The organism is Mycoplasma sp. 5912, from assembly GCF_054353835.1.
Window position 1 is genome coordinate 1 of the sequence record NZ_JBTHHI010000001.1, and the last position, 115,343, is coordinate 115,343.

General features: G+C 28.1%; 70 protein-coding genes (1 of these 70 running past the window's edge). 26 read left to right on the top strand and 44 right to left on the bottom strand.

Annotation, left to right across the window (positions count from 1 at the left end; translation table 4 throughout):
* Nucleotides 1-106 precede the first annotated feature (106 nt).
* The 9 genes from ACXYRP_RS00005 to ACXYRP_RS00045 all read right to left on the bottom strand — a co-directional run bounded on the left by ACXYRP_RS00005 (nt 107) and on the right by ACXYRP_RS00045 (nt 13,176).
* A complete protein-coding gene (locus ACXYRP_RS00005; protein WP_458614918.1) occupies nt 107-2,740 on the bottom strand; it encodes a type I restriction-modification system subunit M in 2,634 nt (877 codons plus the stop codon).
* Nucleotides 2,741-2,960: 220 nt separating this feature from the next.
* Nucleotides 2,961-3,119 (bottom strand): hypothetical protein, encoded by a 159-nt coding sequence (locus ACXYRP_RS00010; RefSeq protein WP_458614919.1) that lies wholly within the window; start codon nt 3,117-3,119, stop codon nt 2,961-2,963.
* Between the two features lie 53 nt (nt 3,120-3,172).
* Nucleotides 3,173-3,943 (bottom strand): hypothetical protein, encoded by a 771-nt coding sequence (locus tag ACXYRP_RS00015; RefSeq protein ID WP_458614920.1) that lies wholly within the window; start codon nt 3,941-3,943, stop codon nt 3,173-3,175.
* A 90-nt stretch (nt 3,944-4,033) separates the two neighbouring features.
* Nucleotides 4,034-9,325, bottom strand: a complete 5,292-nt coding sequence (locus ACXYRP_RS00020) for an MGA_1079 family surface serine endopeptidase (RefSeq protein WP_458614921.1) — start codon at nt 9,323-9,325, stop codon at nt 4,034-4,036.
* A 174-nt stretch (nt 9,326-9,499) separates the two neighbouring features.
* Nucleotides 9,500-10,435, bottom strand: a complete 936-nt coding sequence (locus ACXYRP_RS00025; protein ID WP_458607283.1) for an MAG1430 family protein — start codon at nt 10,433-10,435, stop codon at nt 9,500-9,502.
* Nucleotides 10,435-11,010 (bottom strand): ribosome biogenesis GTP-binding protein YihA/YsxC, encoded by a 576-nt coding sequence (gene yihA / locus ACXYRP_RS00030; RefSeq protein WP_458607284.1) that lies wholly within the window; start codon nt 11,008-11,010, stop codon nt 10,435-10,437. Before yihA ends, ACXYRP_RS00025 begins: the two co-directional genes overlap by 1 nt.
* A complete protein-coding gene (coaD, locus tag ACXYRP_RS00035) occupies nt 11,003-11,434 on the bottom strand; it encodes a pantetheine-phosphate adenylyltransferase (RefSeq protein WP_458597284.1) in 432 nt (143 codons plus the stop codon). Before coaD ends, yihA begins: the two co-directional genes overlap by 8 nt.
* A complete protein-coding gene (locus ACXYRP_RS00040; protein ID WP_458597285.1) occupies nt 11,409-12,596 on the bottom strand; it encodes an acetate/propionate family kinase in 1,188 nt (395 codons plus the stop codon). The genes coaD and ACXYRP_RS00040 overlap by 26 nt, the downstream gene beginning before the upstream one ends.
* Nucleotides 12,597-12,657: 61 nt before the next feature.
* Nucleotides 12,658-13,176, bottom strand: a complete 519-nt coding sequence (locus ACXYRP_RS00045) for a dUTP diphosphatase (protein WP_435130350.1) — start codon at nt 13,174-13,176, stop codon at nt 12,658-12,660.
* 157 nt (nt 13,177-13,333) lie between these two features.
* Here ACXYRP_RS00045 and ACXYRP_RS00050 point away from each other — a divergent pair, with 157 nt between their 5' ends.
* Both ACXYRP_RS00050 and ACXYRP_RS00055 read left to right on the top strand, forming a co-directional pair.
* Nucleotides 13,334-14,164, top strand: coding sequence for a hypothetical protein (locus tag ACXYRP_RS00050; RefSeq protein WP_458607285.1), 831 nt, complete (start codon nt 13,334-13,336; stop codon nt 14,162-14,164).
* Entirely contained in the window at nt 14,149-15,267 is a 1,119-nt protein-coding gene (locus tag ACXYRP_RS00055) for a hypothetical protein (RefSeq protein WP_458614922.1), read from the top strand. The genes ACXYRP_RS00050 and ACXYRP_RS00055 overlap by 16 nt, the downstream gene beginning before the upstream one ends.
* A gap of 52 nt (nt 15,268-15,319) precedes the next feature.
* Here ACXYRP_RS00055 and ACXYRP_RS00060 read toward each other — a convergent pair whose 3' ends face one another.
* From ACXYRP_RS00060 to ACXYRP_RS00125, 14 genes are all read right to left on the bottom strand, one after another.
* On the bottom strand, nt 15,320-19,741 hold the full coding sequence (locus ACXYRP_RS00060) for a DNA-directed RNA polymerase subunit beta' (protein WP_458597288.1): 4,422 nt from the start codon (nt 19,739-19,741) through the stop codon (nt 15,320-15,322).
* Nucleotides 19,731-23,378 (bottom strand): DNA-directed RNA polymerase subunit beta, encoded by a 3,648-nt coding sequence (gene rpoB / locus ACXYRP_RS00065; protein WP_458614923.1) that lies wholly within the window; start codon nt 23,376-23,378, stop codon nt 19,731-19,733. The genes ACXYRP_RS00060 and rpoB overlap by 11 nt, the downstream gene beginning before the upstream one ends.
* Before the next feature lie 289 nt (nt 23,379-23,667).
* The gene (locus ACXYRP_RS00070; protein WP_458614924.1) at nt 23,668-25,353 is read right to left on the bottom strand and encodes an ABC transporter permease subunit; all 1,686 of its coding nucleotides are present in this window, start codon (nt 25,351-25,353) and stop codon (nt 23,668-23,670) included.
* The gene (locus ACXYRP_RS00075; protein ID WP_458614925.1) at nt 25,346-26,059 is read right to left on the bottom strand and encodes an ATP-binding cassette domain-containing protein; all 714 of its coding nucleotides are present in this window, start codon (nt 26,057-26,059) and stop codon (nt 25,346-25,348) included. Before ACXYRP_RS00075 ends, ACXYRP_RS00070 begins: the two co-directional genes overlap by 8 nt.
* Before the next feature lies 1 nt (nt 26,060).
* Entirely contained in the window at nt 26,061-27,263 is a 1,203-nt protein-coding gene (cypl, locus tag ACXYRP_RS00080) for an ABC transporter thiamine pyrophosphate-binding lipoprotein p37/Cypl (RefSeq protein ID WP_458614316.1), read from the bottom strand.
* Nucleotides 27,264-27,405: 142 nt separating this feature from the next.
* Nucleotides 27,406-29,811 carry an MAG1360 family OppF-related protein gene (locus ACXYRP_RS00085; RefSeq protein ID WP_458614926.1) on the bottom strand — a complete coding sequence of 802 codons (2,406 nt, stop codon included), beginning with the start codon at nt 29,809-29,811 and terminating at the stop codon, nt 27,406-27,408.
* An 8-nt stretch (nt 29,812-29,819) separates the two neighbouring features.
* Nucleotides 29,820-30,833 (bottom strand): ECF transporter S component, encoded by a 1,014-nt coding sequence (locus ACXYRP_RS00090; protein ID WP_458607290.1) that lies wholly within the window; start codon nt 30,831-30,833, stop codon nt 29,820-29,822.
* 144 nt (nt 30,834-30,977) lie between these two features.
* Nucleotides 30,978-32,159 (bottom strand): MSC_0775 family lipoprotein, encoded by a 1,182-nt coding sequence (locus ACXYRP_RS00095; RefSeq protein WP_458614994.1) that lies wholly within the window; start codon nt 32,157-32,159, stop codon nt 30,978-30,980.
* A complete protein-coding gene (locus ACXYRP_RS00100; RefSeq protein ID WP_458614927.1) occupies nt 32,141-33,469 on the bottom strand; it encodes a hypothetical protein in 1,329 nt (442 codons plus the stop codon). Before ACXYRP_RS00100 ends, ACXYRP_RS00095 begins: the two co-directional genes overlap by 19 nt.
* Before the next feature lie 17 nt (nt 33,470-33,486).
* Nucleotides 33,487-34,389 (bottom strand): MAG4940 family membrane protein, encoded by a 903-nt coding sequence (locus ACXYRP_RS00105; protein WP_458597296.1) that lies wholly within the window; start codon nt 34,387-34,389, stop codon nt 33,487-33,489.
* A gap of 257 nt (nt 34,390-34,646) precedes the next feature.
* Entirely contained in the window at nt 34,647-35,579 is a 933-nt protein-coding gene (locus ACXYRP_RS00110; RefSeq protein ID WP_458614928.1) for a hypothetical protein, read from the bottom strand.
* A 9-nt stretch (nt 35,580-35,588) separates the two neighbouring features.
* Entirely contained in the window at nt 35,589-40,256 is a 4,668-nt protein-coding gene (locus ACXYRP_RS00115) for a hypothetical protein (protein WP_458614929.1), read from the bottom strand.
* Nucleotides 40,257-40,366: 110 nt separating this feature from the next.
* Nucleotides 40,367-44,788, bottom strand: a complete 4,422-nt coding sequence (locus ACXYRP_RS00120) for a PolC-type DNA polymerase III (protein ID WP_458614183.1) — start codon at nt 44,786-44,788, stop codon at nt 40,367-40,369.
* Nucleotide 44,789: 1 nt separating this feature from the next.
* Complete coding sequence (locus ACXYRP_RS00125; protein WP_458614930.1) at nt 44,790-45,797, bottom strand: phosphatidate cytidylyltransferase; 1,008 nt, start codon at nt 45,795-45,797, stop codon at nt 44,790-44,792.
* Between the two features lie 70 nt (nt 45,798-45,867).
* Between ACXYRP_RS00125 and ACXYRP_RS00130 the strand changes: the two genes are divergently transcribed.
* The 6 genes from ACXYRP_RS00130 to ACXYRP_RS00155 all read left to right on the top strand — a co-directional run bounded on the left by ACXYRP_RS00130 (nt 45,868) and on the right by ACXYRP_RS00155 (nt 57,368).
* Complete coding sequence (locus ACXYRP_RS00130) at nt 45,868-46,611, top strand: phosphotransferase (RefSeq protein ID WP_458614182.1); 744 nt, start codon at nt 45,868-45,870, stop codon at nt 46,609-46,611.
* A gap of 19 nt (nt 46,612-46,630) precedes the next feature.
* Nucleotides 46,631-46,984, top strand: coding sequence for a hypothetical protein (locus tag ACXYRP_RS00135; protein ID WP_458614931.1), 354 nt, complete (start codon nt 46,631-46,633; stop codon nt 46,982-46,984).
* A 61-nt stretch (nt 46,985-47,045) separates the two neighbouring features.
* Nucleotides 47,046-47,600 carry a hypothetical protein gene (locus tag ACXYRP_RS00140; protein ID WP_458614932.1) on the top strand — a complete coding sequence of 185 codons (555 nt, stop codon included), beginning with the start codon at nt 47,046-47,048 and terminating at the stop codon, nt 47,598-47,600.
* 45 nt (nt 47,601-47,645) lie between these two features.
* Nucleotides 47,646-50,345 (top strand): cation-translocating P-type ATPase, encoded by a 2,700-nt coding sequence (locus ACXYRP_RS00145; RefSeq protein ID WP_458614933.1) that lies wholly within the window; start codon nt 47,646-47,648, stop codon nt 50,343-50,345.
* A 43-nt stretch (nt 50,346-50,388) separates the two neighbouring features.
* A complete protein-coding gene (locus tag ACXYRP_RS00150; protein ID WP_458614934.1) occupies nt 50,389-52,017 on the top strand; it encodes a hypothetical protein in 1,629 nt (542 codons plus the stop codon).
* A 20-nt stretch (nt 52,018-52,037) separates the two neighbouring features.
* Nucleotides 52,038-57,368: a hypothetical protein gene (locus ACXYRP_RS00155; protein ID WP_458614935.1), complete on the top strand. Its 5,331-nt coding sequence runs from the start codon at nt 52,038-52,040 to the stop codon at nt 57,366-57,368.
* A 1-nt stretch (nt 57,369) separates the two neighbouring features.
* Here ACXYRP_RS00155 and ACXYRP_RS00160 read toward each other — a convergent pair whose 3' ends face one another.
* From ACXYRP_RS00160 to ACXYRP_RS00220, 13 genes are all read right to left on the bottom strand, one after another.
* Nucleotides 57,370-58,032: a hypothetical protein gene (locus ACXYRP_RS00160; protein WP_458614936.1), complete on the bottom strand. Its 663-nt coding sequence runs from the start codon at nt 58,030-58,032 to the stop codon at nt 57,370-57,372.
* Nucleotides 58,025-59,038 (bottom strand): hypothetical protein, encoded by a 1,014-nt coding sequence (locus ACXYRP_RS00165; RefSeq protein ID WP_458614937.1) that lies wholly within the window; start codon nt 59,036-59,038, stop codon nt 58,025-58,027. The genes ACXYRP_RS00160 and ACXYRP_RS00165 overlap by 8 nt, the downstream gene beginning before the upstream one ends.
* A complete protein-coding gene (locus ACXYRP_RS00170) occupies nt 59,038-60,324 on the bottom strand; it encodes a glucose-6-phosphate isomerase (protein ID WP_458614938.1) in 1,287 nt (428 codons plus the stop codon). The genes ACXYRP_RS00165 and ACXYRP_RS00170 overlap by 1 nt, the downstream gene beginning before the upstream one ends.
* Before the next feature lie 8 nt (nt 60,325-60,332).
* The gene (locus ACXYRP_RS00175; RefSeq protein ID WP_458614939.1) at nt 60,333-62,771 is read right to left on the bottom strand and encodes a putative immunoglobulin-blocking virulence protein; all 2,439 of its coding nucleotides are present in this window, start codon (nt 62,769-62,771) and stop codon (nt 60,333-60,335) included.
* A 153-nt stretch (nt 62,772-62,924) separates the two neighbouring features.
* Complete coding sequence (locus ACXYRP_RS00180) at nt 62,925-65,525, bottom strand: coiled-coil domain-containing protein (protein WP_458614940.1); 2,601 nt, start codon at nt 65,523-65,525, stop codon at nt 62,925-62,927.
* 22 nt (nt 65,526-65,547) lie between these two features.
* Nucleotides 65,548-66,429, bottom strand: a complete 882-nt coding sequence (gene tsf, locus ACXYRP_RS00185) for a translation elongation factor Ts (protein WP_458614941.1) — start codon at nt 66,427-66,429, stop codon at nt 65,548-65,550.
* A 9-nt stretch (nt 66,430-66,438) separates the two neighbouring features.
* Nucleotides 66,439-67,296, bottom strand: a complete 858-nt coding sequence (gene rpsB, locus ACXYRP_RS00190) for a 30S ribosomal protein S2 (RefSeq protein WP_435130408.1) — start codon at nt 67,294-67,296, stop codon at nt 66,439-66,441.
* 285 nt (nt 67,297-67,581) lie between these two features.
* Nucleotides 67,582-68,595: a hypothetical protein gene (locus ACXYRP_RS00195; protein ID WP_458614942.1), complete on the bottom strand. Its 1,014-nt coding sequence runs from the start codon at nt 68,593-68,595 to the stop codon at nt 67,582-67,584.
* Complete coding sequence (locus ACXYRP_RS00200) at nt 68,580-70,430, bottom strand: S8 family serine peptidase (protein WP_458614943.1); 1,851 nt, start codon at nt 70,428-70,430, stop codon at nt 68,580-68,582. Before ACXYRP_RS00200 ends, ACXYRP_RS00195 begins: the two co-directional genes overlap by 16 nt.
* 72 nt (nt 70,431-70,502) lie before the next feature.
* Nucleotides 70,503-72,713: a type 2 periplasmic-binding domain-containing protein gene (locus ACXYRP_RS00205; RefSeq protein WP_458614944.1), complete on the bottom strand. Its 2,211-nt coding sequence runs from the start codon at nt 72,711-72,713 to the stop codon at nt 70,503-70,505.
* Nucleotides 72,714-73,505 (bottom strand): ABC transporter permease, encoded by a 792-nt coding sequence (locus ACXYRP_RS00210; protein WP_458597317.1) that lies wholly within the window; start codon nt 73,503-73,505, stop codon nt 72,714-72,716. It abuts the gene before it with no gap.
* On the bottom strand, nt 73,498-74,340 hold the full coding sequence (locus ACXYRP_RS00215) for an ABC transporter permease (protein WP_435130416.1): 843 nt from the start codon (nt 74,338-74,340) through the stop codon (nt 73,498-73,500). Before ACXYRP_RS00215 ends, ACXYRP_RS00210 begins: the two co-directional genes overlap by 8 nt.
* On the bottom strand, nt 74,324-75,760 hold the full coding sequence (locus ACXYRP_RS00220) for an ABC transporter ATP-binding protein (RefSeq protein WP_435130417.1): 1,437 nt from the start codon (nt 75,758-75,760) through the stop codon (nt 74,324-74,326). Before ACXYRP_RS00220 ends, ACXYRP_RS00215 begins: the two co-directional genes overlap by 17 nt.
* A 394-nt stretch (nt 75,761-76,154) precedes the next feature.
* On the opposite strand from ACXYRP_RS00220, the gene efp reads away from it, so the two are divergent.
* The 7 genes from efp (at nt 76,155) to ACXYRP_RS00255 (ending at nt 84,917) form a co-directional block, all read left to right on the top strand.
* On the top strand, nt 76,155-76,718 hold the full coding sequence (gene efp, locus ACXYRP_RS00225) for an elongation factor P (RefSeq protein ID WP_458607375.1): 564 nt from the start codon (nt 76,155-76,157) through the stop codon (nt 76,716-76,718).
* Between the two features lie 2 nt (nt 76,719-76,720).
* The gene (locus ACXYRP_RS00230) at nt 76,721-77,032 is read left to right on the top strand and encodes an MMB_0454 family protein (RefSeq protein ID WP_458614945.1); all 312 of its coding nucleotides are present in this window, start codon (nt 76,721-76,723) and stop codon (nt 77,030-77,032) included.
* A gap of 62 nt (nt 77,033-77,094) precedes the next feature.
* Complete coding sequence (locus ACXYRP_RS00235) at nt 77,095-79,143, top strand: nicotinate phosphoribosyltransferase (RefSeq protein ID WP_458614946.1); 2,049 nt, start codon at nt 77,095-77,097, stop codon at nt 79,141-79,143.
* Nucleotides 79,144-79,194: 51 nt separating this feature from the next.
* A complete protein-coding gene (gene uvrA, locus ACXYRP_RS00240) occupies nt 79,195-82,038 on the top strand; it encodes an excinuclease ABC subunit UvrA (protein ID WP_458614947.1) in 2,844 nt (947 codons plus the stop codon).
* Between the two features lie 20 nt (nt 82,039-82,058).
* Nucleotides 82,059-82,991: an HPr(Ser) kinase/phosphatase gene (gene hprK / locus ACXYRP_RS00245; protein WP_458614435.1), complete on the top strand. Its 933-nt coding sequence runs from the start codon at nt 82,059-82,061 to the stop codon at nt 82,989-82,991.
* Entirely contained in the window at nt 82,984-83,967 is a 984-nt protein-coding gene (gene lgt, locus ACXYRP_RS00250) for a prolipoprotein diacylglyceryl transferase (RefSeq protein ID WP_458614165.1), read from the top strand. Before hprK ends, lgt begins: the two co-directional genes overlap by 8 nt.
* A gap of 23 nt (nt 83,968-83,990) precedes the next feature.
* Nucleotides 83,991-84,917 carry an NAD(P)/FAD-dependent oxidoreductase gene (locus ACXYRP_RS00255; RefSeq protein ID WP_435130433.1) on the top strand — a complete coding sequence of 309 codons (927 nt, stop codon included), beginning with the start codon at nt 83,991-83,993 and terminating at the stop codon, nt 84,915-84,917.
* A 42-nt stretch (nt 84,918-84,959) separates the two neighbouring features.
* Here ACXYRP_RS00255 and nusG read toward each other — a convergent pair whose 3' ends face one another.
* Genes nusG through rpmG form a run of 3 tightly spaced genes read right to left on the bottom strand, consistent with a single transcriptional unit; the run spans nt 84,960 to nt 85,935 of the window.
* On the bottom strand, nt 84,960-85,559 hold the full coding sequence (nusG, locus tag ACXYRP_RS00260) for a transcription termination/antitermination protein NusG (RefSeq protein ID WP_458597324.1): 600 nt from the start codon (nt 85,557-85,559) through the stop codon (nt 84,960-84,962).
* Between the two features lie 7 nt (nt 85,560-85,566).
* Complete coding sequence (gene secE, locus ACXYRP_RS00265; protein WP_458614948.1) at nt 85,567-85,782, bottom strand: preprotein translocase subunit SecE; 216 nt, start codon at nt 85,780-85,782, stop codon at nt 85,567-85,569.
* Complete coding sequence (rpmG, locus tag ACXYRP_RS00270; protein ID WP_435130437.1) at nt 85,783-85,935, bottom strand: 50S ribosomal protein L33; 153 nt, start codon at nt 85,933-85,935, stop codon at nt 85,783-85,785.
* Between the two features lie 155 nt (nt 85,936-86,090).
* Between rpmG and ACXYRP_RS00275 the strand changes: the two genes are divergently transcribed.
* From ACXYRP_RS00275 to trmB, 4 genes are read left to right on the top strand one after another with little or no spacing between them, the layout of a single operon-like run.
* Nucleotides 86,091-86,531, top strand: coding sequence for an RpiB/LacA/LacB family sugar-phosphate isomerase (locus ACXYRP_RS00275; protein ID WP_458614949.1), 441 nt, complete (start codon nt 86,091-86,093; stop codon nt 86,529-86,531).
* Complete coding sequence (locus ACXYRP_RS00280; RefSeq protein ID WP_458607369.1) at nt 86,531-86,770, top strand: DUF2188 domain-containing protein; 240 nt, start codon at nt 86,531-86,533, stop codon at nt 86,768-86,770. The genes ACXYRP_RS00275 and ACXYRP_RS00280 overlap by 1 nt, the downstream gene beginning before the upstream one ends.
* 43 nt (nt 86,771-86,813) lie before the next feature.
* On the top strand, nt 86,814-88,319 hold the full coding sequence (locus ACXYRP_RS00285) for a phospholipase D-like domain-containing protein (protein WP_458607368.1): 1,506 nt from the start codon (nt 86,814-86,816) through the stop codon (nt 88,317-88,319).
* A gap of 7 nt (nt 88,320-88,326) precedes the next feature.
* Nucleotides 88,327-88,935 (top strand): tRNA (guanosine(46)-N7)-methyltransferase TrmB, encoded by a 609-nt coding sequence (trmB, locus tag ACXYRP_RS00290; RefSeq protein WP_458614950.1) that lies wholly within the window; start codon nt 88,327-88,329, stop codon nt 88,933-88,935.
* A gap of 18 nt (nt 88,936-88,953) precedes the next feature.
* On the opposite strand, the gene ACXYRP_RS00295 is transcribed toward trmB, so the two are convergent.
* On the bottom strand, nt 88,954-89,493 hold the full coding sequence (locus ACXYRP_RS00295) for a hypothetical protein (RefSeq protein ID WP_458607366.1): 540 nt from the start codon (nt 89,491-89,493) through the stop codon (nt 88,954-88,956).
* A gap of 121 nt (nt 89,494-89,614) precedes the next feature.
* Between ACXYRP_RS00295 and ACXYRP_RS00300 the strand changes: the two genes are divergently transcribed.
* The 7 genes from ACXYRP_RS00300 to ACXYRP_RS00330 all read left to right on the top strand — a co-directional run bounded on the left by ACXYRP_RS00300 (nt 89,615) and on the right by ACXYRP_RS00330 (nt 107,544).
* The gene (locus ACXYRP_RS00300) at nt 89,615-91,636 is read left to right on the top strand and encodes an Mbov_0121 family peptidase domain-containing ABC transporter (RefSeq protein WP_458614951.1); all 2,022 of its coding nucleotides are present in this window, start codon (nt 89,615-89,617) and stop codon (nt 91,634-91,636) included.
* Entirely contained in the window at nt 91,617-92,015 is a 399-nt protein-coding gene (locus ACXYRP_RS00305; protein ID WP_458614952.1) for an MAG1140 family protein, read from the top strand. The genes ACXYRP_RS00300 and ACXYRP_RS00305 overlap by 20 nt, the downstream gene beginning before the upstream one ends.
* A 17-nt stretch (nt 92,016-92,032) precedes the next feature.
* Nucleotides 92,033-92,503 (top strand): rRNA maturation RNase YbeY, encoded by a 471-nt coding sequence (gene ybeY / locus ACXYRP_RS00310; protein WP_458614953.1) that lies wholly within the window; start codon nt 92,033-92,035, stop codon nt 92,501-92,503.
* 1 nt (nt 92,504) lies between these two features.
* Nucleotides 92,505-92,903, top strand: coding sequence for a cytidine deaminase (gene cdd / locus ACXYRP_RS00315; protein WP_458614954.1), 399 nt, complete (start codon nt 92,505-92,507; stop codon nt 92,901-92,903).
* A complete protein-coding gene (gene era / locus ACXYRP_RS00320; RefSeq protein ID WP_458614955.1) occupies nt 92,903-93,781 on the top strand; it encodes a GTPase Era in 879 nt (292 codons plus the stop codon). The genes cdd and era overlap by 1 nt, the downstream gene beginning before the upstream one ends.
* A 363-nt stretch (nt 93,782-94,144) precedes the next feature.
* A complete protein-coding gene (locus ACXYRP_RS00325) occupies nt 94,145-101,278 on the top strand; it encodes a beta-N-acetylglucosaminidase domain-containing protein (RefSeq protein ID WP_458614956.1) in 7,134 nt (2,377 codons plus the stop codon).
* 11 nt (nt 101,279-101,289) lie between these two features.
* On the top strand, nt 101,290-107,544 hold the full coding sequence (locus tag ACXYRP_RS00330) for a glycoside hydrolase family 20 zincin-like fold domain-containing protein (protein WP_458614957.1): 6,255 nt from the start codon (nt 101,290-101,292) through the stop codon (nt 107,542-107,544).
* 57 nt (nt 107,545-107,601) lie between these two features.
* On the opposite strand, the gene ACXYRP_RS00335 is transcribed toward ACXYRP_RS00330, so the two are convergent.
* The 4 genes in view from ACXYRP_RS00335 to ACXYRP_RS00350 are tightly spaced (each overlapping or abutting the next) and all read right to left on the bottom strand, a layout consistent with a single transcriptional unit that may run on beyond the window.
* Entirely contained in the window at nt 107,602-109,539 is a 1,938-nt protein-coding gene (locus tag ACXYRP_RS00335; protein ID WP_458614958.1) for an ABC transporter ATP-binding protein, read from the bottom strand.
* Nucleotides 109,529-111,277, bottom strand: a complete 1,749-nt coding sequence (locus tag ACXYRP_RS00340; RefSeq protein WP_458614959.1) for an ABC transporter ATP-binding protein — start codon at nt 111,275-111,277, stop codon at nt 109,529-109,531. The genes ACXYRP_RS00335 and ACXYRP_RS00340 overlap by 11 nt, the downstream gene beginning before the upstream one ends.
* On the bottom strand, nt 111,277-111,597 hold the full coding sequence (locus ACXYRP_RS00345; RefSeq protein ID WP_435130465.1) for a hypothetical protein: 321 nt from the start codon (nt 111,595-111,597) through the stop codon (nt 111,277-111,279). The genes ACXYRP_RS00340 and ACXYRP_RS00345 overlap by 1 nt, the downstream gene beginning before the upstream one ends.
* Nucleotides 111,597-115,343, bottom strand: partial view of a DEAD/DEAH box helicase gene (locus tag ACXYRP_RS00350; protein WP_458614960.1) — the 3' portion only. Its footprint extends 18 nt past the window's final position; 3,747 of the gene's 3,765 nt are visible here — the last part of the coding sequence; the start codon falls outside the window, past its right edge; it ends in the stop codon at nt 111,597-111,599. The genes ACXYRP_RS00345 and ACXYRP_RS00350 overlap by 1 nt, the downstream gene beginning before the upstream one ends.

The following is a 115,343-nucleotide window of genomic DNA, read 5'->3' on the forward strand; positions in this document are numbered from 1 at the left end:
AAAACATAACCACGTGTTATATCAAAAAGTTCTTTAATTTGATCCTGTTCTCAAGCGTGAGTAAATTCTTTGAATCGTAAAGAAGGAACAAGAATGTTCTTTGACATTATTTGTTCCCTAGAATTTTAATTAATTCTGAAATACCTTGCATATCTGATTCTTCACCTTTAAGATCAGAAAGAAGTTCAATAAGTTCATTTTCTTTTTGAGCAATTTGGTTATTAATATCACTTAAAGTATCAAAATATTTATCTGAAAGTGTTTCTAGTTTAGAAATTAAGTTATTGATAATTACATTATGTTTTTCAAAAATGATGTCTTCAAAATTATTATTTCATTGTATTTTAATAAGTTCTAAAAATTGTTCTTCACTAATATTTTGTAGGAAGTTAGCAACTGCAGAGAAAAGTTGATGTTGTAGTTCTTTAAGTTCTTTATTTATTGAAACTTTTTGGTTATTTAAATCATCTGCTTTAAATAATTTATATTCAAATGATTCTTCATCTTGATTTTTATCTGCTTTTTTAAGATATTTAGAAATTTCTGGGAATTTAAAATCACCAGATTTACTAAATAATGATTCATTTTTATCTTCTTCATCAATAGTTTCTAAAATTGAAGAAATTTGTGAATTTAAATTAGAAATTTTTTCATTTATATCTTTTATTTTGGTATTTAAGTAAGCAAAATAATTTTCACTAATAACATCGATATTAATCAAATGACTTTCTAATTTTGAAATCTTTTCATTCTTAGTTGTTTCAATCTCAGTAGTTTCTTCAATTAAGACTTTAAAATCAGCATCAACATATTCATTGATTATATCAATAGTAGGTTTGATATTTTTATGTACATAATCTAGTAAGATTTGGAATAATTCATATTTGTCTAATAATGGAATATCATTAAGTTTTTCAAATACAAAATTTGAAATAGCATTATCTAAATCAATATCTTTGATTTTTTTGATGTTATCTACTGATGTAGCAAATGAATTTGTAAGATCTTTAAAATCAGCAACAATTTGCTTAAAGTGTGTTTGGTAATTTTTAACATCTAAATTATCTTTGGTGGCTTCAGAAATCTTTTCCTTAGGTATTAAGTTATAATATGCATCATTTACTTTGGTAGTTAATTGATTAAAGAGAGAATCAAAAGTATTTCAATAATCATTTAGTTGTTTTAATTCTGTTAATGGAATTCCACCAAACATTGAAGCATATAAATCGTAGGTATCTTCTTTTTCAAAGTTATCTATATATCTTGATATATTTAAATTAAAGTCATTATCCTTAATTTCTTGTAAAGAAACAACCTTTGAAAAGTTAGCAATATCTGTTCTGGCTTTATATGCATCGGTAATCTTTTTAATATGTGAGCTTTCAAGTTTGTTATTTTTACCATCTTTAATAAATAATTTGGACGCATCGATGAATTGGATGTTTGAATCTGATTTGTTTTTCTTTAAAATCATTATGATGGTAGCAATACCGGTTCCAAAAAAGATGTTAGCAGGTAACCCTATAATAGTTTCAATTTTTTGATTTTCAATCAGTTTTCTGCGGATTTCTTTTTCACTACCCCCTCTAAATAATACTCCATGAGGTAATACTATAGCCATAACCCCATTGGTAGCAAGGTGATAAAGTTCGTGTAATAAGAAAGCATAATCTGCTTTGGATTTAGGTGCTAAACCGTATTCGTTATAACGAGGATCGTTTTCTTTTCCTTCTGGGCGCCAGTGTTGTGAGTAAGGTGGATTTGATACAACTGCATCTACAGAAATAATATTCCCACCATTTTCAATAGTAGGTCAATCTTCTTCGAGTGTATCACCGTTACGAACATTAATATCAGCTGAATTAATGTTCTTCATTATTAAATTCATCCGAGTTAGGTTAAAAGTCGCTTTGGTAATTTCTTGAGCATAATATGTTACAGAATTTTCATCTTTACCATACTTTTTAAATGCTTCTCCGATGTTTAAAAGCAGCGAACCAGATCCAGATGTAGGATCATATATACTAATTCTGTCGCGATCTTTAAAGTTATATGAAATTATATCTGACATTAAAATTGAAACTTCATGTGGTGTATAAAATTCCCCCCCTTTCTTTCCGGCAGTTGAAGCAAATTTACCGATTAAAAACTCATATACATAACCTAAAACATCATAGTTTTGTTTTGTTACCGGGATTTCATTCATTTGTTCCATTAACTTTTTAGCATTTTTGGTTTGTTCTTGTTTGTTACTTCCAAGATTATTTAAATCCTCAGGTGTTGTAATGATAATATCTCTAAATAGATTTTGATATTTATAATCTTGATAAATATTTTTGTTAAATCTATTGAAAGCATCTTCCATATTATTGATGCTAAAGTCGATTTGTTGACCATATTTATTTGTGGTTCATACTTGATATAAGTCGTTATAAAAAATAAAGTAACCTAAATATCTTTTAATTTCATCAATTTGTGTTTCGATTTCATCAGTTTCCTTTTTAGGTAATCCTAATAAGTTATAATTTGACTGTAATTTTGAGATTTCTTCAATTGATAAACCCAAATCATTTAACATATAATCAATTTGTTTTTGTGAAAGGAAACTGTAAAATAAAAATGATAAGATAAAGTCCTTGTATTTATATGCTTCAAGGTTTTTTCTTAATTCATTTGCTGCATTTCATATTTTATTTGCTAGTTCTTGTTTGCTTAAAGTTTTAAAATATTTATTTGACATTTTGCTCCTTAATTTCTGATATTAATATAATTATATAGAATAATGACTAAAGACCTTATTATTTCTGGTTTTTTTAATCATTTTATAGTTTATTTGACTTTGGGCAAATTGTGCAGTTTAATCAGTTGATTTTTTTGCATGATTAGTTTTTGAATTAAAATGATGTGTAACTTTTTAGATTTTGTTGAAAAATAAACCTGTTCAATACACAAGAACAGGTTTACATTTTGGCGAGCATTTTCATTATTCTATCCACTTCTTCTCATTGTCCTATGTCTTTAAGTCATTGATCGGTTGGATAATCCCTTAAATATTTTGCTCTTTTTTTAATATTTTCTATAGTAAGTTTACCTTTATTGATAATCATAAATCTCTCCATTTAAAATTTATATATATTTTACATTAATTTTTCAGAATTATACATAATTTCAATTATTTTGTAATAATTTCAGTATTATTTGAAATTACAATGTTCTTCTTTATTCAATTACTTATTTCTGTTTTTGTCCTTTCTTGTCTTTCTTTTACTGGTAAATTTTCATATTTCAATTGTATTTCTTCAATGCACTTTTTCAAATAATCTGCATCAGTTAAATCTGTTATACTGTTATTTAGATTCTTATAATCATTTATAACATCTTCATAATTTCTGTTTTGAAGTTTATATACGAAGCAATAAACTACTCTTTCATTTTTTAATTTATAAATATTAATTTTATTTGATGTGCTTAATTTGAAGTAAAAACCACAAAAACGGACTAAGTTTATCAAAAAGAAATATGCAATTCTTTTGTTACCGTTAATAAGTTTGTGACATTCTAATAATGAAATAAATAATTTAGAAAAAAAGTCAAATATATCATTTATACCATATTCACAATGACGTAGTAAGTAATAAATATGTGTATCATCTGCATTAATATATTTAAAATCTTCTACTTCTTCAGATCAATTATTTTGAAGAAGTTCGAAAGTATTGATAACCGTCTCGGTTATTAATTGATGAAGTAACTCAAAATCATTCGTATCAGAGAAGTCAATTTTATTATAAGATATTGAGCATTTATTTACTTTTGCTTTATATTTTTTTCTAAAATAATATTCATCATTTAATTTAAACACAGATGAACTTAGGTATTTATCTAAAAATTTATCAAAATTTTCTTCTTCTTTTTTAGTTATATAAATTTCTAATTCATTCATAACTTTATTATACATTTTTTAACTAACTGTTTTTTACTTATTTAGTTCTTTTTTTGGTATTCTTTGAGTTATAACAATTTATTATATCAATTATTTTATTTCCTTTAAAAATCAAGGTATTGCATACTTATCAGGATTAATAGAATTTAATCTAAATATCTGTGAAGCAAATGAATGTGTGTTAGGTAGAGCAAGTGGATTTTGCCTATTTCAGTTAATACCCATATAATTAAGATTATATGCATCCAAATATTGATGACGTGTAAAATCAAAACCACCTCCAGCATTTAACAATCCCATCATAATATCACCTGCTAAGTAGTTTCCAGCACCGGAGTGTCCTGATTCGGAAAGTAAAGGCAAGAAATTAGTTTGCATTGCTACATCGAATTGGTTAGTATCTGTTGAACGTGTGATGCGATGCATTAAATAACCAAATTCCTTTTGTCCAGGTCATCCCATCATCGCTGTATCAAATTGCATATCATATGGAGCAGTGGTATATTGTCATTTAAAATCAAATTTTGCACTCGGTATTTTGAATCATTTTTCAAAGAAAATCACTTTATCAATTTGTCCTAATCTGCGAGCTTGCTGAATAATAGGATTGATATCCAAAATCATAATTGATTCATCGAAGAAATCACCAGGTTTTTGTTTTCCATCATTTTGGATCTGATTTACACCTGATCAAATAAAATCTATTGGTTGACTACCTACTGAGTAATTTGGAGTATTTCTTGAGTATCGATACCCAACAGTAACATTTGAGTAGTTATCAAATTGTCCAGAACGGTATCCGTTTTGTCAACCTGGAACAGGTTGTCATATTGGAATAATCAAATATGGTGAGTTAATTCGTCTTGGTAAGTTTTCACCACTGAATTCAGCAAAATTATTTACTCTTTCAACATGTCAGTTGGTGGCAAAGTAAAATCTACCATCATTAGGATCATCGTTAACTTTTGCTAACATTGATGCACTTCCGATATGTTTAGCACCGTTTGCTGTATATAAAAATGATCTAAAAATTGTATTATTAATAAGAGGATCATTAATATATTTTTTGGTTCTAATGTAATCAAAATTCATTTTGTATCCATCATGAAGCTTATATACTACATTGATGTTGGGATTGTATGTATCTGTATCAAATAGATATTGCGGTTTAGTATATATAACTAATGGGGTAGAGTATGAAGAAAGCTCGGTATTAGTATAATCAAATTCATTTGTTATTTGTCCAAAGTCTTCCGATGCTGAATCAGATGTATATTTGATTTTAACTCTTGCTCCATAGTTATTTATAATAAATGGTTGTTTCGGATTAAAATTACTGTTCTCATCAAATTTTATATCTCTGTTTTGATCGACTACAATATCTGTATTATTATCAGTTCAAATTTGATAAATAACACCTTGTTTTGCATCTCAATGCACTTGAACATTAATTTTTACTGTATATTCAGAATGATTAAAATCATATCTAAAATTTAATCGTTTTGCATCGATTAATTTATTTAAATCAAAATTTATATCAAAACCACTTATAGAAGTATTTTTGGCCAAAATACCACCATATATATGAGTTAAAACTTGATTATTTTTATTCTGAGGGTTCAATAAGGTTTTTTCTAGATATTTACGTTTTAAGATTCAGCCTGCAATTTTGGAGTTAGCATCATAGTTTCAAATCGCATCCTGTCAATATGGCTCAATTACTCTTGTTCTTTCTATTTGGTTTGGTTGATGATAAATTTCTTGTAATTTATCAGAACCAAAAGTTAATTTATCAAGCGATTCAACATCCGATGTATTTTTAAATCCTGTTATTTTATATCATACATTTGCTGTAACTAGTTGATTATCGATATTGGTATAACCTAGTTTTATATATGCAGTATCATTTTTATATCCTCCGATAGCAACAATTTTATATTGATTTTCTGGGAAAAGATAATTATTATATAAAAAGTTATGATCATCTCTGTTTGATGTAACTTTTATATATTCATTTAGTTGATCAAGATGATTAGCAAAGTATTTTGCTGAATTTTTAGCTATTTCTTTCTGGTTTATTTGTAAGTTGCTATGTTGGATGTTGTTTAAAATAATATTTGGATAATGAACTTGTTTATAATCGTTAACAAGATTAATAAGATGATATTCTTTAAAATTAGAATATCTTTTATTTGAATCAAATTTATTGATGAATCCGAGCTTAAATTTCAAACCACGTTTTCCTTCTAATTTGAAATCGTAAAAGTAGATAAAGTAGTTTAATATTAATGTTTTTCGTTGCTCATTATCAAGTGGATTGACAGGATTATCAGTTGGATTTATATTAGTTTGATAAGGAACATAAAGTTGATCATCTAAGTTAGTTGCTTTGTTATCTACCCCATTTGAAATATTGATGAAATAATTAGCTTTTTTGAAAACATTTGCAGCAATAAAATCCTTAGCATCAAAAAGATTAAATTTCGGACCATTGGTATGTTTTCCATCATTTTTACGAATGCTAAAATTAGTTTCATTTAACTTATCAATTATTGCTTGATGGTTAGCATCAATTGAAGTGTATCCTGTAAAATCTGAATCTGTCATATTATTACCTGATTTGGGTAGAATATCTTCAAAATCAAGCAATTTGAAATAAGGAAATTCCCTTTCTCAATTTTTTAGTTGTTCGTTTGATACATTTGCTTCGACACCATCGATACTATAAGAAAATTGTAATAATGCTTCACCTTTTCGTAGGTTTTTAACCTTTGAACTTTTTACTATCATTTGGTATCTACCGAATTTTGGTAAATCATATGATTCGTCAAATGCTTTTTTAGCTTCTGATGCTAAATACTGAGAGTGTCCTCAATTTCTTCCGTCTTTTATTTTAAGCAAGTTATAAAAAGTTACATTTCCATCTTTTTTGTTTAATAAATCCAGCATAGCCTGTAAATTTATTGCATCAGAATTACTTGGATTTTGAGAAAAAAGAATTGTAGAATCAGTTGATAATTCTGAAGTTTTGATAATTTGTCTATCAAAAAGTACATCAAATTTAAAATATAACTTAGAATTTTCGTATTTTATAAATTGACTAATATCAAATTTAAAGAATTTGCCAACACCACTTGTTTTCGGTTTAAAATACTTTTTTTTATCTTGCAATGATAAGTTTTGTCATTGTTGAAGTGTAAGTTTTTTAAGATTGAAATAATCAACTTGGTAGAATTGATCTAAATTATTTAAAGTAATTTCATTAATAATCGGGTTCACATCTTTGCTAAATGTTATTTCTTTATCAATGGTTGTAAAGAAACTTGGATCATTTTTTAAGAATGCTTTTAAATGAATAATCAAAGTATTCTTGTCATTGTTTTTAAGTTCAAAACTTACTGGTTGATAATCTAAAAACTCTGTGTTAAAGTTATTCAAATAAAATTTTGCATTATTTTTATTTATGGATGCTGAATATAGGTAATTATTTAATTCATATCTTTTTGCATCATCAGAAAGTTCTATATGATCGTTTCCTTGTGCTTGTGTATTTAATTTAGAATCAAAGTCATTTTGATTAAAAACACCTGCTGTCCTTAAAGTTTGATCAATTAGTTGTTTAAATTTATTGAGGGTATTAATAGATTCTTGTATATTTGTATAGTCAAAATCCTGAAATTTATCTGTTATAAAATTATAAATTTTATTAGCATTTAAAGTAATATCTGAGTGTAAAAAATCCCATAAAGCATTGGTATCTATTTGTTTTTTATCTCGTTTATTCTTATATGCTTGATATGCATCTTTTGCACTATTAAAAGATGTTATAAAATTTCATAAATTATTTTTATAATTATCATAAGAAGTTGCATCTGATAAAAAATATATTTTAGTAGCATTATAGTTATAAAAACTCTGTGGTGCTTGAATTTTTGATATTTGTGTTAGTAATGCCTTTTTATCATCTTCTATGTTTTTATCATTTTGTTTTATTTTATTCCGTACTTTTGTGAATTGATTCAGTGTTATCACTTGTGATAACTCATTTAATAATTCATCTCTTTGAAAATCATCAATATACTTATCATTTGTAATTTTTTCTTTTAATTCTTTTATTCTGTCTTTTAATTCACTTGGAATCAAATCTTTATCTGTTATATATTTTTTTAATTTATCAGTTTGAGCATCTAAATCATTGTCTAATTTTTCAAATTCATTGTATCCAGGTATAGACGTTATGAACAAATCGATGTCATCGTTGATTTTTTGTAACAAAGTGTTTTGTGAATTTTTAAAATATTGATCTTGCATGGTTTTTATAAAATTAATTTTATCATTAAGGGTTTTTGCTTCAGTTAAAAATTCATTATTTGGATCATTTCTAAATTTTATGTAGAATGTATATCTATTGTTATAAAAGAATTCAAAAACACTAGAATTAATTACTTCATCTGAATCATTCAATGCATTAACCTTATGAAGGTAGGATTTATATGAATTTTCTTGTAAACTGAAAAACTCCACTTTTCCTGTTTGTAATTTACGGATACTTTTGATTTTTTCCAATAAATTATCAGTTGTTTTTAGATCAAAAAAGTTCTCAAATTCACCTTGATTTAAATATTTATCTAGCGACTTTATTTCACTTTCAAGTTCGTTATCAAAAGAATATATAGCATTTGCAGTGTTTTCATATGTTTGTGTAATTATTTGATTGTATAATTGAGTTATATATCGTAGATTATCATAAAAATTATGGTTTATTGAATTTAAATGTGGTACATAATTATTTTTGTTTAACAAAAATAATTTAAGTTTATCGAAAATTGGATTAACTTGATTCAACATAGATGAATTATTTTCAAAAATATCCTTAATATTACTTCTATATTCAGGACCTTTATCATCTAAAACTATATTTTGGATGTTATTAATTTTTTGTTTTAACTGATTCAAAAATAAATCAATATCACTAAAACCATTATTTAAAAATGATTTGGTTTCTGTCAATAGCGATGCTCATTCTTCGTAATTTTGTTTATTAGAATCGAATTCATTTAATTGTAAGACAAGGTTATTTAGTAATTTAGATTTTGACACAACTTCTTCATCACTAAGATCTTGATTGATTAGTCAATTCCTAACATTTGACATTAATTTATTATATGAATTGCTTTTAATGTTATTAAGATTTATGTTGATAAAATTTTGCATTTGTAAATCTTTGTTAGGTTGTTCAGGGGTTGTATTATCTGTTGTATTCGGGTCCTCAGGATCATTTGGGGTGTTAGTTTTTAAACTTTCTTTAAATTGTCCACAAGAAACAGTGGTTAATGTTACAGTTGAAAGTAACATAGTAGTGAATCATTTTTTGAATTTCATATACTCCTTTTTTAAATTTTCAAATGTGTGTATTAATATTTTATAAAATTTAATCTAAAATCTATGTAAAAAGTAGATTTTTTTAAGATTTTCATGATTACATAAGCATCAATATAATGTCTTGATATGAAAAATGAAAAAGTTTTTATAATGAAAAATAAACCTCATAAAGGTTTATTTTTCAAGGGAAATTTGAACATCAATTTCTTTAGAAATTTGATCATAAACTTGTGAATCATCTAATTTATTAACTTTTGCTCAATTGATAATAGGATGTGTTATAAATTTAATATTTAACTTATCCTTGTCAAAATCTAGAGTTGTCTTTTGATAATCAATTTCAAGTTTATTTTTATTTATATTAAGCAGCGAATTAATGAAATTAGTTTTCTTGGTTAAATCATCTTTGTCTGCTTCGTATTTTTGCTTTATATCTTCTGAAGTTTTAGCGTTTTTATAGATATCAGAATCTTTGTTAAGGGATGGAGTTAAATACATCAGTTGATCAATATCAGTAAGTTGTATTTGTTTAAAACCTTTAATTTGATAAAGTGTTCTATATGTTTTTGGATCTTTATTTTTAGCATTTGGGATAAAGGTAATTTGTAAATATAAAATTCCATCCTTGTCATTTGCAAAGGAATAAAAATTTAAGTTATAACCTTCACTTTCACTGTTTGATTCTCTTTTGCCATCACTAGTATTTTTGATGTCTAAAAAAACATTTAATGGAACATTTGAATGGTTTAATGCATAAAAATCTAATGTATTAAGTTGTTTTTGATCTAAAGTTGTTTTAGGTAGTAATTGATCTGATCAGTAATTGTTATCTATCACAGTTGTTCCTGTGCGATACAAAGGATTTGTAGCATATTTGCTTGCTAATTCAGATGACATTTTCTTTTCTAGTTCATTACCTGGTTTAAATCCAAAATCTCAACTTGCATAATTTTTATATTTAACATTATTGCTAATTGTTGCATCTTTAATAACATCAGATGATGATGTATCCTTATTTTTATTTAAACTTGCAACTGTAATACCTGCTACAAAAGCAGTGGTTGAAGCAACACCTAAACAAGAAAGAAGTAGAATCTTAACTTTTTTCATTAAACCTCCAATGTTTCATTAATACTTAATAATAAATTATCAATCCCATAATTATTTTCTGAAGAAACAATGTAATATTTATTAAAATTATATTGCTGCATTTCACTTTTGATGTTCTTTAATAACTTACTTTTTCCCTTTTGATTCAGCTTATCTGCTTTGGTATATACAGGTATAAAAGGTAAGTTAATTGAATATAAAAATTCTACCACATTTTTATCATTTTGTGTCATAGAGTGACGACTGTCGATTAATAAATATACACATCTTAAATTTTTACGATTAATTAAATAATCTTCAATCATTTGCATCATTTGCATTTGTTGAGTTTTTGAAACTTTTGCATAACCATAACCAGGTAAATCAACAAATACTGCACCTTTATTATTTTCAAAGAAGTTAAGTAGTTGTGTTCGACCTGGTGTTTTAGAAACCCTTGCTAATTTTTTATTATTAACTAGCGTGTTAATCAAACTACTTTTACCAACATTAGAGCGTCCTCAGAATGCGATTTCATAATTTGAATGCTCATATCAGTTGCTTTTATTAGTAGCCGATTTGATAAATTTAAACATTTTTTGCTCTTTCTAATGCAGATGAGTATTGTAGGTAGTCTTCATCAGGGATAATTAATATGGTTTCTAATTGAGAATTAAGTAGTTTGTTTCCAGAAGCTAAATCAATTTCGTATGCATAATCAGTTTGATTACGTGCTGAGCGAACCAAGTATTTAACATTAAGTTTTTTTGCAAATTCAGCAGTAAGCATATTTTGATTTTCTAAAACCTTGACATTATCAAGAAATTTAGTTTTTTCTTTCAAAATAGCAGTATTAGTTTTAAAATCGTTACTAGGTTTATCTGGGTTTTGACTTACTACAACATAAATATGGTCAAATAGATCTGCTGCTTTACGAATTATATCCAAATGTCCCTTGTGTATAGGGTTAAAAGATCCAGCATACAATGCTGAATTAATTTTTATAGATTGCTTTGGCATTACGTGCAATCACCAATTCTTCGTTTGTTCTAATTACATAAACTTTAACTTCTGAATCAGGTGTAGAAATTAATTGATAATCACCGATTGAACCTTCATTTAATGTTTTATCTAACTTAATCTTCTTAAAGAAAAGTCTATCAACTATATCTTGTCGAGTTGCTGCTGAGTTTTCACCAACTCCTGCTGTAAATACTAGTGCATCAAGGTGATAACCAATCTTATTTGCATAAATAGCAGTGTAATCCGCAATTTTTTGAGCATATAAATCAAGAGCAAATCTTGCTTGTGGATTTGAATCTGCTGCATTACGAACATCGCGCATATCAGATGAAACACCTGATACACCTAATAAACCACTTTTTTTGTTCAATAAATCAGTGAATGCATTAATATCCATTTGAGTTTGCTTAAGGACAAATTGGTGAATAGATGGATCGATATCACCACTACGAGTTCCCATCATAATTCCTGCTAATGGAGTAAGTCCCATTGAAGTATCAATTGATTTCGAATCTTTAACTGCAGCTAAACTCGCTCCATTTCCAAGGTGTAAATTAACAAAAGAAACAGTTTTTTGTCCTAGAATTTCAGCAAGTTTTTCAGTAATAAATTGATGTGAAATACCATGCATACCATATTTTTTGATATTAAATTTGCTTGCTAAATCATGCGGTATAGCATATGTATAATTAACTTTTTCAATACTTTGGTGAAATGCTGTATCAAAATCTGCACTTAATTTAGCATCTGGAAAAACTTTCTTAAAACCTTGCATCGCTTGCACAGCACCTGGATTATGTAATGGTGCATAAATTGCACATTCTGAAATTAAATCAATTTCTTTTTGTGTAATTTTGGTTGTAGAAGCAAAATAATCTCCACCATGTACTACTCTAAATCCGATAAATTCAATTTCTGCTTTATCTTCAATTAATTTGATTTGTTGCATTAATTTATATACTTCTTCAACTGCAACTTCATGATTTGGCATCACAACATCTATTTCGTGTTTTTGTCCATTAAATTTGATGGTTATATTACCTTTAGGTAAGGTGATTCGTTCAGCAAGCCCACTCGCGATTAACTTTAAAGTATCCTTATCAAAAAGGCTTAGTTTAATTGAACTACTACCTGCATTAATAACTAAAATCTTTTTCATTATATCTCCTAATTATTTTATATTTTACCAAAAATATTGGTAATAATCATTATTATTTAAATTAATAATTGCTATATAAGCGTTTAAAATTCTTCTGATTTTTATAAAAATATGCCTGAATCATTTGTCCATATGTAAAACCAAGCATTACAAAACTCCCTAATGCAATTTCAAAAACCTTTGTGATTTGAGTCTTCAAACTCTGTATATCAGCATTATTGGCCATTTGCATAATTTTACCAATGCCTATAAAAAGTTGTTGAAACTGTTGATTGATATCATCTGAAATTTGTCTCGGTTTTATAAATGGATTTACATCATAAGCATAAGCAAGGTTGATTAAAAAGTGTAATAAGTCCGCAAATTCTTCAGTAACATTTCTTAAATTAACATTTTTGTTAATTTTCCAATATTTGAAACTTTGTACTTCGTTTACAAATTCACCTGCTTCAATCATTAAAGCTAAGGTTTTTTGGGTTAAAACATCTGATTTAGTGAGTTCAGGATGGTTAAGTTGCTGCTTTTGCTCTATTTTTTGATCCAGTTTCTTTTGTAATTGAAATAATAATGATAAATCCATGAATATATTTTAATACAATTTTTATTTTTGTTTATTAATCATTTTTTTGTTTCTCATATTATTTTCATAATTAAAATGATTTAATATTTGTTTTAAATTTATTTTCAAAATATTAAAAGATTTTTTATATAATAAATATATATAAAAAGGAGAGAAAATGATTGTTTATCCATTACAAGAAAAAATTAATAATGCAAAGATGCTAACATCTGATGAAGAAAATATTAAATTACGAATTACTGAAGCAATATTAAAAAATAAAGAAAAAGATTTTGCAAAGCAATATAATGATTCAGATGTAGAAGACATCTTAGAAGGTCTTTTTAAGATAGCTAAACAAAAACAGACAAACCCGTTAAAAACTGTACGTGAAATTATAGAATCTAAAAGATATACAAATAATGAAAGATCAATTGATTGAGTAAATTTACAAGGGTTTTATAATAGAACTTATAATATTTCGAATGAATATAAAAATAAATTTATTATTAATAGTTATATAAGCGAATATCAATGAAAGAGTCTATATTCATCATTTCGTTCATATGTTTATAATGTTATTTCATATAGAAATTTTATGCAAAATATTATAAGCAAGGTTGCTGCATTTATTTCAGAAAATTTAAATAGAGCTTCCGATTCATTTGATGCATTTATAGAAGCTTCCGATAGTTTGCCATCGCAATTAGCTGCACCAGTAAAATTCGCTTATGCATTGTCACAGGTGATAAAAGAAATTTCACAAATAAAAATACCTAGCGAAAGTGTAAAAGCATATGCAGAAGTCATTGATCAAATGTTTCAAAAAAGAGTATCAATGAATTTAATTTCCGATGTATTAATGAAATTGTATAATAAATCATCTGAGGTTCACTGAATTTATAAAATTTCAATTTCTTATTGAATATATCATAATGAAGCATATAGATTATCTGTGTTAGCAAATAGATATTGAAGTGAAGCAGAAACTAAATGAATAAATTCATAGCATCCTCTAATAAAAATACAATACTTTATAAATTTAAGATAAGGTATGATGTACACTCTTATATGTTTTATTATATAATTTTGATAATCTTATCGCTTTTATATATAGCATCATTAGTTAATGTTGGATTATTTATATATTTAGATATTTTTTATGGTGTCGGTTGAGTTATGTTAGGAATTTCAATAATTTTTCTATATTTATTAGCAAGATTTTTATCTAAATTTTTATTTATTTATATGTATAGACATAATCTAAGGCTGTATGCTTCTTATGCATTACAAGTTTATATGATTCTTAGATTAAAATTTGGGACTTTTAAAAATTTATTAATTGATGAAAAACAAAAAATAATTTTAAAAGTTGCAAGAATACTAAATAAATATGGTTTGGTTTCTGAAGAAGTTTCGGGATTACAAATATTAAATATACAAATAAATAAAAATAATTTAATTTTTTATAAAACAGATTCAAAAGTCAATGATATTAACATAAATGATGTATTAAAACCAAAAATAATTTATCAACTAAATCAAAATGAAATTAAAATAACTATAAATAAAGAGATATTATTTAAAAACTATATTCAGAAGAAAAATGTTTATAGAATATCATGTGAATTTTATTTAATGGATAGCATCTTTAATATGATAAAAAATATTAATAATAAAGATTTTAATTATTATCTTAATATAATGCAACAGATTGATAAAACTTGATTTATAACAACTAATGCAAAGTTAGTTTCTATTTATTTAGATGTAATACTAAAAAATTTAATAGAAGGCAATTTTGAGCATATTACATATGATTATAAGCAATTGAATTTCTATAAAGAAGCATTCAAAGAAGTAAAAATAAATTTATCTGATGAAGAAGTTGTTACATGGGATTTATGAAGTATTCTTTATTATTTGCATAATGATATAAATGTAAAGGCTATGTTAAAGATTGTAAGAGAAAATAGTTATTCGGATATAAAGGATACACAAGAAATAAACCTAAATAATTTTTTCTTACAGATCAAAGATGAAGAAATATTAAAGAAGATAAAACAAATACAATTTAGTCGTAAAAAATATCTAGCTAAAATAGACACATAACTTATTTATCAATAAAAAAGACACTATAACAAACATGTTATAGTGTTGAATTTTATTCAAATGTTTCGTATTCAAATTCTCCAAAGTCATTGTCATGCACTGATTCAAATTGATCTTCATAAGATGATTCGGTTAATTCATCGAAGTCTACATGAATGTTATCTAAAGTATCGTTATCAATAGGAGCATTCGGATCATATTTTGATTTAAAATAGGTTCTGGGATTTCGGATATCATATTTTCCTTTTAGTTCAAAATTACTGTTTGTTCCAGCAGGAATTTTATGTCCTAAAATGATGTTTTCCTTTAAACCTTCAAGTTTATCAACACGATTTCCAACAGCAGAGTTAACTAATATCTTAGCAGTTTCTTGGTAAGAAGCAGCTGACAACCACGAATCTGAAAGTAATGGTACTTGTTTTGCTCCACGGATTTTCACTTCACCATAAGCAGGTTTTAACCCTGCAGCAAGTAGTTTTCCGTTTTCTTTTTGATATACAAATGTATCAATTAATGCACCATTAAAGAATTTTGAATCCCCAGGATCAGTAATCATAATTTTTGATAATAATTGACGGATGATAATTTCAATATATTTATCAGCAATTGTAATTCCTTGAAGACGATAAAGTCTTTGAGTTTCTTTAAGTAAGTAGTTTTGCACCGCACGAGGTCCAGCAACTTCTAAAAGATCTTTTAAGATAATAGGGCCTTCGAAAATCTTTTGTCCAGGAACAACATTATCACCTTTTTTAACACGCAATTTTTGAGAAAGTTTTCCGTTATATTGTGTTTCAATAATTTCACCATTATGTGCAGTTGAACGAACTGTTACAATATAAATATCTGTTTTTTGTCCTGTATCACGGTTTTTAGCTTGTTCGATTTTAACAACCTTACCAAAAACTTTTGAAATAATAGCAGGTTTTCCTCACGGAAAATCATAAGCATCGATAAGCTCGATGAGACGACCAAATCCTCCGGTAATATCTTCAACCCCAGCAACCCCACCAGTATGGAATGTACGCATTGTAAGTTGTGTCCCGGGTTCCCCGATTGATTGAGCTGCAACAACCCCGACCGCTTCACCAGTACTTACGACACGATTGGTTGCTAAGTCTTTTCCATAACAGTGTTTACATACTCCATTACGTGTATGACATGATAATACAGAACGGATATCTACTTTCTCTAATTTTAATTCCTTGGTAATTTTATCTGCGATATCAGGAGTTATTAAGATGTTTGCCTCAACTGCAATATTTCCGTTTTTATCAAGAATCGCAGAGTTGGTATATCTACCTTCAATCCGATCCCATAATGATTCAATAACTGTATCAGTTTTGGTATCTTTAATAGCCTTAACCTCAAAACCAAAATCAGATCCACAATCTTCTTCACGAACAACTATTCCTTGCCCGACATCTACTAATCTACGTGTTAAATATCCAGACTTAGCAGTATTTAAAGCAGTATCGGTAAGTCCTTTACGCGCCCCGTGAGTTGATGAGTAAAATTCATATGCGCTAAGTCCATCAAGGAAAGAAGATTTAACAGGGATTTCAATTGTAGAACGAACCACACGATCATTTTCAGCATCAGCCTTTAAAATTTTGGTGTTGTTGCTCATTAAACCACGCATACCAGCAAGCTGAGTAAAGTTTGATGCATTACCACGGGCTCCTGATGTCATCATCATAAATAATGGGTTTTCAATATCTGATTGTGTAACTTTTTTAAGTTCTTTTTCAATTTCTTCTTTAACCTTTGATCAATGCTGAATTGTTAAATTGTAGCGTTCATCATCAGTTAAGTATCCATCTTCGTAGAATTGACGCAGTTTTGCAGTATGTTCATCTCCTTCTACTATTTTTTCCTTGGTTGATTCTAATGTCTTAACATCGTTCATCGAAATAGTTGTTCCAGAAATGGTAGAATATTGAAAACCTAAGTCCTTAATTTTATCTAAAATTGTAGCGACATAATTTGTATATTTGAATCAAACATTTTCTAAAACTTTTGTATATTCATCGATTGTTCAACTTACTAATGAGTTATCAATTCCTTTTAGATGATTGTTATAATTAATTTTTTCAAACTCTTCAACTAAAAATGTGTTAATTAATTTAGCATGTTCTAATGGAATATAATCACCATTATAATCACGCAATGCTTCACAATCATTTAATCTAAAAGTGTAGTTTGAATAAGTTGTAGCATCAATTATGTTAGCGACATCTTCTTTGGTTACTACATACACATATTTTTCGTAAATTTTACGAATTATCTTTGCAATATCTTTTTTAGCTAATCCACGGGTAACTTCAAGATGTTTAATTACATCCCGAAAGTTTTCACCATAATTTAGTGTATAACGATCTAAAGCATTTTCAGAAGTATGAATTACTTCTTTTTCGATTACAATTTCTTTACCATCAGAATCTTGTTTATATGTTTTTTCGCTGTATTTACCAAAAACAAATTCAAATTCATCTGGGAAAGCTTGATTTAAAATAAATTTACCAACTGATGAAATAATATAAGGTTTATTGGTCTGTTCTGATATGAATTTTTTATTTAATGCAGCAATAGGTAAAACAATTCGAGCATGTAAATCTAGATAATCTCTTTCATAAGCTAGCATCATTTCATCGAATGAACCATAATAATTTCCTTCACCTTTAACACCTGCTTTTTCAATAGTTAAATAGTAAAGTCCTAAAATCATATCTTGTGACGGGTTAATAATTGGTTCACCATCTTTAGGACCTAAAATATTTTTTGAAGCAAGCATTAATTCTTTTGCTTCAAGAACGGCTTGATCACTAACTGGGATGTGTACTGCCATTTGATCCCCGTCGAAGTCGGCATTAAATGCTGTTGTTACTAACGGATGCAATTTGATTGCTTTTCCACGAATTAATACAGGATAAAATGCTTGGATTGAAAGACGGTGTAAGGTAGGAGCACGGTTTAATAGTACCGGTCTATCTTCAATTGCGCGTTCTACATATGGTCAAATTCTTGGATCAAGACCTTCGATGAGTTTTTTAGCTGTTTTAACACTTGTAACCCCATCTTCATTAGAAATAAGTTCGCGAACAATTCAAGGTTCAAATAATTTAGCCGCCATATCACGAGGAATACCGACTTCATACATTTTAAGTTTAGGACCACCGACAATAACACTACGTCCTGAATAATCAACACGTTTTCCGAGTAAGTTTTGACGGAAGCGCCCTTTCTTACCTGTTAAAGCATCTGAAATAGATTTAAGTGGTTGTCCATCTTTTGAAGAAACCGGAGCTGGTTTTTTTCTACCATTGTCAATTAAAGCATCAACTGCTTCTTGAATCATCCGATATTCATTTTGCTTGATTAACATTGGAGCATCTTGTTCGATTCATTTCTTTAAACGGGTGTTACGAATAATGATGCGACGATAGAGTTCGTTAATATCACTTGTTGAGTGTCTTCCACCATCTAATTGTACCAATGGTCTAAGATCAGCAGGAATAACTGGTAAGTTATAAATTAACATATCGGTAGGTTTTTGTCCAGAGCGAATAAATGAAGTTATAATAGTAAGACGTTTGTATAATTTGGTTCGTTCTTGGATTTTTGAAGCAGAATTATTTACTCCGTTTTCTTCAATTTCTAAGTTTATTGCATCAATATCAGCTTGAACTGCTGCTCTTTCTGCTTCTAAATCAATATGTTTAAGTAGGTATTCAATAGCATTTGAACCTGTTCCAATTTTAGCATCGGTAAATTCTTCAATAACTTCATTGTAAGAATAAAAGTCAATTCCAAATGATTTTCCATCTTCAGATTGTGCATATTCAAGCAGTTCATCTAATGTTTGTTGAATTTCTTCGATAGCATCTGGATCATCGTATTCTAATGTTAACATTTCACGAAGAACTTCAAGATAAAATTCAGGTGCTTCGTTAATATTTACAATAGTATTCTTTTTAAGTGATTTTAAATTACCTGTTTCTAAAACAATATGAGATTTATAATAAATAAGTTTTTCTAAATCAGCCTTTGTTACCGGTTTATTACTATCGTGAACTCTAAGACCTAGAAGTTTTGAAATAATAGAGTGATCAATTTTGAAAAATCAAAAGTGTACAACAGGGTTTTCAAGTTTGATATGTCCCATTCTACTACGACGTGAAATTTTGGGTAAAATCACTGGTTTATATTTTTCACATTGTGGATTTTTAGTACAGATTTGATTTTCATCAGTTTTTTTGTATTTAGTACCACACACAGGACATTTATAATCAGTTACTGGACCAAAGATTAATTCATCAAAAAGTCCATCTTTTTCTGGTTTATATGTTTTATAGTTAATGGTTTCAGGTTTAGTTACCTCGCCATAAGATCATTTTTCAACATCTGCTTTTGTAGCAAGTGAAAGGGTAATTCTGTTGATGGGTGATTTTTTATCAAAAGTATTATTCATCATCACCTCCTGTTTCAAATTGAATCATATCAAATTCGGTTATTTGGTCGCTTTCATCGATTGTGTCAGAAAGTTCTAATTTCATTCCTAAACCTTTAAGTTCGTGACTTAAAACATTAAATGATTCAGGTGTTCCTGGAGTTGGTAGTTGTTTTCCGGAAACTAATGCAGAATAAAGGGCATTACGTCCTAAAATATCATCGGATTTATAAGTTAATATCTCTTGTAAAACATTGGTTGCACCATATGATTCAAGTGCTCATGTTTCCATTTCACCAAATCTTTGACCACCATTTTGTGATTTTCCTCCAAGAGGTTGTTGAGTAATTAGTGAATATGGACCGACAGAACGAGCATGCATTTTATCATCCACCATATGGTTAAGTTTAAGCATATACATTACACCCACAGAAATAGGTTTATCGAACCTACGTCCTGTAATGGGATCAATTACAATTTGTTTACCTGTTTTATCTAATCCTGCTTCTTCTAATGCGGCCTCAATATCTTGTTTTTTTACTCCATCAAAAGACGGGGAAACAAATTTGGTGTTCAATTTACGAGCAGCCATTCCAAGATGAAGTTCTAAGATTTGTCCAATGTTCATCCGTGATGGTACCCCTTGTGGATTAAGCATAATATCAAGTGGTGTTCCATCTTCTAAATATGGCATATCTTCTTCTGGTAAAACAATTGAAATAACACCTTTGTTTCCATGGCGACCTGCCATTTTATCACCAACTTTAATCTTACGTTTTTGTGCAATTGAAACTTTAACAATTTTCTCTACACCTTCTTCTAAAACATCATTATTTTCTTTTGAAAGAACTTCAACATGGATAACAGTTCCTCCATGACCATTTTTTACTTTCAAGGATGTATCTTTAATTCCGGTTGAACGACTTCCTAAAATAGCTTGAAGTAACTTTTCTTCTTGTGAAGGGTTTTCTTCACCTTTTGGAGATGTGCGACCCACTAAAACATCACCGGGTAACACTTCGGAACCTACTTTTACAATACCTGTTTCATCAAGATGACGAATCGAATGCTTAGAAACTTGTGGGATATTAGCTGTTAATATATCGTTTCCAGCACGAGAACTACGGAATTGGATAATTTGTTCTTCAACATGAATAGATGTATAAACATCATCTTTAACCAGTCTTTCGTTAATAATAACAGCATCTTCAAAGTTGTATCCGTTTCAAGTGGTAAAACCAACTAAAACATTCTTACCTAGTGCTAATTCACCGTCCTTAAAAGAAGAACCATCAGTTAATAAATCTCCAGCTTTAACTTGTTGTCCTTTACGAACTAGTGGTTTTTGCTGAATAACTGTTCCTTGGTTACTTCTTTCAAAATTACGCAGTGAATATTTATCAGTTACACCACTTTCGCTACGCTTTACAAAGATTTTTGAACTATCAACATATGTAACAGTTCCTGAGTTTTTTGCAATAAGGTTATAAGAAGAGTATTTAGCAATATCTGCTTCAATTCCAGTTGCAATTAAAGGTGCTTCAGCTTCTATTAATGGAACTGCTTGACGTTGCATATTCGATCCCATCAGTGCACGGTTAGCATCATCATTTTCTAAGAATGGTATACCTGCAGCAGCAACGGAAACCATTTGTTTTGATGACACTTCCAAAAAATCAACATCTTTTGGGGTTCCAACAATATAGTTGTAATCACGTCTTATAGTTAGTGTAGGAGTAATAATTTTGTTGTTATCATCAATTTGTACTGATGATTGGGCAAATGAATATCCGATTTCTTGGGCAGCTGTTAAATAACGAACATCGTTATAATCAACAACGCCATTATTAACTTTATAATAAGGGGTTTTTAAGAATCCAAGTTCATCAACTTGTGCAAATGTTGCATAGTTTAAAATCAAACCGATATTAAGTCCTTCAGGTGTTTCGATCGGACAAATTCTTCCATAGTGAGTTGAATGAACATCCCGAACTTCAAATTGAGCTGTATCACGACTAAGACCACCAGGACCTAATGATGTAACACGGCGTTTGTTAGAAACTTCTGCTAATGGGTTAATTTGATCCATAAATTGTGAAAGTTTTGAAGAGTTAAAAAAGGTTTTCATCTGATTGGTTATGAGTTTATTATTAGTTACGTTTTTTGCAGTAACTTTTTCGGCTTCCTTTGAACCAATACGTTCGCGAGTAGTTTTTTCAAGTTTTGCTAAAGCAATCATCAATTGTGCTTCCAATAATTCACCAACAGAAACAATTCTTTTGTTAATCAATGAATCCGGGTCATCATCTTGACCTACTCCAACAGTAAGATTGAAATAGTAACTAATAGCAGCAACAATATCGGAAATTAATAAGTGTGTTTCGATTGATTTAGGATCATTACCAATTATAATAATAGGTTGCTCCGGCTTAGTTTCCATTCATTTTTTAGACGGATATACTTTGACTTTAATAATTTTAGTTCGTTTTCTTAATTCTGGATTATTGTATCCGTGATGGTTTTCGTAATGATGTGAATTTGTTTCACTAGCAGGACGATAAACTTTATGATAAACATGTTCTGGATCGATGTCTTCTAACTTCTCTGATGGTAGAACACGTGTATTAAATCATCCTTGGATTTCTCGTGCTTTTTTATAATCAATAAATGAACCTTTGCTTAATAAGATTTCACCGTTTTTTGTTTTTAAATCTTCAGCAAGGTATGTTTTAGTAATACGGTCTACTAAAGAAAGTTTTTTATTAAGCATGTAACGACCCGTTACAGAAAGGTTGTATCTTTTTTTATCAAACAACATACTTGGAAGCAATGATTTTTTTGCTTCTGCTGTTTCGCGATCTCCTTTACGAATGGTTTTGAAGATTTCCTCTTGTGAAAAATCAATAATTTCTTGTTGATTATATTCTTCATTACCAAGAATTTTATCCTTTTTCAAGGTTTCAACTAGCAATTCATTCTTACCAAAAAGTTTATACAGCATTTTTGGAGTAAATCCAAAAGAACCAAGCAAGGTACCTAATGCAATACTTTTATTCTTATCGACTTTAACTTTTACAACATCCAGATTCGATGAAGTAACCTTGTGCGAAACTTCAAATCATGAACCGATTCTTGGCAAAATTTCAAGTTTGTTAAACAAGTCATCTGATTGCTTGTTACGTACACCTAATCCGAAATAAGCACCAGGTGATCGGATAAGTTGGCTCACAATAACTTTTTCAGAACCGTTAATAATAAAACTACCACCAGAAGTTATATATGGAATTTCTCCTAATAAGACTCTTTCTTGTTTTACAACTCCGGTTTTTACATTTTCTACATTTAAATTAACATAAACTTTTGCACTAAAGTTCATACCTTTAGCTTTACATTTGTTGATTTCATCACCTTCACTAGTGATTTTTTTATATGGTAATTCAACATCAAAACTAGATTTTAAGCACTCAAGTCTAATTTGTCCAGTTGTAATAGGATAAATTTCCATTAATGCATTTTGAATACCATTCTTCATAAATTCTGCAAAAGATTCTTTGTTTGTTTGAAGAATATCAAAAAGAGGTAGAGATTGTTTGGTGATAGAATAATCTCTACGTTCAGTTTTTGGACCAAATTTACGAATTCGATATTTTTTTTGTTCCATTTTAACCCTTTCGAAAATTGCAATTTTCTTTTTTATGAATTTCATTTTTGTGGTATTATCATAAAAACATAAAAAGTGAAATAAATTATACCATAAAATAAAGTAAAGAGTATGCAAATATTTTAGAAAAAAATCTCCAAAAAGTCTTAAAATAGTTGGACTTTTTAGAGAAAAAGTTGTTGATTTTTATTTTTTAGATGCTTTGTAATTATCTTAAAGTAGTTAATTTTTTATTTATTTTAAAAGTAAAATCTTAATTTTAAAATAAATTGTCTTTTGATTTAGTTTATTAATAAGTTTGAACTTGCTTTTTAAATCTTTTACACAACTTTTTATAGATGTTTATAACAAGTTCGCATAATCATTTTCATAATTTGTGCAGTAAAAATGTTTTATAAAGTAAAAATAATAATTCAAGTAGTACATAAATAAAGAAAGCCGGTAAAAAAGCAGGGATAATTTTTCCAAATTCTTCTTTTTCTTCATAACGACTTATATATGTGTAAATTATAATGTTAGAAAACACCCCATATGTTATGAAATTTCGATAAGTTCCTTCGCTCTCAAAGAGCAGTAAGGAAATAATAGCCTTTTTATACATAGGAAGCAAGATGTTTTTATAAATAAATCATCTGCTATAACCTAGTTTTCTTCAATGTTTAACTTTACTTTCATCGATTCGATTAATAACTTCTGAAAACTGCTTGCTCATAGCTCTAAATGCGATGATGATAACGGCTAAAATAATTGCAGTTTCAAAGTAAAAGATTGAATTAAATAATATAAAAAAGATTAAAACAGGGATTGATTTTAATAGCACTATAAATAATTTAAAAAAGTATGTTTGAATCGGTTTAAATAATTTTTCACTCATCAAGATTGCATATAAAATAGCCAGCAAGAATGCTAAATAAATCGCTATATAGGTCTGTTTGAAGATACTTCAGTAAGAATTATATATATTTGGATCTATAGTAACTTCTGAAAAATCAAAAATAAACAAGTTGTTAAATCACAATTTTAAAAACTCTATATTAACTTTTGTTTGTGATAAATCTACAAAACTTGTTATTATAATAGCGAAAAAAACTGCAAAAATAAGATATTTAAGGATTTTTTTATAATTATATGCTAATGAATATGGGGTTTTTTCTGATGGATTTTTAATTTTAGGTGAAACAAATAAAAATTTATTAAATAAAATTAAAATCCCCTCAAAAAAACCAACTAAAATAACAACAAAAAGAATACTTATTCCTAAATATTCAATTTTTTCCTTGAAAAAATTGAATACAAATCCGATTCCATAGATCCCGACTGAACCTAAAATAGAATTTCAACGGATATTAGATTCGATTGCTAATAAGGAGTTCATTATAAATTTGTTTTTGTTTGATAAAACAATATTGATATAAAAGCTTTTATAACGTGACATTCCTAAATTAATATCTTGTCAGAACTTTTTGGTATTACTTGATTCAAAGATATCACAAAAATATCGATGCAATCATAATCATGTTGTGTATCAAAAAATCATAAACGCAATCATATCTTTTTGATAAGATGATCCGAATATCATTATTGGCACCAAAATCGGCATTGAACGTAATAAGATAATAGCAATTCGCACAATTCATGTTCATCAGTTTTTTCTTCATAAATTTAATGAACTAAAATAAGCAGTTATAAAAGCAAGCAAAAGTCCGACAAAGGTTCCACTAAAAACAGATTTAATGGTAATTCACATATATTTAATATTTAAAATTCATAAATTTTCATTAATAAAATCAGGTGAATTAGAACGGAATTCAAAGAGATTTTTTAAATTAACCCAAAAAAGCTTTAAACCAATTTTTGATGGTTTGATGTTAAGTTGATATATAAATATAAATAAAATAATTAAGGAGGTTATTAATAGGGTTCATTTAGTTAAAGTTTTTTGTCAAACTTTAACTAAAAATTTCTTTTTAGTCAAAATATTTCCTTAGCTCATCAGGATCATATTCACCTTTATAATATATTTTTTGAATTTCTTGATTTTTAATTGCAATGATTTTGTCAATATATTTAACTGCATCAGAAAGGTTATGCAGTGCAATAATAATATATTTATTTTTTTTAATACTTTGCAGGTAGTCAAAAACTAGTTTGGCATTAGTGATGTCTAAATTACTAGTTAACTCATCACATAGGAGGATTTTAGTGTCGTTAAGGAGATTTAAGATGATAGCAAAACGTTGTTTTTGCCCAGCAGAAAGCTGTTCTATTGGTTTAAAAATAAATTCTGACATTCCAAAATGATTGCAAAGTTGAAAAATTTCTTCTTTTTGCTGCTTGGTGAAAATTCTAAGTCATTTAAATAAAGGATTTTTGTATTTTTTGTAAAAATGTTGTAAATTTTTATAAAAATCTAAAGAAGTTATTAAATTATCATCAGGAGCAATATAGATTATGTCGTTTTTATACTTTTTTAACTTGTTTTTAGGTATTTTAGCGCCATTGTATAAATAATAACCTGAAGTAATTAATTCAAAATCGAAAAAGGATTTTAAAATTGTACTCTTACCAGTTCCGCTTTTTCCGATTAAACCAAGAATGCAATTGGTCGTGATGTCTAAATTGACATTTTTTAAGATAATTTTATCGGTATATTTTAAATCAACATTTTTAAAACGAATCATTTTAACCTAAGATGTTATCAACAATTGGTCAAAACTCAACATCAGGATTATCAATTTTACGATATCCATTGAATCCAACGGTTGGACCAAAAATATCTTTATCATTTTTGTATAAGTTTACAAATGCAGCTGTAACTTGATTAATTGCATCTGAACTTACATAAGGTCCAAAAACTCCTACATTATATGGTAAAACCTCTGTGACAATAAATTCTTCAAGTTTTTCATTCGGTCTAGTGCTTTGATTAATTTCATATGCATCATGTGGTTTATATTTGGTTCATGCTCACGATGTTTCATCATCAAAAAAGATGTGTTTTTTTGCTTCGTTAGGGTTGTTCATTTCTTTGATTTTACCCCCAATTAAGATGTTGTCTGGTGTTTCGGATGCAACTGTTGCTAGTGGTTTAAAACTTGCTCCAAAGTGTTTTTTAAGTAGTGCTTGTTGTAATAAGTATTTACCACCAGATGTGTTTTTACCGGTGACAATACCATATTTGATAAATTCATTTCAGTTTTTGCTATTTCAAGCTTGCTTGATTTTAGAACGAATATCATCAGTTCCTATCAATACTATTGAACCTCTTTGGTAAGGGACTAAATCTGTTTTAGCATTATATAATGATTGATAAATTTGTCCATCTCAATTGTAACCATTATTTTTGTCATCTCATTGAGATCTTGGTTTAGCATGAAAAAGTGTATCTTCATTTTTTGCAATTTTTCTTAAATCATCATCATCGAGTCCATCGGTATAATGTCCGTGTGCCTTGGTAGTGAAATCATATGTAATATCACCATTAAATTGACGAGTTAGTGTCTGGATGCCTAGTTTAAAACCAAGTTCTCCGACTTTTGCTTTATTCGATTGTAGATAACCAGCTGAAATAAAAGCAAAATCAGATGTACCTTTGGTTAAATCATCGAAAGTAGCTTTGTAATCTTCTTGTCCTCGGAAGATTACTTCAACTTTAACATTTGATTTTAAAGCTTTGAGTTCATCGTTTAATGAATTTTCTAATTTACTTTTGTATTGGTCAAGTGTTAAATTTCCAAGTGCATATTGTTCAGGGGTTCCTAAACTTAATTTTACACTTTGGTTTTCTTGTTTATCTGCTTTAGTAGAAGTTCCACAAGAAACTGCAACTGATATTGATGCAGTTGATGTAAGAATTCCTAAACTAAATAATTTTTTGAATTTCATTTTTCTCCTATCTTAATATAGGACAGAAAAATTTTTAAGAAAGACTCACCACGCTAGCATTACCTAGATCGGCTCTTAAGAGTGTTTCTCAACCTACAAAAACTTGCAAGTACCTCTGCCCTTGCAAATATTATACAAAATTTTAAAAATTATCTAAATCATTACTTGAAATAATATATATCTGATTATTTCATTCATCGTAATCTAAAAAAGCATTTTCTTTATCATTATTCTCGCTATTGCTTGATAAATCAAATTCTATTTCATTAAAAACAGAAGTTAAGGAATATTGCTCAGAATTTTGGGTTTTATCAATAATTATGGTATCAAAATTTTGATTTATCTCTCCTTTTCCTTGTTGTTTGTATGTTTTTAAATTAGTATAGACTTGATGATTAATATTTGTATGTAAGTTTATTATATATTCATTGATAAAAAATGCATCAGTAGGCTCCTCGTCCATTATTTTGTGTTCATTAATAAGTTCGTTAGCAAATTTTGTAAAGGGCTTTGAAATAACTTGACTATAATCACCTGATTCAACAAGTTTGCGATCATTGAAAAGAAAAATTTCATCAAATTCGTTTTTCAAGATATTAAAATCATCGGTTGTATAAATATATGGAATCTTATATTTTTGTGAAAAGACATTTAAAACACGAATGAACTCATTTTTATGATCATATGGAATATCATTTTTTAAATCTTTAATGATTAATAATTTACTGTCATCAACTCAATATTTGATAAGTTTAATTTTAATTTTATCAATGTTTTTTAAGTATTTAAAAGGGATTAAAAAGTTCTTTTGCGAAATTGATATATTTTCAAGTAATGAAACAAATTTTAACATCGCAATAATTTCGTTTAACAATGTTTTTGATAAAGGTTTTTTGTTACTGCAATACTCACTAATATGTTCTAAAAGATTAATCATCCATGGTTTTTTAATAAGTGAATTATAAAAGGAGCTAAGGTTTTCAAAAATATTAGTTGAATTTTCATCTTTATCTGTAATTGAATTAAATAAATAAGAAACCTTTTTAAATGATGTGTTAAATGACTTAATTACGTTTTTTAAATTTATTAAAAACTGATTAATTTTGTTATTTTTGTGAGTTAATAAGTTATCGAAAATCTTATTTTCAACATAATTACTTCAATCTAATTCAGCCGATGCTAACCGTAACTGTTGATTTAGGTTTTTCATTTCAACTAAAAATTTGTGATTGTGAATTTGTTTATAATTGGTATTATCAAATTTACGAATTTTTGACTTGACATCGTTGATTTTATTAATAATCTTTTGATAATGCTGTTTTGAAAGTAAAGTGTAATGATCAACATTGATTTCTAATTCATATTCAATATAATTTTTTAGTTGTTCTTTTATTAATGAATGATTTTTTTCTTTGGTTTTATATCTATTATGAATAAAAAAATCTATTTTATTTGTTACATCGTTATAAAGAAGTTTTAATTCTTCATTATTTAAATAATATAGATTTTTCTTATTTTTTTTTCAAATAAATAATGACTTTCTTTTTGCACAGTAATCTTTATATAATTCAACAAAATCTGAGTGTTGTATATTTGCATATTTAAATTTATATTTTAAAAGTGATATTTCCTTATTTAAATTATAAATTTGCTGATTGATAAACGTTTTAGAAGTGGTTTTTGTTGTTTTTAAAAACTTATAATAATAATTTATTTCAGTTTTTAAATCTCGTTTTTTAATTTCACCTGAAACTTTTGTAATTGATGTATTATTTATTTTTTGTAAATATTCGTATCTTTTTTTTAGTTCACTAATTTTTTCTTTTTGTAAGATAAAATTAGAATTTTCAAAGGTTGAAAAAACACTTTCGATATCGGATTTTAGTTCTTTCAAAAAGTCCACAAAGAATTTAAAAAGCATATTTTGATACTCATACAGGTTGTAGCGATATTTATAAATTATTTCTTCCAATTCTTTATTTAAAAGCAATTTACTACTTTGTAAAGCACTAATTTTTTTATCTAAAGTATCTTTCTCTCTCTTGTATTCTTGGTTAATGTTAATGATTAAAGGGATAAATTCTGTAATTCTTTTAAAGAAGAGATTTTTTAAAATAAAAGTATTTTGATTAGTGATGTTTGTGATTTTTTGTAAATATCAATCATATTTATATTCAGAATCTATGCAGACTTTTCAAATCTCGTTGAATGGGATGCTTAAGTCCTTGTTATTACTTATTTTTGATACATCAAAAAAAGATATTTTGTTTAATATTTTCTTTTTATTTGTGATTAAATTAAAATTTTGTTGATTTTGATCATGAAAACCTAAAACAACTGACTTGTTTGTTTTAATAACATCTCATAGGGTCTCAAATGTTAAATTAGTATTAACAGCAGGAATAAAAAAAAGAGATGTATAGGAGCTAATTAAAAGTTTTGGAATGCTGATACTGAGTTTGTTATTTTTTTTAGATGTAAAAAAACCTTTTTGAAAGTCTTCAAATAAATTTTTAAGCACGAACAAAAACTTTGCATCATTGCTCATATATTCTCCTAACGATATGATAAATTACTGTTTTTATTAATTAATTTTGAAATAATCCCATATGTATAATAAATAACTAAGGTATTAAATCATATTTTTACAGGCCCTGTAAGAATGTGTTGAGTGATTCAAAAGAAAATATCTTTTTGTTCCCCATTACCTAATGAAATCAAGTCTGCATACGCTAAAACAGGAACATTTACAAGCTCCAGAAATGCACAAAAAACTACAATAGGAACCAAAGATAAAAATGTTTCAGTTTTAAAGAAAAATCTTCCGAATAACACAAAGAAAATCATTAATGATGTTCCTGTACTCATTAATCCTAATAAAACTCAACGGTTTTTAATTATACCTTTTTCAATTGCCTCAGGTGAAGCGGCTGAAATAAACCAAGCAACCGAAGCGATTACTACTAAAAGCAGGACAATTGCAGTGATTAAATAGATATTTTTTAGATAATTATCTGAAGCAAGTTGATCAATATATTTCTTTTTATTGTTCAATTTTATCATTTTCATTGCTGATTTTTCGGCTTTTTTTATTTCACCATTTGCTTTAAATTGTAAATACTCCATCGCAAGAATACTTAATTTTTGTCCTATTCTTTGTAGTCTAAACTCCTTGCTAAATGCAGTTTTAAGAATTTGATTAAAATATATCCCAAGTAGTCCGGAAACAAAACCATTTAATGCAGTAGCAACTGTATACATTGGATTATAACCAGCAGGTGGAATAAATAATAAAGATAACAAATCGCTTATGATTCCAACAAAGACCCCTACAACTGGTCCAAAGATAAAACCTGCTATTTTTACAGGTAATCCGATAAATGAAAATTTATATGTAGGTAAATTGACAACGGGTAAAATTTGAGCCACAACGATGGTAAAACTAACAGAAATTGCAATTAAAATAGCAACCATCACCATATTTTTAATGGTTCATTTTTTAAACAAACTAATTTCTTTTCAATTTTTACCTTTGACTGTATTTTTCACCGTATCAAAAAATCGTTTCATATATTTATTTTATATTATTTTTATTGATGTTAAAATTATAAAAGTTTTTTACATCATATTTTTAATCATTTGATAATAAAACTGGATAATTATGCAAAAAAGTTTATTATTAAAATCTCCATTTGAAAAGGAGATTTTATAAAATTATTTATTATCACTAATTCTAAAGAAGTCTTCGATATCAAATCTATAACTTTGTGGGCCTCTGATTTTAAATAAGATGTTAGGATCAAAAACCGATCTACGAATTTCAAAACCTTGGATTGGATTTGACACTCATCTTAATAATTCGCTTGGAACAGTATCTTTTGTTGGTGTCCCTGTGATAGGATCAACTTTAAAAATTGGTTTTTTACCTGCTTCTATGTCAGTGTTTCTTGCAATATATATCCCATCAACACGAGCAGTAAATGGATTAACTTTAGGATCTTGTGGGTTATATTTTTCAACACGTTCACCATAAAGGTTTGCGGATGTTAATGCTTTTTGAAAGTCGTTGTCGTTTGTCAATAATGTATTATTTGCATAAGTAGTTACATGCACATGTGGCATTCAACCTCCGTTAGTTGCTGATGTTCCTAAATAAGCAAGTGTATCCCCTTTTTTAAAAGGTTGTGGGTGTGCTGGAGAAACATTATCTAAAATATCATATACTCTAGCTGACTTGTCTTTTCCGATTGTGATTGTTTTAGGTGATCAATTAAAGGTTTTATTGTTCATTGTCAAGTTAGCATCTAAGTGGATAAATCCGATGTATACTCAACGATCATCGTTTGTATCATAAGTTCCGAAGTATTCTTGTAGAATTTTAGGTGAAAGGTTAAGTTTTGTTAATTTAACTCTTGTGAGCATTACAGTTCCTACACCTTGTCCTGTTTTGATTTGTGCATTTGAAAGGTGTGCATTATATACTGCGACAACTTCACCATCATAAGGAGCGATAACTGGGGTGTGTTCTTTGGCTAAATAGTCTTCACCAACATGGATAGCGATCGGGGTTTTAACATCATCTAAATAAAATGCACGAGTTGAATCATAACCTCCTGAAAATAAGTTGCTTCCATAATCGTTATAAATTGACTGATTAACTCTTGATAAATCAGAATATGTAAGATGTCCAGCATGGAAGTTATATGCATGTGGATTTGCTTGCATAAAGTTGCTATCAAAGATTTCAGCAAATTTACCTACTCCAATATGTTTTTGTAGTTTTACGATTTTACCATCATATATAGCAGTAAAAGTTAAATATCCATTGCGATAATCAGTTGATTTAAATGAGTCTTTAAGGTATTTAAAATCATAGTTTATTGGTAAAATGGTAATATCTGAAACATTGTCTTTGAATCCTTGTTCTCAAAGTTTTGGTTATAAATATTTCAGTTTGCGGGTTTTGCTAATAAGTTTGCCCGAATTTTTTCATCACGTAATACTGTGTTGTCTTTATCAAATGTAAGGTTAATTATTTTGTTAAATCCTACATTTGCAAAAGGAAATTTTTCATATCCTTTTTGGGTATTATCATAACCATTTGCAATTCTGATTTTAACAGTTAACTGATCGATTTTTGGTGAGTGAGTAAAATTAACATCATCAATAAAAATTTTAATAATTTGTTTATTTTTATATGGACTAAGTAAATTAGAAAAATCTGGATATGTTAAATTAAACATCGATGCAAGTTGTTTACGATTTAAATCATCAAAACTATAAATAGCATTTGATTTATCATCGATTAATGCTTGAATTTTAGCAAAAGCAGGATCAGATTTATCTTTAATAGATATTTTAATTGCATCACCTTGTGTTAAATTTTGCAACTTTTTAGATAAATCATTTACATCTTTGTAATTTTTTTCATCACTTGTTGATAATTTTATTCCTTTAAGAACAAAATTAACTTTGGTTTCAGCCTTTAAATTTAAATTCTTTCCTGTTGCTTCAACAGGGATAAGAATTTTCATTGGAATTATGATGTCATTATTATTATTGATATCTTGGCGAATGTTGTGATAGTCATATTCATATGATAACTTAGCAGCTTGTTCATCAGTTACTAATTTTTTGTCTTTTAAGATTTGTGTAAATGCAGAATCGTTAAAATCGAGGTAATCAGTTATATAGTTGTTATTACTTAGGTTTTTAAAAGTTATATTTGATGCATTAGTATTAGCTTTAAATTGTAATACTTGTGAAGAAACATCGTTATATTTAAAATAATCACTAATTCTTCTTAAAAATAATGTTTCATTAGTCAGTTTTGTTTTATTATCTGCATTTCCTTTGGCACGAAGTGCTTTAAGTTCAACTTGCTGTGGGTCTAGTGGTGTACCTGGTTTTGGTTCAGGATTGGTTTTTTGTTGTGTATTTGCTGCTTTTTGAATTACTGCATTAATATCAGAAAAAATTGCACTAAGATCTTCAAGGGTGTTTGCTTGTCCGATTCTGTTTTGGAAATCCTGTTTTTGTTCAGGTGTAAGTTTATCAGAAGCAAGTGCTTTTGTAATTTCATCTCTTTTTTGTTGTTTTGGGTCAACTTCCTTTTTAACGGTCGCTTGGTGTGAACAAGCGATTGCAACTGGAGCAATTACAATAGGGGATAAAGACAAAAATAATTTTTTAAATTTTTTAAACATAGAGCCTTTCTTATAGATTAGAAATTAAGTTTCATTGGAACACTTTTGCCTATTTCAACTGCAACAATTCCGTAAATGAGTGGGATAATAACAGTAAATAAAAGTGTTGTGGTGATTTTTATAGTCTCTAATAACATTAATTGTTTTATTTGTTTTGTTTTTTGATCATTTGATTTGATACTTTTTAGATGATATAAAATTTCAATAACTATTAATAAATAAGCAATCACATTAAAAACTATATCAAAGGCAAAGAAACCAAAAAAACTTGAAATAAATAAAAAGATTCAAACAACTATTAATGTTATAAAAAGTTTGAAGTAAGGGTTTGTTCCATAATTTGTGTCGTTGATATAACCTAACATTGGAACGATAATAACAAAAGTTGTAATAAAAATAAATTCTTTGATAATATATTTTCATCAACTTTCATTATATGGATGTCTTACTTTTAATAAATCTCAAATTTGTAAAGTTTGAAAAATTTCTTTATATTCCTTACTTTTAGATAATGAATTTTTTACTAAGAAAAATATTCCAGCAAAAACAATTAATCCACCAAAAGCACCTGAAAATTGCCCGCCTATTAAATAGTAAACACCTTTATCTAATGTCCCTGCCTCACCTGTAGAAATGCTAAATCCTTGCAATCTAGTTTGTAAAATCACACTTAATGGATTTAGCTGTGGAAATGCAGGAACATTTGCGGTGAAGTATGATAAAGCTCATGGTATGATAAATGCTAAAAAAGTAGCTAATGTGAATCCGATGGTATTAAAAAGCTTTTCGTTTTTGGGTTTATGCATATATTTTATTAAAAGTCATAACAAAATAAAAAATACAAGTGTAAAAGAAGCGAAAAACTCAAATAGAAAAGCACTTTTGTTTCAATAAGTTGATAATAACTGTTTTGCTGTCATAATTTCCTTAGTTATATGTTTTATTGGTAAAGCATATACTTTGTATGAAAAAGTAAGTTATGAAAATAATAGCACAAAATTATACAAGTAAACTAAAAAGATTAAAAAAATAGCAATAATTAAGGTAAAAATTGCTATTTTTTTCATTTTTTAATTTTCACAAAAATAAATTTTATTAACATTATTTTGTGTAATATTTATAAAATATTTATAAATACGACTTTTTTATCTATATATAGTATTTAAACAAATTTAAATTATTTTTTAATTTTACTTTTTATGGTTAATGGTTTCATGATTCTTGATGAGAAAAAAATATTATCACCATCAGAAATTGATTCATCAGGTTTTTCCTCTATTTCATCTTTTGTTCTCAAGGATTTCATAATTCAACTCATCTCAGCAGGCTCTAAATTAGGGTCTAAATATTCCTTTACATTTAATCCATCAGATAAGCCTTCATAAATAAGATGTAATTGATTAAGACTATATGCATAGGGTTCAAAGTTATTTTCTTCTACAAACTTCTTAAACCTTCTTGTTATTTCGTATGATAATTCTTTATGTTCTTCAATATCACTAATTTCTCATGAAATATCTTTATGGATTATATTAATCTTTCTATTGATTGCTTCTCATTCTTTTTTTGCTGCATTATTGTTTGGATCATCAGATGATTTGGATATCTCTGCGATTTCATCATTATATTCTGATTCCATTTCAGTTATATTAGTTATGATGTAAAAGTAAAATTTTATTTCATTACCTAAATAAAGGATATTAAAGTTTGTTGAATTATTTTCTGATGTTATTTCAATTAAACCTCTATATTCGGTGTCATATTTTGTAAAATCTAATACCGAACTTAATAAATGTTCATGTGCAAAAACATCAATGGTGTTTTTATCTAAGATAATTTTTTTATTTTTAACAAACGATGTTTGAAAGAGTTTTTTATCAATTCTATATAATGTGGATACATTAATATAAACAGGAATAAAATCTAGTGAATTATTTAAGAAAATATCATATTCATTTTCAAAATCCTTAATACTTCTTCTAGTTTTATTACGTTCATAAGCCAGTAAAAAATATGTCATTCCTTTAAAATCAAATAATTTACAAAGAATTGCACCTTTTAATTTTGATAAAACAACTTTGTTTTCAAGTTCTTTTAGAGTTTTTTGCATTATACCTTCCTAGTTAGTCTTTTGATTATTTTTGATTGTTATGTCATCATCTCAATAAATATCTGTATATTTTTTAGGATATAAGAAACTATTGTGTTTGATATATTCATAAAATGAATCTTGATTAATTTTGTTGTCTTTTGAACCGAAAACATTGCGTACTTGTCCAGCGAATAAGTGTGCTGAAATAGCACCATCAAATGAATTTCATCCTTCGGTTATCAGACCTACTACATTACCTTTTTCATCGTATACACCACTACCTGATGCACCACCGGCTAAATCAATCCCTTCACGGTTGAATGATATCTTGGTTGATTTATATCTTGTTTCTTCATAATCAAAATCATTCATAAAGTATGGCATATACATTAATAAGTATTCTCGATAACGGATTGATTTAACCGTTTCAGGACCAATCGTTCTTTCACCAGGAAAGGAAGCAACATATCAATTTAATGCATCGAAATCTTGTAAGTATTTAACCTCATTACTGAGTTTTGTAGGTGCCAAGTTTTTTCAGTTTAAAATGTATTTAATTGATTCTTTTGTTTGTGCATCCATTTGAATTTTTGATAAATCTACTCCTTGATATTGCTCAAAAATAGATCTTAAATCAATTGTTGCAATTACTAAGTCTTGATTTGCTGCTTTGTTATCTTTTTGATATCTTCCTTCGTTATCAATGAAACTTCAGATATTATAGTAATCTTTGATCAGTTGATAATTATATTTATAATTTTCAAACGCATAAATTTTAGTCAATTTTCCATCTTGTACACTAGGACCAGTTTGGTATGTTCCTGCAGCAGGACGATCTAATAAAGTTGGAATGTAAAAACTTGTATGAGTATTTGGAACTGGAACATGCACAGCAACATGGTGGTTAGTCATTACATAGAAGCGATAATCATTATCATCATCTGGTTTAACCTTACCAATTAAGTTTCAAGTTCCTACACTGATTCTAAATGCACGTTGTCGCATTAAGTCAGCAGCATCTGATTTATCTTCTTTAAATAAACGTTTTGATTGTCAAGTTTTTATATCATCAACTGACATACCTGGAGAAAAGCTAAAATCATAGTTTTTATTTATATTTTCATTTAGGTATGATATTTTTGGATTAAAGTTTGATAATGCATCAACTTTATCTGAGTTGTATTCGATTTTAACATTTTCATTTGTATGAATTACAGCGATTCTAGCAGGCCCGATGAAAACATTTTTTTCTAAACCTATATTATGTGTGGCTATATCTTGGGTAAAATTATAATCTTTATCCTTAGAAATTACTTTTAAGGTAATAGTATTGTTAGAACTATCATAATATAAATTAAAACTAAATTTTGCATTTATTTTATTATAGTTGTGTTCTTGAACAGCTTGTGAAGTAAAAATTTGATAAAAATAAAAGTTTAAGTTCTCTAATTTACCAGTTTGCTTGAGTTTGGTTAAATTAAAAGGTAAACGAACTGTTGAATTTATTGTGTAAGCATAGTATAAGTCATAATTTGTGCGATCATGTAATTCAAATTCAAAATCAAACATCATTAATGATTCATTTTCAGGAATTTGATCAAGGTTTTTAAAATTAGATAATTTCTTAGTTAATGAAGTGGTTTTGTTTGAATTATCAATGTTAAATAATTTTGCTTTAACTTGTTCTCTTGGACCAAAAAGTTGAATTTTTTTGGTTTCTGAATTTTTGTTAAATTTATATACAATCGGGTTTGGATATGCTTGATTTAAAAATTCACGATCCTTGATGAATGTATAATCGGATAAATATTCTGAAACAGATCATAGATTATATAAACTAAAATCAACAGTATCGTTTGCGTCATTTGCTAGTCATTTTTTTCTTAAATCATAGCGACTAAAATCATTTGTGGTTCTGCGTTCAATTCCGTTTGCAGAGAAATTATTTTGATCAACACTTGCATAATTAAAATGATATGCCAGTGTTTTTTGTAGGTTTGCAGCAACATCAATAGTAGCTAATTGTTTATAGGTAACAGGTTTTACGATCCGGACTTTTTTTAGTGTATATTTAATATATTCATTAAAATTAGGTAGTTCAAATTTTCATAAATCATCAAATCTTACCATTATGTGCTTTGTGGGTTCAAATCCTAATACTAATTGATTATCATAGTTTTGTGTTTCTTTTTCAAACATAAAATCAAAGTACATATTTTTTAGGTATTTTAAGTTATGTGAATTAAAATTAAAGAAAGCAGAGGCATAAACTTTTTTAGTATTTTGATCCATATAATAATTAAAATCACTTAAATTATTATTTTCAATTGTTGTTATATTAAATTGGTATTTTTTATATTCACTTAAATCAATAAATCCATCATTTAATAAAATATTAGTTATAACATATGAAATATTTGCATTTGAAAGTTGATTTATATCAAAACTTGCAATATTATTATTAATTGTTGGGGTTATAGTTCGAATAAATGGAATATTGTGATCAATTCCTTTAACTATAAAACTTAGATTATTAGCATTTGTAACATTAGAATTTAATGTAACATTCACTTTTTGAGCATTTTGATCAACTGTTATTGAATTAATATCATATGTATTTTTGCTTGAATCAAAATTAATTTCAGTTAATGGTAAATCATGCATTTGCGTGGTGGTGCTAGTATTATAAACAAATGATACAATTTGATCACCAGCTAAAATGGTTGCATGATAATCATCAATTCTTCTAGTAGCAGTTACTTCAACGATGTTATTATTGCGTCATACCTTTAATTTTGTATTATTTAGATATGCTAAACGATCTGGATAAGTCTTCTTCCGAACTTTAACAAATACATCGATGTTATTACCTGTTTTAGGTTGTATTGAAATGCTTCTGATGTTTGCATCAACAGTAGTATCAAAATTAAATGTATATGGATGGATTCCAAAACTACTATTGAATGTTTTAATACTTTGATTGTTGTCATCTATCAATCCAATTAAGTCAATTGTCGCAGAGTGATCATATGGTATTTCATATAGATAATGATCATATTTCATTGAGGTTGCTGATATACTTTCTTCAACATTATTCTTACGAATTTTTAGTGTGTATGCTTTTGCAAAAGAGTTAGGAACTAAATAATTTAATCTGTATTTTTGATGTGTAGAATCATATATATAACTTTTTAATTGAGCAAATGTACTATTATTTTGCTTGTTTTCGCTTGTTTCTTTTTGAGTAAAATAATCACTATGATTTGTGTTGTTTGATTTAATACTATCCAAAGTTAATTGATCACTTGTTTTGCTAGTTGCTGTATTTTGTAAATCATAAACAACAGGAATGTTATTTTGTTTAATTGCACTATATTTAGGTTCTAATAAAGCATTCGATTGTATTTTTTGATTTGGTGTTGTAAAAGTTTTATTATTTTGGAAAGTCATGTTTACATTTAATGGATTTGAACTACCTGCATCAGAATAAAGACTTACACCTTTAATAATATATGTTGTGTTCGGATCTAGGTTTAAAAAACTGATTTGTTTATGTTTCAAACTCGATCTAAGTGATCTATATTCTTGATTTTGATTGCTTGATTTTACCACTTTTAACTCTATATAACCATTAAAATCAGAATTTGTATTAAAACCTAACACATAACTATCTTGATTTTGACTTAGATTATCATTAAAAGTTACATTTATATTTAATGAAGGTGTATTAAATTCTGGATAATTATTAATTGAAATGTTATCAAGCTTAGAAAGTTGATTTTCGCTTCCTTGTTCAAAGAAATCTATTGATTTAATGCGATATTTACTATTAAAATCAAGATTATTAAAACTAAATGAAAGATTTTTATCATTTATAGTAACAATATTTGATGTAATATCTTGGTTAATAACTTGATTATTACTGTCTATTGGATTTACTGTAATTAGTGCAAATTTATTTGCTAAATCTTGATCTGAATCAAGTTTTAGCAAAACATTGAATTGATTTTGGTAGCTAACACTGCTAACAGTTGCATTAATATCAATTTTTTGGTGATTATTTGGATTTTGATTTTCAGAACCAGGATTTTGTTCTTTGCTTTCTTCGTGTTCTTTATCAGGCATATTGCCAGAATGTGGATTTTGTGGATTTTCTGATCCTTTTTTATCATCTCCATCACCATTTTTTCCTTGTTGGTTGTTACCATTTTCATCTTTGCTACCATTTGATTCTTGATTTAAAGTTGTAAATGATAAAGAGCGATTATCAACTGTATTTAAAAAACCAATCTTATTATTATTTTGCAACAAATTATCTATTTTATAAGTTGTATTAGGACTTAATCCATCGATACTTACTCTTACACGATTACTGTTTATATTCACATTTTGCACTATATTTCTTATTATAGAAGTCTTCAAATCCATAAGAGCAATTTTTAATTGATCATTTTTATGCAATGTCGCACTAAAATAAAGTTCAATAGCAGCAGAATTATCAGTTACATTATCAACTGTTATATTATTTACTTTTAAAGTGTTTTTATTTTCATCATTTTTAGGATTATTTTTTGGTTTTTTTGAACCATAATTGCCATTATCATTTGATGTACAAGCTGATGCAATTGTAGGAAGTAAAATAGCAGAAGAAATAAATAATTTGGAAATGATGCGTTTATATTTTTTATTTTTCATAATAACCTCTTTACATGTTATTTTAAGTATACAAAAATATTAGCAAATTCTACAGATTTTATTATTCATTTTACAAAAACCTGTATGAACAAAATACATGTTTTGTTAGATTAAAATAAAGTCATTTGATCATTTTCCTGCAAGTGATCTAGTATTTTAAGTTCTAATAACCTTTTATACAAAGTTTGATTGATTCCACTTCGTGTTTTAAAGTCTTCACGTGATTTAAATTTCATTTCAGAACGGGCAGCAACAAGTTTTTCGGCAGCAGCAATACCTAAACTCTTAATAGTTGTAAATGGAGGTATTAGACAGTTATTTTCATAATCAATAACTCATTCCTTAACTTTTGAAATTTCTAAATTTATATTACTGATGCTAAATCCACGAGCATAGTATTCACGTGCTATTTCTAAGGTAGTTAGAAGTTGTTTGTCATTCACTTTAGGATTTACCAATGCATTTAATTCACGAATTTTTTCATTTATTTTATGCATCCCAATATCTTCTACTAAGGTATCTAAGTCAAATTCTTCAACACGAGTACTAAAATAAGTTGCATAATACTCTAATGGTTTATATAATTTAAATCATGCAACCCGTCAAGCCATTAAAACATAAGCAGTAGCATGCGCTTTTGGAAACATATATTTAATTAATTTCATACTTTTTATTGCTCATTCAGGTACATTATGTGTTCGTAATTCATTTTCTTCTTCAGGTGTTAATCCTTTCCCTTTACGCACTTTTTCCATAATGTTGAATGAATAAAGTGGATCAACACCAAGCGAGATAAGAAAATTCATAATATCATCGCGACAGGAGATAACTTCGTTCAATGACATCCCGTGTTCTTTAACTAAATCCTGTGCATTACCTTTTCATACATCGGTTCCGTGTGAAAGGCCAGAAAGCGAAATTAAATCAGCAAATGATTTAGGTTGTGCTTCAGCAAGCATTTTACGAACAAATTGTGTACCAAATTCTGGTAATCCTAATGCTCCAGTTGTTTCATTACCGATGTCATCTGGTTTGATGTTCATAGCTTTTGTTGAATAAAAAAGCGACATTACTTTTGCATCTTTTTTAGGAATGTCAGTTTTAACATTTAAACCTGTTAATGTCTCTAACATTTTAATTGCTGTTGGATCAACATGTCCTAAAATATCAAACTTAATAATATTATCGTGAATTGCACGATAATCTAAATGTGTAGTTTTTCAATCTAATTTAATATCATCAGCAGGGAAATTAATCGGGGTGAAGTCTTCAACACTAAATTGATTTGGTATGATAATGATTCCACCCGGATGCTGTCCAGTTGTGCGCTTGACACCTTCTAATTTAGTTGATAAAAAGTCAATAAAATCGTTTGAGTATGGAATATTAAATTCTTCAGCCATATTTTTTATATAACCGAAACCTGTACGTCCTTGTATTGTTGAGATTGTCCCAGCACGAAAAGTTTTATCTTGACCAAAGATATGTTTGATTTCATCATGAATATTTTTTTGATAATCACCTGAGAAGTTTAAATCAATATCAGGAACTTTATCGGCATTAAAACCTAAAAAAGTTTCAAACGGAATTGAATTGCCATCTTTATCCATAATAGTTGCACATATAGGACAATTTTTATCATCTAAATCAAAGCCGGATGTGGTAGGTGGATTTTCAACTAATTCAAAATGCTTGCATTTATCACAAATATAATGTGGTGGAAGAGGATTTACTTCGGTAATACCTGCTAATGTTGCAACTAAAGAAGAACCGACACTACCACGACTTCCTACTAAATACCCGTTATCAAGTGATTTTTTAACCAAAAGATGTGAAATTCAGTAGATCACATCAAAGTCATATTTTAAAATGGGATCTAATTCACTTTTGATGCGTTCTGAAATAATTTGTGGTAAATTTTCTCCATATTTATCTTTTGCAGTCTGATAAACTAAATTCTTAAGTTTTTCTTTTGAGTTTTCAACTGTAGGTGTATACAATTTATCTTTAATAACAACGATGTCATCATCAATCATCTGTGAAATTTTATGGCTGTTATCAATTACAATTAGCTTAGCTAATTCAAAATTTAAATAACTAAAACCTTCAAGCATTTGCTTAGTATTTAAATAATATAAATCGGGGATAACAGTAAAATCAATTCGTTTTATTGTGTCTTTTTGATTATCATCTTCATCATCTTTGCTACGTTCTTCTTTGCTATTTTTGGTTTTAAGTAAAAAATGACGACTTCCACCTAGGCCTTTTGCATAAACAAGACTCTTATAAAAAATTTGATCATTAGGATTTTCATAACGACAATCCCCGATCGCTACAACAATTTTGTTTTTTGAAAGTGCTAATTTGATAACTTGTTTCAAAAGATTTTCAATCTGTTCTTTTGTATATTCAGTGTTTATATATAAATGTTTTAATGCATCAATATGCGGAATTTCGATATAGTCACAGCGATCTATAACTTCATTTATTTTCAAATCTGATGAATATATTAGTGCATTAATTAATTCACCTTTTAGTCCACCAGAACCTATTAGAATATTCTTTTTACCCTGTAAATCATTATAAAAAAGTTTTGGTTGTCCTCAAAATCTTTGTGTTAGAGTCATTGAAACCAGCTGAAAAAGTTCTTTTAATCCCAACTGATTCTTAGCCAAGATGCTGTATTGATAATTTGAACGAACTTTTTTATAAAATGCTTCAGGATTAGGTAAATAATGATATAAATCACCTAGTGTCAATACTTGTTGTTGTTGAAAACTAAAAAGCGATTGAATAAAAGCAAGAGAAAGTATTTCTGCATCATAGTCAGCACGGTGTGCTACAGATGAGTTGTATTCAACATTGAAATAACTGCAAAAATCTCCTAATGAGTGCTTGTTTTTATCAGAAAATAAAAGTCTAGAAATCATCAATGAATCGATAAAAACTGTATTAGGAAGTTGCATATTATTATCGATAAATTTTTGTAAGATAAAATGCATATCGAAATTAGCATTGTGTGCTACAGCGATTTTGTTATTTAATAAATTATAGATTTTTTGCAATCCTACTTTCAAATCTAATCCATAATCATCCAGCATCGATTGAGTTATATTGGTAAGTTTTTGAGTAAATTCAGAGAGCTTACTGTTGCATTTGATAAAAAATTGTTCACTACCTATTTTTTTACCATTTTGAACTACAGTAGCACCAAATTCAATTATTTCACCTAGTTTGGGAGAAAGTGAAGTTGTTTCAATATCGAAAATCACATATTCACTTTCAACTAATTTGATATGTGCATCAAAGTCTTTTGTTAATATTATTTGATTATTTTCATTTATTAAATCTAAACTTGCTCCATAAATAGGTTTGATTCCTGCTTTTTTTGCTTCAGCAACAAATTTGGGGAAAGATTGCACACTATTTGAATCTAAAATAGCCACTGCTTTATGTCCCATTTGTTTAGCAATTTTAACTATATCAGCTGCATCAAAGACACTGTCCATTGCATTCATCTTGGATTTTGTATTTAATTCGATTCTTTTTTCTTCATTATCATCAACTCTTAGTGAAATAGGATTATTAATTTTTGTAATTGAATAAATTCTTAATGTTCGACGGTATTCAGCACCAACTTGTTTGAAAATTAATACCCCGTTGATTTTGACAAAATCATTTATTTTAAAGGTTTCAACTTGTTCTGCATCATTGTTTAGATATTGAATACATTGCAACGCATCTGAAAAATCTGTTATAAAGTACTTATTAATTTTGTAATTTGCATTATCAGATATATCGGTTTTATAAATCATTCCTTCAACACTAATATAATGCTGTTCTTTATTGTGGTCTAAATTATCAATATCCTTGATTGATGTTTTATAATACTCTTTTGATTTTCTTTTGATTAACGGTTTATTGCTATTTTGTGCAGGGATTTCAACTCTAACTTGTTCTTCTTTGAGTTTTTGATATACTAAATTTAAATCAACATTAGGGATCTCTTCTTCAATAACTTTTTCATAAAATTGAGATCCGATTTGAAATTTTAATAAACCAAATTCGTGCATTTTTTTAGTTAAAAATTCAATTGCTTCAACTACCTCGTACTTAATACTTGCATCATCGTATAAAATAAATCACTTTTGATTTTCGTGATTTACATAAAGATTTTTAGGTGTTTGATTTAGCATGTTATCCAAATTTACAAACATTTTACTTTTTGTTTTTGACTTAATAATAGTGGTAATATAATCACGAAACATCGGAGCATCGATAACATAGTCATTAATGCTATAAATAACACGGTATTTGCTTCCTCGTTCGCTTTTTAATGCTTTTAGAAGCTTTACTAAATCAGTTATTTTTGGTGCATATGGTAGCTTTAAATCTACTTCGATAATTCTTTTTGAATTTCGTGTTTGCAGTTCTGAAATTGCAGCAATGTATGCTTCAGAAAATGCTTCAATATTTCCTAAACCAATTTCTGAAGCAAAGTTTGCAAAGGTGCGATCTTTGTAAAAACTCATTTTATCCCCTAAATAATGCTAAAAATGTTCAAATAAAGAAGATTAGTGAAATACTATCGATTCGATCAACAATTCCACCGTGACCTGCTAAAATTCTCGAAAAATCTTTTATTGCTAATTTACGTTTTATAAAAGAAAAATATAAATCACCTGTAATTGCAGCAATTGGCGCTAATGTAAGCAAAATAACTATTGCAGCAGTGGTATTTTTAGATGAATTTAGAACAGATGCAACATCGGTATTAATATCATACCCCTTTGCAACTCCAAAATAAGCATAAATAAACACAAAACTAATTATTAGTGCAGCAACATACCCTACAAAAGCACCTTCTCAAGTCTTTTTAGGCGAAATTAATGGTGCCATTTTATTTTTAAACATCTTATGTCCTAGGTATTTTCCACCAAAATATCCACCTATATCCGAACTAACAGCGATTAAAATAAATAAGAGGATATATTCTAAACCAGATGAAACAGTGTTTAAAAATAAAAATGTTTTTATGAAAAAACTTAATATTAAACTAGTTAGTAAAAACAACAATGCCTTTAAAAATAATTCTGTAAAATAAACATTTTTGATAATGATAATTCTAAAAATAATAAAAATAAGAACATTAACCAATAACATCAAGTGTGCTTGTCAATCAGTTCATAATCTTAATTCAAAAGCATCCAAACTGCTTATATTACTTGATGTGATAACTAAGTTTAAAAAATTAGTTCCTAAAAACATTAATGAATTTAGCAACAGTGCTTGAATAGCAGCATAAATTTTATGCTGTAAAAAGGCTAAGGAAACTTCAAAAAAGATTCAATATGCAAAAATGAAAACAAAAATCAATGCTATTGCTCGCACTGCTCAAAAACCACCTAATGAGCTTTGATATAATGGATATGATCAATAAAAACTATATCGTGTTAGCACCAATAAAGCAACTAATGCAATTAACATTATTAATGCAGGGATTAATCTAGATTTTAAAAAACTCTCTTTATTTATAGACATAATTAATATTATACATTTTATGCTTTGAATTTTTATTTAAATATATAATATTTCAAAATAAAGGAGTAAAATGGAAAAAATTAATATCGGTTATACAAATGAATCATATCACGATGGTGATTACTTTTTGCAATATAAAAAGTTTGATAAATTTAATCATAAACTTGATTATAGCATCCTTTCAGTGTTTGATTTTGTACCAAAATTACTTGAAAATGATCAAAATCATTCAAAATGGGAGTTTATTAAAAATTTAAAGGTAGATTTTAGCACATCTGATTTACATCAAATTGCTGATAACTTTCGTAAATTACATGATTCAGGTTTAAAATTTCCAAAAACTAATCATGCGGCACGTGTTAAAGAATACCGTCGCATTATAAGAGACAAAGGCTTGAAAGTACCTGTTATCGATGAATATTATAAACGCATCAATAACATCCTTTCTCATAGCGAAAATAATCGTCCATTGCATAATGACTTATGATCTGGCAATATAGTTAAAGATGAACAAGGAAAAATTTATTTTGTAGATTGAGAATATGCATCTATGGGTGATAAGCATTTTGATTTAGCATACTTTATTTGTGGTTCATTTTTAAATCCAGAGCAAGAACAAATTTTCTTAGATCGTTATGAAAATTATTGAGAAGAATATTTAATTCAACAAAAAATCTTTGTTTATTACCTTGTAATTTTGTGAATTAATGAAAAAGATAATAAACCTTATGATGATAGTGCATCAGTTGCGAAACTTAAAGAGATGGTGCAATTATACGAGTACAAAAAAGCTAATAATTTATTCAAAAAATAAATTTTGCTAAAATAAAAATATGATATTTAATTTGAATGATTTGTTTATGTATTTTGATGTAGACATTCCAGGTAGAGCAGCAGAAAAAATACCTAAAAACACCTTAATTCCCTTGGGAGTATTATTTGTTGTTTTAGCATTAATTTGTTTTGTAATTTATGCTAAATATTCCATAGCAAAAATTCGTAATTATAAGCAGTTACAAATGGATGAATATAATCGTGATAACCCTAGAAACAAAAAAACTACTTATGAAGCAACCGAAATGTATTTACCTGCTTGGCAGCGAGCAAAGTATAATATTCCATTATTTTTAGGTGTAGTTTTTATCGCATCTGCATTTATTATGTTTATGTTGTTGTTAAAAAGTTAATAATATCCTTAATATAAAATAAAAAATAGTTATAATTTTTATATATAAGGATAAACAAATTATGGATAAAAAACAAAAAAGAATATATTTTTTGACTTGAGGTTTTTTTGGGTTATTTATTTTACAACAATTAATTGCAACTGTTTATATAATTATTTTATTTGTAGGAATAATAAAGAGTATAAGTGATGATGAAAAATTAAATGAAACAGAAACAGGATATAAAATTTTGAATTTTTTAGCTGATTCTTCATCCCCTGTAGCAATTGTTTCTTATGTTATTTTTGCAATTATGTTTATTATTGGTATAGTTACCTTGGTTTTCCTCTATCACGATGATTTTCAAAGTATTCAAATGCAGAAAATTAAGAAATTATGACCTTTTATGTATGCTTTGCTTGCACTTAGCATTGCATCTCATAATATTCCATACCTTAATTATGTCAGCACATTAGGATTATTAGGTATTTTTGTATTAGGTGGAATAATAATACATAACTTTAGAATGATAAATAAAATTAAAATAGTTAATGATTTAAATATAAATAGTTCTTATCCTAATATTAATTTAGATATAGAAGACATTGATATAGAAACAAAAGATAAAATAGAATAATAAAAACACATTAATTTGTGTTTTTATATCTAAGAAAGGAGAGTTTTGAATCAAGATATTATTTATAGTGGTTTAACATCACAACAAGCAAAACAAAAACAACAAGAAAATGGATTTAATAAAATTACTAGTGAAAAAAAATTAAATATTTTTAAAGTTTTTATATCACAATTTAAAGACTTTATGATTATTTTGCTTTTAATTGCTGCAGCTTTTTCATTTGCAGTTGCAATATATGAAACAGTAAGTAAAAATTCTAAAAGTCAAACGGATATTATTGTTGGATTTATTGAACCTTTAATTATTTTAATAGTGATAGTTTTAAATTCGATTTTAGGTACATATCAAGAAATAAAAAGTGATCAAGCAGTTAAAGCATTAGAAAAAAACAATCAATTGATTTCTAAAGTGTATCGTGATGGACAACTGATGCATTTACCGGCTGAAGAATTGGTTGTAGGTGATATTATTGTTTTAGATGCAGGAGATTATGCCGGAGCCGATGCAAAAATATTGCAAGCTTACTGTGTTAATGTTGTTGAAGCGGCCTTGACTGGTGAATCATTACCTGTTGAAAAAAACGCATTAGAAGATAATCAACATCAAAATATTATTGAAAATACCAATCGCGTTTTTGCGGGAACTTATTTAACTAACGGACACTGTGTTGCAGAAGTAGTCGCAATTGGAAAAGACACTCAAATAGGTAATATTAATAAACTGATTCAAGAACAAAAACCGCAATTTACTCCTTTACAAATTAAACTTAATAAATTAAGTAAACTTTTTGGAATATCAGGTGTTGTTTTATTAGTTATAACAACAGTTATTCAATTTATTATTTCAAATGTTTTCACAAACATTTGAAATAACCCAGAAGTTTATTCTAATGCTGTAATAATAGGGATTTCACTGGCTGTTGCTGCTATTCCAGAAGGATTGATTACTTTTACAACTGTGTTATTGGCTATTGGTGTAGCAACAATGACTAAAAAACATGTCATTATTAAAGCATTTCCTGCGGTTGAGACTTTAGGAGCTACTAGTGTAATCTGTTCAGATAAAACCGGAACACTTACTGAAAATAAAATGACTGTAATGCATTTATATGATGCAATTGATCCAGATGTTCCATATGAAAAATCTTCGGCATTAGGTGCTTTTGTTGCTTGTTGTGATGCTAGTGTGCAAATAGGAGAAAATGGAGAATACATTGAAGTAGGGGACCCAACCGAAACTGGAATACTTAGGTTTGGACTAGATAACCAAAACTCTGCTCAGATGTTTTATCAAGCTTTTCAAAAATTAGATTCACTTCCTTTTGATTCAGATCGAAAAACAATGTCAGTTTTGGTAAAGAATCCGAAAGGAGAAAAAATTCTAATAACTAAAGGTGCCCCTGATGTAATTTTTGCTAAGAGCAAGGATGCTAGTGAATATCAATACCAATTAAATGAAAGTTGGGCACAAAAATCTTACCGTGTAATCGCAGTTGGTTATAAAAAAATGGATGCAAGTGCTGAAAAAATTACATTTGATGATGAAAATAATTTAGTCTTTTTAGGACTTATCGCAATGCAAGATCCACCTCGGGCAGGAGTTAAAGAAAGTATTGAAATAGCAAAACAAGCTGGTATCCACCCTGTTATGATTACCGGTGACCATCTTACTACTGCTACAGCAATAGCTACTGATTTAGGAATTTATAAATATGGTGATAAAGCTATCACAGGAGCTCAATTAGCAACGATGACTGATGATGAGTTATATAAAAATGTTCGTAATATTAGTGTCTATGCTCGTGTGTCACCGACTGATAAATTAAGAATAGTGAAAGCTTGACAAGGTTATCATGAAGTAGTAGCGATGACTGGTGATGGAGTAAATGATGCTCCTGCTTTAAAAGCATCCGATGTTGGTGTTGCAATGGGGATTACAGGGACTGATGTATCAAAACAAGCAGCAGATGTGATTTTGACTGATGATAACTTCACTACAATTGTTAAAGCAATTAAAAGTGGTCGCGAAACATATAATCGCATCAAAACTGTTATTTTAAACCTTTTAGTTTCTTCATTAAGTGAAATTATTGTAATGATTATCGGATTGTTTGTTTTATCAATTATCTTTAAAAAACACATAATAGCGGATGCTGAAGTAATAGTGCTATCGGCTTCACAACTTTTATGAATTAACTTATTAACTCACGGACTACCAGCGATTGCACTAGGTATGACACCAAGCAATTTAGATGTGATGCAGCAAAAACCGATTAATAAGAACCAGAGTATTTTTGCAAATGGGTTATGAAAGCAATTACTTATTCAAAGTGTAATTATCTCAATTGGTGCTCTATTAGCATATTTGACAGCTGCTTTAGTGGCCATTTCTAATAACATCAAAGGCGATGATTTTATCAAACTGACATCTACTGCAACATTCATTGCCTTAGGAGTTGGTGCAAGTATTAATTCAATTAATTTGATGTCTGTAAAATCTATCTTTAGATGTAATATTAAAGAATATAAATTAGTTTATGCAGCATCACTATTTTCATTGATTTGTGTAATCTTTGTAGCATTTGTACCTGGAATAAGAGTAGCATTTAAAATGGCTGATATCTCTAAGATAACTAATTATAATGTTGCATATTGGTTAGCACCGATATTATTTGGATTATTACTTACTATATATTTTGAAGCAAGCAAACTAATAAAATGATACAAAAAACCTAAAACTGCATAGTTTTCTATGTAGTTTTTTAATTTCATAGTGATATAATTTTACTATGAAATTAGTTGTAAATTTAGATAATAATGCAGATAAAAATCTTCATGTTTATATAGCAAAACAAAAGAATTATGATGGTATGGATAAAATGACTAATGTTGTGGATTTAGGATTATATACTAAATTAAGTAAAAAATATCCATGACATATACCATTGATTGAATCTGCTATTAGTGATTATGATTTAAAAAATATAGTTAATGAAGATTACACAGATTTAAAAGCATATATTGAAAACGCTTTATCGGAAGCAAAATTAACTTATCCAACTAGAAATCCTAATGAATTATGATTAACAAAACTAATTAATAACATCGGTTTGTTTGATCATTTTAAATATGATAAAGATGATTTAAAAAACACTGTGACTATGACATTACTTAATTTGTTTTTAACAGATGTAAGGGGAGCATCGGATAAATTAATTGAACTTGATAAAATATATAAAAAATCAGACTACAAAGATAATATATACATAAAAGCACTTAATAATATTTGAAAGAATCATAAAATATTATATAAAAATGTTCAAAGAATTAGTGAGCAAATGACAGATAGCAAAATTTTATATGTTGCAGTTAAACCTATGACATATGCAGAATTCGATAATTCTAAAAAAGCAGGAACAAAATACTCCTATAATGATTTTTGACGAACCCAAAAGAATGTTGTTGCGGCTTTTAACAAGTTAGGTGCTCCTGTGTTTGTGCAAACTTATAATGTAACTTTTGGTGATGAATCCCAGTATCTTGCCGACTTTTTAGATGCTTATTTAAAAATGTTTCCTAATTCAAATCCAACATTTTCAATAGAAAAAGAAATGATAACTGAAGAAAATATTCATTATATGCTTGAAAACAATATAAATTTCATTACATCAATTTCTGCATTTTATGGTGATCGTTCAGATTTTGATTACATTCTGGATCAAGGTGATTATAAACATTTTAAAGATGGAAGTAAAGAAAAACAAAGAGACAAAAAACTACAAATTGATTCAAAAACGTATGATATTAAACAGGTTATAATTTGAAATAAAAAACTTGAACATGAAGATCAGATGTTAAGGAATGAATTTTTAGAAGATTATGAAAATACTGCTGAAGATGAGAGAACTTTGGGTAATTTATCAGGATATGATTTAGGACGCTTTTTAGATGAAGACCCAATAATGGATCTCGATTTAGAATCAATTGAGAAATCAAAGGAACTCGATGGTTATTTGGTTTATAAGACTAATTTAACAGATATTACTGCATCGATGATTAAAAAGGTTGATTCAGATGCAAAACAAGTTCTAAAAAATGTTGACTTATTTGAAGATGATATTCGAAATGAATTTTGGTATATATATCAAAAAAACCACTATGATGCATATAATTTATTGATTTGTTTAGCAAGTTTTTTAAAAGAATATATTATGTATCTGCTTGATAAAAATTATCCGAATAAGAAATCAAAATATACAAGAGCAAAACTTCAAGTGATGCTAAAGGCACTGCAAGCAAAATCTGTATTTAATCAGACTACAAATAAAGTTATATCTTACCAACTACCAAAAGAAAATGATACAAAGCCTGAATGAGAACTTTATAATGATATTTTCAACATTATAAATAAGGATTAAACAACTGAATAAGGACTGTTATGAAAAAGAAATTATGAACTATAAGTCCACTTGTTTTAGCAACACCAATTATAACTATTGCGTGTGCAAATAATTCGGATAAACAACCACATTTAAAAGATATTGTAGTTGTTTCAACAAGTTCAAATAATGCACTTATATCAATACAAATCGATAATTTATTACCAAATAAAACTTATAATCTAGAAGTAAAATTAAGTAATGGAATTTCTAAGCATATTAGTGTTAATTCTAATAAAGCTATTAAAGTTACAATTGATAATTTAACAGCTAATACAACATATCATATCAATTCAATTTTGCTTGATTCGCAAAATATTATTAACAATAATAATCAAAAAATTACTTTTACAACTAAAAAATCTGATGATCAAAGTATGTTTGATTTTAATGATGCAACATTTAATGTTTTAAAAACTGATGCAAATTCTGCATCGGTTGTTTTGGATTTTATAGCAAAGAATTTTCGAAATAATAATGTGCAATTTAAAGTAGTTTTAAATAATGACAAAAACTATGATGCAACTTATGTTTTAGATGGCAATAAGATTCGTTTAAGCATTAATGCCAGTGGTTTGAGTGCTAACACAAGTTATTATGTTAAATCTATTTTATTAGTTAATCAAGAACAAAGCAAAGAAATTTATAAAAATAGCGATGCTAATAAGTTTGCTTTTCAAACAACATCTATTGATACAATAAATCCTGCCTTAAAATCTGTAAATATATCAGATATAACAAAAAATAGTGCAAATTTAAATGTTGCTTTTAACAATTTGCAAACAAATACACAATATAATCTTAAAATTAAATTCACCAATGGAATGCAAAATGATTTCTTGTTAACATCTCAAAATGCTACATTCTTGATTGATAATCTTCAAACCAATACAACATATCAAATTGCTCAAATTCTACTTAATAACCAAGAAGTTATTACATCAGATAATCAAAAAATATCTTTTAAAACATTAGATGATATGCAAACTAACCAGCCACAACAAAAAGAGTATAAATTTAATTTTGATAATGCAGTTTTTAAAACAAGTGAAATAACAACAAATTCAGCTAATGCATCGATAACTTTTAATAGTGAAAATTTTAATAATTCAGATGTAAATTCAACATTTAAAGTGATATTAAATAATGATCAAATCTATAATGCTAGTTATAATGTTATCGATTTAAATCAAATTAAATTAACTGTAAATGCAACTAATTTGAAAGCTAATACAAATTATTTTGTCAAAAGCATTTTATTTTCTAATGGTAGTAGTAAAGTTATATATACCAATAACTATTCTAATAAATTTAGCTTCAAAACTAAAGCGAATCCTATTTTAAGAAGTATTAAAACAACTGATATAAAATCACATAGTGTAAATTTATCGTTAGATTTACAAAATTTGGAACCTAACAAAGAATATAATCTTAAAATTCAATTCAAAAGTGGATTTGATAAGGATTTTGTTGTAAATAACAACACATCTTCTTACCAAATTAGTGATCTTGCTGCTAGTTCTACATATCATATTTCACAAATTTTATTAAATAACATCGATATAATCACTTCAGAATCCCAAAAAATCTCTTTTACAACTTTAACAGATAACTCTAACAATCCTGAGTCAAAACCAAATGAATATCATTTTGACTTTAATAATGCACAATTTTCGTCATCTGAAATAACTACAAATTCTGCTAATTTATCTTTGAATATCCAAACAAAAAATTTTAATACTATTAAGCCGAATTTAACTTTCAAACTTATATTGAGTAATGATTACCGATACAATGCTACTTACCAAATTCTAAGTCCTAATCAGCTAAAACTAAATATTAATGCAGATAACTTAAGTGAAAATACAAGTTATTTTATTAAATCTATTTCATATAATGAAGATAATCAAGATCATTTAATTTATAGCGATTCAAATAACAAATTTAATTTTAAAACCTTGTCATTACCAGATCAAGTAACTAATGTTAATATTTATCATAGTTCGCTATTGGTAGAACCAAATTCAAATGCTAACAACCAAGTTGATGTAACTATAAATAACATAAAAGATATTTATCAAAATAAATCTGCAAGAATAGTATTAACAAAAAATGGGAGTGATATTTATAGCAGTGAAATAACATTAAATAATGCAACAAATTATACTTTTACAATAAACAATCTTTCGAATGGAACATATACATTTAAAAACTTTCAAGTAAATATAAATGGAAATTGAAAAACATTTGAAAATAGTTTCTCAGGCACATATTCATTTACTGTCACAGAAAAAAAACCACAAAAAGAAAATACTGCACCAGTTTCAAATAATGATATCAAAAACTATGGTAACATTTTTACCTTGCAAAATGCTAATCTTATTTCAGGCAATGATTTAAATATTAATACATCTAATGATTTTCATGAATTGAATAAAGATACATTAAAAACAAAAGATTCTTATTATCCTATATATTTTAATTATTTAGATGCTCCTACTACTAAAACAAGTTCAAATGACACTGAAAACAAATATACTCAAACATCTAATGTAGATGTTTCTAGCATAAATGTTACAAATGATACAATAACTATAAATATTACTAACACATCGGAAGGCATAACATCTGCAAAAGCATTGGTAAAAAGTTTTGACCAATATAATCCTTGAGTAAAATACATTGATTTAAGTGTTAATAGTAATCAACTTTCATTTAATGCAAACAATCTAAGTAACTATCAAAATGACTATATTATTACCCAACTTGTTATTAATAATAATAAAGTAGCAACCTTTAATTTGCAGTCAAAATATAAGTTTTCTAAGAAAAATAATTCATTTGATAATTTAATGTTGCAAAACTTTGATATTTATAAAAATCAGAACACAAAAGAGATTTTTGCAACAACTTCATTTAATTGAACAACTGAACAAGTTAAAATTTTATCAGATAAAGTTTTTGTTTTCTACTTTGAAGTAGAGAAAAAAGTTTATAAAGAAGAAAAGAAAACAGATTTTCCATTTGGTCCTACTATTATTGTAAACAAAGATCAAGCCTTTGATGTTGAAAATGCTGTGCCAGCAAGTAAGAAAATTTATATCCCTTTTAAAGATTTATCTAAATTTTCACTCGCAGCCTTTCAAGAACAAATTAAGTATAAACTTAAATATATTGATGTAGTAAATAATAAAAGTTATCTAAATTTTATTCCAAGAAAAGAAGTTTCTAATAAGAACATTGAGTTTTCATATAATTTTGACTGAACATCAGAAAATAAACTTAAAAACCAACTTGACGATGGTTCATCTGTAAGTAAGGTAAAAAAGTATGATTTATTATCTACAACACATCAAAGCAACATTACTTTTTCACCTGAAAATTTTAATGCAGTTTTAGACTATAATTTTGATTATTTTAACTGAAAAACCAGATATAAAAATTCAAAAGAAAACCATCCAGACCGTAATTACACAATTACAAAAAATAATATAGCTCAAAAAATTCATTGATTTAAAACTCGAGAATATCTTAATGATTCAATTTTTAAATTAAGCGAAAATAATGCTACTGCATCTATTTCTGAAGATTTAAATTCAATTATTATCCCAAGTGATTTTGATAAAGAGAACATAATTTTCTGATTTGTTTTTGAACTTGATTTAAATCCAAGAGAGTTTAAGGATGCAAATGAATTTGATAATATTCATTCGCGTGTTAGAGTTCCTGTTTCTTTGAAAACCTTGCAAGAAAACCAATATATTGATGATGTTGATTTTATGTATGATTATGTTTCTGAAACACCTGCATTTCAACAAAGTCTGTATTCAAAAATTAAGAGCAATATTAAATTTAGTTTATCATTAACAAATAATCAACTTACATTAAAACTACATACAAGAAATAATAATATCCATTTTAATAACATCCTTGCTACACATAATCATTCAACTAGTCGCTCAGCATTTATTTCGAGAAATGAATTTTTTGTAAATTGAATTCAAAATGAAACTGATACAGATGAAAAAATTAAATTTAAACAAGCTAAGAAACTTGATAAAAACTCAATTCAGGGTTCATCAATTGGTTATAAAAATACATATGAATTAAAAACACATAATCAAACAGTTCAAAATATAGAAGCGAGAAATAATATTTTAGATGATGCACCTGCTAAGGATGACCGTTCAAAACGTTTATATAAAGAAGATTCAGTTAAACCAATCGAAGAGGGTAGATCCAGAGTGTTTAGTTTAAATGCTGATGCTGATGGAACTTGAAATATCTTTTCCAAAGTTAATGATAATCCTAATGATTTTCGTTATTATGCCTTTGTTAATTTTCATGTTTGAAACACCAATCGTCATTCAGGGATTGGAACTTGAACGCAACATCATAACGGATATGAAAGAATTGTAGTTCAACATCCTAAATTGATTTCTTCGACTAATATTAACAGACCAACCCAAGATCAACAAAACAATAAATATTTACCAATTTATACTGATAAACAAGCAAATAATGCTTCGGATGATACAAATGATAAAAAATTTACATATCCAAAACTAACACCTGATGGTGATATGTTTGATTTTGAAATACCAAGCAGTGAACAAGGAATAACTTTTGATTTATTTTTAGATTTTAGCGGACAAGTTCAAAATTCATATGGAAATTTTAAAAATACTGATGGAGAAATTATCAGCAGAAGCACAAATAATAACCTCGATGCAATTGTTGCTATTGTAGATTTCAAACCAATTTTTACAACCTTTGATGGTAAAGATTTGGATACATATAAATACAAAGAAAGATTGTTAACTCAGCATGAAAAAAATGCAATAAAGCACTTTCTTAATTTCAAAAACCTTAAACCATTAAACATTTCGGATTTATCTTTATATCTTAGTTCCTTTAATAATTTAAACTTCTATATAGCAACTCTACCTAAGGTTGTTACCTTAGGTAATCAAGAAAGTTATCCCGGATTACGCTATCGTGAATATTTAATCGGTAATAACCCGATTAAATATTATGGTAATGATAAAAGTACCATTGATGCTGTACGCCCTGCACTATGAGGAGAGGTTCCAGATTTTGACTGAGGAAGTGGTTCATCAGGTAGTGGGGTTTATGATAGCGATGGTAATGTAGTTGGTTTAGATAAGCAAGCCGGAAACTGAGGATCAAATAATTTTTTAGTTTTTGATACACAAAAATATGCATATTTAAAAAATCGTGGATTACCTTATAATCCAACTACTTTTGAGCAGGTTGTAAAGAAAATGGCATATTTATACCCTGATCAATTTAAGGATATCTTCAAATAGTTTATTTTACTTTTTGATAAGTCTTAAATTCAAAGAAATCATAGATTTGTGATGAATTTAAGACAAATGTCTTTTCAGAATTAATACATTCTTTAATCTTATTAATTTGATCAACATAGTAATTTCCATCCAAGATGACTAAGAATTTCACTTTGTCATCTTGATTTTTATTAGCATTTTCGATAAATGACATCACATCGTTTCTTTGATTATCTTGAGCACCACCTTTTTCATTGGTATATTTGAAAGTGCAATAAAAAATTATATCGTCTTTGATGGATTCAAAGTCGATACTTTTGTTTGTGATTTCATTATATTCACGATTGGATAAATTAAGGATGTTTCCGAAACTGTTGATAAATTTAGCATTCTTACCAGTTTTGGGTAATTTGTGGATGGTAACATTATAAAGTTGATTGTGAAAGTATTCGAGTAAAATATCTTCGTGGATGTTTTGTTTATTTGGATCTTTTGCATATCTTATGAGAGCAAAAATATCCTCATTTATGATTTTATCCTTAATAAAATCAACATCTAAATCATATCTATTTGCATCCTTATAAATTTTTTCTAGCAATGATTTATCATTTTGTATCAGCAATCTTTTAACATCCTTGATATTATGCATTCTTCTTTTCTTTAATTCCAATTCTCAGTTAATCATCATAACCACCTAATTCATAGACAACACTCATTATTCGTTTTGCCTCAGTCCAGCTAAGTCTACGACGGTATTTAAAGTCCTTTCTTAAACCTTTAAACGAAGATAAAAACACATCCTTAGTTTCGCAGCGATATTTAACTAAATAATCGTTTAATGCATTGATATAGGCTTTTAATTGATTATCATCAAGATTTCAGTCATTAGGCAATTTAATTCTTGTATAACTTCGTGATGAATTATTGACATTTTTGCATTTTGAATCTGCTAATGAAAATCTAATACTATCATTTTTTGTATTATCGATGCCATTTAATCATATTTGTCCATTATTATCATTAAAAACAAATTTATATTGATTTTGTGGTTGCTTTTGAAGTTGTTTTAACTCTTTATATCAACCGATAAAAACATCATTTTTATACACCAAAAAATCCTGAGTAGAATTTTTGTTAAACAAAGCAAGACAAACTGGACATTCAGTATCATCAAACATTTTCATTTGCAACGAAATTACTGCATATAAGCGAGTTTTAAGATTTAAATTAGTTGATGTGATAAAAGTTTCAGGAATAATTGCGGCAACAAAATCAGTATGTTTAAGCATAATATCCAAAGCATATTTATATAAGTCATCATAACCACCAAAATCATTATTTATCTTAGAACGTGTTGCACTATTTTTTGCTAAATACGGTGGATTAGTAATAGCTAATTTATATCCTTTAGGATAGTTTTTTAATGAATCATTGATGTTAATTTGATATTTATCAAAATGATTAATTTGATTGTTGTTTTGATCATAAAAATGTTGAATATCAAAACATTTTCATGGGTTATTTAAATTAAGTTGTGATAACAAGAAAGGTATATTATTAGAACCTGCAAAAGGCTCTAAATATATGATATTATGGGATAATAAATTATTTTCTTTAAGTCACTTAAAGAAAATAATATTATCAAATGGATTACAAATAGTAAAGAATTGTCCTAATCGTTTTTTGTTCATTATTTCTTTTCTAGCATACTGAACATATTCTTTTTATATACTTCGACACCAGGTTGGTTGAACGGATTAACTCCTAATAAATATGCACTCATTGCTAATGCTCGTTCAAAGAAGATAAATAAGGTTCCTAAGGTTGCTTCATTAAATGTGTCAAATAACATATGAATTACAGGGATTTTACCACTGATATGATGTGCATTTGCAGTAGCATTAAAAGCAATGTTATTAACTTGGTGTAAATTATTTGAAGCTAGGTAATTTAGTTTGTCATAATCAATTGCTTCTTTTGAAAATTCAATGTTAGCAGAAGGGTTTTCTAAGGTTAAAACAGTTTCAAAAAGAATTTTATTACCATCTTGAATCGTTTGTCCTAGCGAGTGTAAGTCGGTAGAAAATAAGCAACTGGTAGGTCATAACCCTTTTCCATCCTTTCCTTCAGATTCACCAAACAGTTGTTTTCATCATTCTAAGAAGTATTGTAGTTTTGGTTCGTATGAAACCATCATTTCGATAGCATAATTGTTATTATATAAATGATAACGAGCAGCAGCATATCAGTAAGCAGGATTTGATTCAAGTTTTGATTCAGAAAGTTCTTTATTAGTTTGGTTTGCTGCATCTAAAATTCCTTTTGCATCGATTCCAGCACATAAAAACGGAAATAAACCAACTGCTGTTAATACCGAAAAGCGTCCACCGACATCATCAGGAACAACAAACTTTTGGTAACCTTTTAAGGTTGCTAATTCAAATAAAACACCTTTTTGTTTATCGGTTGTTGCAACTATATAATCGCTTGCTTGATCACCGATTTTACTTTCAAGCAATTTTCTAAATTCACGAAAAGCAATTGATGGTTCTAATGTGGTTCCGGATTTGGAAATTACATTAATAGCAAATTTTTTATCATCAACATATTTTAGTTTTGCAACTAATGTTTCTGCTGAAATATCATTTCCAGCAAATAAAAGTTCCATTTTAGGTTTTTTGCTTGAATAAGGTCCGTAGATAAAATCATAACCACTTTTAGCACCTAAATATGAACCTCCAATTCCAATAACAACAACAACTTCGATTCCAGTTTTAAATCAAAAATCAGCTTTCTCTTGCATTGCTTTAAATTCTTCTTTATCATAATCCGCAGGTAGATTATATCAACCTAACCAATCTTTTTCAGCAACATTTTTGCTGACTATATCGTTATGGATTTGAGATATTTTAGGTTGTAAGTATTTTAATTCTTCTAATGATGGGGCTTTTGAAAAATCTAATTTTAAGTGTTTCATATTTTCCTTTATGTGATTTCTAATGTATCTTGATCACTATATACTTGCACATTGTATCCGTTTTGTTGTAATTGTGCTGCTAAATTAGTAGCAATTTTATCAACTAAAATAGGTTTACTTGCAAATTCTTGGTATAAGGTTTTTGTTAATGTTCTTAATTCGGATAAACCGGTTGATGTAAGTGTTCCGTTACCACTGATATATAATTGATTAGTTTCTCCGTTGCTAAAGGTAATTTTTGAATCTAGTTGAGGGGAATTAAGTACAAAGTTTTCATTAAATCCCGCATTATTAATATCGTCTGCAGTCATTGTAAAAATTTGCGAATTATTATATAACTTTAAACGACGGATTTTACGTGGTTTATTATTTGATGCTTTTTGATTATCAGAAAATATTAATCCTTTTAATGATTTAATTTCTGGTACCCTAGAAAAATCAAGTCCTTGAGGATATGAGTTATCTTTTTCTTTGGTATCTGGATCTAATCCAGATCCGTAACTACCTTGAAAGAATGGTTCATTGTTGCGAGTTCAATATACCATTCTTAAACCTAAATTAATTTCTTTATATGGATCAGAAGTATTTTTTAAATAATTTGATTCATCAAAAGCAATGGTATCAAAGATGATTCGTGTTGCTATCGGGATGTTCTTTTTATAGTTTTGGTTAGGATTATAATCATTAGTATTAATTCAAGCAACTTTGTTTAATGCTCAAGGGTTATAACTTCAAGCATCTAAAACAGGATTTCCATAGGTATATAAACCTAGTTCATCAATGTTTTTGTCTTTTAAAGCAATTAATGCAGATGTATTAGTTGCTGAAGCATCAAAGAATAATTGTAGTTGTGGAATATGATTAGGAAGCAATTTAAAGATATCAATATATTTTTGTGCAGCACTTGCTTTACCTAAGTTATTAAAGCGATATGAAGTAATTTGTATTTTATTTTCTTCAAGTTCTTTAATTAATGAAGCAGTTTTTTGGTAAGCATTTGGATCATTCATATCAATATAGAGCGCATACCCTTGGTTGCGTAAGGTTGGGCTTTTGTCATCACGGGTATAATCATAAACTTTAATTCCAGGTGTGTTATTAACATATTTGCTAAAAATTGGTTCATTAGTTACATCGGTTTTAGTTCAACCTGGATAATTTCCTTCTTCTAAATTTCCTGGTGTGATAGCTTGTCAGTCATCATAACCAAAAGCTCTTTTGTATTTGTTATCTCTGGTAACTCTTGCAGTTACACGGTTAAATCCAGGAGGTAGTTCTTGTCCATAACTATCTAGTTCTCCATTTTCATTAATAAATACATTATCAGGATCAAGTGTGTAACCTTTTTTTAGAAAATCGATTGCTCTTTGTGAAAGATTAGTAAATTTGCTGCGATCGAGATGGAAAACAACATAAACTTTTTCTTCTATGAAGCTATTAAAATTACGTTTTAAATAGATATCACGATAGTTTTGTTTAATATATTGCAGATATCTTGGATCATTTTTATGTCTTATAATTTCTTCAGCGATTCTACCAAAACGATCATTTATTCCAGTTCAAAAACCTTTAGATAGTATATATGGAGCATTTTCAGATTCTGAATCATCGGTAGCATCTGCAATTTTACCTGCATTAGCATTAATCCCATCGATAGCAACCTTAGCATCTGCTGCAATAAGTTGTGGTGTTACTTCAACAGAGATAATTTTTCCGGTTGTAACATTTTGGTATCCTTTCGGATTGGCAATTCCATCTTCGATATCTTGTTTAGAATATTCATGTGGTATAACCTTAAAATCTACCTTAGCCCTTGCTGTTGTGTTTGCAATATTTATTTCTGTATAACCATCTCCGATTCCGTCAATGTTATACTGTGTATTTGTAATAGGTTGAGTAGGTTTTGGCGTTGTTGGTTGTTGTATAGGTTTAGGTTGCTCGACTATAACAGGTGCAGAAGGTTGTGGTTTGCTCTCTACTTTTTGCACAGGTGGTTTTTGTTTTATCGGCTCTTGTTTTACAGGTTGTGTAGTAATAACAACTGGTTTTTGTAAATCAATAGGTTTTTGTTGTGTTTGTGGTGGCTTAAAATCTGGTGCATTTATTATAATTGGCTCTTTTGGCTGTTTTGGTTGATTTTCAGGTTTTATGATAGGTTCTTTTGGTTGTTCTTTTTGTGGTTGACTTGGAGCGATATTAATAACAACCGGATTAGTAGGCTGCTCTTTAATTTTTTGCAAGTTATTATCTATATTTGATGAGTTTGCTAGATTGGTGTTTAATTTGTTTTCAGGAATTAATCTAGCATCTTGATTTGATAAATCAGTTTTGCTTCCACTTAGAATTTGAGCTGATGTTTGATAAACTACTGAAGCAATGCTGCTAGATAAAATTAAGCTACCAGAAATAGCTGCTAAGAGAATGAAATTCTTACGTTTATATGACATCTTAACCTCCATATAATTTATATATAAGTTATAACAAAAAAGCAGAATATCAAAAATTATTTTTTAAATATTTTTTGATTTTTTTATGCTATGATAAAGCAAAAAAACTAATTTACAATTATGTATATTTTAATGATAATAAAAATACAAACTCTACGAGTTTGTATTTGTTTTTGTTGATTTGTTTTCTGCAGGTTGATTATTTGTAGTTTTGTTATTAGATTCGGTATTAACCTGTTCTTTTGCTCCTTGATTTTCATTAGTGCTTGCTTGTGATTTAGGATTATTTGAAGTTACTTTTGTTGTTTCTGTGGTGTTTCAAAGTGTATTTAAATGTTCTAAAACAACTAATGAAGCTTTGAAAGTTGCAAATGCATTTGCAAGTGTGTATGGGGTGAATGCAGCCTTGATTTGTGTTGCAGGAGCATACACAGACGTATCAAATTTAGTAAAAGCATTCGATCTAAAACTGATGTTTGGATCATTTAATTTAGTATAGTAAGCATTACGAGCATCTGTTAGTTCTTGTTTAAGTTGTTCAAGGTTGGCATCTTTACTTTGTATTGCTTTAAATACTTTTTCTGATGCTAAAAAGTAATTTTTCTCTAGTGCATCAAATTCTTTGTAAAAAGTTTTTGCATCAAAAGATTGTGAAGTTGATACAAATGAATTTGCATCTGTGCTATTGATATAAGCAATATTATCGTTTTGCGATATATCTAATAAAGATTTAGTAGTTGTATTATAAGCATCGGTATCGACTACTGTTGATTCTAATGATAAATCATTTCATTGATCAGAATATAAATTAGTTCATTGACGAATTCAAGCAATAGTTTCTTGACCAGGAATATAGTAATTATATTTATTATTTTCAGAAGTATCTTTTTGATATCCTAATTGATCTTTTAGCTCCTGTGAGTCAGGATTTAAGCCTAAATCTTCTCAATATAAGTATAAATTAGATAAAACTAATAATTTTTCATATAAAAATCTAAGTTTAAGTTTCTTATCGAAAGTTTTTAGCATATCATCTTCAGTTTTAGATTTAATTGGTGTATACTCAGTATTAAAATCTTTTAAAAGTTGATCGATTTTTTCATTATGAAATTTTTGATTACCATCGTTTTGCGATTTTTTAGCAGTTATTTCTGTAATTTTGTCATCAATTTTTTTAATGTATTCAGTATTTTCTTTTTTGAATTTTTCTAAATCAGATTTAAGATTATCTGCAGTTAGTTTATATTTACTAAAATCTGAATTTGCTTGTGTAAGATATCCTAAAATTCCTAATTTAGTTTGTTCTCCATTAAAATAATCAATATATTTTAAATTACCTAGAGCGGAATAAAAAGGTTTGTTCAATTTATAGTAGTATATACTTCTAAAACCATCTCCAAGCGTTTTTAAATAATCAGCATATTTTTTATGAAGCTCTTGAGCTTGATTTTTAAGACTTAAAATATCATCGGTTTTTAATAAAGCATTTGAAAGTGGAAAGTCACTTATGACAAAGTCGATAAATCATTTGCTCTTGTCAATTATTGGATTACCATCAGAAGAAGTTGCTTTTGATGCATAATTAGGAGTTCAAATTTGTGATAAAAAAGTTGCATAATTAATTAATTGTTCTTGAAATGGTTTTGCTTCTGCAATAAGGTTTGCATCTTGTTTTTTATCATTTGACATTAATGTCTGCAGATTTAATCCACCTAATCTTGCTGTTGTGAATGCAAAAACTTTTGATTGTTGGATTTTTTCATCCTTAACTTTTTGCCCATCTGTTTGGTTTGTAGATACAAATTTTGATTTATCAGTTGCACTAACTTGTTGTTCGATTGCAACAATGTTATCATATCTTCATCTAAATAAATCGTTCATAAATGATTTATTGGATTCTAATAATTTTGGTAACTTAATTTTTGCATCTTGTAACGCAGTTGAAATTCGAGAAAAATATGAAATTCTAGATTCGATTATTGAAGCGATATTTCATAATGATGCACGGTTTTCTACAGTTTGCTGATATATTTCACGATTATTTTTAAGTGGTTCAATTAAACGATTAATTTGATTTATAAATGATCTTTTATTTGCTGCACTTATGTCTTTTGCTTCTCTAATTTCTTCTATAGTTTTTTCTAAAAATAAGATAGTAAAATCATTTATTTCAATCAAAGCTTTTTTGCCTGAATAATGTCGCTTTAAAAAACTACTTTTAATTTCTTGGTTTTCATTCTCTAATTTTTCTTTATCTGATTGTAGTTGTTCGATAGTTTCTTTGTTATGCTGAGCATTTTGTTCGTTTTGTTTTTTTAATAACTCCTCATGTTGTTTTTGCTGTTTAGTACTTTCTTCTTGAATTTTAGTATTTTCTTTTTTAAGTGAATCAACTTCAACTTTTAAATCAGAATTTTCAGTAAACAGATTTGGAATAACTGATAAAGCAGCAGCATTATAATCAGATAATATTTTATTATATAAAGCATTTAATTGCTCTATGGTAGTAGTTTTTGAATTAGTTAATTCATCGAATTTATTTTTATTCTCAAGATATTTTTCAGAGTTAAGATTGTATAAATTTACTCTTTTTAACATCTCGTCTATTTGTTTTGATTTTAAAACAATTTCCTTTGATTGTTGTGGTTGTTGTGTTGTTTTTTCTGGTGTACATGCAACAACTAAAGCAACGGACAAAGTTAATAAAGATGTACTAGAAAGTAATTTTCATTTTTTTAATTTTTGAATTTTCATAATCTCCTTTTTTTAATATAAATTATTTCCTTACCATTTCAGCAACATCAGCAGCGAAGTTTGATTGTGCTTTTTCAATCCCTTCACCTACTTCAAATCTTATTGCTGATACAAGTTGGCTACCATGATCATTTAAGTATTGACCAACTGAAATAGAATCTTGCATTACAAATGCTTGTTTTTCTAAAACAAATTCTGAAAGTTGTTTAGTTAATCAACCATGAAAGATTTTTTCTTGAATTTTAGCAGGTTTTGATTCGAAAGCCACTGGTTTTTCAAAACGTTCTTTTATTTCTGATAATTGTTTTTCACTTAAATCAGAAACTAATGTAACTTCAGGGTTCATTGCTGAAACATGCATTGCAACATTTTTTGCAGCATGAATATCTGCACCTTTTATTTTAACAACAGCAGCAATTTGATTATTAGTATGAACATATGTTCCTAGTATTTCACCATTATTAGCTTTTACCATAAACATACGGCGGAATGAAATTTTTTCTCCAATAACTGATGTTGCTTCAATTAATGCCTTTTCAACTGTTAAACCATTTGGTAAAATAACTTCTAATGCTTTTTCCTTAGTTCATACATTGGCATCAAAAATAGCATGAGAGATTTGTTGAACAAGTTCTAAGAATTTATCATTTTTTGCAACAAAATCGGTTTCACTGTTTATTTCTATTAATAATGAACGATATTTGTTGGTAATTGCAGTAACAGCACCTTCAGCAGCAATTCTGCCAGCTTTTTTTGCAGCTTTAACAATTCCATTTTCCTTTAGTCATTTAACAGCTGCTTCGATATCATAATTAGTTGCTTCAAGAGCTTTTTTAACATCAATTAATGCTGAATTAGTTCTTTGTCTTAATTCTTTTATAAGTTCTATTTTATTTACTGACATAATTTACTCCTAATTATTTGTTTCTGTATTTTTTGATTGAAATTCTGGTAAGATAACTTTTTCATCATCTTGATATGCAAATAATTGTTGCCCACCTCTTGCTTTAGCAATTGCATCAGCTAAAATTGTCATAATTAAATTAATTGATTTTGATGAATCATCATTGGCAGGAATACCGAAATCTACTGCATCAGGGTTAGCATTCGAATCAAGAATAGCGATTACTTTTAATCCTTTTCTACGAGCTTCTTTGACGGCGATTTCATCTTGCAATGGATCTGCTACAATCATAACATTTGGTAATCTTCTCATATTACGAATACCATTTAGATTTTTATGTAACTTGTCTAATTCTTTTTTGAAATTTAAAGCCTCTTTTTTGGTATAACCTTTAAAATTATTAGCTGCCTTTTCTTCTAATTCTTCCATCTTTTTAACACGAGACATAATTGTTTCATTGTTTGTTAATGTTCCACCAAGTCATCTTTCAGTAACAAAAAATGAATTTGTTCTTTCAGCTGCATTTTTAACAGAATCACGAGCTTGTTTTTTAGTTCCTACAAAAATAAATTGTGCATTTTTAGCGGCTAATGAATTTACAAGTGAGTAAGCAAATTCTAAATATTTTTGTGTTTTAAAGATATCAATAATGTGAGCGCCTTTATTCATTTTATTTGGAACAAGGTATTCCTTCATTTTTGGATTTCATGAATGTGATTTATGTCCAAAATATGCTCCGGCTTCTAAAAGTTTTGTTCTTGAAACAATAGGATTTTTTTCTTTGTTTTCTTTAACTTCCTTTGTTTCTTTATTAGTTTTTTCTACCTTAATTTCAGGTTTAATTTCAGTTTTACTTTGATTTGTCATTTTTTTCCTTTAGTTTGTTTTGTCTAAATAAACTATTCTAACACCTAGCACTTATAATTATTCAAGCACACCCAAGCGAATCCTAGTTTATTGTGATTTATAAAAATAAGTATTAAAATACTTATATTTATTTTATCATTTTTTCTTTGCTATAAAAATATGGTAACTTAATTTATTTGTCTGTATACTAGATAAAAAAGAAAACATACTTCTGAAAACTTAGTTTTTTATTTTAAAGTTGGTATAAAACACAAAAAAACACAACCAAAAATAGTTGTGTTATTTTTACGAAAGAGTAATTTTTATATTATTTGGTTTACCATCTTTATCATAAGATAATTTAGTATTTTTTAAATTTATTATATATGACTTAGCAAGTAATTTTAATACAGATGTTTGCGTATTTGATGTTAATTTAGCATATTTATCATAATTTGAAACAAATTCTACATTATTTCGAGTTCAAATGCGTCCTTCAAAGTGATTATAATATATTGCATATCATATATCATCAAATTCTCTTTGTTGAATTTTAATAATTTTATTAGGAACAAGAGTTTTATCTGGAACATAGTTTTTACTATAGAATAAATACGATTTATATGAGGGAAGTTTAATGTTATCTTTAAACTTTGTATATATTTGATTTGTTTCAGTTACTGGACTAATATTATTATTTTTTAATTTTATAGATATATTAATTTGATTATTTTCATTTTTTACAGTATTGATAGAACTGTTATTCAGTTTCTCAATTTTGTCAGGATAATAATAAAAGTAACTTGGATATCCTATTGGTTCTGCACCGTATTGTGTAATCAAATTGTAAACACGAATTGGAAAAAAATCTCCTTCGATATCTCTTACAAATAATAAATTTATAAGAACTTTATTTTCATTTTTAATTGGTAACATCTCGATTACCATATTATTATTTTTTTTATAAAATAAATTATTTTTATCATTTGAAAATATGTTCTTGATATTATCATAGTTTCATTGAAAATTATAAGAACTACTTATTTTTTTGAAAGTTAGAGTTTGTTCATTGTTTTGTGTTACTAAAGCAAAAAAAGAGTGCTCTTTATCGATAATATTGTTTAATTTTGAATATTTAGTATCAAGAATTAAATTTTGAGATTTCAAATTTTCTTTTAGTTTTCTTACTTGATCATTATTTTCTGATTCGTTTTTTGCTTCCCAAGGAGTTTTATTTTCATAATGACTACATGCTATCGAAACTGTTAATAAAGGACCAGATAAACATAGACACAATAATTTTATTAGGTTTCTGGTCATGATTTTTCTGCTGTTAATTTTGAACGAGTTTCATAAATAGCATATTTATCATTTAAAATGTAATAGACATTTTTGTTTGTAAGGTTTGTGTTTTCAAAGTCATTTCTTAGTTTAATAGTTAAGGTAAATTCATATGGTCATGAATGATAATTTCTACCCGCTACAAACATATTGCGATTTGTTGCATCGCTATTATCATTGTTCAGATTTGGATAATTAACTTTTAATGTTGAAAGGTGGTATTGTCTGTAAATCCATCATGAATTTGCATAAATAACACCTACCATACCTACATTAAATATATTAGAGTGATTATGTATTTCAGAAACACTTAGTTTTCTTCTCTCAGAATTTGATAATCTTCATAAATCAGAATATGTAGAATAAGCAGCAAGTGGTTTTTCACCACCAGAGATTAGATTTTTATATGTCAATTGTTTTGACTTACTGTAATATAAATCATATATACTGTATTTTCTAACATTGTCTGCATAAAATTTCATTCTGTCTCAATTTATATATCCTGCACCAAGGTTTAATGGTAATATATTGATTTTATCATTATATTGTTTTAAATCAAAACTTGCTATTAAAATAGCTTTTAATTCTGGAACTTGATAACTTGAATTAGGTTTTTTTATTGCCGATAGTAAAGCAGAAGCAGCTAATAAAACAGGTGTAGAAAAACTTGTTCCTGATCATCGTCAATAATCTGGATCATCAACTAATGTGTCTGTTTTTCATCATTGATCATTTAAAAAAAGTGATTGATTACTAAATTTATCTGGACCTATACCTAAAGGAGAATCCTCAAAACCTTTAATTTTACCATTTGAAAAATCTTCAATTTGATCATTATTAAAATTATATGCACCGATTATAAAAGTGTTTTTAGTTCTTTGGATAGAAGAAGCTTTTTTTCAAAAGGTGGGGTTCTGGTTAATTGTATCTCTTAACTTTTCTAATATTATTTTTTGATAGGTAGTAGGTTTAGAATTAAGTTTTTCATTTATCCATTTATTAACCTCCATTATATGATTTGGTGTTTTAAGATTTTCGTTATCAGCAGAAATGAAAAATTTCATATTATATTTATATGCATATTCATCGATTAATGCGGCTTCATCTGGATAATCTGTGTTAATTTCTACATTTAAAATATCTATAATATTGTTTATATATGAAAGATTACTATTTTTATAATATTCATTCATTTTATTTAGATCTAGTAGTTTGCGATATGAGGTTGAATAACTCATATTAATATATTCAACATTATTTTTCCTAAAGAACTCTAAATTTTCTTTTAATATGTCATAATTGCTTGCATTATATGTTCTATTATAACTTGTTGAATAAATTTCAGCATTTTTTAGTAATCCAGAATCGCTACCAATGATTGAAGCAATTTCAGTTGCATGATAATTTTTATTTCAATAATCTAAAAATGAGTGATTCATCTTGGAAAAATCATATATTTTATCATCAGTAAGGTTAGGGTCATATTTAACTCTGTTACTATTAACAACATTTGGATTATTAATTGAACCTAGAATATTATAATTATCTTCATTTATTTCTTTATCAATATTTAAAGTTGTATTTCCATCAAATTTTAAAATTCGATAATCAACTAATCCACCATCGATGATACCTATTTTAATCTTTTTATCAGTTCTTTCGTGGATTCCTAGTTTATCTCATAACTTATCAAATAAATGATTGTATTTTTTAATGTCTCTAGGTTGATTTGCAAAAATTGCTGACATTGTTAAAGGAAGGCTTGAAATGCTAGATAAACCAATAATATATTTTCAAAATTTCTTTAATTTCATAATAACCTGCTAATTTAATTATACTCTTTTGTATGAAATTATTTTCAGTAAAAAAATCAGGTTCCCCTGATTTTAAGATTTTACTTTTGAAAAATAGTAAGTTGTAATTTGACTTAAGGTTTTATCATCAACAGGTTGGATTGCTTCGTGAATCATCCCATCAGTGTTTTTAATTTCATAAATATTTATTAAATTAAAGTCCTGACCTTCGTATTTATCATTAAAATAATTTCTAAGCACTACCTCATAGTCTGTGATAGCCACCGGATCATAATTAACATAATCAAAATTTTCTAAATTAAGATGTTTTGCCAAATATTCTTTATCTGATATATTAACATTTGCCAGCATTTTAGCAATAAAACTTGTTATAAATTCGGTTCATATTTCTTGTTTTTCACTATCACTTTTTTCATTTGTTTCTTTTAAAGCATCATCAAATAATCCTTTAATTGTTTCAGATGTATCTTCATCTGAAAGATCATTGTTTACAACTGAATAAACATAAGTAGCAAGAATTTTATCACTTATTGTTTTTGAAACTTTATTAATAAATTCTTCTTTTGAAATAGTAAACAAATCAGTTTGTGATTTTTGTGCTAATTGCGAAAATTTATTTATAAATTCTGAATAATTTTTACTAAGATAATTTTCTAAAAGATGTGGGACATATGAGATTCTTTGCTCTTGATCTACATCGTTACCTTGATCGTAGTCATCTCTTAGTTTATAAAATTCATTGAATTTTTCAGCGTTTTGTTTTGATGCTAAGTTAATTTCATTGTATAAAGAATTTATAAATGTATTAATATCACTAGTTTTTATATCTGAAGAATCAATTTTGCCTAACTCTAGGGTTTTTAAATCCTTTCATACATTAGCTACATATTCTTCAGTCACTAAATTTTGTGCTTTAGCAATCTCTGCATCAGATGTGTTTTCATTAAAAGTAGATATCATTTTTTGGTTAACGAGTTTATCATACCTACTACCGATATCGTTAAGATATGAATAATAACCTTGAGAAATAGCTTTTTGATATTCATTGCTTAATTCTTTTGGAATATGTGATGAAATAACTATACCATCAACTAAAAGAATGTTTTGGTGTGGTTTAACAGCACGAATTGATCCATCAGGAACATCTGGAAAGTTATCTTCACTATAATATGCATCAATTGCATCCCCGTTATACATAATTGCAGATGTTACATCGGGACGTTTTTTATTGATTAAATCATTTGCTATTTCTAATCCATCACCTTTTAAACTTATATGTTTTGCATTGCGAACATCAAAACCAGTCCCGTCTTTAATTAAGTCTGCAAATGAATCGATAAGAATTTTATATGGTTGTGTATTAGTCGAAGAATCATCTTTTACTACTGCACCAGTAAATTTGTCTAAAGTGCGACCACCATCAGGTAGTGGTCAGTAAGCAGAACCATACAGCATATTATCACGAATTGCATCGGTGATTTCTCAGTCTTGATAACCATTAACTTTTAATGTCTTTAAAATATTAATTAATGCATATGGGTCTTTTATACTGCTTTTGTTAGGTGTGATAAATTTATCAGCATATTTGCTAAAGTCAATTCCTGAATCTTCATCAAAGGCATTCTTATTTAGCTTTTCTTTATTAATTTTATGAATATTATATGCAACTACCATATCTTGTGAATAATATGGATAAAAGTATTCTCATAATGATTCATCGCTGTTGTTATCACCTTTTTTGCTTAAATCGTAACGATTTAAATGTTCTCATATCTCTGGACGCATCGATAAGCGAACATAATTTTTAATTTGAATGTATGATTTTTGTGCATCTTGATATTTAATTAAAATATCATTATATGCATCTTTTAATTTTTGGTTATTCGGATTGTCAATGAGTTGCTTTTTAAGATCATCCAATTGATGTTTTAAAGTTTGATATTCTAAGTAATTAGAATATTGTGGTAAGTTGAAGAAAATCGAGTAATTGAGTTTACCGATAAGTTGTTTTTTAGCAAGTTCTACTGCTAAAAATTCTGAACCAATTCCAGCAACTGCTTTGTTATTAATTAATGCATTACTAAATTGATTAATTTCATCGAATTCTTTATAATCAAATGTATGTGCAAGTTGAGCAATATTAGCATCAGACATATATGATTTATAGTTATAAAAACTTGGTTTAAATTGATTTTCGACTTTTGATGCTAAAACTGCTGAGAAACCTGAAATTGCACCTATCGCAATAGTTGATGCTAATAAAAGTTTCTTATTTAGTTTCATTTATCCCTTTTTCTTGGTTTTGTAAATTGCATAACCAATGTTTCCTAAAATAGTAATAAATAAAACGATTGAACCGATAACCAATCCCCATGGCTCAAATGCACCCTCATATAATTTTGTACCTAAAGTACTTGCATTTGATACAGTGCGTGTGATGATAAAGTCATCAAAACTAAGAACACTTGAAACTAAAATAACTGTAATAATTGATGGAATCATATAAACAAGGTAGGTTTTAAATCATGCACGAGTTTTTGAGTAACCTAAATCCTGCGATGCTTCGAAGAGGTTATTGTTAAATTTTTCACTACGTGGTAGCATTAAAGAAATTCCATAAGGTAATGCCATAATTGTATGTGCTACTATCAATCTACCAAAACCTTCTGAATCAACTGCAACAATACCAAAAAACAATGAAAACACTAATACAAGACCTAAAGCAGTAATGTTATCAGGATTGATAAGTGGGATATTTGATGTTGCTGTCAAAGTAGAACGCATTAAACGATTTTTTTGTCGATAGAGAGCATAAACGGTAATTAAACTTATAATAACAACTAATGTTGAAACAATAATTGCTAATAAAATTGTGTTTAATAAAGCAAGTCCACGTCCGTTATCAAATAAAGTTACTCAGTTTTCAAAAACACCTTTAGTTCAAGTTGGATTAAACTCACCTTTTGGTGTTTTTTGATTAAAACTAAATACTACACCTGTTATTAAAGGAACATAAATAATTGCTAAAATAATATAAATATAACTACGTCTTAAAAATTCAGTAAATTTATTCATAGTGTGCTCCTTTTTTAAATTTAAAAATGAGTTTTGGTATGAATATAAATAACGAATATACACCGATGAAGATAGCGGAAACCACTATAACAAGTGCAGAACCACTACTTAGATCATATTTATTACCAGGATTTAGTTTTGAGTTGATTAAATCTCCGATAAGTTGATGTTGTGAACCATCTGGAAGTAATTTTGCACTAATTACAAAGGTTGTTGCACTAGCCAAGAAAATAATTGCTAAACCACTTAATATAGCTTTAGTTCCATATGGAACGATAACTTTAAACATTGTTTGAATATTATTGTATCCTAAATCATTACTTGCTTCAATAATATTTTTTGGCATATCTTTAAATACTGTATATAAAGGTAAAACCATTAGAGGTAGGTTTAAATAGGTAAGACCAAAGATTATAAAAAGTTCACTATTGAGTGTTTTAGGATTTGTATGAAAAATAGCTAATGCTAAACCTTTAATTGAGTAAATTCGAGCAATGGTAAAAATTGCCATAGGACTAATCATTAAACTTAATGCAAAAAGTTTAAAGATTTTTGATTTAGATGTTGAAATAAAATAAGCATATGGAAAACCGATGATTAAGCATAAGAAGGCAGAAACAATTCCTATTCATAATGAACGACCAATAATGTTTCAAGTGTTAAGATCTTTAAGCAACACTGCTGCATCAAAAGATTCATTATTGGTTGCTGAAAAAGCACTGATAACAATCATTAATACAGGTAATACAATTAAGAAAATTGCAATTAATAAGTAAGGTAAGAATAACCAGGCTTTTTTGTCAAAAGTGAATGTTTGTTTAATTTTTGAAAACATTAGTTGTATAATCTCACTTTGGATCTTTTTTCATCAAATGAATGGTATCAATTGTTCAACTTAAATATACTTTTTCATCAATGTCGAATTTTTTGGCTGTTTCAACATATAAAATATCTTCATCTTCTGTTTCAACTGTTAAATAATAATAACTTCCTCGGTAGGAAATATCTTTTACATAACTTGGTATTTTTCCGCTCATCGATGTTGGATTACTTGTTATATCTATATCTTCAGGTCTAATTAATGCATCGAGGGTGTTTTCACTTCCGAATTCTTCGATATCATGGATAGTTTTGAATTCTCTACCTAACAATTTTACATTCCCGTTAGGTAAAAATTTAGCATCAAAAATATTTGAATCTCCAACAAATCTAGCAACTCATATATTTACAGGGTAGTCATATATGTTTTTAGGTGTATCATATTGTTCGATTATTCCATCGCGCATTACAGCAATGCGATCAGAAAGTTCAAGTGCTTCAGATTGGTCATGGGTTACAAAGATGAAAGTGAGTCCTAATTCTTGTTGTACACTTCTTAGTAACTCCTGCATCTTTTTACGGATTTTAGCATCCAGAGCAGATAAAGGTTCATCAAGCAGCAAAATTTCAGGTTCAATAACTAAACTACGAGCTAGAGCAACACGTTGCTTCATTCCACCTGATAACTCAGAAATTGCTTTAGTTTCATTACCTTTTAAACCAACTAATTCGATGATTTTTTCAATTTTTTCATCCATTTCACTAGCAGTCATCTTACGTTTGAAATATCTATTTTCAAATGCTTCCTTCTTTTGAGCAACATAATTCTCTCAATAAGAATATTTAAAATCTAAATCATCCAACCAATTTTGGATGCGATTATATTGCGATGTATCTGCCGGTATCTTTTTTAAAGCTTCGATATATTTATCTTGCTGTGTATCAATTTTATCCATTTTTGCATCAGCTTTTTTGGTTCATTCTTCAATTTTATGTTTAAGTAAATCGATGTGTTTTTGATTGATTTCTTCTTTTTTAATACGTTTTAATTTCAAACCATATGCAATGTTTCCTTGCACATTTAAATGTGGAAACAATGCATAATCTTGAAAAATGGTTGAAACATTACGTTTATGCGGAGAAAGGTCTTTAATATCATAACCGTTAAATAAAATTTCACCACGAGTTGCTCATTCAAAACCACCTATAAGTCTTAAGATGGTAGTTTTTCCTGAACCGGATGGACCAAGCATAGTAACAAATTCACCACGCTTGATTTGTAAATCTATCTTATGTAAGACAGTTTTGTCACCGAACTCTTTAACAACTTCTTTAAGTTCGATAATTGGCATATTTGCTTTTTTAGTTTTTTTCAAACTAATTTCACGAGTTGTTTCAATTTGTTTAGATTGATTATTATCTGAATTAATATACATATATCTCCTTTCTTATTGGTTTAAATAAGCAGCAGGGAGACGGTATCGAAAAGATTCTCACAGTATTCTTCGATACTGTAAGATAAAGACGGATATTCTAAATCACAAAAATTGCTTAAGATGTTTTTAATAGCTAATTTTTGAATTAAAATATTTTTGCTTTTCATATTTTTATATTTTATATAAGAGCAAAAAAAATCATAATAAATTCTTAATTTTTTTGTAATGTTATTTATAGAAGTAAATGATTAATATGTTGTCGTATGATAAAACCATATATAAATTCTTCAAAATAACAAATATGATTTTATTTGTTATGAGATAAAAAGGATGCATATTTAAATTTTTTCAGTTATAATTTATAAAACATAAAAAAAGTCAGAAACGAGGAAATATGATAAATGTAAATGAATTTAAGCCTGGAATAACATTTCAAGATGATGGAGAAATTTTTGTTGTTTTAGAAGCTCAACATTCTAAACAAGGACGTGGACAAGCAAATGTTAAAGCAAAAGTAAAAAATCTAAGAACAGGTTCAACCACCGTAAAATCTTATACAGGTGGAGACAAGGTAAAACCGGCTCACATCGATAAAAGAAAAATGGATTATCTTTATTCAGATGGTGAAAATATTATTTTAATGGACAAAGAAACATATGAGCAAATTGAAATTTCACTTGATAAAGTTACTTGAGAAATGAACTTTTTAAAAGAAGGAAAGGAAGTTCAAATTCGTATGTTTGAAAACGAAGTTTTGGATATCGAGCTACCTGTTAATGTAACTTTACAAGTTACATCAGCACCAGATGCTGTAAAAGGTAATACCACTACAAATCCACAAAAAAAAGTGATTGTTGAAACAGGTTATGAACTAGAAACACCGATGTTTATTAAGGAAGGTGATATTATTATTATCTCAACTGAAACAGGTAAGTATTCTGGTAAATCAAAAGAGTAATTATGTCAAATTATATTAATGTTCCCTTTAATTCAGATCAAATTTATGTTGTTAAAGAGGGTGCTTTTTTAGATATTATAAAACTTACAATGTCAGATTTTAGAGAAATTAAAGTTGTTGGTAAACCTAATTTAGTATTTGAAGAAAATCATACAAATCTAATGATATTCCTTGAAATAAAGGTAAAAGAAACATCGCGAAAATCATTAAATACATTATTTAAAAATATCAGTAACCAGTTAAAAAGTGCTATAAAATCTTTAATTGATATTAAACCAAAAAATATTCAATTAATTTTAAGGGGATTTTATTAGATTTACATAAAATAATATTAAAAGTTTGTCTTATGTATTATCAGTTAAATAAAAGGAAATATATGGAAAAAGGTTTTAGAAAGTTTTATTATACTTATAAACATTTCGATTCCAAAGATTGAGCAACCTTTATTATAGGAGTCAATCTTATTCTTTTATATATTTCAATTATTTTATGAAACTGAGCAGATAAAAGTTATGAAACTTGAAAAGTATATAATGAAAATCCAGATTTACTTAGGAAAATCAAAGAAATAGCAGATTCAAATCCAAATATGCAACGTGAAGTATATCGCAGTTTGCTTCCTAATGCAGTGCTATTATTGTGAGGAGGAACAACTTATTGATTTACTTTTATGTCAAATGTTTTAATGGCAATTACGATTTTAATCTTTCCGTTTTTTAAAAAATCCCGTAAAATGCAAAAATTTTATTTTTCTGGAATAGTTTATATTATCATAGTTGTATCAGCTTTTTGATTTGGTTATATAGTTGATTCTAGCATCGGTGGAAATGATACAGATAACGATTTTTATCGAACTTTAGTATGACATGCGATCGCTCCATTCTTTGGTATAATTACTCTTTTTTGAGAAAGAAAAAGAATTCGTGTAAGTACCCGTGTTATATGAAGTTTTTCGATTTATCCAGTTACATATTTGATTTTTGTTATTTTTATATATACATTTGGTTATAAATTTAAAAATCTTAGTCAACATGACTTTTTACCTAGTATAGTAGCACAAACTAATGAAGAAAATTATATTATTCCAAAGATATATAATACCGAATTAGATCGCGGGATAGCAATTTATTCAGTTATCAGTTTCTGACATCCACTAGGTTATAGTGGAGATAATTTATATTTAAAATCTATTTTAATATTAATAATGATTTCTCTATCTTTCTTTTCGGCGCCTGCTGTTGGTTTTATCCTTAGAAAAGTATTGAGAATCTTACAACCAGGACAAAAAGCCTTACCTCCAGTTTACTTTATTAAAACTAAAGAAAGAATTGAAGCGATAGAGCAACGTAAAGCAGTTATGCAGGAAGCAAAAATGAAAAATAAAAAGGATGATAAAGCAACCGATTATGTTGCAAGTTATTTTAATAAAACCCAAGAAGTTATAAAGCAGCATAATCCAAAAAATATTATTACACTACAGTTTTTTCAGCGTCGAGATGATAGTATTTTAGCAGGAATGCAAGAAGTTTTAGGATTACTTGAAGAACAAACTGACACTTCTAAATATAAAATTAAATATTTACCTGATGGTAGCAAAATCAATAATTTAGAGATTGTATTAGAACTTACAGGACATTATCAAGATTTTGGAATTTGAGAAGGTATGATAGACGGGATTTTGGCTCGCTATACTTCGATTGCCACCAATGCATATGATATTAAGAAAGTTGCTAATAACAAAGAAATAATTTTTATGGGTGATCGTGCTGATCATTTTATCAATCAAACAATCGATGGATATGCAGTTGGTATTGCAGGTATTCACATTGTATCGACACCGATGCAGAAATTTGCTCAAAAAAACAATCAAGAAAGTGTTTTCGGAAGTATGCCTCATGCTTTAATACAAAATTTTGATGGTGATGTAGTTGCGGCCACACTTGCATTTCAACATAGTTTTCCAAACGATAAAATTATCGCTTTAGTAGATTACAATAATGATGTTGTTAAAGATTCGTTAGCAGTATGGAATGCATTAGGTGATAAGGTTTGAGGTGTTCGGATTGATACATCTAAGAATATGAAGGATCATATGTTTGATAATGAACCTGATAATCCAGATTTTTATGGTGTTAATGTTGAACAAGTAAAAAGATTGCGTGTGGCATTGGATGATGTAGGTGCTAACAATTATAAAATTGTTGTTTCATCTGGATTTAATGCATCTAAAATAGCATATTTTGAAGCTTCAAATGCACCTGTAGATTTTTATGGAGTTGGACAAAGTATATTTAAATTAAATAATTCATTTTCTGCTGATGCAACCTTATTAAATGGTAAAAAACAAGCTAAAGAAGGCCGCGGATATCGCTATAATCCAAACCTAATTGATTATATACCTAAATCAAATAATAATAAAGCATAAAATGTTTATTACTGGTATATAGCTATAAACATTTATATTTAAAGAGGTGATATGAAAGATGATGTATTAGTGATTAAAGGAGCTCGCGAAAATAATTTAAAAAATATTGATTTAACAATCCCAAAAAACAAGTTAATAGTTTTTACAGGTCTCAGTGGAAGTGGAAAAAGTTCTCTTGCTTTTAATACCATCTACGAAGAAGGTCGCAGACGATATGTTGATTCGCTAAGTTCATATTCTAGAATGTTTTTAGGTGGAACAAAAAAACCTGATGTGGATAAAATCGAAGGACTTAGTCCTGCTATTTCAATTGAACAAAAAACTGTTCATAATAATCCACGTTCAACTGTTGGGACTGTAACTGAGTTATATGATTACTTTAGATTACTTTTTGCAAGGATTGGTAAGGTTTTTTGTCCAAATCATAACATTGAAATAAGTTCACAAACTTCAAAAGATATTCTTGATCAAATTTTTTTAAATAATCAAGATCAAAAAATTGCAATATATGCTCCATTGGTTGAAGGTGAAAAAGGAAGCCATCAAAACCTACTTGAAAAACTTAAAAATGATGGTTACACACGGGTAAAAATTGATGGAGATATGTATTTACTTGAAGATGAAATTAAACTAAATAAAAATAATAAACATAACATCGATTTAGTTATCACTAGAGCAATTGAAGTAAGTGAGCAAAAGTATAATGAAATTTCAGAAGCAATTAATATTGCTACTGAAAAATCAGGTGGGATAGTTAGAATAGAGAATTTAACTACTAAACAAGTAAATATTTATTCAAAGTTATATGCATGTATTTATAAGGATTTTTCAGTTCCAAAAATAGAACCAAGAATGTTTTCGTTCAATGCTCCATATGGGATGTGTGAAAATTGTAAGGGATTAGGTTTAGAATTTAAAGCAGATATCGATGTGTTAATCTCTGAGCAATGAAGAACAATCGAACAAGGGGCAATTAAATATTTTGCTAATACTGTAAATACTCAAAATCTTGAATGACAAGAATATGATGCAATGTTAGAATATTATCATATTCCTAAAAATTTACCAATTGATGAGATGAACGATGAGCAAATGAAGCGAATTTTATACGGTTCGCAAAATGATGAAATAGATTATGTATTGATTTCATCATCAGGGAATAAATATCGCCGTCGCGATAAAATTGCAGGAATTATAACCTTAATTGAAAATCATTATTACAATACAACTTCTGAAAATCGTCGTGATTATTTAAAAAAATATATGGGAACCTTTGCTTGTTCATTATGTAAAGGAGCCCGTTTAAATCAGCATGCATTAGCAGTAAAAATAGATAAGTTGAATATTTTTGATTATATAAAAATGTCAATTGAAAAATTGCTTGAAAAAATCGAAGAAGTACAATTAAAACTTAGTGAGCATCAACTTTCAATTTCGAATCTAATTTTTAAAGAAATTATCGATCGATTATCATTTTTAAAGAATGTAGGTTTAGAATATTTAACCCTTGACCGTAGCGCAGAAAGTTTGTCAGGAGGTGAAGCACAACGGATTCGTTTAGCTACCCAAATCGGATCAAATTTATCAGGAGTTTTATATGTTTTAGATGAACCTTCAATTGGATTGCACCAAAAAGATAATCAAAAACTAATTCAAACATTGAAAAATATGGTTGATTTAGGTAACACTTTAATAGTTGTTGAACACGATGAAGAAACCATCTTTGCTGCTGATTATATAGTTGATATTGGCCCGCAAGCCGGTGAACATGGTGGAAAAATAGTAGCTTTTGGTGATTTAGAAAATATTATTAATTCTCCTGAATCAATTACTGGTAAATATTTATCAGGTGAATATCAAATCAAAATACCTAAAAAGCGTCGACCTGGTAATCAAAATTTTATTGAAATCAAAGGTGCTCGTGAGAACAATCTAAAAAATATTGATGTTAAAATTCCTCTTGGGATGCTAGTAGGAATAACAGGTGTATCAGGCAGCGGAAAAAGTACATTAGTTAATGATATTTTAGTTGCAGGAATTCAACATATGCGAGGTTTAACCGAAGGAAGTGCGCAACGAAAAGCGAAGTTTGATACCATTAAAGGACTTATTAATATTGATAAAGTTGTACCTATTTCACAAAGCCCGATTGGACGAACTCCTAGATCTAATCCTGCTACATACACAGGTGTTTTTGATGACATCCGAGATGTATTTGCTAATGTTGCAGAAGCTCGTGCTAGAGGTTATAATAAAGGAACTTTTAGTTTCAATACCAATGGGGGTCGCTGCGAAAAATGTTCTGGTGATGGTTATTTGAAAATAGAAATGCATTTTTTACCAGATGTTTACATCCCTTGTGACCAATGTGATGCCAAACGCTACAACCGTGAAACACTTGAAATCAAATACCGTGATAAAAATATTAATGATATTTTAGAAATGAGTGTGGAAGCAGCTTTCGAATTTTTCAAAAATCATAAAAAAATCAGCGAAAAACTTCAATTTTTATTAGATGTTGGATTAGGTTATATCAAACTTGGGCAAATGTCTACAACTTTATCAGGTGGAGAAGCACAAAGAGTTAAATTAGCAACCTATTTACAGCGCAAACCTACAGGTAAAACATTATATGTTTTAGATGAACCCACAACTGGATTACACATTCATGATGTTAAGAAATTAATTGAAATTTTAGATCACATTGTTGATAAAGGTGATTCAGTAATTGTGATTGAGCATAATTTAGATGTGATTAAAAACTGTGATTATTTAATTGATTTAGGTCCTGACGGTGGTATTAAAGGTGGTAGAATAGTTGCATCTGGAAGTCCTGAAGAAGTTGCTAAATGACATATTGGATACACAGCTGAATTTTTATCCAAAATTTTATAATTTCTTTATAATTAATTAATATGAATCGTAAAAATATCAGTGTTAGACATATTGTGAACTTCTTTAATTTAAAACTTTTAAATAATGATTTAAATAAAGTTAATTGAGGATGTGTGTATCGGCCTGCAATAAAACAAGTTGGTCTGGAATTAACCGAACATATCGGAAATAGTGATTTATCAGGAAATATAATTTCATGAGGAACCACCGAATCTATATGATTTCAAAGCATCGGGAGAGTAGCAGCATTGCGAGCAATTGAACATGTGTTTTTAGGTAATCCACCATTGGTGCTGCTTTCAAGACGCATTTCTAAACCTGCTTTAAGTTGGATTCAATTAATGGCTGATAAATATGGTGTACCAGTTTGCTTGACTCCGATGTCTTCATCTTATATAGCAACCAATATCGGGTCTTATTTAAACAACCATTTTGCAGATGAAAAATTAGTACATGGTTGTTTAGTTTTAGTAGGTGGTACTGGTGTTTTGATAACAGGTGTATCAGGGATAGGAAAATCTGAAGCAGCCTTAGAGTTAGTGCAAAAAGGTCATGTTTTAATTAGTGATGATTCAGTTTTAATCAAAGATAATGGAAATTTATTTATCGGTAAATCACCAAAAATAACTCAAAATATGTTAGAAGTACGTGGAATTGGTATAATTGATGTAAAATATACATACGGAATTCGAGCTGTAGCACCATCATCGATTATCAATTTAGTTGTTGAATTGGTTCGTACTGAAAAACAAAATGAGTTAGATCGCATTGGAGTCGATTTTCTTAAATACCCAATTTTAGGTCGTAGCATTAAGAAAATACAAGTTCCAATCAAAGAAGGGGGTTCAGCTGCTTCATTAATTGAAGCTGCTGTCAGTGCCTATTTATCGCGTCACGATGGACTTGATATCTTGAAAGAAATAGAAAAAAGGAGGTTAGAACTAGATGACTAGTATTCCGATATGAGTACCTGAAACAGCAAAGCACGAAGGGATACCAGATGCACCTTTATTTAGTATTGGTTCATTTAGCGTGCAGGTATATTCATTAATGATTATGCTCGGTTATTTAGCATCCATTTTAACAATCATTTATTTTTGAAAACGAGAGAAGTTAAATATGGATAAACTCTTTGTGTTAATCATTATTACCATCCCACTTGGGATTTTAGGTTCACGTCTTGGATATATAATCGAGCAACTTATTTATCAAGATGAACCATTTAAAGGTTCAGCTTGGTATAAAATCTGAGAGGGTGGATTAAGTATTCAAGGTGGACTTGTAGTAACGATTTTAGTAGATTTATTTTATGTTTATACACAACGCAAACACTTAGATATTCGAAAAGCTGCATCAATAATTATTCCTACCATCTTAATAGGTCAATTTATTGGTCGTTGGGGTAACTATGCAAACCATGAAGTTTATGGAAAAATCGATTGAAGCGGACAAAGTTCATTAATCTTTGGTAAAACCTTTGCACAAAATATGTATATCTCAGATGCTTTAACTAATTCAATGGGATTAAACGGAGCATATCGTTATCCATTATTCTTATATGAAGGATTAGCAAACTTAGTTGGATATATTTTAATTGTATGAGTAATAAACTTCTTTGGTATCTTTAAACCTGGAAGCAGCATTGGTTTATACTTAATTTGATACGGACTGCTACGTATGGCGATGGAACCACTGCGTGAAGAAGCATATGGATTATATCAATATGTTGCGATAGCATTTGTTGTTGTCGGTGTATTAGTATTTATTTACTATCAAATGTGAGCTAAAGTTAAATATAAAGTAGAATACAGACATAAAGTGTTTAAATTCTATCAATATCAAGATCAAAATGCTTACTTTCAATATGTTGATGCTACATCAATAACACATATGTTTAAAAAAGCATATTCTTATATATGATTTAAATAAGTTGAATTAAATAAGGAGTTATTATGGAAAAAGAAATTTATGATTTAGTTATTATTGGAGCAGGACCTGCTGGTTTAAATGCAGCATTATATGCTTCACGTGCAGAATTAAAAACAATTTTTATTGAAAAAGGCGCACCTGGTGGAAAATTAGTGGTAACAAATAAAGTGGAAAATTGACTTGGAACCGAAATGACTGAAGGGTGACAACTTGCAACACATTTTTTAGAACATGCTAAAAAATTTGGTGCAAAATATCAATATGGTGAAGTTGAAGAACTGATTAACCATTCGGATTATGAAAAAGAAGTTAAATTAACAAACGGGAAATCAGTATTTGGTCGCACTGTATTGATAGCAACCGGAATGAAAAACCGCGAACCAAACTTTATTAAAAACTTTCAAGAATTTTTAAACCGCGGAGTTAGTTATTGTGCAATTTGTGATGGTCCACTTTATAAAGGATTTCCATCATTGGTGCTTGGTGCAGGTAATTCAGCAGTTGAAGAAGGAACTTATTTAACCAATATTGCTTCACATGTACATATTGTAATCAAAGATGCAGATTTCACAGCAGAAAAAAGATTAGTTGATGAATTACTTGCTAAGCCAAATGTTACTGTTTATCGTGAATCACAAATTAAAGAATTACAAGGACATGATTCGTTAGAATCTGCTGTTATTGTAGATAAAAACGGAAATGAAACAACTATTTCAATTGGATCATTTTTCCCTTACATTGGAATGGTTCCTACCACAACATTTGCTAAAAACCTCAATATTTTAGATAAAAATGGATTTATTGAAACCGATGAATTTATGCAAACTCGAATTAAAGGAATTTTTGCTGCAGGTGACATCCGAACTAAAGATATTCGTCAAATTATCACAGCTGCCTCAGATGGAGCAATTGCTGCTAAAAAAATATCAGATTATATTAATTTTAAGTAAGAAAAATAAAGGATGCTAATTGCATCCTTTATTTTTGATCAATTATTTATCTGCTAAGCGAACCGAATCTAAATCAACTGTTACTTCAGATTTTTTACCATAACTTTCAATCAACAAAGTCACTTCTTTATTTTTATGATCAATCGCTATTACTTCTGCAACATAACCAGTATATGGACCTTCAATAACTTCAACAAAATTATGTTCTTCTAAACCGAAATTGTATTCACCTGAATCAAAACGTCGTTGTGCTTCTTTTTCTTTTTTATGCATTTTAGTAATTTCAAGATTAGATACTGGAGTAGGTTTTGCTCCCTTACCAGAAGAACCAACCAATCCAGTAACATATTGAGTGTTACGCACCAAGAATCAAGCTTTATCAGACATATGCATATGAGCAAAAATATAACCTGGATATAAATTTACATATTTAACCTTAAATTCATTACCTTCTAATTTCTTTTGATGTTCTTTAGAAGTTAGTGTTGGACGTTGAAAGATTTTAAATGCTCCTTGTGGTGTTGCGGTTAAATCAAAATCATGTAATAAATCTTCAGCAACTATTCGGTTATTTAATGATTCGATAACTTGTTGTTCTTTACCTCTAACGGTAGAAATCATATATCATTTCAAATTACTCATAAGCCTCCTAAATGTTTCATAATTTGAATAAATGTGTAAAGCCAAATGATAAGGCTGTTACAAAAATAGTGAATATTACAGTAAAAATTAAAATTTTTACAAAGTTAATTGAATTTGTTTTTGCATCGGGTCATCTAACACGTCTAACCTCTTTAACTAGCTTGCGCATCCAAAAACGTTTTTTTCGCTTCGGTTTAACGATATGTTCGTTTTCTTGTGACATTTAAACCTCTTCTTTATGTATTGTATGTTTGTGACAATGGATACAATGTTTTTTAACAGTTAAGCGTTCAGTTTTACCTAAACTCTTATTAGTTGTGTAATTTTTACGACGACATTCACTACAAGACATTGCTACTTTATGATTAGTCTTCATATTTATTAATTCTACCATATTATTTAAAATTTGCTATAAATCAAGCAAACAAAACAATTTAAGATTTTTATAATTCTTATGTAAAATTTCATTTTTTCTTTATAATACTATAAGAATTTAGTATAATACAGAAAAATACACAAAAAAGGAATAAAATGGATAAAAAAATTGTTGCTTTTGCAAGCGATCATGCCGGTTATAAACTTAAAGAAGAACTTAAAAATTATGTTGAATCTTTAGGTTATAAAGTAGTTGATTTAGGACCAAACACTGATGCAGTTCCAAGTTCATATGCGACTCAAGGACATAAATTAGCTGAATATATGGATAAAGAAGATCCTGCATTTGGTATCGGGGTATGTGGTACAGGTTTAGGAATTTCATATGCACTAAATCGTCATAAACACATTCGAGCTGCTAGAGTTACTTCGTTAGAAGATGCTCATTTAGCAAAATTACACAATAATGCCAATGTTTTAGCATTCGGAGGACGTCAAATTGCTCCAGAAAATGCTAAAAAAATGGTTGATGAGTATTTAAAAACAAATTATGAAGGTGGTAGACACCAATCAAGAATAGAGGAGTTAGATAAATAATGGCAGACAAGTTAGTTGAGAAAAAAGACTTAAAACCTACCTGACATATCACATTAGATAAAGAGAAAGGTAAATGAAGAGTATCACGTGAAGGTTCAGAACGTGCTACTATTACATTTGATACTCAAAAAGAAGCAATTCCATATGCTCGTGATTTAGCTAAAAAACATAACGGTACATACTATGTACACGGAGAAAATGGAAAAATCCGTGCTGGAAAAGGTTATAAACCAGAATAAAAATATACGCAATATTGATTGATATTGCGTATTTCATTAAATTATGAAAACAGGGATTTTTAGTAAAAGATTTTTTATCTTTATAGCTCAATTTATTTTTCTTTTTGCTTTATTAGCAGGGATAGCAAGTCTGTTATTTTTGATTAATACTAACTATATTTACTTATTTTTGACAATAGCTTATTTTGTTAATACTTTTTTTGTGTTTTTTATTGGTTTACAACGACGCAATTTTGAAGCAAAATTAGGTTGATTATATATCTTAATTTTATTCCCGGTTGTAGGACATGCTCTTTTCTTTGGTTTTGGTTGAATTTCACGAAACAGAAGTGAAATCAAACTAAAAAATGATCCTAGATATAAAATTAATACATACGAATCGCTCGGATTAACTAGCACACATGAATGTTATGATGCAAATTTAAAGGCTGTTGCTCGCATTAATGATACCAAGACCAAAAGTTCCCAATACCATTTTTATAACGAAGGTTATCGGTTTTATAAAACATTATTTGAAGCAATAAAAAATGCTCAAAAATCAGTATTTATTATTTCATATATAATCAAAAAAAGCGAAATTTCAAAAGAGTTTTTAGATCTTATTAAACAAAAACACTCACAAGGTATCGAAATAAGATGATTAATTGATTTTTTTGGTGCATATCATTCTCAAAAAAAACAAATAAAGAAATTAATTAAGTTAGGTATTAAAATTATTTATATTGGTAAAATTTATTATCCATTTATTAATGCCGCAAGTTTTAACCGCAACCATCAAAAATTTATTATTATAGATTCACAAATAGTGTTTTCTGGCGGAAATAATATTTCTGATGAATATGCTTCATTATCAAAAAAATATGGGCACTGAATTGATGTTAATTATAAAATAACAGGTGAATATGTTAATGTTTATATCTTGCTTTTTTTAAAACTTTGACATATTTTTGCTAAAGAAGAACTAAAACCTACTCAATATTTGTCATCAATTTGCGATGATGACCATCGCAATCATTCTGTTTTAGTTGCTGAATCACCAAGTTTTCCACATTCTGTTTCCGAATTTACTTGATTAAAGTTATTTGCTAATGCTAAAGAAAGTATTAAAATTGCATCACCATATTTTTCAGCATCCGATGCTTTGTATCGACAATTTTTATTATGTTTAAAAAGTGGGGTAGAAATAACTGTGTACTTTCCAGGCTTACCAGATAAGAAAATAGTGCATCAAATTGGATTATGACAACTTAAAAAACTTATTAAACACGGGTTAAAGGTAAAAATATATAATGACCATTTTATGCATTCTAAAATCGGTATCATTGATTCACAAATTGCTTGAGCAGGTAGTGCTAATTTAGATAGTCGTAGTATGAATTCGCAGTATGAAACAATGGATATTATTTATGGAGATGCAGTTGCGCAAGTTAATGATATTTTTGATGAATATGATAAATATTGCAGTGATTTAACAGATAATCCAAAGTTAAATAAAGATTACAACATCTTTGAAAAATTCTTTTTTTCTTGAATGAAATTATTAATATAAGGAGTATATGAGGTTAAGATTTGATAAAAATGCACAAGGTAAATTAAATGAATCTATTTATTATCTAAAAGAATTTCCGATACAATTAAATCACACTGATGTTATTGAAATAGGTGCAGGTAAGGGTGAAATGATAACAGCCCTTGCAAAGCAAAATCCTGATATCAAATATTATGCTCTTGAAAAATATGCAACTGTTGCAGTTAAAATTCTCAAAAAAATTGAAGAACTTAATTTGACTAACTTATTTATTATAACTGCTGATGCGATTAAAATAAATGAAATATTCAAAGGAACTTGTGATAAAATTTGACTTACCTTCAGTGATCCATGACCTAAGAATGCACATTTTAAAAGACGACTAACATATAAAACATTTTTAGATACATATAAGCAATTATTAGGACAAGGTGGAAAGTTATGATTTAAGACAGATAATGACAAACTTTTTGAATTTTCACTTGATTCGTTAATACAAAATAACTGAAAAATAATTTATCAAACTAATGATTTACATAAATCAGAATATAATAATCAAAATATTAAAACAGGTTATGAAATTAAATGAAGTCAAAAAGACAAGAATATAAATTTTTTAATAGCAAAACCAAAATAAAATCGTCAAAAGACGATTTTATTTTTGTATTTCCATTTGTGCTTTTGCTAAAACAGCCGATGTATTATCTGGTGTAATGCTTGCTCTAAATTCTGTTTCTAATTGGTTTTGTTTATTAACATCCTTGATTTTAGGCAAGATTTGATAAAATTCTTCAATATTATCAATGCTATTTCAAGCATCCACTAATTGTTTAGTGTTTTGTGTTTGGACAATTAATGAAATATTATAATTAGTAAATTTATCTAATCGTGGTTTCAATGCTTGTTTTAAAATTTCACGAAATTGTTGATATAAAAAATCTAAATCATCAAATTGATTAGGATTATGATAATTAACATCTGCTTTTTGTAATAAATTTTTCACTTGCTGATCTGCTAAACCAGGTAATTTAACAGAATTTATATAAGATTCAAGTGTTGAATATTTATATTCATAATATTTTCTATCACTTGCTCCTGTATTTAAAACTGCAATTGATAAACCAAAAGCACCAGCAGTAACAGTTGTTGCAAGAGCAGAAAATCAAAATAACTTTCTTTTAGTTTTTACTTCCATTTTACCCCTTTGTTTATTTTGTAATTATACTAATTTTTGTCATATTTTTAAATTATTTACATAATATTCACATTTTTTGTTCCTTATTAGTAACTTTTTTTTAAAAAATAATATAAAAATTATGTATAAACAAATTGATTCAAGAGATTGTTCGTTATATGTATTTATACATCTAGCAAATAAATACTATAACGAACAATATGATATAAACCAATTAAAGTTAAATGTTAGTTATGATGAAGAAGGTATAAGTCTATTTCATTTTCAAAAAACTTTATCACAATACCAATATCAGTTACAAAGTTTTAAATGTAGTGTAAAAGATTTTGAAAAACTTGATGTTGATGAATATCCACTTGCTGCAATAATCTTAAATCAAAATATGCAACATATGGTGCTAATTGAAGAAGTGCAAGGAAATAAATTGTTAATCTATGATCCAAAACAAGGAAGAATAAAACAAGATAAAAATATTTTTTTAAAGTTATATCGAGGAATATTGGTCAAAATAAGTAAAGATAAAGCAGCACAAAAACAAATAATAAAAAAGTATAGAAATACTTATTTCGGTGGTTTAAGTATTTCCATAAAGTTGATTTTTATGTATTTGCTGCAAATAATTATTTCACTTATTACACCATTAACAACAAAATATATTTTTGAAAATATAATTCCATTTCATCTTAAAAAGGAATTATGATTAATGAATGGATTTTTTATTATTTTATTTGTAATTATTAGTTTAATTCAAATAATGATCACGAGAATCTTTGAAAATAAAGTATTGACTAGTTATTCAAAAGAATTCAATAATTTATTGAAATCTTGAAGTCATCAAAATATTAAAATTATTAATCAATTAGGTGAAATAGAGATAAAAAATCGCATCAGTTCTTTAATGAATTACTTAATTCATAAAAAGACTTTTTTGTCTAAGGTTTTTGTAAACATAATCAGTTTTATCATCTCATTGATTATTATTTTTGCTATAAATAAAAAATTGTTATTTATTGTAGGTGCTTTTGGAATAATTACAAGTGTTTTTGCTAGCATTTATATGTTTTGGTATTTTAAAAACAAAAATCAAATTGTTGCTCAAAGTATTCTGACCGATAAACAAATCAATAATTATATTAATATTTTAAAAGATAATTTTGATTATACATTTGCAAATTTATATCAAAAGAATTTATTGAATGATTATGCAGCATATATACAAGAAAATTCTAATTTTAATTTACAGATGCAAAATTTTAATCATTTTGAATTGTTTTTAGATGTTTTTTATCCATTTTGCATCCTAATTTATGGAACATTTCAAATATGATCGCAGAATTTGAAAGTATATGAACTGTTATTTTTTATCACAGCATCAAATTTGTTTATCAGACCTCTTAAATTTATTCCACAAGCACTTCAGATGTCAAAGGATTATAAGATTAGCAAAACTATGCTTAATATTTTTAGCACTGGTAAACCTGCAAATTCAAATCTTTTAGAGAATATCAATTCGATTGATAAAATACATCTATCATATGTATCCTTTTCATATAATAGCAATCCTAATTACAAAGTTGTTAATATTCCAAGGCTCATAATTGATCAAAAACATATCATCAAAGGTGATAATGGTAGTGGCAAAACTACATTATGCAACATCATTAGTGGTAAATATCAAATTGATTATGGGGAAATCTTAATCAATGATCAAAAAATAAATTTACACAATAACCAAATACGTGAAAAAATTTATTATGTAGGGGATAAAAATCAAAAATTAGATATGTCTATATCTGAATATTTAATGATATCTGATTCTTTTGGTTTCAATGATACCATTAATAGATTTAGGCTATATCCTATTTTAAAAAAAGCAAATTTGGATGATATAGAAAATATAAATATCAATTCCTTATCAAGTGGACAAATGCAAATAATCAAGTTGTTAAGAATTTTTATTTTAGATTACGATGTAGTTTTACTTGATGAAGCGTTTGAATCGATTTCACAAGAGATTTTTTTGATGGTCCAAAAACCACTTCGATATATTTTGAAAAACAAAAAAGTAGTAGAAATTTCACATAATAATAAATATCTTTTTGCTGATTCGCGAGTAATTAATCTTGAAAAAGTACAAAATTAGTTTTTTAGAATATTTACTACTTTTTTCATTGTTAGCATTGTTTGCGATGTTTATTTATTTGATTATGTATCAGTCGATTAATAAATATCAGCAGGTGATAATTAAACAAAATAATAATGAGTTGATTTTAAGAAATATAACTTACGATAAATTAGCATTAAAAAACTATCAAATTGACTTTAATTTTGAAGATAAATTGCATCAATATCAAATTAATATTGATGCAATAAATGAAAATGAAGAAATTATTATCAAAAATTCAGATTTATCAATGTTTTTAAAACAAAAAAACCTTGAATTTATCCCAGTTCGTTTAATTGAATCAAAAGAATTAATTTATAAATATATTTATAACTGATTTATACATTTATTTAACTAATTTTATATAATTATGCTATGTTTAAATATAACCTGCAAATCAACCTTTCTAATCAACCTAAAAATACTGATATTTTTATCAATCAAATGTATGATATTTTAAATAATTTTGCTAATTATTTTAAAATTGATAAAAATAAGCAAATTATTTTAGATGTAAGCTTTGTTTCAAAAAATAAAATTAAACAACTTAATTCAGAGTATCGTAATAAAGATTATGTAACCGATATTCTTTCATTTAGTTTTCAAGAAAATAATTTATATGACAAACTACCGATTTATTTTTTAGGTGAGCTAGTAATATGTTGACATAAAATGAAGATGCAAGCAAAAGAGTTTAATCATTCACTTAAACGTGAATTTTGTTATTTATTTACACATGGATTGGTACATTTGCAAGGTTATGATCATTTAAATGAAAGTCAAAAACAACAAATGGATAGTATTGTAGATATAATTTTTAATCCATTAAAAATCACAAGGGGATAAAATGAAAATAAATGTTGAAGAATTAAAAGAATTATTAAAATATTCATATTGTCCATATTCAAAATTTGCAGTTGCAGCAATTGCAATTGATGAAAATGGAAATCAATACAAAGGTGTTAATGTAGAAAATGCTGCATATCCATCTGGTTTATGTGCCGAAAGAAGTGCCTTGTTTGGTTCGGTAGCTTATGGTGGAAGAGTTGGAAAATTCAAGGAAATACATATTATTTCTTCAGGAAAATCAGAAGTAAGCCCGTGTGCAGGATGTAGGCAAGTAATGACAGAATTTATGCCTGATGATGCATTGATTTATCAATATAGCAATGATGCTAGCAAAGTTCGTATTAATAAATTGATCGAACTTTGTCCATATCCCATTCATTCGGAGAATATTAAATAATGAAAATTTGTTTTGCAAGCATTCTTGGTAGACCTAATGTTGGAAAAAGCAGTTTATTAAATGCTATTATCGGTTACAATGTTGCAATTGTTACAGATACTGCTCAAACTACTCGAGATCAAATAACAGGTATTTATAACGATGATAATTACCAAATTATTTTTACTGATACACCCGGAATCCATAGACCTGAAAATAAGTTAGGACAAGCTTTAAATAAAAATGCTTATGAAGCAACTAAAGATGTTGATGTTTTGTTGTTTTTAAGTCCTGCTGATGAGAATCTCGGTAATGGTGATAAAATGATTTTAGAAAAAATACAGAATGTAAAACACAAAATTGCTGTAATTTCTAAAATTGATAAAATTCAAGGTAAACCTGAACTTTTACAACAAAAAATGCAGCAATTACTTGCGTATAATTTTGAACATATTATTTCAACAAACATCAATAATGATAAATCTATTAATGCATTAATAGATTTAATTAAAACATATGCTTATGATGGACAAGCACAATATGATAGCGAATATATCACAGATAAATCGATGCGATTTATTGCTAAAGAAATTATTCGTGAATCAGCAATTAATTTATTATATGAAGAATTACCACATTCAATTGCTGTTGAAATCTTGGAATTCGATGAATCTGATCCTCAAAAAATAATAATCGATGCAGTTATTTATGTTAAAAAAGATTCACAAAAAGGAATGTTAATAGGAAAAAATGCCGAAAAAATTAAAGCAATAGGAAAATCGGCACGTATCAAAATCGCACATCAATTTGGATTACCCACAACCTTATCATTGAAAGTTAAGGTTGCTAAAAAGTGAAATGATGATTTAAATTTATTGGGTAAATTTGGTTATAAATAGTTGTTTAACACTTTGATAAAAGTGTTAAACATTTTTTGTTCAAAATTTTAATAATTTTAGTTTTTTATTGGTTTTTATTTTATATACATACAAAAAAATTTAATAATAATGTGTATATTTAAAACTTAAATAAGTAAAAATATAAATAGTATTAAACTTTTTTACCTTATTTATAGACAGAAATGTTTTAACTTACATATTTCAATGATTTTAAAAGTAGTAACGAATTAATAGCATAATGTAAGCAAAAAAAAAAAAAAAACATTTATAATTTCTTTGTATATCTTTAAAAAGATAAAAACATACATTTGTATGTTAATAAAAGTTTAAAGTTATACCTAATTATTACTTTATTGAGGTGAAATGAAAATCAAAAGAAAATTAAAATTATTTCTTGGTGCTAGTGGTAGTTTAGGACTACTTGCTGGTGTTGCTGCTGCTTCAGCAGGAACACCTACACAAGGACAAAGTCAGACTGCTTCAACAACATCAAGTGTTTCTGACCAACAAGGACAGACAACCACATATAAAATTACTCCATATGTGCATTCTATTTCATATTCAACAGATACAACTAATAGTCAAAAACGAACTTTTTTAGTTACTAGAGAAGTCAATTTAGTATTTGAAAATGGAATCGATTCTGTTACTAGAGCAAAATATGAAACAATTTTTAAAGATAAAGGATTAAAATATTCTGTTTCTAGAAGGTTTGTTAAAGGTAAAACAAATATTTTAGTAGGGATTCATGGAGATTCAGATGTTTTAGTTGATAATAAATTATCAGATTTATCAAATAATCTACCTTATGGAGATAATTTATGACTTCAAACTGATGCATATTGAATTTCAACTTTAAAAGATGGATATGTTTCTGTTTTAGCAAAAAATACTAATGCTGCTTTTTATGCTGCAACTACCTTAGCAGAAGTCTTTAAACAACTTAATGGTTATGAAATTGAAAAATTTACCATTAAAGACTATGCAGATATAAAAATGCGTGGAACATTAGATGATTTCAAAGAATCACAGTGATCACAACAAGATCGTCTTGATTATTTTGCGTGAGCATCTAAATATAAATTAAATACATATTTATATGCTGCTAGTGACGACTTAAAACATAGTAGTCAATGAAAATTATTATATACACCAGGTGAGCTTGCTAATATCAAAGAATTAGCAACAACTGGAGAATCTACTAAAGTAAGATTTGTATATACAATTAATCCATTTAACCAAGGTGACTTTACAGCAGATACATATAATTCAGATTTAGCAAGTTTAGAAAGTAAAATTTGACAACTTGCAACAGCTGGTATTAAACGTATTGCGCTATATGCAAGCAATGATGTGAATTTAAATACTAAAATCTTAAATGATTTAACATCTTGAATTAAAGAAAAAGTCGTTACTGCTTTTTCAGATTTTGATGCATCAACTTTATTTTTAGTATCTAATACCGAATACCAAGATTATTACAATTTATTACCAAAAGAAATTGAGATTGTAAAATTACCTAAACCTAATGCAGCAGAAGTTGCATCAAATGTAAGTGACTTTGTAAATAAAGCAAATCGTGGAGTTAGTTTATTATTAAATTGACCGACAACACAAAAATATGAAGATCAAGGAAATATGGTTTTAGGTGGTTTATCAACATATCTACCATCTATTACAAATAATCAATCTTTAACTAAAGGATTAGATGGAATTATTGTAAAACCAATGCAAGCCAAACTTGCTTCTCGCATCGTATTATTTGAAACAGCAAATTATGGATGAAAGGTATGACAATCATCTAACGATGCTTGAGTACAATCATTTAATTATCTTTTAAATGATTCAGATTTAGAGAGCAAAGATGCACAAGCGTTACGTACCATTGCATTAAGATTATTTGATAATCCTTATTCAGCAACAAACACTGTTGCTAATACCGATTCAGTTGCTTTAGAAAGTCATGCTAATAAGTTTAAACAAACATATAATACTAAAGCATTTAATTTATATGATGTATATACATTACAAGATGATTTAACTAATTTAACTGATGCTGTGGATTTATTAAAAATCTCAACAGCAACAAAAACCAAAGCATTCTTTTCAGAAATTAAACCTTGAGCAAATATGCTTAAAGATTTATCAACAGCAGCAAATCATCTAATTGATGCAGCTGTTGATATTAAAGCAAATAAATATGATGATGCACTTAATGCATTCACATTAGGGGTAAATTTATATAAGAGTGCCATTGAATCACATCAGTATAACTACGATGGTGTAGCAGTCGATGTAAATGCTGGAAACAAGGTTCTTAAACCCTTTATTCAATGACTTATCCCAGTTGTAAATCATGAATTACACAAGAGTCTTGGAGATGTTCCGAGAAATCAAGAAGTGATCACAAACTTACAAAACAAAGATTCTAAATCTGATGTAAAATGAGTTTTACAAAAAAATAACCAAAGAGTTTTAATTTATGGAAATCAAACAGGTTCAATGCCACCCGATAACAAAAATAAATACTTTGGAACATTATTTGATAAACCAATTCAATTCAGAGAACTTTGATTAAGATATGCAGGATATGAAAATAATAATGTCAAGGATCACTTTGATAATGCTAAAATTCAAGTACTCTATGCAGATGATGTAGATTATGCATCAGATTTGGATGTTACTACATATACTGCAGAGAAAAGACAAAATACACAAGAACGAAATACACATATAATTGATTTAACAAAAAAAAAAATCAAAGAATCTTCGTGACATGATATTGATGGTGAAAATGCATCCGTTGCCACGGTAACCGGAATCCAATCATCAGTTCGTAAGGTAATTAAGCTTACTAAACCAATCGATGATGTAATTGGTGTAAGAATTAAGAATGTTAGCAACACTACTAATAATGATGAATTTAGACTTTTAGAATTCTTAGTAAATCCACAAACAGATATAAATGATTTACAAAAACTAAATTATAATTTTTATAAAAATTCAACCGATAATCTTAGTGGTATAGATACTTCGAAGTTGAAATATCCTACTATTATAACTAAAACTGAATTAGAAAAATTAACTGATGACAATTTTTCTACCACAGTAACTTTTGGAATTACAAATGCAGCAGATTTAGATCAAATTATCTTTAAATTAGATAAATTATCAGAAGTTTCTGCTGTTGCTTTCCAACAAGATATAAGCGATACTAACAAAGGTTTCCCGCTAATCCAAGTTAAATATTATGATTCTGCCACATCTACTTGAAAGAATTTTGGTAAAGGTTATGATAATTATTATATTAAAGCACAAAGTGATGAAGATGCAAAAGCAGAATACTATGAAACATATGGATATGCAAAAACTCAATATATCTCACTTGTTTCTAGAGCAACAAACAGAGAACAAGGAAATAATCCATTAAAACTAGCAGGTTTACAAATATATGGACCTAATGAAGCTGTTGAAGGAGTGCATTATTATCCTTTTACAGTAATGAAATATACTTCCGATCAATCAATCAATGATATTGTTAATCCAGATTCAGATGCTGTTACTAAACTTACTACATCAGTTACAGCATCTGGTAGTTCAGGAACAAATAATGTTTCTAATAATAATAATAATAGCAATAATGTAGATTATTCTGGAGACTATGTTGATGTAAACTTTGATCGTCACAGTGCGATTAGTTCAATTCACTTTGTGCAAGGGGAAAACTTTTTAGATAAATATATCGTGCAAGGGTATGTTAATGATACTTTTACCATTTTATCAACTATTACTAATTCAACAGGTGATGATGTAATTAAAATTACTGATATTAATAAATATAATGGTATCCGTATTAAACCTACAACTGGATTTACAGCAAAACCATCATGAGATATTAAACATTTATTTATTACCCCACTTGAAAATCCGGTAACAACTGCTTATATATATCATTCTTATAATGTTAACACTGATAAATTATTATCATCATATAATAATGATACCTTTAAATTATTTGCCAAAGAAGGAAACACAGTATCAGTTAAAGTAAATGATAAAAGTGGTTTCGGATTAGATTTACAAAAGATTTATACTTTAAAAGATGTCAAATTTGCAAGTGCGCTTCCAGAATACCTTATTAGTCAAGCATCAACTGATGGTGTAACTTGATTTAATTTATATAATAGCACACAACTAACTGATAAGCCGGTTAGATACATTCGATTACAATACTCAAAAGACTTATATGATAATAGTGATTTTGGTTTAGGCGAAACTAAAACTGATACAACATCAAAAGATATTTACTTTAGTGGATTGACAGTAACAGTTAAAGACTTTGATCGTTTTGGTCGCATTGTAGATAGTGATTTAGAAGCTTCTAACATTGAAAATAACTATGGTGGTTTTGATGGTGATTTCGATACATCAACTAAATTTATCTCAACTCCAAAAGCAAATAACGAAGTTGTTTATGATTTAGGTTCTGATATTGATTTAACATCATTAAAAATCTATGCAAATAACAACTCATATAATTATCCAAGAGACTTAGAAGTATTAGTAGCTCAAACAAATGATAAAAATACCGTATGAAAATCATTATTTGAAATCGGAAACGATCCAAATAACTTAGAAGATATTTTAGCTCGCACCAATAGTGGAACTATTGATACCGAACATCCAAGATTTAAGTGATGAGGTGTTAATAATTTAACAGATACTAAAGCTAGATATGTAAAATTATTAATTAAAAAAGATTATCCAGTCGATCGTTTGTTAGAAATCAACGAAATCCAAGTTAATGGTGGAAAATATTATTCAAAAACTGATCCTAGATTCTCTGGAACTAATTATCAAGCTGCTTCGGTAGAACATGAACCTGCTGCAATGCTGGATGCTGATTATACTACCTATTGAGAGCCAAAAGAAGAAACTGGTGAGTTATATTATAACGTTGCTGATACCAACTGAAAAGATAAAAACTTAATGGTAGTTTCGACTGGACAACCATCAGATGCTATTGTCTATCAAATTACATATAATATATTAGATGGTAAATATGAATACAAAAGACTTGGAACCTTATTTAACAACATCGTAACATTTTCTTTATATAAACCTGAGGCCTATTTACAGGGTATAAACAGTGTAAACTTAGTTGGATTTAAAATTAAATGAAGTGGTAAAAAACCAAAAATTGTGCAATTTAACCCTTATGTAATTACCGGGGAAGTTGCAGATAAAACAGCAATTAATAAATTAAAATCATCTTATGAAAAACAAAATGATACTAATAATCGAACCGAAGAATCAAAGGATGCATATGTAAACGCTGAACATGCTCTTAAGCAATTAATTGATTCTAAGGATAAAGCTACTGAACCAGCAAAAAATACAAGAGCTAAACGTGCAGCAGACACAACTGATACGACAGATACTCAAAAAGATGCAAAAGCAGAAGAAAATATCCAAAGAGTTACAAGACAAGCTCTTAAGCGTTATGTTGATAAATATGTAGATGCTTTATACTTTCCAACCATTAAAGCAACTGCTAATGTGGATGCAGAAAAATATACTATAAAAATACCTGTTCCTTTTCCAACAGATGCTAAAGTTTCTTCAGCTACTTATCTGCAATATTTATTAAATGGTTATGTAAATCCTGCTTTATATACAAAAACTTCATATCAGCCATATCAAGATGCTGTTAATGAAGCTAAATTTGCATTAGCAAATCCAAATAATTTAACCACATCAGTTACAAATGCATTGATTGATCAACTTGAAAAAACTAAAAATAATTTAATTAAACTACCAACATTTAACAAGCAAATTGCTCAGTTAAATGTTGCAAAATTTGATTTATTAAATCCAATCGAATATCAATATCCAAGTTTCAATGATCTTAAAACTCATGTGGAATCAATTCGTTCAAAAGTTAATACTTCTAGTGATTCTACAACTGAAGATAATTACAAACAACTAAATGAACAATTTGATACTAAATATGCTGCATTAGAAGAATCTACTGTCGGTGCAAAAATTAAAGAATACGAAGCATATCGTGATGCTCATTCATATCCATTTAATGATAAATACCAATTAAAGTTCCCTGCTTTATCAAATCAGTTGTTAACTGAGGTGCAAAATGATGATAATATAGTATATTCACAATATATTACAGCTGATAAAGTGCAAGAAGCCTTAGATTCATTAAAAGCTGTTACTGAATCAGTTATTAATGAACGTAATTTAGCAATTGCAAAATACAAGTTATTATTATTAGATCCGATTTCTAATGATAATAATGTCTGAACCGATGCATCATATCGTGAATATCAAGCTGTTTTAGATCGCATTGCTTCTAATGTTTCTGGTTCTAAAATTGATTTATTATCACAAGCGCAAATTAACCAAGATGAAGCCAATCTTAAAGAGACTGCTAAAGCATTAGTTGTAAATTCTACAAACTTAGATGATGCAAAAACATTAGCAAAAGCATTAATTGCTAAATTAGATGATAAATCCAACTACTTAGCTCGTGTTGATGCAACTAATAACTCATCTGAACTTACTCGAATCATCGAACATCTTCAAGAAGAATATTCATTCCAAGAATGAAGTAAATACACCGATGCTGTAAATGCAGTAAACAAAGATTTACCAAAATTATTGCAAGAGTCTAAAAAAGCTGCTCTTGAAAATCTTTTAGCAAAAGCATTTACCAAAACCGATGTAGACAAAGTTGCAAGCCAACTTACAGCATTATTAGACAAACAAAATCAAGTAACTACATTGAACCAAGACATCGATACTTTAATCGCTGGATTAGCTTCACAAGCCTTAAAAAACACTTATTCTAACTCACTGACAGCATTAAATGCACAATACGATGCGATGGTAAATGGTTTACAAAGCATAGATAAGCTTGATAGCTTAGCACAACCTACTTTAGATGCTTTAGCTGTGCTAAAAGTTAAGGTAAATGATGCAAACCAAACTTCAAAAGCAATTTCTGAAGAAATTAAAGATTTAACACCAGATATTAAACAAAGTATTTTAGATGATGTTAATAATGCAACTAATAATGATTTATTAGCTAAAGAATTAACAATTGCACAAAAGCTAAGTTTCAATTATCTTTTAAATTTAGTTTCACAGCAAGCTGATCAAATCAAAGATGCTGCATCAAAAGAAAGTTTTAAGAACGAGTTAAAAGATGCAACCACAAAAGAACAGTTGTTGCAAATACGTAAAAAAATTGCTGACACCCAAGAACAAGCTGATAAAGAAGTTCAAAAACCTGCTCCTGAAAGCAAACCAGAGCAACCTACAACTCCACAAAAACCTAAAGATGAAAATCCAAAAGTTGTTACAACTTCAAATAACAAAGGTGCCATTGCAGCAATCGTTGTGTTATTAGTCTTAGCAGCAGCATTAGTTGCAGCATCAGTATTTGTATTTAAGAAAAAATCTAAGAAAATGGATAATTAAGGAGGTATATAATGAAGAAAGTTAAACTTAAAGCATTATTTTTTGGCGCTTCTACCGTAGCAACTGCTTGTGTAGCTGCTGCTACCAGCAATCAAAGTGAACAAACTGCTTCACACCAAGAATATGCTATTTTTCCAATGGTTCATAATATTTTGTATCAAAACAAAACTTCTTTGGTTAGTTATGATGTTAACTTAGTATATGAAAACGGAATCGATTCAGCAACTAAAAACCGTATCCAAGAAGCACTTGCTTTTAGACATATTACTTCAAGCGAATCTAGAAGTGTTGTGAGCGGAAAAACCAACATCCTTGTTGGTATCCAAGGTGATAGTGACAATTTAGTTGATAATGATATTAAAAAAATAGATTCAAGTGATGATTTTGCAGCAAGTAATTTTGCTAAAAATGATGCATATGTAATTAAAACTCAAGATAATTACATTTCATTATTAGCAAAAGATTCAGATGCAGCTTTCTTTGGTGCAACTACTTTATGACATATCTTCCAACAACTTGATGGATATAAAATAGAAGATTTTACCATTAAAGATTACGCTGATGTTAAAATCCGTGGATTTATGGACTCACACCGAGTTTTTGATGGTGCTGAACATAATCAAACCAAAGATGAAATGATTGATATTATGCGCTTTTCAAGCTACTATAAAATCAATACTTATATCTTTGAACCTGATAAAACACTAGCTGGAGCTTATGCTAATAACCAAAATCAAATAACTACTAAAGAAGGTGATTCAGATACAGATAAACAAACACAAAAAGCTTGAATGGTTCCACTCAATCAAGCACAACTGGATGAACTTACAGAATTAGCCAAAGTTTCAAAAGAAACTCATGTTAAATTTGTTTTTGCCTTAGATGCTTTATTAGATTTTACCAATGAAAATTATGATGCTAATTTAACACTTTTAAAAGCTAAATACTTACAAGCAATTAAAGCTGGTGTTCGTAAAATCGGATTAATGTCTATGGGTGAGCAATCACCTAAAACGGTGCAATTATTCACTGATTTAGTTGCTTGAATCAAGAGTTTAAAAAGCACCTATCCTGATTTAGATACTAATATTATCTTCGAAGGATATTTTGGTCGCTCATCTGCGATTACTCCGCGTTTACAAAAAAGTGCAACTACTAAAACACCAGGATTTATTTCATATTATGCATCGCTTCCATCAGAAGTGCAACCGTTGATTTTAGATGATGAATTTAATGATCACCAATACATTAATGAATACGATGTAGACAAATATACCCAAGATGGACAACAAATTAAACCGATCTTCTTTAAAGAATATCCAGATGATTTTGCTCGTGATGCAAATAAATTATATTTAAGAACTGCTGAAGAATTGCTTCGGCCAAATGCTCAAAATGGATATAACGGAGAATATACATCTGTTAATGTTGATCCAAGTAAATTTACCGGATTTATTTTATCAACTGGAAATAAAAAAGCAGAGTTTTCAAAATTTGGTTTCTTCGATTTGGCTAACATTACTTGAAAAATATTACCAGCAGGTGATGGTAGACAAATTGAAAAGGATCTGATATATCAAGCTTCGTTTCGTGCTATTGCTAATAACACTGCAATTGAAACACCAGAATCAATTGCTTTAAGAAGACTAGGAGCATACATTGCTCAAGATACTTATTCAGAAGCACTTTTTGCCGGAGATGGATTAACTCCTGCAGCATCTAATTTTTATAATGTTTTAAATAATGATAATAGCAACGGAACTAGCACTTATCATAAAAATGAAGCGCAAACTTATTTAACACAATTAAATTATATGTTTCCACAAATACAGATTTTAAAAGAAAATAAATCGCATTCTAAATTTATTGATACCATTTCCGAATTTATTTTAGCTGCTTCGGATTATTTTCAAGCACAAAAATACTTTGTGTTAACTTATATTGAAGCAAATAAATCTAATCCAGATGATGAAGAAATTGTTGATTATTATATAAAAGCGCAAAATTATTTTTTATCATATCAAAGTCGTAACTATTATTCAACTTCATTTAGGGATATTGGTATCGGATCACACTTTACCCGTAATCTTACTTCGTTATTAACACCACAGCTATTGGCAAAGGTAGAAAAACTACTTCCAACTGCTGCAGATCCGCAAAATAATGGAATGAGTATTATTACCGATTTAACTAGTCCAAATACCCAACAAAATATTCCTGGTTCAATATTTACTTTAAACAACCAACGACAATTTGTCTATACATTGGATGCAAATCGAACAAATAATAATCGTATCTTACCTAACAACTACTTTGGAGTTAAATTTGATAAACCAATCGATGTTAAAGATTTACAAATTAAATTTGGAACCAATAATTCTAATTCAGAAGAGTATTTCATTAAATTTAAAATTCAATATCATCTAGATACAGATAACAAAGATGTATGAAATGATTTACCTAAGGATGCTAATGCTCAATCAAGTAGTCAGGGTTCTGATTCAACTACTACAACAGATAACTCTTATACTTTAAGCACATCTACATTTTCAGCTTCAAATACTTTTAAAATTTCAGTAAACCAAAAAAATGTTCGTGCTATTCGTATGATTGATACTGAAACTGGAAGTGGTAGAAATAAATGATTCCGTATTTATGAATTTGTTGTTAATACCGATACAGCACCAAGGGTTGGAACAACTGCATTAGCCTTACAAAATGATGACCAAACCCTCGGAAGTGATTCTGCTAATAAACTAAACTTTACATCTGATAATGTTACTAATATAAATAAATCTATTTTTGATAATAGTGTTTCAATCAATAATTTTACTAATAATAAATTTATTCAATTTAAATTAGCTAATGCAGCTAATGTTTCATCGGTAGTTATCGACCAAGGAAAAAATGACTCATCAGTTAGTTATTTAAATAATGGTGTAATTGAATATTGAGATGCTAATGCTAAAGTATCTGGTTCTGAATCTACTACTGGTGCTTGAGTTAAATTTGGTAACTTAGTTCCATCACAAAGATACCAAATCATTCGTGGTAAGGCATTTGCACAATTTTTCAGATTACGTTCTACTGATACTTCATTTTCTGGACCATTATCATTAGTTTCAATCCATTTATTTGGACCTGGAAATCAATATTTATATACTGATAAAAACTCAAGTGATACAACTAATTTATTTACACAAGTTGTTGATAAGGATGAATTTGGATTATTTGTTGGTAAAACAACTGGTTCCGATGGTGCTTCATCAACTACATCAGTAAACTTAACAACAGATAAATATGTTGGCTTAGACTTAAAGCAAATGTATCAACTTAATACTATTAAGTTAAACGGACAAGATAGCATTCCCAATAATGTTTCATTAGAAACATCAAGAAATGGAATCGAATGATATCCATATACAGGAACTTTTAATGATAACAACAAGTTTGCAAGATACATTAGAATTAAAAAGGCTACAACTACAACAGGTGAAAATAATCAAGAACCAACCCTTTCTAGTTTAGATGTAAAAGTTGTAGATAGTAAAACATACGGAAGAATGATTGGTTCAAATGTGCAAACAATTAACGGTTGAGGTGAAGATACTCGTTATTCAGGTAATGCTATCGATGGTAATGTATCAACATATGATATTTATAATGGGTATCCATTTCAAAATGATTACATCATTTATGATTTAGGAAATACAGTAACCTTAAATTCATTAAAGATGTATGTAGATAAAGATACTTATAACTATCCAAGATTCTTTAAAATCCTAGTTTCTGATAAAAATACTAATACTGATTCGGATTGACATGAAATCTATAACAGTACACCAGCAGAAAGTAGCACTAATCCTACTTCATTATCAGAAGTTAAAGATCCACAATATATTCAAACTAACAATCTATCATATCCACAATTTAAAAATATTGTAAAACTAGATCCACAGCGTCCAAATTATAGATATTTTGATGCTGATAAAATTTCTGAACTAATTAACAAGAATGTTAGATATGTAAAAATAGTATTTACCAAGACACTTAATATACTTTTAGATAATAATAATCATAATTTATCTCGTGGAGTACAAATCAATGAAATTGTGGTAAATGATAATTGAGATAATGTTCCAAAAGACCCAAGATTTGATGGAACTAATTATTTACCTGCTAACAAGAACAACTACCCAGTTAAATTCTTAGATGGAAATTACAACACTTACTGAAGTCCAGATACACAAAATGGAAGCTTAAAATTCTATGTTGATCCTAATACATATGATGGTAAGGATTTATTAGTATATTCTGATGGATCAGCAACCAATGCAACCATTTCAGTGATGCTTTATGATGAAAGCACTAAAAAACAAGAAACACAAAAACTTGGATTATTAGCATTTTCAAATATGACTTTTGATTTAACTCAATCAGATAGCAATAAGAAAATCATCGGCTTTCAAATAGATTGAAGTGATAAAAAACCAGTTATTTATGAACTTGCTCCATCAAGGCGTCCTACCACTTCTAGTGATGATAGCCACGGAAAAACAACCTTAGCAGAACTAAAAACACAAGTTGATAAGACACCAGAAAACTTTGATGCTTGAACTAAGGAAGCTCAAGATCGTTGAAATAAATTAAAAGAACAAGTTAGTGCATTAGTTGCAGATAATGCAAAATTACCAATTAATACATTAAATAACATCAAAGAAAGTATTGATAATGCACAAAAAGGTGATCTTAAAATAACAGCAGATAATGTTAAAACATTAAATGATATTATTAATGCTACACTTCCTAATACCTCATATGTGCAAGATGCTAACTATGCGTTATATCAGTTATTATTAACTAGTGCAAAACAAATGATTGATCCAAAGAATCAAAATCTTTATTCACAAGCTGATTATCAAGCTCTAAAAGATAGATTTGATCAAGTGCAACCTACTTTAAAATATACCAGTTTCGATCAACAAGTTTCTGATTATAATTTAGCTAAAATCGATTCATTAGATGCAAGTCACTATGATCCACAAACTTTTGCAAAATTACAGCAAGCAAAGAAACAACTTGATTCAAAAATTAAATCTGGAACAGCAACCCCTGCTGATTACTATCAAGTTAACCAATTAGTAAAACAATCAATCGATAGTTTAAAACCAAATGATTTAGGAACCACATATACAAACCTTGCAGATGCAATTACTAAAGCAAAAACATTTATTGCTGAAAACGCTCTAAAATTCCCACAACAATCACAACAATTACAAAAACAAATTGATCAATGACAGGCAACTTTAAACAACAAAGATGCTAAGTTAGAAGATTTACAAAAAGCTTTAGATCGAATGAATCGTGCTAACGAAGATGCACAAACACAAAAAGATGAATTAGTTGCTTCATTGGATAATTTATTGACACCACTTGCTAATACTGATGAAATCTATACCGATGCATCATACCAAGCATATCTTGATACAATCAATCAAATTAAAACAATCAATCATGATCCATCGATGTTAACTGCATCAGATATCCAAAAATATGTAAAACAAATTCAAGATGCACAAAGTATGTTAGCAATTTCACCAACCAAACTTGAAACTGCTAAAAAACAAGCTGTCACATTGACCGAAGGCCTAGATTCAGAAGTTCAACAAGAATTTAATGATCAACTTGCAAAAGCAAAAGATACTGCTGCATTAGCAAAAATCATTAATGCAATTAATGATAAAGTGCAACAAAGCAAGAAAAATAAAGAAGTTTTATCTAATAGCATCAAACGTTTATTAGATAAACTAACAAATGAAAAACTCAAAGCAGACTTAGAGCAAGAAGTTAAGGAAGCTAAAACCGAAAATGAATTAGCAAACTTTAAATCAAAAGTGTTACAACTATTAAGTCCAAAACCAACCTTACCTACTCAGCCAGATACACCAGAAAACGGGGATAAAGATACTCAAAAACCAGAGCAAGGCGGAAGCACTAATAACCCATCAAATACCGAAGGTTCAAAACCACAAGAAGGAGACAATAGTGGATCAACAACCACTCCACCTACTTCCGAAAACAAACCAAAAGACCAAAATCCACAAGATAATAAAAATACACAAACATCAAAAACTGTTGAAAAATCTACTGGACCAACTGGTGGAGCAATCGCTGGTATTGTAATCGCTGTATTAGCATTTGTTCTCGGTATTGCAACCTTTGGATATACTTGATTTAAAAACAAAAAGAAAAAATCAAATCAATAATTTTTAAAAACATCGCATCTGCGATGTTTTTTGATTCAAAAACACTGCAAAGCAGTGTTAGATATTTTGTTTTTGTGAATTATTTCATAACTGAAAGTATTTACCTTGATTTTGTAGCAGTTGCTGGTGACTACCTTGCTCGATAATTTGTCCAGCATTAATTACTAATATCAAATCAGCATTTTTGATGGTGCTCAACCGATGTGCGATAATAAATGTAGTTCGATTTTGCATTAATTTATCCATCGATGCTTGGATTTGAGATTCAGTTAAGGTATCTATATTTGATGTTGCTTCATCAAAGATCAAAATAGGTGGATTTTTATAAGTAACCCTTGCAATTGTAATAAGTTGTTTTTGTCCTTGCGAAAGTTTGCTGCCACGATCTTTGAGATAGGTATGTTCTTTAGCATCCAACTTATCTATATGTTCTGTTAAATTTGAGACAAGAATGGATTTATGTAACTGCTGATGGTCAATTGTATCGAATCCGTAAGTTATGTTGTTAACAACTGTATCAGAAAACAATGTTGCATCTTGCAAAATAATACCTATCACCTTGCGTAGTGAGTTTTTATCAATCTCTTTGATATTAATCCCGTCGATATAAATATCCCCGCTATTTTGCTCATAAAAGCGTATTAATAAGGAAGTGATGGTGGTTTTACCAGCGCCAGTTGGCCCAACTAGTGCGATTTTACTTCCTGCTTTTGCTTTAAATGAGATGTTTTTTATAGCTACATTTTGATCATATCCAAAAGACACATTGTCAAAAACAACCTCTCCATGCACTTTTTGATAACCAGTTAAATATCCACTTGTATCAGTAAATTTATACGCTCAAAATGCTGCATCTGATTCAGATTCGATGTATTGGTTGTTTTTTAAAACAACTTTAACAGCTTGGATGTTCCCGTGATTGAGTTCTGGGGATTGCTTAAGAATATCAAACACACGTTTACCACCTGCTAATGCGATGATTATCGAATTGGCTACTTCTAAAATTGATGAAACAGGGCCAGAAAAACTTTTAGCAAACTGAGTAAATGCTATTAATACCCCAACACTTAATCCGAAACCCTCGCTTTGTCCGTTGATCAATAAAATTGCTCCAAAAACAGCTACAATAATATATCCTATGTTACCTGCCCACATTGCAAACGGAAACAACAAATCAGCATAACCACGGGCTTTTAGTTCGTCTTGGTATAAAGAATTTGAATATTTTTGATAATCATTTAAAACATTTTGCTCTTGACCAAAGATTTTTAATGTCTTTAAATTTGATACTACTTCTTCAGTAAATCCTGATAAAGCACCATTGCTTCTTTGACGCTTGATAAATCCTTTTTTAGATTGCATCCCGATAAAATATGAAAACATTAAAATCAGTAACATCACTGCAAGCATAATTAAGGCAAGTTTTCAATTCAGCGAAAACATAACTACTACTGAAACACTTAAAGTGATAAATGTATCAATAACCTTAGGAAGCGAGTTAGATAAAAAATCCCTTAATGTATCAATATCGGATGTAAAGCGAGCCATTAAGTCGCCTTTAGAATTAGCATCAAAGAATGCAATGGGTAGACTTTGAATATGCTTATATAAGTTGCTACGCAACTTAGTTAATGTATGATTCGAAACTTTGATTAATAATCTTTTTCAGATAAAACCAGCGAAAACTGTTATAAAAAATCATACAGTTGATAAAGTGATAACAATATAAAACCATTTATAGTTAAATGTTTTTGCATAATTTTGTGCATTAGCAGAAAAATTATTTAAAAATCCATCAATAATAATTTTTCCGATAAAAACTTGATTATATAGCAGTCCGCCTGAACCAATAATGATTAAAAACAAAGAAATAATTAAAACTATTTTATTATCTTTTCATAGAAGTTTTAAGATATTTTTAAAGGTAGAAATTTTTTGTTTGTTAGTTAGTTTGGGTACTTGCTTGCTAAAAGAATTGTGAAAATTATTTCGCATCAAGACCTCCTAAAGCACCTTGCAACATATTTAGTTTCTGATAATATGAATTAGTTTTTATAAGTTCATTGTGAGTACCTACATTTGTTATCATTCCATTTTCAATCACAACAATTTGATCACAAATAGCAAGTGAAGCAATTTTTTGTGAAACAATGATTTTGGTAGTTTTAATGTTATTTAAAACTGATAAAATACTTTTTTCAGTTTTAGCATCTAATGCTGATGTTGCATCATCTAAAAGTAGTATTTTAGGATTTTTAATTAATGCCCTTGCTAAATATAACCTTTGCTTTTGTCCGCCTGATAAATTTTTACCACCCTGTAAAATTCGATAATCCAATTGTTCTTTTTGACTTGCTACAAAATCTCAAATGCAAACTTGTTTTAGCACATCGATAATTTGTTCATCGCTGGCATCAGGATCACCTCATTTGATGTTATCACGAATGCTTCCTGAAAAAAGTGATGTATCTTGAAAAACTGCTGAAATACCAGAGCGAAGCGAAGCAAAAGAATAATCTTTTACATCAATTCCATCTATTAAAACACATCCATCGGTTGCATCATAAAATCTTGGTATCAGATAAATCAAGCTACTTTTTCCTGATGATGTAGCACCAATTATCCCGATGCTTTGACCTACCTTAATTTTTAAATTAATGTTTTCTAATGAGTTGAAAGAGTTACCATGATATTTTAAGTACACATTTTTAAATTCAATTTCACCTAAAATTTCTTTATTAATGCAAGTTTCTTTTTCAATAATCGAAACTTGATGCTGAATTAACTCATTATATCTTTTAGCACTTGGTATGGAGCGAAACAGTTCACCTGAGATGTTTAAAATCCCTAAAAAAGAACCAGTTATCATTCAAATGTAAGTTGAAAAAGCTGTAATAGTACCGATTTTTATTTTTTGTGCAAGCACTTGATTTACTCCAATAACAACTAAAGCAATCACTGACATAAAAATGGTATTCATAATCACAATATGATATCAAGTAAAAACCTTTTCACCTTTGATGTTAATATCTCGCATTTGATTGTTTACAGCATCGTGGTTTTGTGCTTCTTGGTTTTCTGTTACATATGATTTAATCAGCCTCATAGAATTAAGGTTTTCTTGCAACTTTGTATTATATTGATCAGATTTTTTAAATGTTTTATAAAAAATTGGGATACCGTATTTTCACATAATTAAAAAGAATCCAAATAATAATGGTAAACTGACTGCAAAAATAATTGATAGCACACCTGATTGTGTAATAGCAAAAACCAAAGAACTGATAAACATAATTGGTAGTCTAAATAACGGTCGGCCCATAATACCATACAACTTTACAATGTTATCAATATCGGTATTAAGTCGGTTTACAATTACTCCAGTTGAGAATTTATCCATATCTTCAAAAGAAAAAGTTTGTATTTTGGAAAAAAGTTTTAAACGTAAATTCTTTGCAAAACGATACCGAGCAATAACATTTAAATAAGCACTAAGCATCGTGAAACCACCGATTAAGATACCAAAAGAGACTAATAATGCAGCATTTTTAAGCACAATGTGATATTTATCATCATAGTTTTTGAATGCATCAGAAACTGTATCAGTGATGTCTTTAACAAATAAAGGCATATATGTTTCTAAAATGATGCTAGAAACACCTAGCAAAATAGTAACCAGAAATAAAATTCTGGTTCCATAGGTGATAGAAAATAAAGAAATTTTATGATTCATTATTTGATGTGTCCATCGTTAATGCATTTGCAATCAACATTTTCAGTATTTAATGTATGTGTAATGTTAAGAAGATCGAAATATTTCTTTTTAAATTTTTTATTTAAAAAGTAATAAGTAAATAAACCTTTTTTGTTAGCATCAATGATGTTTTTTTTCTTTAGATCGCTAAGGTGTTTTGAAATATTGGCTTGTTTGCTTTTTAAGGTTTGAGCAAGTGTTAAAACATCGCATTCTTGTTCGTGACAGGTAAATAAGTGCAAAATAATTTTTCGTTTAATATTTTTTGAAAGTATTGATAAAACATCAGAAAGGTTCATTATTTATCCTTTCGTTCTATTTTCATTTCAACAGTTTTGGTAAATTCATCCACACTTTTTAAAAAGTCATCATTTACCACAGTTTTAGTTTGCTCATCAGATATTTCATCAGTATTACTCATAATTCAATCTTTTGGATCTTCATATAAATAATCTGTTGTTAAATCATCAAAAGTTGATTTTTTATCAACTTTTATCCCGATTGAATCTCAATAATCACTTTCATTTTCGGTAAATTCAATATCCTTATTAACGTTTAAATATACCGGTGCTGCAACTTCTTCATCTTTACCAATCACAGCAACTGATGCATCTGAATCATCTGGCATTGAAATATCTTCGGTTTTGACATCAAGGGTTTGATTTCCTGTTTCTTCCTTAATATCTTCATTAGTTTTGATACTCTGACTAAAAATTTTATGTAATTCTGCATCTAAATGATCATCATTTTGGATAAGTGATGTAAGAATCATTGCATCATTTTTATCTTCTTCAATTGAATGATAATTAATTGGTTGGGTAACCTTTTTAACTTCTGTATTTTGCTCTTGCTGCAAGGTATTTTGAGAACTTGTAAGTTTAATATCAGCATCAGTAGCAACAAAAATATTAGTTTTATTTAAAATGTAGGTATTGGTTGGTTGGTTTTCTGAAACTACTTCATCAAAATCAAATCATAAACTAATTTGATTTTGCATAGTAATTCAATTGATTGGATTAATTACAATAACATCGTATTTTTTAGCCTTTAAGAAGCGATATTTATCACGGATGGCTAAATATCCGTTTATAGCATTTTCTCCGTATTCAAAAGTGTTAAAAAGCACACATTTATAAGGTTTTTCATTCTTAGTAATAACTAAATCGATGTCTAAAGATCCGATGTTATATTTGGTAAATAATTCATAATTGTGTTTACCTTTAATAATATCTTCAAATTCAGTCTTCACAAGTTCTTTAAATCAAGTTACTTTACTTTGGTTTTCTACCGATGAATCAAGTTTTTTAGATGCAAATGTTTCTTTTAGAAGCTCTCTTTTTGAATCAGCATCCCTTTCTAAAAACTGTAATCATTTTTTAAAAATAATTAAATCATCCGATGAATTTGGCAGAATTTGTATATCATCTGCTTTAATAGTTTTGATCACTATCATTTTCTCTTTAGCACGCGATATAGCAACATTCAAAGCATTTGAACCACCACTTCGTGAAACATATGTAGAATTTAACTTAGTGGATTTATCATATGAAATAGTAGCAATTACTAAGTCTGCTTCATCTCCTTGGATATTTTCGATGTTGCGGATTAATAGTTTTTTTTGATTAATTGCTGCTTCTAAATTTGGATGGTATGAATAAATTAGGTTAGTTAAATAATCACTTTGTCGTGAGTTGAATGCTAATAAAATGGTTTTATTATATTTATCTAAATTTAAATTAAGTAACTGTAATGCCTTTTGTGCTTCAACTTTGTTGTGATTATCTTCTCAGTTTCCATCAACTTGATATACTTCAACTGAATTTTCATCACTAGCAGATGCATTATCAACTACATCAAGTGATGATTGGTAAAAGTGTTTAGATGAAAAAGTCATTAATGCAGCATTTTTAGCACGATAATTTTTATCTAAAATAATTTGATATACTCCTAATGATAAAGCATAATCAAGTAGTGAATCCACTTTACCAAAAATGGTATCATCAGTGTTTCGTGAACCAAATCAGTTGCTTGGACGCATTTGTTGTTTATCTCCTGCTAATATCTTAGTTTTAGCTAAATATAAAATCGGTAAACCTTTTTCAATGAATATTTGACTAGATTCATCTAAGATTGCATAATCAAATTCTTCTTTATTTCAAGCAGATAAATCTGTATCTGGTGTTGCTACAATTACAGGGAAGATTAATTTAATCATTTCAGCATATTTTTTAACAAAACGATATGGTTCAAGATTTTGGATGCGAACACTTTGTGAAAATTCACGATATAATCGTTGCAATTGTGGGTTAAATTCTTTGATTTGCTTTACATAGCGCTCTAAGGTAATGTTTTTAACTATCTCAGCACTTAATGTTTGCTGATCGAAATTGATATTTTTAGATTCTTTGATAATGCGATTTAGGTATTTTACCGAGTTACTAACATTTTTAATAGAATGAAAATTGTTTATTAATCGGTATAAACTTCCTGAAAAGTTGCTTAATTTGTTTTCGATCTGCTTAGCAACATCGCGAATCTTTCAATATTTTTTCATAAAAAATAAGAAATAACTATTATTTTCTTTTAAAATGCTTTTTGCAACTTTTCCTTCTTGTAAGGTTGATGAAGGGTAAATAATATCTTTTGGTAAATCATTAATAAACTGTGGATCATTTTCTAAATCGACATCCATTTTGTATTTGTATAAATAGTAATATGCTTGAAATAGTTGGTTTATCCCATCTTGATTCAGGATATTATTTACATTAACAATATGTCTGCTTTCTTGTTGGCTTATTACTGGATATTTTTGTAGTTGTTGCTTTGAATCAAAATTTTCCAGCATATCAAGGTATTCTTGAATAGGTTGATAAAACTTTTTCTTTTTAACATCTTTATAATTAAGTAAAAATAAACAAAATTTACTTAAAATTCCAAGACGTTCATTAATAACATCTAAGGCAGCTTTCTTTTGTGAAGCAACAATAACTTTTTTACCATAAATTAAAATATTTGTTATTAAATTAACGATTGTCTGTGATTTTCCAGTTCCAGGAGGCCCTCAGATAATGGTATTTTGCTGTAATGCAGATAAAACTGCTTTATCTTGTGAAAGATTGGATTTAGCAACATTAAATAATGAAATATTTTCATTTTTAAGAAGTTGTATCACTTTGTTTTTATATTTGTTTTTATCAAATTCAACCTTAAAAATATCATTAATTTCATCGTTATTAATAATTTCTTTCATCCGATTGCGTGAATATCCACCTCAAGGTTGAAAAATCCCTAATAACATACCCTTATGAAACATTAAGTTTTCATTAATAATCAAATCACTGCGAAGTGGAGTAAATTTATCATATAAATCATTAGGTAAGGTAAATAAATTGTTTCAATCGGTTTTTAGTTTTTCAAAAATTGCATTAATTTCAAAGTTCTCAAAGTTAGAATCGATGTTAAGGTTAAATCCTGAGTTGTTTAAAAAGAAAATGAGTTTTTCATTAACTTTAATATCTCCATCTGAAAATAAATAAGGAATAGTATTTTTAAATTTAATTTGAACTTCTTTAAAAAACATTGGCGCATAAATAACTTTGTCATCTTTGCGCAGTGAAACAAACAAAAATCCGATGTGTAACGGTCATGTATTGGTTTCATCCAAAATGGATGTTACTTTATTATCTAAAATTTTTCATTTGCGAATCGCTTTTTGTTGTATATGTTCTAAAAAATTAATCACATTTTTTTGTTCATATTCAAAATTAACCTTAAAATCTACCTTAGATGTTCTTATATATTTGTTTGCTTTTGATTCTAAAAGAGATTTTAAAGAATTAAAATCGTAAGTATTTTTAACTTGATCGATAAAATCGATCAAGTTTCCATCTAATAAACTGATCTCAAATTTTTCCTTATTTAAAACTTCTTTAAAATCTTTAAGACGTAAAAGATTATAAATATCTACACAATTATTTTCACTAAGTTTAGTAAAAATTGATGCATCATTTTGTGAGATATCGAGCAAATTATCTAAAATTACTTG